The organism is Rhodococcus sp. 21391, from assembly GCF_016772255.1.
Lineage (GTDB): Bacteria > Actinomycetota > Actinomycetes > Mycobacteriales > Mycobacteriaceae > Rhodococcus_F > Rhodococcus_F opacus.
Window position 1 is genome coordinate 1266135 of record NZ_CP063782.1, and the last position, 115343, is coordinate 1381477.

106 protein-coding genes, 1 tRNA gene and 11 pseudogenes (1 of these 118 only partly in view) are annotated in these 115343 nt (G+C 64.8%); 51 read left to right on the forward strand and 67 right to left on the reverse strand.

Annotated features, from left to right (window positions below; translation table 11 throughout):
• Positions 1-401: 401 nt before the first annotated feature.
• Both GO592_RS40680 and GO592_RS40685 read left to right on the forward strand, forming a co-directional pair.
• Complete coding sequence (locus GO592_RS40680; protein ID WP_105421013.1) at positions 402-1583, forward strand: CaiB/BaiF CoA transferase family protein; 1182 nt, start codon at positions 402-404, stop codon at positions 1581-1583.
• Complete coding sequence (locus GO592_RS40685) at positions 1567-2367, forward strand: enoyl-CoA hydratase/isomerase family protein (RefSeq protein WP_237737266.1); 801 nt, start codon at positions 1567-1569, stop codon at positions 2365-2367. The genes GO592_RS40680 and GO592_RS40685 overlap by 17 nt, the downstream gene beginning before the upstream one ends.
• Positions 2368-2443: 76 nt before the next feature.
• Here the strand turns inward: GO592_RS40685 and GO592_RS40690 are convergent, their stop codons facing one another.
• Entirely contained in the window at positions 2444-3796 is a 1353-nt protein-coding gene (locus GO592_RS40690; RefSeq protein WP_202715253.1) for an FAD-dependent oxidoreductase, read from the reverse strand.
• 57 nt (positions 3797-3853) lie between these two features.
• Between GO592_RS40690 and GO592_RS40695 the strand changes: the two genes are divergently transcribed.
• Positions 3854-4087: a hypothetical protein gene (locus GO592_RS40695; RefSeq protein WP_202715254.1), complete on the forward strand. Its 234-nt coding sequence runs from the start codon at positions 3854-3856 to the stop codon at positions 4085-4087.
• A gap of 26 nt (positions 4088-4113) precedes the next feature.
• On the opposite strand, the gene GO592_RS46140 is transcribed toward GO592_RS40695, so the two are convergent.
• Both GO592_RS46140 and GO592_RS40700 read right to left on the reverse strand, forming a co-directional pair.
• Positions 4114-4245, reverse strand: a complete 132-nt coding sequence (locus GO592_RS46140) for a hypothetical protein (RefSeq protein WP_259376164.1) — start codon at positions 4243-4245, stop codon at positions 4114-4116.
• Positions 4246-4371: 126 nt separating this feature from the next.
• Positions 4372-7161 (reverse strand): helix-turn-helix transcriptional regulator, encoded by a 2790-nt coding sequence (locus GO592_RS40700; RefSeq protein ID WP_202715255.1) that lies wholly within the window; start codon positions 7159-7161, stop codon positions 4372-4374.
• A gap of 186 nt (positions 7162-7347) precedes the next feature.
• Here GO592_RS40700 and GO592_RS40705 point away from each other — a divergent pair, with 186 nt between their 5' ends.
• From GO592_RS40705 to GO592_RS40720, 4 genes are all read left to right on the forward strand, one after another.
• Positions 7348-8262 (forward strand): MBL fold metallo-hydrolase, encoded by a 915-nt coding sequence (locus GO592_RS40705; RefSeq protein ID WP_202715256.1) that lies wholly within the window; start codon positions 7348-7350, stop codon positions 8260-8262.
• 22 nt (positions 8263-8284) lie between these two features.
• Positions 8285-9790 (forward strand): carboxylesterase/lipase family protein, encoded by a 1506-nt coding sequence (locus tag GO592_RS40710; RefSeq protein WP_202715257.1) that lies wholly within the window; start codon positions 8285-8287, stop codon positions 9788-9790.
• Between the two features lie 39 nt (positions 9791-9829).
• Positions 9830-10213: a RidA family protein gene (locus GO592_RS40715; protein WP_105421003.1), complete on the forward strand. Its 384-nt coding sequence runs from the start codon at positions 9830-9832 to the stop codon at positions 10211-10213.
• A 309-nt stretch (positions 10214-10522) separates the two neighbouring features.
• The gene (locus tag GO592_RS40720; RefSeq protein WP_202715258.1) at positions 10523-11092 is read left to right on the forward strand and encodes an AMP-binding enzyme; all 570 of its coding nucleotides are present in this window, start codon (positions 10523-10525) and stop codon (positions 11090-11092) included.
• A 228-nt stretch (positions 11093-11320) separates the two neighbouring features.
• Here the strand turns inward: GO592_RS40720 and GO592_RS40725 are convergent.
• The 4 genes and pseudogenes from GO592_RS40725 to GO592_RS46395 form a co-directional block, all read right to left on the reverse strand.
• A pseudogene (locus GO592_RS40725) lies at positions 11321-12633 on the reverse strand (IS30 family transposase).
• 48 nt (positions 12634-12681) lie between these two features.
• Positions 12682-13283: pseudogene (locus tag GO592_RS45420) on the reverse strand (IS3 family transposase); the annotation flags it as partial.
• A gap of 71 nt (positions 13284-13354) precedes the next feature.
• Positions 13355-14188, reverse strand: a complete 834-nt coding sequence (locus GO592_RS40740; protein ID WP_237737267.1) for an Lrp/AsnC family transcriptional regulator — start codon at positions 14186-14188, stop codon at positions 13355-13357.
• The gene (locus GO592_RS46395; RefSeq protein ID WP_337952691.1) at positions 14086-14388 is read right to left on the reverse strand and encodes an AsnC family protein; all 303 of its coding nucleotides are present in this window, start codon (positions 14386-14388) and stop codon (positions 14086-14088) included. The genes GO592_RS40740 and GO592_RS46395 overlap by 103 nt, the downstream gene beginning before the upstream one ends.
• Positions 14389-14562: 174 nt before the next feature.
• Between GO592_RS46395 and GO592_RS40745 the strand changes: the two genes are divergently transcribed.
• Positions 14563-15918 carry an MFS transporter gene (locus GO592_RS40745; protein WP_169693707.1) on the forward strand — a complete coding sequence of 452 codons (1356 nt, stop codon included), beginning with the start codon at positions 14563-14565 and terminating at the stop codon, positions 15916-15918.
• 26 nt (positions 15919-15944) lie between these two features.
• On the forward strand, positions 15945-17474 hold the full coding sequence (locus GO592_RS40750) for a M81 family metallopeptidase (protein ID WP_202715260.1): 1530 nt from the start codon (positions 15945-15947) through the stop codon (positions 17472-17474).
• Here GO592_RS40750 and GO592_RS45425 read toward each other — a convergent pair.
• Positions 17436-17685: pseudogene (locus tag GO592_RS45425) on the reverse strand (transposase); the annotation flags it as partial. The gene GO592_RS40750 and the pseudogene GO592_RS45425 sit on opposite strands and share 39 nt — an antisense overlap.
• Before the next feature lie 226 nt (positions 17686-17911).
• On the opposite strand from GO592_RS45425, the pseudogene GO592_RS40755 reads away from it, so the two are divergent.
• Positions 17912-18538: pseudogene (locus GO592_RS40755) on the forward strand (transposase).
• A gap of 221 nt (positions 18539-18759) precedes the next feature.
• On the opposite strand, the gene GO592_RS40760 reads toward GO592_RS40755, so the two are convergent.
• Together GO592_RS40760 and GO592_RS40765 are read right to left on the reverse strand one after the other, a co-directional pair.
• Positions 18760-22038 carry a protein kinase domain-containing protein gene (locus GO592_RS40760; RefSeq protein ID WP_202715261.1) on the reverse strand — a complete coding sequence of 1093 codons (3279 nt, stop codon included), beginning with the start codon at positions 22036-22038 and terminating at the stop codon, positions 18760-18762.
• 609 nt (positions 22039-22647) lie between these two features.
• Positions 22648-24150 (reverse strand): long-chain-fatty-acid--CoA ligase, encoded by a 1503-nt coding sequence (locus GO592_RS40765; RefSeq protein WP_133988327.1) that lies wholly within the window; start codon positions 24148-24150, stop codon positions 22648-22650.
• Positions 24151-24720: 570 nt separating this feature from the next.
• On the opposite strand from GO592_RS40765, the gene GO592_RS40770 reads away from it, so the two are divergent.
• Positions 24721-25395 carry a TetR/AcrR family transcriptional regulator gene (locus tag GO592_RS40770; RefSeq protein ID WP_050787680.1) on the forward strand — a complete coding sequence of 225 codons (675 nt, stop codon included), beginning with the start codon at positions 24721-24723 and terminating at the stop codon, positions 25393-25395.
• A 143-nt stretch (positions 25396-25538) separates the two neighbouring features.
• Here GO592_RS40770 and GO592_RS40775 read toward each other — a convergent pair whose 3' ends face one another.
• The 4 genes from GO592_RS40775 to GO592_RS40790 all read right to left on the reverse strand — a co-directional run bounded on the left by GO592_RS40775 (position 25539) and on the right by GO592_RS40790 (position 29170).
• Complete coding sequence (locus GO592_RS40775; RefSeq protein WP_011600063.1) at positions 25539-26408, reverse strand: mycofactocin-coupled SDR family oxidoreductase; 870 nt, start codon at positions 26406-26408, stop codon at positions 25539-25541.
• 177 nt (positions 26409-26585) lie between these two features.
• Positions 26586-27050: a hypothetical protein gene (locus GO592_RS40780; protein WP_237737268.1), complete on the reverse strand. Its 465-nt coding sequence runs from the start codon at positions 27048-27050 to the stop codon at positions 26586-26588.
• A gap of 2 nt (positions 27051-27052) precedes the next feature.
• Positions 27053-28558, reverse strand: a complete 1506-nt coding sequence (locus tag GO592_RS40785) for a CoA-acylating methylmalonate-semialdehyde dehydrogenase (protein ID WP_081437608.1) — start codon at positions 28556-28558, stop codon at positions 27053-27055.
• Between the two features lie 48 nt (positions 28559-28606).
• On the reverse strand, positions 28607-29170 hold the full coding sequence (locus GO592_RS40790) for a cupin domain-containing protein (RefSeq protein WP_050787647.1): 564 nt from the start codon (positions 29168-29170) through the stop codon (positions 28607-28609).
• Between the two features lie 346 nt (positions 29171-29516).
• Between GO592_RS40790 and GO592_RS40795 the strand changes: the two genes are divergently transcribed.
• A complete protein-coding gene (locus tag GO592_RS40795) occupies positions 29517-30455 on the forward strand; it encodes an alpha/beta hydrolase (RefSeq protein ID WP_041813603.1) in 939 nt (312 codons plus the stop codon).
• A gap of 216 nt (positions 30456-30671) precedes the next feature.
• Here the strand turns inward: GO592_RS40795 and GO592_RS40805 are convergent.
• The 3 genes and pseudogenes from GO592_RS40805 to GO592_RS40815 all read right to left on the reverse strand — a co-directional run.
• Positions 30672-31209: pseudogene (locus GO592_RS40805) on the reverse strand (IS1380 family transposase); the annotation flags it as partial.
• A gap of 235 nt (positions 31210-31444) precedes the next feature.
• A complete protein-coding gene (locus GO592_RS40810; RefSeq protein ID WP_011600057.1) occupies positions 31445-31906 on the reverse strand; it encodes a DUF3237 domain-containing protein in 462 nt (153 codons plus the stop codon).
• Positions 31903-32385 carry a nuclear transport factor 2 family protein gene (locus GO592_RS40815; protein WP_193384960.1) on the reverse strand — a complete coding sequence of 161 codons (483 nt, stop codon included), beginning with the start codon at positions 32383-32385 and terminating at the stop codon, positions 31903-31905. Before GO592_RS40815 ends, GO592_RS40810 begins: the two co-directional genes overlap by 4 nt.
• 286 nt (positions 32386-32671) lie before the next feature.
• On the opposite strand from GO592_RS40815, the gene GO592_RS40820 reads away from it, so the two are divergent.
• Together GO592_RS40820 and GO592_RS40825 are read left to right on the forward strand one after the other, a co-directional pair.
• Positions 32672-33706 (forward strand): NADP-dependent oxidoreductase, encoded by a 1035-nt coding sequence (locus GO592_RS40820; RefSeq protein WP_011600055.1) that lies wholly within the window; start codon positions 32672-32674, stop codon positions 33704-33706.
• A 271-nt stretch (positions 33707-33977) separates the two neighbouring features.
• Positions 33978-34316 (forward strand): hypothetical protein, encoded by a 339-nt coding sequence (locus GO592_RS40825; protein ID WP_237727101.1) that lies wholly within the window; start codon positions 33978-33980, stop codon positions 34314-34316.
• A 118-nt stretch (positions 34317-34434) separates the two neighbouring features.
• Here the strand turns inward: GO592_RS40825 and GO592_RS40830 are convergent, their stop codons facing one another.
• Positions 34435-35133, reverse strand: a complete 699-nt coding sequence (locus tag GO592_RS40830) for an IS6 family transposase (RefSeq protein WP_148228566.1) — start codon at positions 35131-35133, stop codon at positions 34435-34437.
• A gap of 51 nt (positions 35134-35184) precedes the next feature.
• On the opposite strand from GO592_RS40830, the gene GO592_RS40835 reads away from it, so the two are divergent.
• Both GO592_RS40835 and GO592_RS40840 read left to right on the forward strand, forming a co-directional pair.
• Complete coding sequence (locus GO592_RS40835; RefSeq protein WP_237737269.1) at positions 35185-36360, forward strand: phytoene desaturase family protein; 1176 nt, start codon at positions 35185-35187, stop codon at positions 36358-36360.
• Complete coding sequence (locus GO592_RS40840; RefSeq protein WP_011599128.1) at positions 36357-37691, forward strand: PucR family transcriptional regulator; 1335 nt, start codon at positions 36357-36359, stop codon at positions 37689-37691. The genes GO592_RS40835 and GO592_RS40840 overlap by 4 nt, the downstream gene beginning before the upstream one ends.
• A 151-nt stretch (positions 37692-37842) precedes the next feature.
• Here the strand turns inward: GO592_RS40840 and GO592_RS40845 are convergent.
• Positions 37843-38542: pseudogene (locus tag GO592_RS40845) on the reverse strand (IS1380 family transposase); the annotation flags it as partial.
• A gap of 705 nt (positions 38543-39247) precedes the next feature.
• Between GO592_RS40845 and GO592_RS40850 the strand changes: the two are divergent.
• Positions 39248-39553, forward strand: coding sequence for a hypothetical protein (locus GO592_RS40850; RefSeq protein WP_007295561.1), 306 nt, complete (start codon positions 39248-39250; stop codon positions 39551-39553).
• A 444-nt stretch (positions 39554-39997) separates the two neighbouring features.
• On the opposite strand, the gene GO592_RS45430 is transcribed toward GO592_RS40850, so the two are convergent.
• Positions 39998-40252, reverse strand: coding sequence for a hypothetical protein (locus tag GO592_RS45430; RefSeq protein WP_237720323.1), 255 nt, complete (start codon positions 40250-40252; stop codon positions 39998-40000).
• Positions 40253-40265: 13 nt separating this feature from the next.
• Here GO592_RS45430 and GO592_RS45435 point away from each other — a divergent pair, with 13 nt between their 5' ends.
• The 4 genes from GO592_RS45435 (at position 40266) to GO592_RS40870 (ending at position 44274) form a co-directional block, all read left to right on the forward strand.
• A complete protein-coding gene (locus GO592_RS45435) occupies positions 40266-40460 on the forward strand; it encodes an excalibur calcium-binding domain-containing protein (RefSeq protein ID WP_237720324.1) in 195 nt (64 codons plus the stop codon).
• A 626-nt stretch (positions 40461-41086) separates the two neighbouring features.
• Positions 41087-41662: a TerD family protein gene (locus GO592_RS40860; protein WP_007295564.1), complete on the forward strand. Its 576-nt coding sequence runs from the start codon at positions 41087-41089 to the stop codon at positions 41660-41662.
• A gap of 126 nt (positions 41663-41788) precedes the next feature.
• The gene (locus GO592_RS40865; protein WP_041813152.1) at positions 41789-42931 is read left to right on the forward strand and encodes a DUF475 domain-containing protein; all 1143 of its coding nucleotides are present in this window, start codon (positions 41789-41791) and stop codon (positions 42929-42931) included.
• A 155-nt stretch (positions 42932-43086) separates the two neighbouring features.
• Entirely contained in the window at positions 43087-44274 is a 1188-nt protein-coding gene (locus GO592_RS40870; RefSeq protein WP_007297000.1) for a TerD family protein, read from the forward strand.
• Between the two features lie 810 nt (positions 44275-45084).
• Here GO592_RS40870 and GO592_RS40875 read toward each other — a convergent pair.
• The 4 genes from GO592_RS40875 to GO592_RS40890 form a co-directional block, all read right to left on the reverse strand.
• On the reverse strand, positions 45085-46122 hold the full coding sequence (locus GO592_RS40875) for an ABC transporter permease (protein WP_007296999.1): 1038 nt from the start codon (positions 46120-46122) through the stop codon (positions 45085-45087).
• Between the two features lie 6 nt (positions 46123-46128).
• On the reverse strand, positions 46129-47655 hold the full coding sequence (locus tag GO592_RS40880; RefSeq protein WP_007296998.1) for a sugar ABC transporter ATP-binding protein: 1527 nt from the start codon (positions 47653-47655) through the stop codon (positions 46129-46131).
• Positions 47652-48872 carry a substrate-binding domain-containing protein gene (locus tag GO592_RS40885; RefSeq protein ID WP_011599134.1) on the reverse strand — a complete coding sequence of 407 codons (1221 nt, stop codon included), beginning with the start codon at positions 48870-48872 and terminating at the stop codon, positions 47652-47654. The genes GO592_RS40880 and GO592_RS40885 overlap by 4 nt, the downstream gene beginning before the upstream one ends.
• A 274-nt stretch (positions 48873-49146) precedes the next feature.
• Positions 49147-50595 (reverse strand): aldehyde dehydrogenase, encoded by a 1449-nt coding sequence (locus tag GO592_RS40890; protein WP_007296996.1) that lies wholly within the window; start codon positions 50593-50595, stop codon positions 49147-49149.
• Between the two features lie 186 nt (positions 50596-50781).
• Between GO592_RS40890 and GO592_RS40895 the strand changes: the two genes are divergently transcribed.
• On the forward strand, positions 50782-52056 hold the full coding sequence (locus GO592_RS40895) for an ROK family transcriptional regulator (RefSeq protein ID WP_237720390.1): 1275 nt from the start codon (positions 50782-50784) through the stop codon (positions 52054-52056).
• A gap of 846 nt (positions 52057-52902) precedes the next feature.
• Here GO592_RS40895 and GO592_RS40900 read toward each other — a convergent pair.
• From GO592_RS40900 to GO592_RS40925, 6 genes are all read right to left on the reverse strand, one after another.
• Positions 52903-53715 carry a mycofactocin-coupled SDR family oxidoreductase gene (locus GO592_RS40900; RefSeq protein WP_007296994.1) on the reverse strand — a complete coding sequence of 271 codons (813 nt, stop codon included), beginning with the start codon at positions 53713-53715 and terminating at the stop codon, positions 52903-52905.
• Positions 53716-53867: 152 nt separating this feature from the next.
• On the reverse strand, positions 53868-55208 hold the full coding sequence (locus GO592_RS40905) for an MFS transporter (RefSeq protein ID WP_007296993.1): 1341 nt from the start codon (positions 55206-55208) through the stop codon (positions 53868-53870).
• 10 nt (positions 55209-55218) lie between these two features.
• Complete coding sequence (locus tag GO592_RS40910; protein ID WP_007296992.1) at positions 55219-56238, reverse strand: Gfo/Idh/MocA family protein; 1020 nt, start codon at positions 56236-56238, stop codon at positions 55219-55221.
• Complete coding sequence (locus tag GO592_RS40915) at positions 56231-57490, reverse strand: Tm-1-like ATP-binding domain-containing protein (RefSeq protein WP_007296991.1); 1260 nt, start codon at positions 57488-57490, stop codon at positions 56231-56233. Before GO592_RS40915 ends, GO592_RS40910 begins: the two co-directional genes overlap by 8 nt.
• Positions 57491-57502: 12 nt before the next feature.
• A complete protein-coding gene (locus GO592_RS40920; protein ID WP_007296990.1) occupies positions 57503-58312 on the reverse strand; it encodes an SDR family NAD(P)-dependent oxidoreductase in 810 nt (269 codons plus the stop codon).
• Positions 58313-58368: 56 nt separating this feature from the next.
• Entirely contained in the window at positions 58369-59205 is an 837-nt protein-coding gene (locus GO592_RS40925) for a phosphoenolpyruvate hydrolase family protein (protein WP_007296989.1), read from the reverse strand.
• Positions 59206-60117: 912 nt separating this feature from the next.
• Between GO592_RS40925 and GO592_RS40930 the strand changes: the two genes are divergently transcribed.
• Positions 60118-60825 (forward strand): hypothetical protein, encoded by a 708-nt coding sequence (locus tag GO592_RS40930; protein WP_007296988.1) that lies wholly within the window; start codon positions 60118-60120, stop codon positions 60823-60825.
• Between the two features lies 1 nt (position 60826).
• On the opposite strand, the gene GO592_RS40935 is transcribed toward GO592_RS40930, so the two are convergent.
• From GO592_RS40935 to GO592_RS40950, 4 genes are all read right to left on the reverse strand, one after another.
• Positions 60827-61066 (reverse strand): hypothetical protein, encoded by a 240-nt coding sequence (locus GO592_RS40935; RefSeq protein ID WP_237720389.1) that lies wholly within the window; start codon positions 61064-61066, stop codon positions 60827-60829.
• A 366-nt stretch (positions 61067-61432) separates the two neighbouring features.
• A complete protein-coding gene (locus tag GO592_RS40940) occupies positions 61433-62347 on the reverse strand; it encodes a nucleotidyl transferase AbiEii/AbiGii toxin family protein (protein WP_007296986.1) in 915 nt (304 codons plus the stop codon).
• On the reverse strand, positions 62344-63309 hold the full coding sequence (locus GO592_RS40945) for a type IV toxin-antitoxin system AbiEi family antitoxin domain-containing protein (RefSeq protein WP_011599139.1): 966 nt from the start codon (positions 63307-63309) through the stop codon (positions 62344-62346). Before GO592_RS40945 ends, GO592_RS40940 begins: the two co-directional genes overlap by 4 nt.
• Positions 63310-64108: 799 nt before the next feature.
• A complete protein-coding gene (locus GO592_RS40950; RefSeq protein ID WP_007296984.1) occupies positions 64109-64306 on the reverse strand; it encodes a three-helix bundle dimerization domain-containing protein in 198 nt (65 codons plus the stop codon).
• A 246-nt stretch (positions 64307-64552) separates the two neighbouring features.
• Here GO592_RS40950 and GO592_RS40955 point away from each other — a divergent pair, with 246 nt between their 5' ends.
• The gene (locus GO592_RS40955) at positions 64553-65542 is read left to right on the forward strand and encodes a pentapeptide repeat-containing protein (RefSeq protein WP_007296983.1); all 990 of its coding nucleotides are present in this window, start codon (positions 64553-64555) and stop codon (positions 65540-65542) included.
• Between the two features lie 399 nt (positions 65543-65941).
• Here the strand turns inward: GO592_RS40955 and GO592_RS40960 are convergent, their stop codons facing one another.
• Positions 65942-66145: a hypothetical protein gene (locus GO592_RS40960; protein ID WP_007296982.1), complete on the reverse strand. Its 204-nt coding sequence runs from the start codon at positions 66143-66145 to the stop codon at positions 65942-65944.
• 187 nt (positions 66146-66332) lie between these two features.
• On the opposite strand from GO592_RS40960, the gene GO592_RS46400 reads away from it, so the two are divergent.
• Complete coding sequence (locus tag GO592_RS46400) at positions 66333-66644, forward strand: phosphoadenosine phosphosulfate reductase (RefSeq protein WP_011599145.1); 312 nt, start codon at positions 66333-66335, stop codon at positions 66642-66644.
• A gap of 1010 nt (positions 66645-67654) precedes the next feature.
• On the opposite strand, the gene GO592_RS40970 is transcribed toward GO592_RS46400, so the two are convergent.
• On the reverse strand, positions 67655-67870 hold the full coding sequence (locus tag GO592_RS40970; protein ID WP_039951055.1) for a hypothetical protein: 216 nt from the start codon (positions 67868-67870) through the stop codon (positions 67655-67657).
• A gap of 195 nt (positions 67871-68065) precedes the next feature.
• Here GO592_RS40970 and GO592_RS40975 point away from each other — a divergent pair.
• Positions 68066-68221, forward strand: a pseudogene (locus GO592_RS40975) (GmrSD restriction endonuclease domain-containing protein); the annotation flags it as partial.
• A gap of 377 nt (positions 68222-68598) precedes the next feature.
• Here the strand turns inward: GO592_RS40975 and GO592_RS40980 are convergent.
• From GO592_RS40980 to GO592_RS46145, 7 genes are all read right to left on the reverse strand, one after another.
• Complete coding sequence (locus tag GO592_RS40980) at positions 68599-68814, reverse strand: hypothetical protein (protein WP_007296976.1); 216 nt, start codon at positions 68812-68814, stop codon at positions 68599-68601.
• A gap of 273 nt (positions 68815-69087) precedes the next feature.
• Positions 69088-69366, reverse strand: a complete 279-nt coding sequence (locus GO592_RS40985) for a hypothetical protein (RefSeq protein WP_007296975.1) — start codon at positions 69364-69366, stop codon at positions 69088-69090.
• Positions 69367-70818: 1452 nt separating this feature from the next.
• A complete protein-coding gene (locus tag GO592_RS40990) occupies positions 70819-70989 on the reverse strand; it encodes a hypothetical protein (protein WP_007296974.1) in 171 nt (56 codons plus the stop codon).
• A 67-nt stretch (positions 70990-71056) separates the two neighbouring features.
• Complete coding sequence (locus GO592_RS40995) at positions 71057-71227, reverse strand: hypothetical protein (RefSeq protein ID WP_007296973.1); 171 nt, start codon at positions 71225-71227, stop codon at positions 71057-71059.
• 58 nt (positions 71228-71285) lie between these two features.
• Positions 71286-71642, reverse strand: a complete 357-nt coding sequence (locus GO592_RS41000; RefSeq protein ID WP_007296972.1) for a hypothetical protein — start codon at positions 71640-71642, stop codon at positions 71286-71288.
• 318 nt (positions 71643-71960) lie between these two features.
• The gene (locus tag GO592_RS41005) at positions 71961-73085 is read right to left on the reverse strand and encodes an Lsr2 family DNA-binding protein (RefSeq protein ID WP_041813391.1); all 1125 of its coding nucleotides are present in this window, start codon (positions 73083-73085) and stop codon (positions 71961-71963) included.
• 652 nt (positions 73086-73737) lie between these two features.
• The gene (locus GO592_RS46145; RefSeq protein ID WP_255314991.1) at positions 73738-73863 is read right to left on the reverse strand and encodes a hypothetical protein; all 126 of its coding nucleotides are present in this window, start codon (positions 73861-73863) and stop codon (positions 73738-73740) included.
• 316 nt (positions 73864-74179) lie between these two features.
• On the opposite strand from GO592_RS46145, the gene GO592_RS41010 reads away from it, so the two are divergent.
• The 3 genes from GO592_RS41010 to GO592_RS41020 all read left to right on the forward strand — a co-directional run bounded on the left by GO592_RS41010 (position 74180) and on the right by GO592_RS41020 (position 76483).
• Positions 74180-74494: a hypothetical protein gene (locus tag GO592_RS41010; protein WP_007296970.1), complete on the forward strand. Its 315-nt coding sequence runs from the start codon at positions 74180-74182 to the stop codon at positions 74492-74494.
• A 1346-nt stretch (positions 74495-75840) separates the two neighbouring features.
• Positions 75841-76173, forward strand: a complete 333-nt coding sequence (locus GO592_RS41015) for a WhiB family transcriptional regulator (protein ID WP_007296968.1) — start codon at positions 75841-75843, stop codon at positions 76171-76173.
• Between the two features lie 19 nt (positions 76174-76192).
• Positions 76193-76483 (forward strand): DUF4193 domain-containing protein, encoded by a 291-nt coding sequence (locus GO592_RS41020; protein ID WP_007296967.1) that lies wholly within the window; start codon positions 76193-76195, stop codon positions 76481-76483.
• A gap of 125 nt (positions 76484-76608) precedes the next feature.
• Here the strand turns inward: GO592_RS41020 and GO592_RS41025 are convergent.
• The 4 genes and pseudogenes from GO592_RS41025 to GO592_RS41040 form a co-directional block, all read right to left on the reverse strand.
• A tRNA-Ile gene (locus GO592_RS41025) sits at positions 76609-76682 on the reverse strand.
• Positions 76683-76765: 83 nt separating this feature from the next.
• Positions 76766-77323 (reverse strand): helix-turn-helix domain-containing protein, encoded by a 558-nt coding sequence (locus tag GO592_RS45445; RefSeq protein WP_007296966.1) that lies wholly within the window; start codon positions 77321-77323, stop codon positions 76766-76768.
• Positions 77284-77688: pseudogene (locus tag GO592_RS45450) on the reverse strand (MFS transporter); the annotation flags it as partial. The pseudogene GO592_RS45450 and the gene GO592_RS45445, both read right to left, overlap by 40 nt.
• Before the next feature lie 166 nt (positions 77689-77854).
• Positions 77855-79402 (reverse strand): MFS transporter, encoded by a 1548-nt coding sequence (locus tag GO592_RS41040; RefSeq protein WP_007296964.1) that lies wholly within the window; start codon positions 79400-79402, stop codon positions 77855-77857.
• Between the two features lie 883 nt (positions 79403-80285).
• Between GO592_RS41040 and GO592_RS41045 the strand changes: the two genes are divergently transcribed.
• From GO592_RS41045 to GO592_RS41050, 3 genes are all read left to right on the forward strand, one after another.
• Entirely contained in the window at positions 80286-80846 is a 561-nt protein-coding gene (locus GO592_RS41045) for an IS5 family transposase (protein ID WP_007296963.1), read from the forward strand.
• Between the two features lie 60 nt (positions 80847-80906).
• Entirely contained in the window at positions 80907-81071 is a 165-nt protein-coding gene (locus tag GO592_RS45455) for a hypothetical protein (protein WP_237737270.1), read from the forward strand.
• 79 nt (positions 81072-81150) lie between these two features.
• Positions 81151-82575: an NF041680 family putative transposase gene (locus GO592_RS41050; RefSeq protein ID WP_337952692.1), complete on the forward strand. Its 1425-nt coding sequence runs from the start codon at positions 81151-81153 to the stop codon at positions 82573-82575.
• 8 nt (positions 82576-82583) lie between these two features.
• Here GO592_RS41050 and GO592_RS41055 read toward each other — a convergent pair whose 3' ends face one another.
• Entirely contained in the window at positions 82584-82724 is a 141-nt protein-coding gene (locus GO592_RS41055) for a hypothetical protein (protein ID WP_157234340.1), read from the reverse strand.
• A 98-nt stretch (positions 82725-82822) separates the two neighbouring features.
• Complete coding sequence (locus GO592_RS46405) at positions 82823-83200, reverse strand: serine recombinase (protein ID WP_082325029.1); 378 nt, start codon at positions 83198-83200, stop codon at positions 82823-82825.
• Between the two features lie 35 nt (positions 83201-83235).
• Between GO592_RS46405 and GO592_RS41060 the strand changes: the two genes are divergently transcribed.
• The 5 genes from GO592_RS41060 (at position 83236) to GO592_RS41075 (ending at position 85700) form a co-directional block, all read left to right on the forward strand.
• The gene (locus GO592_RS41060) at positions 83236-83676 is read left to right on the forward strand and encodes a hypothetical protein (RefSeq protein WP_011599160.1); all 441 of its coding nucleotides are present in this window, start codon (positions 83236-83238) and stop codon (positions 83674-83676) included.
• Positions 83677-84004: 328 nt separating this feature from the next.
• Positions 84005-84562: a CBS domain-containing protein gene (locus GO592_RS41065; RefSeq protein ID WP_007300345.1), complete on the forward strand. Its 558-nt coding sequence runs from the start codon at positions 84005-84007 to the stop codon at positions 84560-84562.
• A gap of 306 nt (positions 84563-84868) precedes the next feature.
• The gene (locus tag GO592_RS41070; RefSeq protein WP_225857940.1) at positions 84869-85021 is read left to right on the forward strand and encodes a hypothetical protein; all 153 of its coding nucleotides are present in this window, start codon (positions 84869-84871) and stop codon (positions 85019-85021) included.
• 32 nt (positions 85022-85053) lie between these two features.
• Positions 85054-85182 (forward strand): hypothetical protein, encoded by a 129-nt coding sequence (locus GO592_RS46150; RefSeq protein WP_257226535.1) that lies wholly within the window; start codon positions 85054-85056, stop codon positions 85180-85182.
• On the forward strand, positions 85179-85700 hold the full coding sequence (locus GO592_RS41075) for a Dps family protein (protein ID WP_007300343.1): 522 nt from the start codon (positions 85179-85181) through the stop codon (positions 85698-85700). The genes GO592_RS46150 and GO592_RS41075 overlap by 4 nt, the downstream gene beginning before the upstream one ends.
• A gap of 848 nt (positions 85701-86548) precedes the next feature.
• Here GO592_RS41075 and GO592_RS41080 read toward each other — a convergent pair.
• The 4 genes from GO592_RS41080 to GO592_RS41090 all read right to left on the reverse strand — a co-directional run bounded on the left by GO592_RS41080 (position 86549) and on the right by GO592_RS41090 (position 89852).
• Positions 86549-86989, reverse strand: coding sequence for a WhiB family transcriptional regulator (locus GO592_RS41080; RefSeq protein WP_225857941.1), 441 nt, complete (start codon positions 86987-86989; stop codon positions 86549-86551).
• Positions 86982-87269, reverse strand: coding sequence for a hypothetical protein (locus tag GO592_RS41085; RefSeq protein ID WP_167332392.1), 288 nt, complete (start codon positions 87267-87269; stop codon positions 86982-86984). Before GO592_RS41085 ends, GO592_RS41080 begins: the two co-directional genes overlap by 8 nt.
• Positions 87270-88710: 1441 nt before the next feature.
• Positions 88711-88839 carry a hypothetical protein gene (locus tag GO592_RS46155; protein WP_039952787.1) on the reverse strand — a complete coding sequence of 43 codons (129 nt, stop codon included), beginning with the start codon at positions 88837-88839 and terminating at the stop codon, positions 88711-88713.
• A 635-nt stretch (positions 88840-89474) separates the two neighbouring features.
• Positions 89475-89852, reverse strand: a complete 378-nt coding sequence (locus GO592_RS41090) for a hypothetical protein (RefSeq protein WP_011599166.1) — start codon at positions 89850-89852, stop codon at positions 89475-89477.
• Between the two features lie 317 nt (positions 89853-90169).
• Here GO592_RS41090 and GO592_RS46160 point away from each other — a divergent pair, with 317 nt between their 5' ends.
• The 4 genes and pseudogenes from GO592_RS46160 to GO592_RS45460 form a co-directional block, all read left to right on the forward strand.
• Complete coding sequence (locus GO592_RS46160) at positions 90170-90292, forward strand: hypothetical protein (protein WP_007300339.1); 123 nt, start codon at positions 90170-90172, stop codon at positions 90290-90292.
• Positions 90293-90845: 553 nt separating this feature from the next.
• On the forward strand, positions 90846-92417 hold the full coding sequence (locus GO592_RS41095; RefSeq protein WP_237720599.1) for a hypothetical protein: 1572 nt from the start codon (positions 90846-90848) through the stop codon (positions 92415-92417).
• Positions 92418-92610: 193 nt separating this feature from the next.
• Positions 92611-92841 carry a hypothetical protein gene (locus GO592_RS41100; protein WP_007300337.1) on the forward strand — a complete coding sequence of 77 codons (231 nt, stop codon included), beginning with the start codon at positions 92611-92613 and terminating at the stop codon, positions 92839-92841.
• A 178-nt stretch (positions 92842-93019) separates the two neighbouring features.
• A pseudogene (locus GO592_RS45460) lies at positions 93020-93244 on the forward strand (aconitase family protein); the annotation flags it as partial.
• Positions 93245-93327: 83 nt separating this feature from the next.
• Here GO592_RS45460 and GO592_RS41110 read toward each other — a convergent pair.
• On the reverse strand, positions 93328-93873 hold the full coding sequence (locus GO592_RS41110) for an FHA domain-containing protein (protein ID WP_007300335.1): 546 nt from the start codon (positions 93871-93873) through the stop codon (positions 93328-93330).
• 227 nt (positions 93874-94100) lie between these two features.
• On the opposite strand from GO592_RS41110, the gene GO592_RS41115 reads away from it, so the two are divergent.
• The 3 genes from GO592_RS41115 (at position 94101) to GO592_RS41125 (ending at position 97253) form a co-directional block, all read left to right on the forward strand.
• Complete coding sequence (locus GO592_RS41115; protein ID WP_007300334.1) at positions 94101-94784, forward strand: helix-turn-helix transcriptional regulator; 684 nt, start codon at positions 94101-94103, stop codon at positions 94782-94784.
• Between the two features lie 381 nt (positions 94785-95165).
• Positions 95166-96686, forward strand: a complete 1521-nt coding sequence (locus GO592_RS41120; RefSeq protein WP_011599170.1) for a catalase — start codon at positions 95166-95168, stop codon at positions 96684-96686.
• Between the two features lie 285 nt (positions 96687-96971).
• Entirely contained in the window at positions 96972-97253 is a 282-nt protein-coding gene (locus GO592_RS41125) for a YciI family protein (protein ID WP_007300332.1), read from the forward strand.
• A 242-nt stretch (positions 97254-97495) separates the two neighbouring features.
• On the opposite strand, the gene GO592_RS41130 is transcribed toward GO592_RS41125, so the two are convergent.
• A complete protein-coding gene (locus tag GO592_RS41130; RefSeq protein WP_039952789.1) occupies positions 97496-97909 on the reverse strand; it encodes a VOC family protein in 414 nt (137 codons plus the stop codon).
• A gap of 337 nt (positions 97910-98246) precedes the next feature.
• On the opposite strand from GO592_RS41130, the gene GO592_RS41135 reads away from it, so the two are divergent.
• On the forward strand, positions 98247-98606 hold the full coding sequence (locus tag GO592_RS41135) for a carboxymuconolactone decarboxylase family protein (protein WP_007300330.1): 360 nt from the start codon (positions 98247-98249) through the stop codon (positions 98604-98606).
• The gene (locus GO592_RS41140; protein WP_007300329.1) at positions 98603-101401 is read left to right on the forward strand and encodes an aconitate hydratase; all 2799 of its coding nucleotides are present in this window, start codon (positions 98603-98605) and stop codon (positions 101399-101401) included. Before GO592_RS41135 ends, GO592_RS41140 begins: the two co-directional genes overlap by 4 nt.
• A gap of 239 nt (positions 101402-101640) precedes the next feature.
• Here GO592_RS41140 and GO592_RS46790 read toward each other — a convergent pair.
• Positions 101641-102434 (reverse strand): annotated as a pseudogene (locus tag GO592_RS46790) (2Fe-2S iron-sulfur cluster-binding protein).
• Positions 102435-102877: 443 nt separating this feature from the next.
• On the opposite strand from GO592_RS46790, the gene GO592_RS41155 reads away from it, so the two are divergent.
• Positions 102878-103234 carry a DUF488 domain-containing protein gene (locus tag GO592_RS41155; RefSeq protein WP_007300326.1) on the forward strand — a complete coding sequence of 119 codons (357 nt, stop codon included), beginning with the start codon at positions 102878-102880 and terminating at the stop codon, positions 103232-103234.
• Between the two features lie 342 nt (positions 103235-103576).
• Here GO592_RS41155 and GO592_RS41160 read toward each other — a convergent pair whose 3' ends face one another.
• From GO592_RS41160 to GO592_RS41170, 4 genes and pseudogenes are all read right to left on the reverse strand, one after another.
• Entirely contained in the window at positions 103577-104473 is an 897-nt protein-coding gene (locus GO592_RS41160) for an SPFH domain-containing protein (protein ID WP_007300325.1), read from the reverse strand.
• A gap of 168 nt (positions 104474-104641) precedes the next feature.
• Positions 104642-104926: a hypothetical protein gene (locus GO592_RS41165; RefSeq protein WP_237720600.1), complete on the reverse strand. Its 285-nt coding sequence runs from the start codon at positions 104924-104926 to the stop codon at positions 104642-104644.
• Positions 104927-104929: 3 nt separating this feature from the next.
• A pseudogene (locus GO592_RS45475) lies at positions 104930-105046 on the reverse strand (DUF3040 domain-containing protein); the annotation flags it as partial.
• A gap of 474 nt (positions 105047-105520) precedes the next feature.
• The gene (locus tag GO592_RS41170) at positions 105521-105721 is read right to left on the reverse strand and encodes an RGCVC family protein (protein WP_230990374.1); all 201 of its coding nucleotides are present in this window, start codon (positions 105719-105721) and stop codon (positions 105521-105523) included.
• Between the two features lie 275 nt (positions 105722-105996).
• On the opposite strand from GO592_RS41170, the gene GO592_RS41175 reads away from it, so the two are divergent.
• Positions 105997-106293, forward strand: a complete 297-nt coding sequence (locus tag GO592_RS41175; RefSeq protein ID WP_039952785.1) for a hypothetical protein — start codon at positions 105997-105999, stop codon at positions 106291-106293.
• Positions 106294-106328: 35 nt separating this feature from the next.
• Positions 106329-106769 carry a MarR family winged helix-turn-helix transcriptional regulator gene (locus tag GO592_RS41180; RefSeq protein ID WP_011599175.1) on the forward strand — a complete coding sequence of 147 codons (441 nt, stop codon included), beginning with the start codon at positions 106329-106331 and terminating at the stop codon, positions 106767-106769.
• Between the two features lie 249 nt (positions 106770-107018).
• Here the strand turns inward: GO592_RS41180 and GO592_RS41185 are convergent, their stop codons facing one another.
• The 5 genes from GO592_RS41185 to GO592_RS41205 all read right to left on the reverse strand — a co-directional run bounded on the left by GO592_RS41185 (position 107019) and on the right by GO592_RS41205 (position 113087).
• Complete coding sequence (locus GO592_RS41185) at positions 107019-108599, reverse strand: FMN-binding glutamate synthase family protein (protein ID WP_007300321.1); 1581 nt, start codon at positions 108597-108599, stop codon at positions 107019-107021.
• Positions 108600-108801: 202 nt separating this feature from the next.
• Positions 108802-110058: an NAD(P)/FAD-dependent oxidoreductase gene (locus GO592_RS41190; protein ID WP_007300320.1), complete on the reverse strand. Its 1257-nt coding sequence runs from the start codon at positions 110056-110058 to the stop codon at positions 108802-108804.
• A gap of 135 nt (positions 110059-110193) precedes the next feature.
• Positions 110194-111300, reverse strand: coding sequence for a transaldolase (gene tal, locus GO592_RS41195; protein ID WP_081437553.1), 1107 nt, complete (start codon positions 111298-111300; stop codon positions 110194-110196).
• Between the two features lie 110 nt (positions 111301-111410).
• Complete coding sequence (locus GO592_RS41200; protein ID WP_007300318.1) at positions 111411-112085, reverse strand: hypothetical protein; 675 nt, start codon at positions 112083-112085, stop codon at positions 111411-111413.
• 291 nt (positions 112086-112376) lie between these two features.
• Positions 112377-113087 carry a helix-turn-helix transcriptional regulator gene (locus tag GO592_RS41205; RefSeq protein WP_007300317.1) on the reverse strand — a complete coding sequence of 237 codons (711 nt, stop codon included), beginning with the start codon at positions 113085-113087 and terminating at the stop codon, positions 112377-112379.
• A 91-nt stretch (positions 113088-113178) separates the two neighbouring features.
• Between GO592_RS41205 and GO592_RS41210 the strand changes: the two genes are divergently transcribed.
• Complete coding sequence (locus GO592_RS41210) at positions 113179-113661, forward strand: DoxX family membrane protein (protein ID WP_007300316.1); 483 nt, start codon at positions 113179-113181, stop codon at positions 113659-113661.
• 127 nt (positions 113662-113788) lie between these two features.
• On the forward strand, positions 113789-114385 hold the full coding sequence (gene folE / locus GO592_RS41215) for a GTP cyclohydrolase I FolE (RefSeq protein ID WP_007300315.1): 597 nt from the start codon (positions 113789-113791) through the stop codon (positions 114383-114385).
• Positions 114386-114527: 142 nt separating this feature from the next.
• On the opposite strand, the gene GO592_RS41220 is transcribed toward folE, so the two are convergent.
• On the reverse strand, positions 114528-115064 hold the full coding sequence (locus GO592_RS41220) for a DUF488 domain-containing protein (RefSeq protein WP_007300314.1): 537 nt from the start codon (positions 115062-115064) through the stop codon (positions 114528-114530).
• Between the two features lie 78 nt (positions 115065-115142).
• Positions 115143-115343: the end of a helix-turn-helix transcriptional regulator gene (locus tag GO592_RS41225; RefSeq protein ID WP_011599178.1), read on the reverse strand. 489 nt of this gene lie beyond the right edge of the window; 201 of the gene's 690 nt are visible here — the last part of the coding sequence; its start codon lies beyond the right edge, outside the window; the stop codon is at positions 115143-115145.

The window sequence follows — 115343 nt, forward strand, 5'->3', positions numbered from 1 at the left end:
AGTGCGCGTCCTTCGGGCGCGTTAGCAGCGCCTGATCGATCACGGGTCCACACCTTGCGTTGATGGTCACGGCGGTCGCCGAGGAGTTCGAGTTGTTCGCCGTGGATCACGCCGCTGACTCTTCGGCCAGCAGGCAAAGCCACACGACGACGTTGCTCCAGGTGGCACCCAGGCTTCTCAGCTCGCCATCTGGCGACCGATTGCCCCGCCCTCCGACGTCGTAGGCATAGCGCAAAACCCGATGAACAACCGGTTGTGCAACTGGTGCTGCCGTGCTTTACTGCATTAAGTACCAACTGCCTCGCACCGAGACACACCGGGCGGGGCCCACAAGCCAGCCCGTAGCTCGCAGCGCACAGGTCGATGCGACCGGTCATTCACACTCACGCCCGGGAGGGTTCATGCTGTCTGGAATACGCGTTGTCAGTTTCACCCATTTCCTGCAGGGGCCGTCGGCCACCCAGATGCTCGCGGACCTCGGTGCCGAGGTAGTCAAGATCGAATCTCCCGCAGGCGCTTTCGAGCGAAGCTGGTCGGGACCTGACGCCTATGTCGGCGATGCCAGCGTCTTCTTCCTGCTCGGCAACCGCAATGTCCAGAGCCTGTCGATCGATCTGAAATCCGAGAAGGCCAAGTCGATCTTGCTGAAACTGATCGACGACGCGGACGTGCTCATCGAGAGCTTCCGGCCAGGCGCCCTCGAGCGGCTCGGATTCGGCTACGAGGAACTTTCCGCCCGCAATCCGCGGCTGGTGTACTGTTCGCTGTCCGGGTACGGCTCCGCCGGCCCGTACCGCGATCGGCCAGGCCAGGATCTACTGTTGCAGTCGCTGTCCGGGCTCGCGCACGCGACCGGCAGCGCCGACTCACCGCCCACGTCGGTGGGCGCCTCCGTCATCGATCAGCACGGTGCCGTCCTGGGCGCGTTCGGCATCCTCGGTGCCCTTCTCGGCCGCGAACGCACCGGCAAAGGATGCAAGGTCGAAAGTAACCTACTCAACGCCGCACTCGACCTGCAGATCGAACCGATATCTTACTATCTCAACGGATTCCGGGGCGAGCGGAGCTCGACCGGTATCGGGTCGCGCTACTACAAGGCGCCGTACGGGATCTACCGCACCGCGGACGGGCACATCACCGTTTCGATCACCGCCCTGTCGATCCTTTCCGAGGCGTTCGACGACAACTGGTTCACCACGATCGCCGCGGACGACGAATACAACCGCCGTGAGGAGATCAACGAGCGCATCTCCAAACACCTCGCCGAGCGGACAACCCAGGAGTGGGAGGCGCACTTCACCGAGCACAAGGTCTGGTTCGCCCCCGTCAACGACTACGAAGCCGTCGTCAACGATGCCCAGGTGCTGCACAACAACAGCTTCCTCGAGTTCGACTACCCCGGCAGCGGCCCGGTCAAGGTGCTCGCTCACCCGATCCGCTACGACGGCCAGACACCGGCCGCCCGTACGCTGCCTCCCGCCCTGGGAGAACACACCGAGTCCATCTTGAGCACACTCGGGCTCAACGACAGCGAGATCGACGCACTCACACAGGAAGGAGTTGTCCGTGTCCACAACGCTTGAGGAAATCCTCGTCGCACTGGAAGCCGGTGAGGGCGTGGCCACCATCACCCTCGACCGGCCGCAAAAGTTCAACGCCCTCAATTCGGCGATGATCCAGCAGTTCAACGAGGCCCTCGACACTGTCGCCGAGGATCCCGATGTCCGCGCCGTCGTGGTTTCCGGCACGGGAAAGGCGTTCGCCGCCGGCGCAGACATCGCCCAGTACGAGAAGGCAGAGGCCGCCCAGTTCGCCGCGTTCACCCGCGCCTGCAACGACTTGTGCGACCGGATCGACACCTTCGAAAAGCCCGTCATCGCCGCGGTGAACGGACTCGCCCTCGGCGGCGGATTCGAAATCGTCCTCGCCTGCGACATCGTGATCGCGGCCGAGTCGGCGTCCTTCGGCCTGCCGGAGGTCTCCCTCGGCCTGTTGCCGGGTTGGGGTGGCACCCAACGCCTTCCCCAGTTCGTCGGCCCGAACCGTGCACGACATCTGATCATGACCGCGGGCCGCCTCAGCGCCGCCGAGGCCAACCAGTCGGGCATCGTCTCGCAGATTTGCGCTCTCGACGACCTGACCGAGACCGCGCGCACACTGGCCACCGACATAGCCGGGCGGGCCCCGCTGGCGGTCGCCGCCATCAAAAAGGCCGTCGGCTACGCCACGGCAGTGGTGCCCGGCAACCGGGGACCCGGTTACGCCCTGGAGCAGAGCCTGCTCTTCGACCTATTCGCCTCCGAGGACGGTCGGGAAGGCATCGCCTCGTTCGTCCAGAAGCGGCCGGCCCGGTTCACCGGGCGTTGACCCAGCACACACAACAAGGTCGGGGCGGTCTCCAAGTGGAGGCTGCCCCGACCTGTTGCGTTGCACCACCCAGCGCTTACAGGTCGCTGCCGTTGGCGGCCATGCGCTCGCGGACAGCCTCGCCGCGGATCTCCCGGAGTGGCACATCGCGCTGAAGCGACTGGTGCACCGCGACGGCCGCCGCGTGCCCGTACTCGAAGCATTGGGCGGTCACCCGGGCAGAAGCCAGCGCTTCGTGCTCGGCTCCCAGGCACCGGCCGGCAACGATGATGTTATCCCCCACCTCGGGGATCAGCGCGGCAAACGGAACCTCGTAGAAGTCGTCGAGGATCCAGTGCAGTTTCGGTTTGTCACCGTCGTGCAGTTCGATCGGCCAGGGCACCCGCGCGATACCGTCGGGGCGCTTGCGGTGCTCGAGCACATCGGTATTGGTGAGCCGTTCCGCGGCCGCGATGGTGCGGGTCTGCCGGATGCCGACCTCGGTGCCGGTATCGACGACATAGCTGTTCTCGCACCCGGGTATGCGCAGCTTCAGGTACTCGGCGTAGTTGCGGACCTGACGACGTCCCCCGATCTCGGCCTCGGTGAAATCGACCGGGTCGACGACGTTGAGCATGCGCCCGTCGAACCCGACCAGACGAGTGGCGTTGACCATCAACTCCCCCGGCCGCGGCGTCTGGAAGATCCAGATCTTCTGCCGAGGGAGGTCGAGCCCCTCCTCGCGCGCGGCGACGATGTCGGCGGACACCTCCGGCGGGCAGATCGTGTCGTGGCCGTAGAAGTCGAGAAAACGGTCGACGTCGACACCGGCGATCCGGAAGAACATCGTCGGATTCTGGATACGCCCGCTGTCCCCGTAGGTGTATCGGTGGCCCGCACGGGCGACGACCGCACCGTCACCGGAGGCGTCGATTGTGCGCCGCGCCCGAATCGATGAGCGACCCGCGGTGGACTCCACCACCACACCCTCGTGTGATGCCCCATCCATGATCACACCGACCACGTTGGTGTGGAACAGAATTCGCACGCCGGCGTCGAGCAGCATCGATTCCGCCGCCTCGCGCCAGACCAGCGGATCGTGCGCAGCGGTCCAGGTCTTGCCGTACATCTGCGGCGCTGTCAGACCACCTCGTTTGGACAACTCGACGGAGAATCGCTCGGAAAAGCCCTGCACGACCTGCAGGGGCGAACCGGGTGTCTCTGACGCTGCGTACATTCCGCAGATGGTGCCGGACATCCCAGCGACGGCAGCGCCACCACAGAATCCGTACTTCTCGACCAGGACCACGCTCGCGCCGGCCTCGGCCGCCACCGTCGCGGCCGCAACACCAGCGGCGCCGCCGCCCACGACGAGAACGTCGACGGTGTCGAGAACCGGCAGGTCACAGTTAGTGCCGACAATTGATGTTTCTTTCCAGTTCGTGATCATCTCTGATGCTGCCCTCGAATGTGCGATGTGTGTGATCCGAGAAGGATCGGCGGTGGAATGGGTGAGCCGACGATCGGTTCCCCACGCGAGTCAAGCACAGATACTTCCGATGAACAACCGGTTGCGCTCCTTTGGTTGTTCGGAAATGCGGCCACTGCGGACATCTGGATGCACCACACCGGGGACATCCTGCTGCAGAGCGGCCGGCGGCGGATCGGCACCGTCGCCGGAGTGCCGTTCGGATTCGGCCTCGCCGGTCGGTCTGTCAGGTCCGCCGTCGCCGAAATCTGACGATTCGTCCAGAACCAGCACGGCTTTCAGGACCGGGGCGGCACACGACGCGGCAGGCATTCCAAGTGACCACCGCGGCTGCGCTCGCGGTACTCGGCGGCCATCTCCGACGGGCACACCACCGTGGTGACCTTCTTCATCACCGGCTCGCTCAGCATGGTGCTCTCACTCCTGCACACGCTTTCCCCGGAGCTGCTCGCCCTGCGCGTCCAGGAGACCGTTTGGTCCGGCGCGATGGCGCGCGGTATGCCTCAGGTGACTGCTTCTCGGGCCGGAGGTTGCCCTCATTCCTGCTGGCGGGCCGTGGCGAGGGTGCCCTCGATGAGGTCGCGCAGCTGGGAGCGGGCGGTGATGCCCAGTTTCGGGAAGCTGCGGTAGAGGTGCGAGCTGACCGTGCGCGGGGAGAGGAAGAGCTTCTCGCCGATCTCGCGGTTGGTCAGCCCGCGGGCGGCGAGCCTGATGATCTGCTGCTGTTGCGGGGAGAGTTCGGCAAGCGCGTCGGGGGCGGTGTCCGTGACGTCGAGGCCGGCCGCGCGCGATTCGGCCCGAGCGCGCTCGATCCACGGGCGTGCGCCCAAGCGCCGGAACGTCTCCAGGGCCTCGGTGAGTGGTCCGCGCGCCTCGGCGATGCGGCGACGGCGCCGCAGCCATTCGGCGAGGTCGAGCAGGGTTTGCGCGCGTTCGAAGGGCCAGTATTCGAGCACCGGATCGGCCAGGGCCGCCCGGAAGTGCGGCTCGGCGACCTCGGGCTTCGCCAGCAGACCCCGGGCTCGGCTGATCAGCGCACGCAGACGAGGGGAAGCGTTGTCCGCCAGTGCGTTTGCCGAACGCTCGACGATCCGGGCGGCCTCGTCGCTGCGCCCGCAGCGCACTGCGGCGGCGGCCAGATCCGCCAGGGCCGGGTAGCAGGCGTGGTAGTGCACGGGGGTGCCGTCTGCCGTGAAGACCATGCGGAGTTGGTCATACGCGGCCTCGTACGCGCCTTCCGCGGCGGCCGCGGCACCGAGCGCACGACGGGCATACACGGCGACCGAGCGGCTTTCCAGCGGATCGATCAGGGCTAGTGCCTCCTCGGCTCTGGTACGGGCTGAGGGCGCATCGCCCTGGAAGGCCAGCACGGCGGCGTCCACGGTGGCCGCGCAGGCCACGGCGTGGTCGAGGCCGGCCGCTCGGCCGACCGCGGTGGTGCGGGTGCACGCCTCGCGGGCTTGTTCCCACCTGCCGCGCTCGACATAGGCCCAGGCGACCGCTCCGCCGAGACCCTCTGGCAGTGCTCCCTGCAACTCCCAGCGGTGGAAGGCTTCGTCGAAGGCGCGGACGGCCTGTGGGGTCTCGTCCAAGAGCCAGGCCATGATCCCGACGGTGGTGAGCTGCTCCGGCCGGGATTCCGCCTCGGTGGCCAGCTGGGGCAGCAGGGAGACGAGTGCGGCCCGCTCGTCGAAGGGGTCCGAGACGGCCCTCACCCAGGTGCGCACGCCGGTGTTTGAGGCATCGTCGGGCAGGCGCCGGAGGAGGTCCTCGATGCGGTGGCGCTGGGTGTCCTCTCCGGCATAGAAGCGGACCACGGCCGCGCCGGCCAGCAGGTCCAGCGCGGCGGCGGGTTGGGAGAGCGCCAACTGCTCGGCGGCCTCGGTCAGTGCGGTGAACACCGTGGCGTGGCGGACCGTCAGGACCGCCAGCCGTCCGGCGTGCACGGCGGCGGCGGCGAGCAGCGGCGGGTCATCGGTGCGCGCGCGTGCGGCGGCGACCAGATCCTCGACCCAGGCGATGTCTCCGGTGAACACGGCCGCTGACGCGGCTTCGACCAGCAGCCGGGCGCTGTCCTCGCGACGTGGTGCGAGTTCCGCGGCGCGCTGCAGGGCCTTGCCGGCCGCCGCGTGCCCGCCGCGCCGGCGGGCGCGGGCGGCGGTCCGCTCCAGCTCCGCCGACACGGCCGCGTCCGGTCCCGGGCAGGCGGCGGCCAGATGCCAGACGCGTCGATCCGGTTCGCCGCGCAGCATCTCGGCGAGCGCGAGGTGCGCCTTTCGCTGGGCACCCGAGGACGCGGCGTGGTAGACGGCGGAGCGGACCAGTGGGTGGCGGAACCGGACGCCGCTGCCGGTGCGGCGGACCAGCCCCGCCTGCTCGGCGGGCAGCCAGGCCGCGTCCCGGGAAGCCGGCAGTCCCACCGCGGCAGCGATCTCGGAGTCGGCGCTGTCCATGGCGGCCAGGAGCAGCAGCGCCTCGGCCGTGGGAGCGGGGAGGCCGTTCAGGCGGGCGGCGAAGATCCGCTCGAGGTGATCGGTGAGTGGGAGCGGACCTGCGGACGGCGGCGGCGCAGCCGTGTCGTGCGCCGATGCTGCCCTCGCCAGTTCCACCAGTGCCAGCGGGTTACCGCCGGCCTGCTCGAGGATCCGCGTCCTGGTGTGGCCGGTGGGGCTCGTCGGCTGCAGGTCGAGCAACCGGCCCGCCGCAGCGTCGTCGAGCGGCTCCAGGGTGAGCGTCGGCACATGACGGTCGAATCCCGGGACAGGATCGCCGCTACGGGCTCCGACAAGTATCGTGACCGGTTCACCTGCCAGCCGTCGGGCGGCGAAGGACAGCACGTCCAGGGAAGCGCGGTCACACCACTGCGCGTCGTCGAGGACCACGAGCACAGGCCCTCGGTCGCCCAGGTCTGACAACAGATTCAGGACGGCGACCCCGACCAGCATGAGATCGGGTCCCGACGGGGCCGGGCCCGCGCCGAAGGCGTGCACCAGCGCAGCGCGCTGCCTGCCCGGTAGTCCGTCCACCTCGGCCCGCAGCGACCGCAGCAACTGATGCAGGGCGGAGAACGCCAGGCTCGACTCCGACTCGCTGCCCTCCGCGCGCAGTACCCGGGCACCGCTCGCTTCGGCCCGGCGGACCGCACGGTCGAGCAGTGCACTCTTGCCCGTGCCCATCTCACCGGCCAATATCAGCACCGGGTCGGCCGACGCCGAGTCCACCGCACGAAACAGGCGTGCCAGTTCCGCGTCCCGGCCGAGGATCAGCTCCTCCGGATCGGGCTCCGGTCTCGTCACCGCACCGAGGTCGCCTGTGTGCTCGTCCACCGAGTCTCCCGAAATTGCATTTGTGGCTGTGGATCGACGTCGCCCCGCCCTGGCCCGTCCAGGCTACAAGCGGCCGGGCCCCGCGCCCGGACCCTGCGCGAAGATGCAGTCACGTTACCGATACCGCGCCCGCCGGGCCGCTCCTACTGTTTTCAGGGAATCCTCCGCATTCTCCAAGGACACCTCATGGACCAGATCACGCTCGGCAATGTCACCATCACCCGGGTATGGGAGTACTTCGGCTCCGTCGACATGACGCCCGACACCTTCTTCCCGGAAAGCCCGAAAAAGGTATGGGACGACAACGCCTCCTGGCTGACGCCGGACTTCCTCGATTCCGAGACCAACATCGTCAATTCCGCGATCCAGACCTGGCTGCTGCGCAGCGGGGGCAAGACCATCCTGGTCGACACCGGCGTGGGCAATCACAAGGACCGCCCCTACGCACTGGTGTGGAACCGCCTCGAAACAGACTTCCTCGCCAATCTCGCCCGGGCCGGCGTCAAGCCCGAGGACGTGGACATCGTGATCAACACACATCTCCACATCGATCACGTCGGCTGGAACACCTACCTGCACGACCGGCAGTGGGTGCCCACCTTCCCCAACGCCACCTATCTGATGCCGAAGGACGACTTCGACTTCTGGAATCCCGCAAACGGCCACAAGCCACTGCTCGGCCGCGGCAACCAGAACGTCTTCGAGGACAGCGTGGCCCCGGTGCACCAGGCCGGCCAGACGCTGCTGTGGGAGAACAGCCACCAGATCGACGCCGACCTGCGCCTGGACCCGGCTCCCGGACACACCCCCGGCTCCTCCGTGCTGACCCTCACCTCCGGGACGGACCGCGCGGTGTTCGTCGGCGACATGCTCCACAGCCCCGTGCAGATCCTCGAGCCCCACGCCAACAGCTGCTTCTGCGAGGACCCCGCAGGCTCGCGCGCCACCCGCCGCAAGGTACTGGGCTGGGCGGCCGACAACAACGCACTCGTGATCCCCGCGCACTTCGGCGGCCAGGGCGCCGCCGAAGTGGTCCGCGAGGCAGACAAATTCGACATCAAGGGCTGGGCCCCCTTCGCCCCGTACACCGAGCAGGCCTGAGATCCTGCGGAAAGTCACCACCGTGAACCTCCACCACCCCGACCCCATCGTGACTACGGCACAGGGAACCGTTCGCGGCCTGCGCCAGGGCGACACCGCCGCTTTCCTCAACGTCCCCTACGCCGCCCCGCCCCGCGGCGCCGGCCGATTCGCGCCGCCCGAGCCGCACGAGCCTTGGGACGGCGTACGGGACGCCACCGTACCCGGACCCAATGCGCCGCAATCCGAACGCAAACTCGGCAGCGTGAACATGACTCCCTACTTCGGCACCGGCTGGAGCCGCGGCGACGACTACCTGACCGTCCACGTCTTCACACCCGCCGACGGCGGCGGTAGCGGTGGTGACGACTTGCCCGTCATGGTGTTCGTCCACGGCGGCGGATTCGTCGCCGGATCGACGCGGTCCGCGATGTACGACGGCTCCGCCTTCGCCCGCGACGGCGTCGTCCTCGTCACCCTCAACTACCGGCTCGGCATCGCCGGGTTCCTCGACATCCCCGGGGCGCCCGCCAACCGCGGCCTGCTCGACGTCGTCGCCGCACTGCGCTGGGTGCGGGAGAACATCGCCGTCTTCGGCGGTGACCGGCACAACGTCACCCTCTTCGGCCAGTCGGCCGGGGCGACCATCGTCGGCGGCGTCCTCGCCACCCCCGACGCCACGGGCCTCTTCCAGCGGGCCATCGTCCAAAGCGGCAGCGGCCTAGGGGCGTTCACAACGAAGCAGGCCGCCCGCGTCACCCAGGCAGCAGCCGCGGCCCTGGGCATCGAGCCCCACCTCGACGCCTTCGCGGACATCTCCGACGCCCGCCTGGTCGAGGCCGCCTCCCGGCTCGCGGGCATCGACCTGCACACCGAGACGCACCACGACCCACTGATCGGACTCAGCCCCTTCAGTCTCGTCCTCGACACGCAGCCCGCCGAATCCATCGCCGCCGGCAACAGCGCCGACATCGACCTGCTCATCGGGACCAACACCGAAGAGGGGCACCTCTATCTGGTCCCCGTGGGCAAGTTCTCCACCTCGACCGCCCGGGACGTCGACGACGCGGCGGTACGCTCGCACCCGAAACCGGCGCAACTCGTCGAGACCTACCGCACGACACGCCCCGAGGCGTCTCTCGGCGAGCTGCGTTCCGCCATCATGGGCGACGCGCTGTTCGGTGCGGGCAGCTGGGCCCTGGCCGGCGCCCACGCCGCCCACCCCGAGTCCGCCACCTACGCCTACGAGTTCGCCTGGCGCTCCCACGCCCTGGACGGACAGCTCGGCGCCACCCACGCGGTGGAGCTGCCCTTCGTCTTCGATCTCGCGCACCTCCCCCAGCTGCACGGCCCCGCCGCCCTGCTCGGCCCCGACAAACCCCCCGCCGATCTCGCCGCCCGCATGCACGCCACCTGGGTCCGGTTCGCCCAGACCGGCGATCCCGGCTGGGACCCGTACGACACCGAGCGCCGGGCCACGATGCACATCGACACCGACTGGACCCAGGTCGACGACCCCAGAAGCCGCGAGCGCCAAGCCTGGAGCTGACCCGCATGTGGATCCGTCCGCAACCTTACAAGGAACACCGTGACCAGAACCGTCATCACCACCGAGAACGCACCCACCCTGCCGGCCCCGCTGTCCCAAGGCATCCGTAAGGGCCCCCTCCTGCAAGTCTCCGGGCAGCTCCCCTTCGACCCGGACACCGGTGAGGTCGCCGGCACCACGGTCGCCGAACAGACCACACAGGCCCTGCGCAACGTCACCGCCGTCCTAGAGGCGGGCGGCGCGGGCCTCGAGGACGTCGTGATGCTGCGCGTGTACCTCACCGACCCCGCTCATCTGGCCGAGATGAACGAGGCGTACACCGCCGCCGTCGGCGAGCCCTTCCCCACCCGCACCACCGTCTACATGCAGCTTCCGCCAGGCCTGCTCGTCGAGGTCGACGCCCTGGCAGTGCTCGACGACTGATCGCGATGGCTGGTCGTCTGACGAGGACGCGCACCAACCCGAGGGTTCCACCGCCGCAACTGCCGGACCCCTGTGCAACTCGCCGGACGACCGGCACCACCCTCTGTGCCTCAGCCCGAACGCCTCATCCACGGATTGTTCAAATAATAGGGGCGTTGCCGCTGGGCGCGCGTCGACATCAACGGTGCCACCGCAGTCCGGTCTGAGCACGCCTACTACCAAGGCCAGCGACGGCAACCCGGTCCCGGCCCGGCGAGAAGGCCCAGCCTGGATCAAACCACCCCTCCCCCTGTCGCTCTCGCCACACTCGTGGTCCCGACAACCATCTACTCCGAGCGCATCGACACCCTGCCAACCGAACTCAGTGACCTGGTCCGCGCAAAGATCGGCGCCATCGCCTCCCTCTCCGGAGTCGACATCGTTCCCAGGCTGCCGAAAACCCGATCCCGCAAAATCCTGCACCGCGCCCTTCGGCAGATCGTGGACGGGCAAACATCCGATACCCCCTCGACGATCGAGAACCCCACAGTCGCGGGGATCGTCAAAGTCCTCCGCCCCAACACCGATCCCGGGGAGCCGATGCAACAACACCATCGACTCCCCGATCCCGTACCGGTGGCGACCAAGACGACATCAGCGCCAGGCAATCGCTTCGCCGCCGCCGAGCTCGCCCCACCCTCCGCCGGTTCGCTGCATCCAGTGGTAGGTCGATACCCCCAACCACCCAACAGAATCGACAATGATGCCGCTCCATTTGGCGTGCACCGCCCGGAAACACCTCGCACCGCCGTGTTCCGGATCATCGCCGGCACTTATGCCCCACTGCGAAGCTTCGAGCACTGGCCCGCGATGAACAGTTCGGAAGCTGCCGACCACTGACAATGGGCTGGTGACGTCGCACAAGTTACCATCAATGAATCTGTAACCTACCGCGCTGAATGAACCATCCCGAGTCTGATGCACACAGTGTCATTTGTGTGCGACCGGTCGGTCGGCACGGTATTCAGCGTAGTTTCGTGGCCTCGTACTCGGTTGGAGGGATCCGCCCGAGGCGGTGCATAAGCCTGGCGGTGTTGAACCAATACACCCACGCAGAGGTGGGCGGATTCAACCGGTCGTCGCAACAATGTGCCGTGAGGACGAGTGTACCTGTTCGGCAAACACTTCCGCTGAAGTTCTCCAACCGTGGATCTTCGAGGGCGGTTGTTGAGCGCATCAGCGACCGCCTGAAGTTCACGGAACTTGTATCGCGACAGATCAGTACCCTTCGGGAAATACTGCCGCAGGGGCCCATTCATGTTCTCGCTCGTCCCGCGCTGCCATGGACTTTACGGATCGCAGAAGTAGACACGGATACCCGTTGGTGCCGTCAACTCAGCATGACGCGCCAGTTCCCTTCCCCGATCCCATGTCACGGATCTGCGTAGATGCTCGGGCAATGGTGTCAGCGTCGCGGCCAGAGCATCACAAACGGACACCGAACCATATCCGGACAGCGCCTGGCCCGTGCTTCATCATCGCCGCTATCCCATAACCTTTCAGGCGCGGCAGATGTAGCAGTGTCGTGAATCTGCTGGTGCGCGCGACCGGCGTGCCGATCGCGGACCGGTTCAGACCTGATAGTGAGGTCGCCCCCCAATGCCCCAGCGTCTTCCGACTCTCGACCTCCTCCGGCCGAGCTCCGATGGTCACCTCATTGGTGATGAAACCGATGCGCTGCTTCCGTGCTCGCGCACGAGGCTTACGTACCGCCCGACCGGTGCGCAGGCACGCGACGAGCTCCCGCTCCAAGCCGCCACGCCCCTCGATGAAGAGCGATTGGTAGATCGCCTCATGTGAAATGCGCATCGACGGATCCTCCGGATAGTCGATCGGTAGGCGACTCGAGATCTGCTCCGGACTCCACGCCGTCGCCCACCAACGGTCACCGCGCCGAGGCTTGTTGCGGCCAATCAATCGATCGTCTTCGGCGAGCTTCGCCGGCTTCGGGCGGCTGGCGGCGAGGGCGGCCTTCCACTGTGCGGTCGACGCCCGGTATGAGATCTTCCCATTACCGGTGGCGGCGATCCGCCGCAACTCTCGCGAGATCGTCGACGGGGATCGTCCGATCCGGTCAGCGATGTCGCGCATACTCATACCCTTGGCTCGCAGCAGCGCGATATCCTCGCGTTCGGTGAACGACAGGTACCTCCCCGAGACCGGGATCGACTCGATCGGTGGCATCCCGCCAGCCTGGCGGAACCAACATGTCCCTACCGGTCCCGACACGCCGCACGCTGTCGCTGATTCGTCCTTGTGAGACCTTCGGCGATCCGCATCCAGAATGCCCGCTCGAGGTCTCGGCGCACCGGAGGACGTCCCGGTGACCGCATCACCGCACGCCCCGTAAACGCTGCCGCCCACCCGGGTGATCGTCCCATTCCCACACCTCCATGATCGAGGTGTTGCTTCCACCAGTTGAAGCTGGTTTGCGACCCCACGTCCGAATGGTGCGCAGCGCGTTCATCTGCTGCATCGACCGCAGCGTGCAGGCCTGGTTCACCGCCCGCTGCACGAAGGCGGTCTCCTTGGACGCCGACACCTCCCAACCGACAATCGTGCCGGCGAACGCATCGATCACGATCGTCGTGTAGCGAAGCCGGGATCCGACTCTCCCATTACGTGAAGTCTGCGACATAGAGGGCGTCGGGCCGGTCGACCCGAAAGTTCCGGTCGACCAGATCCGGCGGCCGCCGGCACCTATAGCTCCCGCACGGTGGTGCGAACCCTCTTCGCCCGGGTGGCGCCACCCCACCCGTTGACACGCATGAGCCGCTCCACGTGCAGCGGGCCACCTCGATACCCTGGCGGCGCAGGTGGGCCCACATCTTCAACGAGCCGTACAGCGACTCCGGTCTGCGCCTACCGTGCTCGTCACGCTCGACGCAGTACGAGGCCAGCACCGCGGTGATGGTGGCGTCCCACAACGCCCGCCTCGACAACGGCCGCGTCAGCTAGGCGTAGAAGGTTCTCGGGGCGATCGTGCACTGAGCGCACGGCAGATCCGTACGACCCCGAACTGATCGCGGTGTTAGGTGTGCATCAAACTCGGGACGATTCAGAATGCGACACGGTGCGGGTGTGGGTGCCGCCAGCAGCTGCCTATATCACGTGGCCTTCAGTACGGAACCACGGATCCACCGGAATGACTCGGAAGCACCGACCTTGCTCGTCGACTATCCGCCCGTAGACCTTCACCTGGCGCAGAACCAACCGACGGTCGACCACTTCCACAGAAGGGTGATCCCGAGCCAGCCGAAGCAGCAGCTCGTCGAGATGTTCCAGAGAACGCAGATTCACGATGACGCAAAGGTTTGCAGGGCTGGCGACAGCTGCACAATGGCGTGTTTCGGACCAGGTTCCGATGGAACGGCCGACCACCTGCATGTCTGCGTCGGGCACTCGAATCCAGAACAGAGCCATGGAATGCCAACCTACGAGCGAACGTGCCACGTCGCATCGAAAGATGATATCGCCATGGCGACGCAGGCGGTCCAGCCTTCGTTTCACTACTTGGGGGGTGCTGCCGAGGTCATCGGCGAGATCGGTGTAGGCACGCCTGCCGTCATGTCCCAACGCCAGGAACAAGGCGTGATCCCCGCTGTCCAATGATCTGCTCTGCGGAGTGGTTTCCGCACGAGCTATCGGCGATGGGGGTTTTCCCAGTTCATCGCGGACCTGGTCCATCTGCATGCGATTCAAGACACCCAGACGCCAGAAAATTCCTCCGAACGTGCTTCCGTAAACGTGAGTGCGTAGACAAACAACTGCATCAGGAACCGGCAGCGCTTCCAACAAGGCAACAGAGATCCCAGCAAGAGTGGGGGCGAGCATCAGCGCCAGCACCTGATACTCACCGGTTGTGACGCAAACCGTGCTGATGTTTGGGACCTCGGACAGCTCCCGCGCAACGGACAACTCGGACCCGGCCGACACAAGAATTCTACTACCGCACCGCGGGACCCCCAGTTACTTAACGACACCGAGATCCACGCCGCCCCCGATTCAGCGAGCCGCTGCCATCGACGTGCCAGAGTGACCGGCGCCAGTTCGAGGACATCACCCAGCGCCGCCCAACTGGCGCGTGGGTTGACCTGCAGAGCATCTACCAACGCAAGGTCGAGTTCGTCTAGCATGTGGCCCCTTCCCTTCGGCGGGATCCGACAATGTCGTTTTCAATCAAAATATGCCGAGAATTAGCATCTTTCCATCATTCTGTAGGTGGGATGCCGGTGCTCACGCACTCTTGTCAACATTCCATGGCAACGGCCGCCGTGCAGAACATCTGGCAAGAGTTGGAGAACACCACTATGGTCGACATTGGCGCTACTATCGATCGCGACAAGCTTTATCGGAAAATCGGCCTGCGGATTCTGCCGCTGCTTGTGCTCTGTTACACCTTCGCCTACCTAGACCGGGTAAACATCGGGTACGCAAAGCTTCAGATGACCGAGGATGTAGGGATCAGCGAGTCAGCGTACGGTCTGGCAGCCGGGATCTTCTTCCTCGCGTACGCTCTCTTCGAAGTCCCCAGCAACTTGCTGCTGGAGAAGATCGGCACTCGCAAGACCCTCTTCCGGATCATGGTTCTATGGGGAATCACCTCTGCGACAATGATGTTTGTTACCAACGCGATGACGTTCTATGTACTGCGATTTCTTCTCGGGGTCTTTGAGGCCGGTTTCGCGCCTGGCATCATCTTCTACCTGACCTTATGGTTTCCGCGGGCTCGGATGGCTGGAGCGATGGCTCTGCTAATGATCCCTGGACCGCTGGGATCAATGATCGGCGGGCCGATCTCGTCCTGGACAATCACCAGGTTCAACGGAACGCTCGGTCTCGCAGGGTGGCAATGGATGTTTCTCGCCGAGGGTCTGCCATGTGTCCTGCTCGGGTTCGTCGTGTGGAAAACGTTGGTAGACCGGCCGAACCTGGCGAGTTGGCTCACCGACGCCGAGAAGGCAGTAATCCAGCAGGAGGTGTCGGATACGGAGGACGCTGCGTCCACCCATAACTTTCGACAAGTCTTGCGGGATCCCCGCATTTACGCGCTGGCCATCGGGTACTTTTGCCTGATCGGCGGCCTGTACACCGTCGCATTCTGGTTGCCGACGATTCTCAAAGAAAACGGAGTCGCAAGCACGACGCAAATCGGGCACTTGTCCGCAGCCCCCTATCTCGTCGCGCTGCTCGTCATGTTTCCACTCGCCCGCCACTCGGACAAGCGGGGCGAACGACGCCTGCACAGCTCCGTGCCAGCCCTTGCCGCTGCGGCCGCGCTTCTTATCTCAGCGCTGACGGCGAACAATTTCCTCGTCTCGTTCGTTGCGATCATCGTGGCCACAGCGTGCCTACAGGGTGCTTATGTCGTATTCTGGGCCATCCCAGCCGGCTACCTCAGCGGAACAGCCGCCGCGGGCGGTATTGCCTTCATCAACAGCATCGGCTTACTCGGCGGATTCTTCAGCCCGACACTGATCGGCTACATCAAGGATTCGACTGGAAGCGCGTCCCCCGGGTTAGTGGTCATGGCAGGGGTGGTGCTCGTCGGCGGGTTGCTGATCTTCGCGAACCGCCTTCCCCGCAAATCGCCGTTCGCGGCAGATGACCCGAGCCCCCGACCCTTGGCCCGCGACTCTGCTCCCCTTGCCAACAGAAACCCTTAGAACCGAACCATGAGGAGGAATTTACTGTGCGCATACTAGTGGCAGGCTTCCAACACGAAACGAACACATTCGCAGTGGGACCGCCCGCGAGTTACGACAGCTTCGTCAACGGCGAGGGGTTTCCCGCTCTGCGACGGGGAGACTCTGTGCACGAACTCGAGGAGGTCAACATCCCGATGGGAGGGTTCCTCAAGGAGCTCAAGAGCAATGGTATTACGATCGTGCCGGTCATCTGGGCAGGGGCGAGCCCGTCTGCTCCAGTGACACGCGATACATATGAAAAGATCTGCGGTGAGATAACATCCGCGGCTGCCGTCGCCGCCCCCGACGCCATCTACCTCGACCTCCACGGAGCGATGGTCGCGGAGCATCATGACGATGGTGAAGGCGAACTTCTAACTCGATTGCGGGCGATCGTCGGGGAGAGAGTGCCCATCGTCGCAAGCCTGGACCTGCACGCCAATGTCACGACTCGAATGGTCGAGAACGCCGACGCTCTCGTTGCCTACCGCACGTATCCCCACACCGACATGGCCGAAACGGGGGCGCGAGCCGCGGGTTTGCTGCTCCGGCTCACTGCTGGGGAAACCCTCCATTGCGTGATTCGACGCATCCCATTTCTGATCCCGATCAACGCGGGATGCACTCTCACAAACCCGGCAGGACTCGTCTACGAAAAACTCGGAGCCCTTGGGGGCGATACCTCGTGCATGTCCTTTGCCGCCGGATTCCCGAGCAGCGACTTTCCTGAGTGCGGGCCCACAGTGTGGGGATATGGAAGTGACCGGGCGGACCTTGAGCGCGCCGTCGAGCTCCTCTACAACGAAGTTGTCGGACGCGAGTCCGAATGGATGGTATCGCTACAGGGTCCGTCGGCCGCCGTGGGCGATGCCATCAGGATTGCGGGCGCATCCACCCGCCCCGTAATCATTGCGGACACCCAGGATAATCCGGGAGCTGGTGGTAACGCCAATACGATGGGCATTATCCGGGCTCTTCTCGACGCCGATGCGGAGCGCGCAATAGTCGGTGCGATTTGTGACCCCGACGTCGCTTCAGCCGCGCACGCAGCGGGACCGGGGCAACCGATCACGGTCGCTCTCGGCGGCCAATCGAGTATCCCTGGCGATGAACCCCTCAAAGAGACGTTCGTAGTGGAGCGAGTCTCAGATGGTCGGTGCCGCTTCGGCGGCCCGATGATGCGTGGCAATGAGATCGACCAGGGCCCATCCGCCTGCCTTCGAATTGGCGGCGTCAGAATCGTCGTCACAACCTGGAAGTCACAGTTATTCGACCGCAACCAATTCCGGATGGTCGGCTTAGAACCCGAAGATAGCGAAATCGTGGTCGTCAAGAGTTCGGTGCATTTCCGAGCGGACTTCCAACCGATCGCTCATTCCATTCTCGTTGCGAAGGCCCCCGGCCCTGTCGCTGCCGATCCATCGGACCTTCCATGGCAGAGGTTGGCGTCCGGGATCAGAATCGGACCACTCGGCGTGCCTTTTGGTGGGCAGAATCTAGCGAACGTCACAACAGTCGGGCTTGTCGTGGGATGAGGGTATTTCAGTAAGGAGCGAAACCGGAGTTGCCCACTCCAGGGTCTTGCGGGGTCGAGTATTCAACTGGGAGGCAACCTCGACCAGACCGCTCTGACGTATGGATGCTGAGGTCGCTGGCTATGCTGAGGTCGCTGGCTTTGGGAAAGTACTGACGCAGAGGCCCGTTGAGGTTCTCATTGCTGCCGCGCTGCCACGGCGAGTGGACGTCATCGTGCGACCGAACCGTCATCGTGTCCCGGTCCGGCGGTTGATTCCGACACGGCGGCACGCCTCAGAGTTACTCACCCCTAGCCGGATCAGCCGAGCGAACTGGTAGGCGTCCCGGTGGAGTAGTGGGGTTTGGGACTGAGCGGCGCGGCTCCGACGTAGAGAGGGCCATCGGCGGGATCTTCGGTGTGTACCGCCAAGCACGCATCGAAGAAAGAGGTCCACCGATGGCCCTGTCCCAGTCTGCCCTGTCCGAGCTACTCGACGCATTCCGTGCCGGAGAAGGCGTGGATCTGATCCGTGAATCGGTCCGGATGGTCATGCAAGAACTGATCGAAACCGAAGCCACCGAACAGATCGGCGCGGGCCGCTATGAACGCACCGAGGCCCGCACCACCGAACGCAACGGGGTCAGGCCCCGGTTGGTGGCCACCCAGGCCAGCGACGTCCCATTGCGGATCCCCGAAACTTCGCCCAGCCCGATCCCGCCACCGCCGCCCCCACGGGGGACGAGGTTCGTGATCAGTTGGTCGGCCGGTTCCCCAAGATCGGTCCGCTGATGGACCAGGCGAAGGCAGAGGTTTTGGCGTTCAGCACATTTCCGCGGGCGCATTGGTCGAAAATCTGGTCGACCAATCCGTTGGAGCAGGTAAACAAGGAGAGCAAGCGCAGCCCGCGTCGTGGGCATATTCCCGAACGAGGCGGCCGTGATCCGACTCGTCGGTGCGGTCCCGGCCGACATGCACGGCGAGTGGCACTCCAGCGAGCGCCGCTACCTCTCCGAGGGGTCGATGGCGTTGCTGGGCCCCAGCGGCGATACTGAAGCCATCGCCGCGATCACCCGTGGCGAGTAGGCACCGAGGATTCAACCTCAAAGCCCACCACCCCACGGGGCGCTATCGCGAACTGTTCCCGCTTCTCCGTCAGAGCAATGCCGGGGTGACCTCCGTCGCGCTGTGTCGAGTCCTGCCTCGCAACCTCCGAGTAGTGTCGCTGTTGCTTCTGGAACGCTAATCGACCAACGTCAACGAATTTCCGGGCGCCTGTAGAGACTGAGCGTCCGTACCACATTGTGTCAGGGCATGATTCGCCGTGATTCCACCACCCATGCGGCGATCTGGGCACGCGAGGTGAAGCCCAACTTGGCAAGAAGATGTTCGACGTGCCCCTGCGCGGTACGCACAGATATCGTCAAGCGGGACGCTATCTCTCTATTGGTCAACCCCTCGGCGACCAACTCGGCGACCTCACGCTCGCGCTTGGTCGGACCGGCCTGTCCAGTGGTCGGTGTGTTTGACGCCGGACTTTGCTCACCGAGTGCGTAGGCGACCGCGGACTCCACTCCCAGCTTGTTCCCTTTTCTCTGAGCCGCGGCAAATACCTTTTCGCTCAGCGCCCTCCGTGTATCCCGTTCGCTTCTCTCGCGGTACGGGACCAACCCAGATACGAAGATCGGGGAACTCCCCATGGCATTGCTGAGGTTTTCTGCAGCCGAGGTCAACACCACGGCTCGTTCGAAAGCACCTTCCTCGGCAGCGATCCACGCGAGTGCTTGTAGGCACATGCTGATGACGAGCCGCTCATTGACTTTCCGAGCAGCGCGGAGCGCCTGTTGGAGTAGCTCGTTCGCCCGTTCGGTATTGGCGTGTCGCCACACCACCACGGCCAGGGCCCACAGCAAATACGACCGATGCACTGCTTCACCATGCTCTTCGGTGACCGCGAGTGCACTCTCGTAACATTCGATGGCGCGCTCAGTGTGATTGAGCAACTCGTACGCGAACCCGAGACCCTGCAACAAGAGGATGTGGAGAGCAAGCGCGCTCGGCACGGCGGCGTAGGTTGGTCGTGCGGCTTCGAAATGAACTTGTGCAGAGTCGACGTCGCCGCCGTAAAAGGCCCGGTAACCTTCGGCAAGGTCGATGTGCGCCCGCAGCAGAGGATCGGCCGATCGATCGGTAAGTGTCCGTCCTTCTTGGATCAGGGTGATCGATGCCTGCAGGTCGCCCTGCACTCCGGCCATCACGCTGGCCCAGAGTATTGCCTTGGCGCGGTCAACGCCTACGGTGCGGGGCGACTGCGCCAGGAGCCCATCGATCCAGCGCCGTCCTTCGGTCAATAAACCGCGCGATAACCAGAGAGGGAACAGCGCTGCGGCCATGCCAAGCCCGGACTCGGGATCTTCGGAGAGGCAAAACTCTTGTGCCTGTCGGAAGTTCGGCAGTTCGGCGACCAATCGGGTCAGCCACTCGAGTTGCCGCGGACCGACCCAGTCAGCCTCGGCGTCCGAGGACAGCTGCACGTACCAGTTTCGGTATCGGGTGCGCAGCTCGGAGTAGTCGGTGTCGGCGCGGATCTTCTCCCGGCCGTAGTCGCGCACGGTCTCGAGCATCCGGAACCGAGCGACCGGAGCCGACTGTTCTCGAATGAGAATCGACTTGTCGACGAGAGAGGTGACGGTGTCCAGGAAATCGTCAACGGTCGGGTCCTGCCCGAAGATCTGCTCGGCCGCATTGAGTTCGAAGCTACCGGCGAACATGGACAGGCGAGCCCACATCAGTTGTTCCAGGGGTGTGCACAGGTCATAGCTCCAGTCGATGCACATCCGCAGGGTCTGTTGCCGTGACGGGGCGTCTCTGCGTCCGCGGGTCAGGAACCGGTAGCGGTCGGTGAGTCGCTCGAGAATCTCCTCTGGGGAGATCGCCCGAAGTCGTGCGGCGGCCAGCTCGATCGCCAACGGCAGGCCGTCGAGGTGCTGGCATATCCGGGCGATGGTCACCTTGTTGTCGTCGGTGACCTCGAAGCCGGGCAGGACCGCGGCGCCCCGCTCGGCGAACAGTGCCATTGCGTCGTTGCCGGGCAGCCGTCTCGGCAGATGGTCGGCGTCGGGTACCGCAAGCGGGGCTATCGGTAGCGCTACCTCGCCGCTGATGCCGATCGGCTCGCGGCTGGTCAGGAGCATCCGCAGGCCCGGGCTGGTGCGGAGCAGCGCTTCGGAGAGTTTCGCGACCGCGTCGAGCACCTGCTCGCAGTTGTCCAGAACGAGCAGCACTTCGCGCGGGGCGATGAATTCCGCGAGGACCTCGGGAAGTGGCCTCGCGGTTCTGTCGCGTAAACCCAGCACATCCGCCACCACGTTGACGAGAAGCGAGTCATCGCGCAGCTCGCCCAGATCGATCAGGAACACACCATCAGCGAAACGCGTCTGGGTTCGACCGGCGACTCGCAGCGCCAGTCGGGTCTTGCCCACTCCTCCCATCCCGGTCAAGGTCACCATGCGGGCCGTCGAGAGTAAGTTTGTGACCTTCGCCGTCTCCTCGCGACGGTCGATAAAGCTGGTCAACTCCAGCGGCAGCGCCCCCGTGCGGACTGAATGAGCAGCTGGTGACTCACTATCGTGCGGTGGGTGCGCCGGTGGTGGGTGACTGGAGTCGCCCGCGTGAGTTTTCTCGTAGCCGGCGCGCGCGGCCATGTCGTCGACAGGATAGCGATGCTGGCGTTGCAGGTGCGTCAGTTGTCTGCCCAGTTCCCCGACGGATGGCCGACTGGCAGGATCGTTTGCCATCGTCGCCTCGATCACAGTGCTGACATCGTTCGCGATGCCGTGCTCTCGCGGGTTCGGCGTCGGCTCGGTCGTGATCCGGACGAACTGGGCGACCAGTTGCTCACCACTCCGGCGTTCGAAGGCAGCGTGGCCGGTGGCGGCGGCGAACAAGGTCGCGCCCAGACCGTACACATCGGCGGCCGGACTCGGTGCGCCACCGGCAATGACCTCGGGTGCCGTGAAGGCCGGCGATCCGCTCACAACTCCAGCGGTGGTTTCGAACCCGCCCGAGATGTGCGCGATCCCGAAGTCTGTCAACGCGGGATCCCCGTAATCGGTGAGCAAAATGTTAGCCGGCTTGACGTCACGATGGAGGATACCGAGGTCGTGGGCGGCTTGTAGGGCACCGGCGATCTTGACGCCGACGCGCAGCACCTCCTCCAGTCTCAACGGACCCCGCCTGCGGATGCGGGCATCGAGAGAGTCATGGGCATAGACGGGCATGACAATGTACGGCCGGTCGTGCTCGGTGACTCCGACCTGCAGGACGTTGACGACATTGGGATGGCCGGTCAGCCGGCCCGCGGCACGCTGCTCACGCAGAAATCGCGCACGACTGTCCTCGTCGAGAACCCCGGTCAGCACCTTCACCGCCACAGTGCGATCGAGAGCAGTCTGCCGACAGCGGTAGACGACCCCGAAACCCCCGCGCCCGATCTCCGCGGCGTCGGCGAACCCGGCCGCCGCCAAGTCCGCGACGACCGACCCGGCCACATCCGGACGGGTAGCGAAGGGATCAAACTCATTCATGAAGGGCCTCGGATTGCCGAACCGTGTCGATTGTGTGCCCGCTCGAAGTTACTCGTCCCAACGTCGAGCCGCGCAGAGTTAACCGACGCCGCACCTCGATGTCGTGAGGACTACTCGTCGAGTCGGTGTTTGGTCTCCGGGTCGAAGCGCAGCGCGATGGGATCGCCCAACGGGAACCGCCCTGACCTCGACTCCGTCTTTTCTCGCTCTTCTCGTCCGCCGGTGCGCACGAGTGTGCCCCGGCGTCGGGGGGGTGACGCCGGGGCACTGGGGTGTTCTAGGAACAAAATCTGGGGGGGATGCTCACCAGAACGTATCCGAGTCTACGGATCGCCACCGACAGGAAATCGGGCGGCCGGGATTTTTCAGTCAGTCAAACTTGAGTGGAGTAAACCACCGGTCGGCCTGTGGTTGCGCACCGGAGCAGGGCGGGATCCGCACCGTCTCCCCGCTTGAGGCTGGTGGTAGGACGTTATTTCAACGTGCAGTTTTCGCAGACCAAGCGCGTCTCAGGCATGGACCGGCCACAGATGAGCAGTAAGACCTTCCCCCAAGTGAAGGGCGAGCGTCCTAACGGGCAAACTCACCGCCCGGTCGGATCTGTGAAGGTCAGCCCACGGCGGGCGGCTCAACTTGCCTGCGAAGAATTTTGCCGGTCGGTCCTTTCGGGAGGCTGGGGACAAACCAAATCTGCCGGGGGTACTTGTACTCGGCGAGCCTGGCGCGAACAAACTCGATTATCTCAGACGGCTCGACGTGCGCTCCGCGTTTGAGCGATACGGCAGCTCCGATTTGCTCCCCGAGATGGGTGTGTTTGATACCTACAACAGCTGCCTCGGCAACAGCTGGATGCTCGTACAGAACCTCTTCCACTTCGCGTGGGTACACGTTGTAACCACCCCGAATGATGATGTCCTTTTTCCGGTCAACGATGCTGTAGTAGCCATCGCTATCTCGTGTGGCGATGTCTCCTGTGCGGAACCAGCCGTCGCTTATGGCCTCCGCGGTGGCCGCCGGACGAGCCCAGTATCCCTTCATCACGTTCTCGCCGCGAATTTGGATTTCTCCGGCCTCATCACATCCGACAATTTCGTTGTCGCCGTCGTCGACTAGTCGCAGCGTGCATCCGCGCACGGGAATCCCGATCGTGCCGGCTTTGCGTGGGTGTCCGGGCTGGTTGAAACAAGCGATGGGTGCGGTCTCAGAAAGTCCGTACCCCTCGTAAATCTCGCATTCGAATGTTTGTTCGAATGCCTTGAGAACCTCGACAGGCATCGGCGCCCCCCCTACGATGCAGCAGCGAAGATGGGATAGCTCGACGGAGTCGGCGTCGGGAGAGTTGAGCATCGCGGAGTACATGGTGGGGACCCCTTCGAGAACTGTAACCTCATCTCGAACCAGAACACGCAGGGCTGATTCCGCGTCAAACTTGGGGATCAGAGTCAGGAGCGCTCCTGACTTCACCGCGGCATTCAGCCCACAGGTTAGGCCGAACACGTGGAACAGTGGCAGGCACCCCAAGATGACGTCACTGGACCCGGTCTGAATCAGAGTCTCAGCAGTCGTCGAAGCATTGGTCGACATATTCTCGTGGGTGAGTTCCGCTCCCTTAGGACTCCCCGTCGTCCCAGAGGTATAGAGAAGAACTGCGGTGTCGTCACGGCTACGCTCCACAGGTTCATCGATCGGGTTCCCAGTCAGATCAGCGTCGCTCGGACCACGGTCGTCGACCAACAGCGCGGGAATCTTCTTCGCTAGTGCGGCTTTCGCAACCAGATCCCCGCGAGACCGCGAGCCATAGATGAGAGCCATCCCAGAATCGTCCAAGTAATATGTGATCTCACGCTCCTTGAGCATGGGGTTGATCGGAACTGCGACGGCGCCTGCCATCAGAATCCCGTAGAAGATGACCGGAAACGCAGGGACGTTCGGCAGTACGATGCCGACCCGATCGCCGGATCGAATACCTCGCGAATGCAGGTCGCCCGCCACTGCCGCAGCGGCACGATGGAACTCTGCATAATCCAAGGTGGTTTCATCAAGCCGGATCGCGGGTCGATCGCCCAGTAGCCGAGCAGTCTCGACAAGATTGTTCGCAAGATTTGATGACATCGAAACGACTTCTCCTGGGTTGGCGTGGCGTCAGGAGGGCTACGGATGCGCCAGCGCTTCGGGAAGTGAAAGAGCGTCGCGCAAGTGAGCGTACCGACCTGAATTACGAGTTACTACGCGAGCGGGTCTCGCCAGCGTGCCGATGAACGTTGCCCGTCGTGGTTCACATACGTACAATAGACGATGTGTCGAGTATAATCAACGTACAGTCGAGGCACTTGGCCAGTTGCTTGCCTACGCAATGAGGACGAGGGCCGACTCGACGCTGCGCCGTCGGTGGTTGACGCTCGCGCGAGCCGAGGACTTTCCACGGAAAGTACATGGATTGCCGAGTGGCGAAATGGGTGCCGAGTCACCAATTCCGCACCAGTCTTTGACTATCAACATGACCATTAAATCGGTATCTGTATTGCAACTTGGTTAAGACGGGACTGGGAATTTGCCCCCGATAGTTCTACCGAACTGCCGTGCAATCCGAGAGGCCATCTCGGGCGATGCAGCATGGAAAATCGTGGACGGTCACCGCACCCCCGGCTACATATGCAGGTTGAACTAGCCTACTCTGTAGGCATGGCGACTTCGTTCTCAAACGGTCTCAACGGATCCGAACCCCGGACTGGTAGGCGCAATCTCAAGGGTGACAGGCGCGAGCAAGCAATCCTCGAGGGCGCATATGAGATTCTGCGCACCGAGCCGTTGCGGAACGTTTCGATTGATGACCTTGCCAAGAGAGCGGGTTTGTCGCGTTCATCCTTCTATTTCTATTTCGAATCTAAATGGCAGGTTCTTTCGGCGCTTCTATCGAGTGTGACGGCCGATGTGTTCACTGCATCAGCAATGATCTTCGAGCGACCTCCCGGGATTTCTCCTGAGGCTGCAATCGAGCATGCAGTGTCGGAGGTCATGGTCGTGTGGGAGCGGCATGGACACGTCCTGCGCGAGGTCGGTGATGCAGCGGCGGCCGAACCCACTTTGGGGGCCCAGTGGGACAAAATACTGGGTCGTTTTGTCGATGCGGCGGCCGCTGCGATCGAGCGCGACAGAGCTGCGGGTGTGGCTCTTGATGGACCACCGGCTCGTTCACTGGCGGCAGCGCTCATTTGGATGGGCGAACGGAACCTGGGACTTATGAGCATGCGAAGCGAGAATGCAATTCGCACCGAAGACATGGTGGAGACGGTCACCACAGTGTGGCTTAGAACGGTATTCGGTTTGGAATGGAGAGGCCGCTCGAAGAGCGATTAGTTTGGGTCGTTCAGAGCAATCGCAGCGAACTGGTTAAAAAAACCGGTTCGCTGCGATCGATTTGTTCTATTCAGCTTTGTCGCGCATGGAAAATGCGGACTTCAGGAAGTGGGTTCTCTTCCAGTCGAAGATAGGTCGAGTTGTCACTGTGGTTGATCGGCGGCCATCTTTGCCATGTTCAGTCCCGGCATCAGCATATGGCCACCATCAACGTGCATCTCGAGTCCGGTTGTCCATCGAGACTCGTCGGACGCAAGCCACAGCACCGCTTCGCTCATGGCGCGTGGTGGCAGCAACCCGACATCGCGAAGGGCAGACCAGTACTTCGCGCCTTCGAGGTCTTCTTTCACACCCTGACCGGGGCCTTTACCTGCACAGAGATCATACCCGCCCTGCCAGTCGAGGGCTGGAGTATCAGTCGGCCCCGGGAGCAAGATATTGACTCGAATTCCGTACTGACCGAACTCGAGCGCAGCGCTTTTCGCCAGCCCGATTACGCCGTGCTTCGACGCGACATAGTGGGCGTAATGGGGTGACCCTTCTACGCCGTTGCCGGAAGAGGTCACGATGATCGAGCCGCCGCCCCGTTCCGTGATCGCCGGCGACACTGCCTTCAAGGTGCGCCACACTCCGGTGATGTTGACGTCCAGAACAGCTGTGAATTCGTCTTCAGGAATGTCGTGGAACGGGTGTACGGTCCAGATCCCGGCGTTGGCGACCGCAACGTCCAGACCACCGAATGCCTTTACGCCGTCAGCAACCAGTTTGTCGAGCGACGACTGCTTCCGGACATCTCCCTCGTGTGCAATGATTCGTCGTCCCAGTGCTTCGACCTCTTTGACAGTGATCTGGAGGTCATCAGATGATCCGGTCGGATACGGGAGTCCGGTGTCCGGCGGACAGTCGATGGCGAGGATATTGGCGCCCTCCTCAGCGAGCCGGATTGCGTGTGCCCGTCCCATTCCACGTGCCGCACCCGTTACCAGGGCGACCTTTCCGTCCATGCGTCCCATTGGTCTCTCCTCTTGTGAGTGTGCATCGGATTGGTTGTGCATCCCGGTGATCGGCGTACCGGGTACCGGGTGACCACTTGTGTTCGTTGACTTGCCTAATGGCGGTGCAGTTCTGGCCCCGGTTTCTCCCCCACATTCACAAATGGTGGAGACCGTCGGGAGGCAACGTTGGCAGCGCTACGGTGTGCTTTCCGTCGGGGTGATGAGCTGTAGCAGTATGTCGATTCCAGGTGGCTCGGTCCATACATGCTCTGAGTCGGCGATGCGGAAAGGAGCTCCGATCGGGTCCGGTCGTCCGGGCCCGCGGATCGTGCATCCAGCGAGATCGAGCTCGCTCGCGTTTCCGTCGAACCGCAACGCAATGTGGTCGAGCTTTGCCGAGGCTCCACCCAGCGCGAGATCGCGAACGTCCGGATCGTCGATGGTGTATAGCTCGACATTGGCCGACGCTATCGCGAGAAACGTCGCGCGGATGGCGAGAGAGGGGGCCTCGAAAGTGTGCGCGATGCTGACGTTGAATCTGCTCTGCCAACGTGTGGTGGCCAACTCGAGGTCGCGGACGAGTATCCCCACATGATCCAGCCGCGGAGTGCCCTCTTCCCGAGCATCTTCGGAAGGCGAGGATGGGGAGAGATCGATCATCGTCATTGATTCCTCGCGGCGACGAAATGCGGGGACACGCCCATTCGGGGTTCAGTCCAACGTTGGGTGACCACCTTGGACTTGGTGTAGAAGCGATAGGCATCGTAGTTGAGTCCGTCATCGCCGAACCGCGAGTCACCCCAACCTCCGAATCCGAACCAAGAGATCGGAACTGGAATGGGAACGTTGATCCCGACGCTTCCGGCCTGGACGCTGTGAACGAATCGGCGACCGGCCACTCCACTTGCGGTGAAGATGGTCGCACCATTGCCATATGGGCTGGCGTTCACGATGCGAAGTGCTTCGTCGAGATCATCGACGCGGACCACACTCAGAATCGGTCCGAACACCTCCTTCTGATAGAGGTCGCTGTCGACGCTTACGTTGTCGACCAAGCTCGGGCCGATAAAATAGCCGGCTTCGGACGCTATGTTGACACGGCCGTCTACAACGACGTTTGCGCCTTGGCTAGGTGCCGCCTCCAACGCACCTCTGACTCGTTCGATGGCGACCTCTGAGATGAGCGGGCCCATGTCGGTGCCTTCGTCATTCCCCGGTCCGGTACGGAAGGCGGTGGCCCGCTCCGCGGTCTTGGCAACTAGCTCGTCCGCGATTTCCCCGACCGCTACCGCGATGGGCACGGCCATGCATCGCTGACCGGCGGCGCCGTATGCAGCCGACGCCAGTGCGTCCGCTGCTGCGTCCAGGTCGGCGTCAGGCATGACGACCATATGGTTGTTCGCTCCACCCAGTGCCTGCACCTTCTTGCCGGCAGCGGCGGAACGGCTGTAGATCTCACGCGCAACCGGGGTCGAGCCCACAAAGGAAATGGCAGCGACGTCCGGGTGGTCGATCAGCGCGTTCACCGTGTCAACGCCACCGTGCACGACGTTGAAGACACCGTCGGGTAGCTCGGCTTCGGCGAGCAGTTGCGCCAGCCGCACCGAGGCGGATGGCACTCTCTCGCTTGGTTTGAGCACGAACGAGTTACCGCAGGCGATCGCGGCCGCGAACATTGACACCGGCACCATGATGGGGAAGTTGAATGGGGTGATACCAGCACACACTCCGAGCGGCTGGCGGAACGAGTATGTGTCAACTCCCCTGGAGACCTGTTCTGCGTACTCACCTTTGAGGTGCTGCACTACAGATATCGCAACTTCGACAGCCTCGACAGAACGGGCGACCTCCCCTCTCGCGTCTGCGAGGGTTTTCCCCTGCTCCGAGGTGATGATCGATGCAAGCTCGTCACTGTGCTCGAGCATCAGGGCGCGGAAGCGGTGCAGAGTCGTCGCGCGGACGGGGGCCGGGGTCGAAGCCCAGGCCCCCGCAGCGCTTCGGGCGCTGGTCACAGCCGTGTCGACGACAGCAGCGTCGCCCAGCTCAACAAGCCTCAGTACGTGACCCGTGGCTGGATCGACAACCTCCGACCTCCGCCCGTTCGTCGAGCCGGAGGGGGCGCCAGCGATCCAGTGCGGCACCGTTGCAAGATGGACATCGTTTGTAATCACAGAAACTCCATAGTCACGAAGAGGCGAGTTGATGATGTGGGCCGCTTAAGCTTTGGCGTCCCGGGGGTGCGGCAACTCGGGGAACATCTCCAAGCCATAGTTCGTCTTGAGATTCTCCACCTCTGCGGCTAGCTGCTCCGGAGTGCGCAATTCGCGATCGCGCGCTTCGTAGAAGTACTTGTCGATGCCGCCGCCGGGCTCGAATCCGCTGCTGTCGGGGCCCGGAACGAAGATCACGAGGATCCGCGCCTCTTCTCCGACGACCTCGTAAGTATGCCGCTGATCCTTGCGCCCCCAAACGAATTGACCCGCGCCGGCATTGTAGGACCCGTCTTCGGTGTGGATCTTGATTTCACCGTCCATCACGAAGAAGCCTTCCTCTTCGCGGTGATGGATGTGCCAGACCGGCTCGGTTCCGCGAACCCAGTTGGTCTCGATGATGATCAGCTGGCCATTGGTGCTTTCACCGGTCGCATGAATCCAGAAATCTACACCGGTCATGAAGTCGCCGGTCATGTTGAAATGCACATCGCTGCGGTGGGAGACGTAGCTCTCCCCGTCTCGGTTTGTCGTCGGCTGAATCTGGTCGACATCGGACTTCGTGACCATGAGGGCCCCTTTTTCGTTGCTTGCCGTGGTGATGAGTGACGTCACGGCTCGGACATTTTTGAGACTAGACTCACAGTCGATAAGAGTCAACACTCTGTCGGATTTCGACAAATCTGCAGTTCAAAGGGATAATCCGGGTGCAGGCCGACGCGCGGCCAGGCCACTGGTGCGCGCATAATCGACATAACGTTGACGAGGACCAACACTAAGTGCAAAGTTGGAACACCGACGTGCGACCCGACTAGTCGACGGTCGTACGCCCCTGACAGCAGCAATGGAGGAGACGACTGGTGAGTCCGCTACGAAAGCGCATAGGTGCCGCGACGAAGATCCGTGCAGGCCATTCATGAGCGATCTGCACCCTCAGGTACTCGAGTTGCTGGCGTCCCTGTCAACGAATCCACCGGCGCAGCCGTGGGAAGTGTCCATCACCGCGTACAGGGCGGTCGGCGAGAAATTGATCGGGTTGGCAGGTGATCTCAATCCACATTGCGACGTGAGGGACTTAGAGATTCCCCTTCGCGGGAGGGTCCTCAATGCCCGGAGTTACTCTCCCAAAGGCACAACCGGGGCAGCGCCGTGTGTCGTGTACTTCCACGGTGGCGGTTTCGTCAGGGGCAGCCTGGACTCTCATGACCGACTGTGTCGCGAGTTGAGCGTCCAGGGCGCTCTCCGCGTGATCTCGGTGGCGTACCGCCTTGCGCCCGAAAATACCTATCCGAGCGCTCACGCCGATGCGATCGAGTCGTTCTGCTGGGTGGCCGATCATTCTGATGAACTGAGAATTGACGGCGAAGCACTGGCGGTTGCTGGAGACTCCTCTGGGGGAATGCTCGCAGCGGCGACCGCAGCGACTCTCAACGCACGTACAGACGGTGCGTCGGTCAAGGCGCAGGGACTTCTGTGCCCAGTGCTAGATCTGACCTTGAGCAGTGACTCCGTGAACAGATACGGATCGGCGCCTCTTCTTTCGCGTGCCGCACTCGAATGGTGTATCGATCAATACGTGCCCAACGTGTGGCTTCGAAAGTCACCGGAAGTCTCGCCGTTGTTCAGAGTGAATCTGAACAACGCCCCGCCTGCGCTCATCATCAACGCAGAGATCGATCCAGTCTCAGATGATGCCAGTCGATATGCCTCTAAATTGCGCGCTTCGGGCGTTGCAGTCGTCCATCGCGAGCATGCGGGCATGCCTCATAGCTTCTTTCTACTAGCCGGCGCGGTTGACGAGGGCGAGCGTGCTATTACTGGCTTCGCGGAGGGGTTGTCGAGGTTGCTGCGCTAGATGGGTCGAGCAATTAGGTACGCCGTCATCACTCATCACAGAGGCTCGGTTTCGCTTAAGCCTGAATCCGTAGATGCGTGATTTCGGTGATTTCCGGATCGAATTTGTTGATGTCGTCGGCGAGTTCTTGTTGGTGGGCGCGGCTGATCTGCTGACCTGGTTGTCAGCTCATCCACGTCGTTCCTTGGTCGAGGCCGGGGCAGCCGCGGTGTCCGGTCAGGCCACTTCCGATAGTTCGTATCCGATGACGTTGCGCCAAAGCATTTTGCATTGGTCCTGCCGTGGCCAGTGGATGGTCAGGTGAAGTACTGGTTTGCGTGCTGGTCTGGCGAATCGGACGGGGACGTTGACCGTGCTGGTCTGGCGAATCGGACGGGGACGTTGACCAGGTGTCGGCGCACGTGGCACCACGGGCAACGGCGTGACTTCCTCCGCAGAGGGTGCCCGCGGCGCGCAGCAAGTTGTGCGTGATCGCTGCGCAGAGCACCCAGGCACTGTTCGCGCCGAAACGCCCGGAAGGAACGTGCGCGAGTGGCCCGTCGATCAGATCCGCGAACACCGTTTCCACGATCGCGTGGTTGCGATGGACGATGTCGGCGTCGACGATCGGCAGGTCGGAATTGGTGAAGAACGGGTGATAGCGCCACACCGGGAACATCGCATCCGGGTAATTGACGTCCTTGACCCGGTGCACGATCAGGCGGGCGGTGACCCGGTAGCGGCCGGAGAACGCGGTGTACTCGACCTCGGCGACTCACAGTGCCTTTCCGTACGTGGACAATCGTGACCTGAGAATCTTGATTGTCTCACTGAGGGAGGCGCTTTCGTCATTCACGCGCCGTCAAACCCGCTACAACCTCCATGGATTCAGGCTAAGTGCGAGGCTTACTTGGCGGTCTATGCCACGCTTTCCAATTTCGCCCGTAAGCGGCGGGCCGCACCTCACACTTTCATGTGATGTGCGGCCCGCGGCTGCAGTCCCGTTCGTCCTACTGCAGGGCTACGCGAAAGACCTGAAACTCGATGACGGGTCCGGGGGTAATTCGCCCCTGTCCCACGAAGATGGTCTGGTTGACCCAGCCGTACCTGGCGTCCCCGCACTCAAGGCGGGGAGTAGTGACAAAGTAGTGGTCGCCAAAGTTCGTGCTCGAGTCCCCGCCGGTCAAGGCGGATGCAGCGGCTTCGGTCACCTCAACCAGGCCCTGGTAGCTCATGTAGATGACGGCACCATCGTCGGTATTGAACTGAGCGCGCACATCCAGCCGCCCGAATCCGTCATCTCCAGCCAGGAGCCAGTCACCGCCGCCGATAGCTGCTGTACCGCTCAGTCGATCACCCTTTACGGTGCCGCCGGTAACGGGGAGGACCTGCCGCACGCCGTACGGCCCAGGACCGACGACCTGCGGCTCAGCGAGTTCTGCGGTGTACGAAAATTCCGGGATGAGCTTCACTTGCTTACCTCCAGGCCTGCGGCTGCCATCACCTGGGACATACCCTCCGCAATGACTTCGACGCCGAAGGCTTGTTCGACGATATTTGGATCGAAGTACTCGCGAATCAAGACCACCTTGCCGCCTCTGATTCGCATGTGTGTGCAGTACGTGTTCGCGTACACGTTTCCGTTCTGCGTCACGGTCGCCTTCCCGTGTAGCTCGAGCACAAACAGCTCGGGATCTGTCGTGTCGTGCACAACCAACGAGTCGATCTTCAGGTCGGGCACGGACTTGAAGAACCAGTCGATGAAGTGGCCGATGAGTTGGCGGCCGGGGACCGTCTTCGCGAGCGGCTCAGGGGCGAACGGCATCTCCCACACCGCATCTTCGGCGAACCAGTCTTTCCAAGCCGCCAGCTCTTTCCCGGTCGGTGGCCCGCTATCAAGGTCTCCCCAAAAACCATCCACTACCTTGCGATTCTCTGCTTGTGTACTCACAGTCGCCTCCTTGGTGGGCTCTGGCGGCGACTGATACGCCAGCCGCCGTAGCATCAAAGAATGCCCGTCCTGTCGGTGATAGTCAACAGTGTGTCGACACCAATCTGCGGCAGCCGCACCGATTCTTCGCCGCAATGTTTGGACAGTGTGTTGATTATCGCCGACTGTGAGTCTAATCTCAGGGTGGTCGGCCAGGATCGGCTGGACAGGGTGCCCGCGAAGCCGCATTCCGGCGGGCTCGAGAGGCATTCCGCTGTGGCATTTATGCGCCCCTTAAGGAGATGTGATGAGTACTTTGACCAACCGGCTCTACCGATTGCGGAGTCGTCCGGAGGGGGAAGTAACCGCCGACAATCTTGAATGGTTGGAAGAGCCGGTTGCCGAGATCCTGGATGGGCAGGCGCTTATTCGAACGCACTACTTGTCGGTCGATCCCACGAATCGTGTGTGGATGAGTGCGATGCGTTCCTATATCCCTCCGGTCGAATTGAACGCCGTCATGCGCGGGGCCGGTGTGGGGCGGGTCGTCGCCAGCCGACGGGACGATCTTCCTGTCGGATCGTTTGTTGTGGGATTGACGGGCTGGCAGGACTATTGCGTCGCTGATGCAGCGAGTGAAGACATGTCATTCACAGTCCTACCCGATCCTCTACCGGCCCCTCTCCCCGCGTTCGTTGGGGTCCTGGGCCATACCGGAATATCGGCGTACCTCGGCGTTGAGTTCGGCGATCCTAGACCGGGAGAGACTGTCTTTGTATCCGCCGCGGCCGGAGCCGTGGGCTCCATTGCGGGTCAGCTCGCAAAGCAGCGGGGGGCCCGAGTGGTCGGTATCGCAGGTGGCGCCGAGAAATGTCGATATCTGGTAGAAGAGTTGGGGTTTGACGCGTGTATTGACCGACATGCTGGTGACTGGCAGAAGCAACTCGACGACGCCACACCTGAAGGTATCGACGTGGACTTCGAAAATGTTGGCGGCGAGATCATGGACCACGTTTTCGGCCGACTAAATATTGGGGCGCGAATCACGCTCTGCGGGCTGGTTTCCGAGTACAACGACTACAATGGAGATAACGCCCAACGCGGCCTACGTAATGTCAGTCAGCTGCTTATGCAACGCGCTACTCTACGAGGATTCATCGTTTTCGATCACGTGGATCGGTACGCAGAGATCATCGGACAGCTGTCGCAGGCTCTCAGCGCCGGCACCCTGCACTCCGCGGAGACCGTGGTCGACGGTCTCGAGCATGCGAGACATACTCTCAACCGCAGTCTCGCCGGCGAGAACCGAGGGAAGGTCGTGGTCAAGGTGATCACCGAGTGACCGAACGACGGTAGATGGCTGGGGCTCCCAGTCAAGTCGCGCCAGGATCACCTCACCCTCATCGACTTGTCTGGCGATGTCCTGCTCGGCTGGCGGTAGAGCACTCGCGCGCCCCCAGCCGCTTGCACCAGTCCTCCTGGAACGCATTCCACTTCCTCTTCTCGGCGGACGCCGCAAATCACGCATCGGTCGCGCCGACCCGCCGGCTAGGCCACGGTCACCACCATTCTCGAACTTAACGCCGACCGAGATCGACACCACGGAGAACCAAATGGATACCTACGACCACGCGTTGTTGGACTTCGCCCTACGGTGGAGCGCCTATGGTGGCGGTGACTATTACATCTTCACTGAGTTCGGAATACCCCCCAAAATATTCTACCAACGTGTGCTGTGGATGGTGGAAAAGCGGCTCGCCTCCGGCCTCGACCTGACCATGAGACAGCAACTTCGGGAACACTGCCTCGCGAAGTTGACTTCGTTTCAAGAACCGCACTATACAAGCCGACGCAGCAGCATCGTGGAGAACTGGCCGCCTGGCGGCCGCACCGAATGGCGCTCACCGCAACCGCACGCATCGGCACACCCAGAAGCCCCAATCAACCCGTGACTGCGCGCGCCGGCTTCAGCGACTACCTCACGCGGGGCACTGTCACGTTAGTCGAAACGCTCAGCAGTGAAGCCTACTTGGGACAGGCTTTTGCGGGACACCTTCGGGCCGTTCACTTTCAGGTGCCGGAATCGGTCGCGGTGACGTGCTGCCAGACCGCGAAGCGGTCGGTCATCTCGGTACGCCATTCGGGCGCCGAGAGTCTGTGCCGGTTGGGCCGGAAATGCGGTGAGATGCCCGAGAAGGCGGACAGGAATCGTTGCGCATGCGCGGGCGATTTGAAGCGCTTCATCGCACGTTCTCGCTGCCTGGTGGGTTGATGTGAGTTCTCGGCTCGATTGTTCAAATACTTCGACCGGCGATGCTCGACCGAGGCCAGCATCTCGCGGTGCACCACCTGGTAGCTGGCGAGCTTGTCGGTAATGATCACCCGCGGCACGTACCGCAGCCCCTTGAGCAGCTTGCGGAAGAACTTTTTGGCTGCCTTCGCGTTTCGGCGGGACTGGACCAGCACGTCGAGTACGTTGCCGCCTTGGTCGACCGCCCGCCACAAGTAGTGCAGTTTGCCGTTGATTCGGATGAAGACCTCGTCGAGGTGCCATTTGTCACCGGGCCGAGCCCGCCGCCGGCGCAGCTGATTGGCGTAGGCCTGCCCGAACTTGGCGCACCACCGCCGGATCGTCTCGTAGCTGACCGCGATACCGCGTTCGAGCATCATCTCCTCGACCTCACGGAAGCTGAGCGGGAACCGGAAATACAACCACACGCACTGGTTGATGATCTCGACCGGGTAACGGTGGCCTTTGTACGATGGCATTGGGGTGGTCACGCCACATTCTCCCAGTTTGCCGCGTTCAACAACGTGACAGTGCCGCCCGAGGTCCAGTACGCGCACCCGCTCCACGGCGGGCGGGGGGCCGCGGTGGTGCGGTCCGTCGAAGAGACCGCCGCGGGGCTCGGCGGTGACGGTTCCTCGTACCGCCGGATGTTCGGCCCCCTCTCCGCGCATTTCCACGACATCGTGGGCGAATTCCTCCAACCGATGGTGCACGTGCCCCGCCACCCCTTCGCCCTGGGCTGGTTCGGTGTGCATGCAGCGTTGCCGGCCACCGTGCTCGCGCGGCGCTGGCGGACCGATGGGGCGCGGGCCCTGTTCGGCGGGGTGGCAGCGCACGCGTTTCGGCCGTTCGGTTCGGTGATGTCGTCGGCGATCGGCGTGGCGCTGGGGACCGCGGCGCACCGCTACGGTTGGCCGGTCGCGCGCGGGGGCTCGGCTGCGATCTCGCGGGCGATGGTCTCGGCGCTCGAGTCGTACGGCGGACGGGTGGAGACCGGAGCCCTGGTGCGCGACCACCGCGAGCTGGGCCGGCCCGACATCCTCATGCTCAACACCGCGCCCGCCGCAGCTGCATCGGTGTTGGGCTCTGCGCAGCCCCCGCGGATCGCCCGCGCCTACAGCCGGTTCCGGCACGGGCCCGGCGCGTTCCAGGTGTCGTATGCCGTCGAGGGCGGCATCCCATGGGAGTACGAACCCTCCCGGCGTGCGGGGACCGTGCACGTGGGCGGGAACTTCGAAGAGATCGCCGCCGCCGAACGCGACGTGGTGCGCGGCGTGATGCCCGATCGGCCATTCGTGTTGGTGGGGCAGCAGTCCGTCGCGGACACTGGGCGTGCATCGGACGGGGTGCATCCCGTCGACGTCTACGCCCACGTGCCGTCGGGTTGGAGCGGAGACGCCACCGAGATCATCACCGCGCAGATCGAGCGGTACGCTCCGGGCTTCCGAGCGCGGATCCTGTCGACGCGTTCGCGGTCGGTGGCGCAGATCGAGCAAGCCAATCCCAACTACGTGGGCGGCGACATTATCACCGGTGCGAATACGGCCCGGCAGTTGGTGTTCCGTCCGCGCGTGACTCTGCAGCCGTATGCCACCGGCGTCCCCGGCGCCTACCTCTGCTCGGCCGCCGCCCCACCCGGAGCAGGCGCGCACGGCATGGCCGGCTGGAACGCCGCCCGCGCCGCGCTGGCAGACCTGGCGCGATGACTGAGTCTTGGAGCCTTCCAGGCAAGCTCAGCGTGGATCCGCAGAATCTCGAGCGGCTCCGTGAACTCACCAGGAAGATCGGGGAGCGCCTCCAGCGAGAGACCGATGCGATCAGTCACGGGATGACCGCCGAGATCGCGGCTGCGGTCGGTGAGCTCGACGACCGGGCGATGCGTGACGCTCTCCACTCCAGCGTCACGGACAATGTCGAGGTCATGATCGATCAGCTTGCGCACTCCAAAGAGGTGTCCGACCTGCCTTCGTTGCCGCATGCGCACCGGTACGCCGAGGAGCTCGCGCGGCAGGACGTTCCCGAGTCTTCATTGCGTCGTGCCTATCACGTGGGATCCCACTACTTGCTGGCTCGCATCTTCGACCAGGTGCAGGAGATTGACTGTCCGCCTCACGAGCAGCCGCCGCTCTACCGTCACCTGGCGGGCTGGCTGTACCAATACATCGACGCGATCACGCGCCAGGTGATTGCCACATATCAGGAGGAGCAGCGGTCCTCCCACGAGCGGGCTGCGCGCACCACTTTCACCTGGGTCAATCGTGTCCTCGAGGCCGAGGACGTGTCCCCTAGAGAGTTCTCCGCTGCCACCAAATACCGGCTCGACCAGGTACACGTGGCATGCCGAGTGTGGGTCGACGATCGCGCCGACCAGCCCGCGCATACCCCCGCGCTCGCCCCTCTCATCGACCAGGTCCGCGCGATGCTTGGAGGTCGCGACGATCCACTCGTGGTAGTGACCGGTCGGCGCGAGGCGGACGTGTGGTTTGGTGGCGTGCACCGCGTCGACACCCGTGCTTTTGACTCGGTGGTAGCTTCTGCAGGTGGGTCCCGCCTCGCATTCGGTTCACCTGGGTTCGGACCGGCCGGATTCCGCGCAAGCCGGTCCCAGGCGCACCAGGCGTCGCGGATCGCGCACGTCGCAAGTGACCCGACCGCGCGCGTGACCTCCTATGCGGACGAGGGGATCCCGGTGATCTCCCGACTCATCGACGACCTCCCCGCCACCCGCGCCTGGGTTCACGATGTGCTGGGGGAGTTGGCGGTCGACTCCGACGCCGCCGCTCGTCAGCGTGACACCGTACGCGTGTTCCTCGAGTCCGCGTTCAGCTACTCAGCGACGGCGTCGCAGCTCATGCTCCACCGCAACTCGATCCGCTACCGGCTGGAGAAAGCCTCGCTGCAACTGGGCCGCGGCGTCGCCGACAAGCCACTCGACACGCAACTCGCGCTGGCCCTGTGCCGCGTCCTCGGCTCAGTCGTACTCGTGCCCGAGAGCGGGCCCGGGACAGCCGGCGCATCATCTCCCGCGCGGGAATGAGAGCCACCGGCTATAGCGTTTCGGGTTGGGTGTTTCGGGCGTGGATTCGGTGCTCGGCAACGCGTGGTCGCCCGACGCGGTCGGGTGGTCGTCGGGGTCCAGGGCCGCGAAGGTTGATTTCCTTTCGTCTCGATCGTCGGATTGGTGCTGGTCAGTGGGGGTCGGGGATTGCGTTGAGACGGGCCAATGCGGATCAGCAAGTCGATCCAGGGTGCGTGGGCGGACAGCCGCAGGTGCACTTTTCGTGCGTGGCGGGCGATGCGGCCGGCGGTCGCGAACAGGCGTAGTCGTAGCCGTTTTGGCTCCCACCGACTGGCTTGGTCGTCGGTGAGCGCGAGCATCTGCATCCATGCAGTGACCTCGACGGCGAGGGCGACGAGGGCGAGCCAGATCCGATTCTGATCGAAACCGTGCAGCGGAAGGTTCTCGAGGCCGGTGTCTTTCAGGATGCGGATCCGGTCTTCGCAGCGTGCCCGGCGCCGGTGCCGCAGTTCCAGATCGGGCAATTGTCCACCTTCGGTGTTGGTGACGAACGCGGTCAACCGCAGCCCGTCACGGTCGGTGAAGCGCAGTTGTGCACCGGGGTGTGGGCGTTCTTTGCGGACCGTGACTCGCATCCCGTCGGGCCAGCCCGGCAGCTCGAGCAGACTGGTTACCTCCGTCACCCAGGCGCCGTCGCGGGGTTGCCCGTCGGCGTTGTAGGCGGGGATCCAAGCGTGTTCGGAAAGGGCGTCGATGGCGGTGACGATGGTGTCGGTGAGACCGAATCCGATCGAGTACGACAACTTCTGTGTGGTCAGGTAGTCGATGAGGGCATGGGTGCCGCCGGCCGCGTCGGTTCGGATCAGTACCATTCAGGTGAATGGCAGGCGGGCGCATACGAAGTCGTGCACGTGTAGACATCGATGGGACTGGGTCGACGCGCCTTCTGGTGCGTCGCAGTTCGACGTCCGGTGTGGCGGGGGGAGGCGATCATCCACGTCCACTGAACCGTCTAAGCTGCATCGGATCTCGGTGACGGCACCGGCAGTAATAGAGGAGTTCGTGGTGGCCACAAGGCGGAAGTTCGGTTGGGGGCTCGGGGCGGTTGCGGTGTTGGCACTGTTCGGCAGCTGCATCGACGAGGACTCCCGATCGGAGCGATCCGTCACTCAGGCCGCTACACCTTCGGCTCGCACGGCTACCGCCGCGCACGTTCCGGTGCCGCAGCGGCCTGAGTGGCGGGGATCGGTTCTCGAGTACGACGTGGCCGCAGGGTCCGGACCTGGTCTATTCATCGACGTGGACGGACAACGAACCCGTGTCGATCTCAGTCATGTCGGTGCGGTGAGTTGCGGCGGGTATGCATCGCTGGAGTCGAATCGTGCTGCGGTGTTGGGTCGGTTGGCGGAACTCGCGCCGATCGGCACCGGGGTGCGGGTTGTTCGTGCCACCTCGTCCGCTGGGGAAGCCTGACTCCCGGTGGGTACGTGTATCTGAGCGCGCCTGCGGACGGCACGTCGGAGATATCCACCACGACCACACCCGCCCCGACGACCACGCCCACAACGACGCGTGTGTCGTCCACGACATCCACCTCCTCCACCACCTCAACGACCGCCCCCGCGGCGGCTCAGTCCTCAACCGACTCCGATGTGCTCCTCAACGAGATACTGCTCGCCGAGGGGTTCGGCACACTCGACATGCCGGACATCAACCTTTCCGCTCTTGCCCCGATCCCCCTCGACCAGCAGCTCGCATCGGCCGAGAAATCCAACGCGGCGGCCACGAACGCTGCGCGCTGGACCAGAATGTTGACGGCATATCGGGCATGCGTGGGACACCCGCTCGGGGCTGCAAGCAGTGTGCCGCAACGACGATGACACAGCGATCGTGAAAGCGGATCAGAAGGCGGAACTACCGGTTGCGTGCCGGACCCGATGGCCGGCTCTACACCAGCGATGACGATCACTCGATGTACAAGTTCGACGAGAACGGGAACATTTACGTCGAGGCGCCCGCCTACACCAGCAGTGGCGGTGGCGGTGGCGGTGGCGGTGGTGGTGGTGGTGGCTTTTGCCGCCGTAGCCGTTGGTGCTGAGACCGCGCAGGGCGCGGGAGCGACGCGAACCGTTGCGGTGTCCCGACGAAGCCGCTGCGGTCATCGCGATCGGGCCCTCCGAGAGATCAGCCCGCCACCCTGGCGCACTCACCGTGACCGCACCGACACGACGGGACGGCGGCGGCTCGGCGACGCACGCCGTGAGAGCCCTCTCCCATCGGCGATGTATACCGGCTGACCGATACACATGATCCGGTTTGTCTGATTACATGCCCTGGGTGAAGAAGACGACCTTTGCGATCACCCTGATCGTCGGCGCTGTGCTCGTGACCGGATGCGGAAGCAGCAAGACCGAGTCCAGCACCACACCGACCACGACAGCGTCCGTTGCCCGAGTCGTCGACGCATCGAGTGCCAGACCGGCCACCACCTCACGACCGGCACCGACGACGACCACGGTTGCCGCTCCGGTCAGCACCTCACCGGCTGCCGTGCAGCCGGTCGCCCCGGTAGTTCCCACCACCACTATTGCCGTGGCGCCACCACCGGCGCCGGTCGTGATTCCGACGAGCCCGCCCGCGGCCCTCCCGCCCGTACCGAAATCGACGGTCAGCTACGGATCTTGCGATGAAGTGCGAGCCGCCGGCGCCGCCCCGATCTACAAGGGTGAGCCCGGATATTCGACGAAGCTCGACCGCGACAAGGACGGAATCGCCTGCGACAAGTGACACGTCGCGGAGCTTCCCTGAAACGTCGCCCGCGCTCGGCGCACTCGGCGGCACCCCGTGAGGACCGGACGCACACAGGACCGCAGTGTCAGGCTTGCATGCGCCAGCTGAGCTGATCCGCACCACCTCCGGTAATCCCACAGTCGGGCCGTCACGCCCCTGAGTGCCGTCGACCGGCCACCCGCGGATAAGTGCCGCTGATGTGGACGCCATCGCCGTCCATCACTGTTTCGGTCTTCGTGGGTGCCACCGTCGCCGTTCCGCTGCTCGGCGATATCTCAGGGTCCAGTTCACCCCAGACGAAACGGGGCACGCACGTGCCTCGGTGTGCAGATTGCCCGCCGACCGTGGATGCCCGCTGCGTGTCCGGCCGAGTCATTTACTGGGTATACAGACAGCGCGCACACCCTTCTGGTAGCACCAGAACCGACTCCAGTCGAGGTGCCGGGATCGCTCACTACTCAAGGCAGACAACCGTTCACGCGCCGCGCGAACCGGTTTGCACCGAAATCGCGCGTCCTCTCGCATGACCGAATCCCCACGATCTATGGTGAGCGTGCTCGAACATCTGCGGGGGTGGCACACATCTGTATGCATGCCCCTATCCCCTGTGTGAAAGGACCCCCATGGGCGTCACCCTTGCCAAAGGCGGCAACGTATCCCTCGACAAGCAGGCCCCGAACCTGACCGCGGTCGCGGTCGGATTGGGCTGGGACGCGCGATCGACCACCGGCCACGAATTCGACCTCGACGCCAGCGCTCTGGCAACGGGCGAGAACAAGAAGGTCCTGTCGGATCAGCACTTCGTGTTCTACAACAACCTGCGCTCCCCGGACGGGTCGATCCAGCACGAAGGGGACAACCTCACCGGCGAGGGCGACGGTGACGACGAGGTGATCAACGTCGACCTCAAGGCCGTGCCGCCGAACGTCACCAACATCTTCTTCCCCGTCTCCATCCATGAGGCAGAACTGCGTGGTCAGAACTTCGGGCAGGTCACCAACGCGTTCATCCGCGTCGTCGATCGCAGTACCGGCAACGAACTGGTCCGCTACGACCTGTCCGAGGACGCATCCAGCGAGACCGCGATGACCTTCGGTGAGCTCTACCGGCACAACGGGGAGTGGAAGTTCCGTGCCATCGGCCAGGGCTACGCGTCCGGGCTGTCCGGTATCGCCCGCGACTACGGCGTCAACATCTGACCCACCTCAGTGGGTCGGGGAGGGCCCGCACCACGCGTCCGCGCCCTCCCCCTGGCGTTCGGCCCGCTGGTGTTCACACCATTGCAGTAGCCACCCTGCATGCCCACTAGAGAAAGGCCACGCTTCGTGGTTCTGCGAATATTCGGTCTCTCCTTCGCTGTGACGGTGATCTCCCTCATCATCGCCGCGATCTACGGAGGCCCCCAGGCCGTCCTGCTCGTGGTGATCCTCTCGATCCTCGAGATCTCGCTGTCCTTCGACAACGCCGTCATCAACGCCACCGTCCTGCGCCGCATGAGCGAGTTCTGGCAGAAGATCTTCCTCACCGTCGGCATCGTCATCGCGGTGTTCGGCATGCGCCTGGTCTTCCCCCTCGTCATCGTCTGGCTGGCCTCCGGCCTCGGCCCCGTCGCCGCCCTCGACCTGGCACTCAACCCGCCCGCCGACGGTGCCGCGTACTTCCCCGACGGCAGCGCCAGCTACGAAACCCTGCTCACCGACGCCCACCCGCAGATCGCGGCGTTCGGCGGCATGTTCCTGCTGATGCTGTTCCTCGGCTTCATCCTCGAAGAGCGCGAGATCACCTGGCTGTCCTGGCTGGAGAAGCCCCTCGCCCGCGCAGGCAAGCTCGACCAGCTCGCCGTCATCATCGCCGGCGCCCTGCTGCTGATCACCGCTGCGTACATCGCCCCCGAGGACACCGTCTCCACGGTGATGATCGCCGGCGTCCTCGGCATGGTCACCTACATCGCCGTCAACGGTCTCGGTGAGCTGTTCAACACTCCCGAGGGAGACGAAGACGGCGAACTGGTCGAAGGGTCCAAGGGCGGACCGACCGAGCTGGCCAAGGCCACCGGTAAAGCCGGGTTCTTCCTGTTCCTCTACCTCGAGGTCCTCGACGCGTCGTTCTCCTTCGACGGTGTCATCGGCGCCTTCGCGATCACGTCCGACCCGATCATCATCGCCCTCGGCCTCGGCTTCGTCGGCGCGATGTTCGTCCGTTCCATCACCGTGTTCCTGGTCCGCAAGGGAACCCTGTCGGACTACGTGTACCTCGAGCACGGCGCCCACTGGGCCATCGGCGCACTGGCCGTGATCCTGCTGGTGTCCATCGGCTACCACGTCAACGAGAACGTCACCGGCCTCGTCGGTGTCGCCCTCATCGGCGCCGCGTTCATCTCCAGCATCATCCGCAACCGCCGCACCCTCGAACCGATCGAGGCGACCGGTGAGCGGGACGACGAACCGGAGAAGGCCAGCGTCGGCTGACGCGCCTCACCCGCGACCGGATCCGACCGATCTCAACGGTGCACCCTGCCGCGCCACGCCGCGGCAGGGTGCACCCCCGGAACACGAGCGCCCCCGGTGCCGGCCAAGCCTGGCGAGCAGCACCTTTCATCCGACGCAACACGCAGGAGAGACCCATGACGTCGCTTGTCCGCGGCCAGAACACCCCACTGACCTCACCGCAGCTGACCGTCACCGTGTCCGGTGTCACCCCCGGGTCGGTCGACCTCATGGTCTTCCAGGTCACCACCACCGGGAACGTACGCAGCGACAGCGATTTCGTCTTCTTCAACCAACCCGCCTCCCCCGAGGGAGCGGTCCGGCTCACCGGCCCCAGCACCGTCGACGTCGACGTCACCAAAGTGCCCCACAGCATCGACAGGCTGCGTCTGGCGGTGAGCATGGACGACTCCGCTCCCGGCAGCCTCGCCGCCATCCCCGGTCTCGGCGTCACACTGGGTTCGGTCTCAGCCCCAGCCCTCGGCCTGACCACTGAACGGGCCGCCGTCCTCGCCGAGATCTACCGGCGCGGTGAGCAATGGAAGATCCGGAACGTCTCCGCCGGCTGGGATACCGGCCTCAAGGCCCTCGTCACCGAACACGGTGTCGTCGTCGACGACGCCCCCAGCCACCCGCCGGCCCCCACATACCCGTCCACTCCCCCAGCCCAGCCGCCCGCGCCCGTCATTGCGCCCCCGGCGCCCACCCCCACGCCGGCGCCGCAACCGCGGGTCCAGCGCAGCAAGATCACCCTCACCAAGGCCAGCCCCACCGTGTCCCTCGCCAAGGGCGGCGACACCGGAACGATGCGGGTCAACCTCAACTGGACCCGCGGCCGGCGGGGCCTCTTCGGCGGCAATGGCGCGATCGACCTCGACCTCGCATGCCTGTACCAACTCAACGACGGATCCAAGGGTGTCGTGCAAGCACTCGGCAACGCGTTCGGCGACCTGCACTACCCGCCCTACATCGCCCTCGACGGCGACGACAGATCCGGAACCAACGCCGGCGGCGAAAACCTCCACATCAACCTCGCCCACCTCGCCGACTTCAAACGCATCCTCATCTTCGCCTACATCTACGACGGCACCCCGAACTGGTCCGCCGCCGACGGCATCGTCACCCTGTACCCACCCCACGGCCCCGAAGTGGAAGTACGCCTCGACTCCCCCGACAACCGCGCCCGATCCTGCGCCATCGCCCTCCTGAAAAACGAACGCAACGAACTGACCGTCACCCGAGAAGTCCGGTACATCAACGGAACCCAATCCGACATCTCCAAGGCCTACCGCTGGGGCCTGAAATGGACCGCCGGGCGGAAATGACCGCACCTGTGGGGACCGATCGAGAGGTGATCGCCGCCGGACGGATACCCACACCACGGAAACCGCACCGCGCTGTCAGCACGAGTGACGGGCAGGATGGCCGACTTGGCGAAGCTGGTCGACGTCGCCTGACCGAGAGAAGGACCCATCGCACAGCGACATACCATTCGGCAGATGCTGCCCGAGTGCTGGATCCGCCCGTTGGAATGGTGGGGGCGTTGGATTGGCGGAGACCCACAGATGCGGCAGGCTGCGGGTCCCCGCCCGCGCCGGACGTCTCGGGGAGGACACCCGAGTGAGACGTCCAGCGAGTCTGGGGCAGGATCAATCGGTCTTTCAGGTCGTCGCTCTCGGAATGTCAGAGTTCCACCGGCGAGCAGCCACACAATGGTGTCGAGATCGAGCAGTTGCGACGTCACGGCGCTTGTGACGGCGACTCCTCGCTGGGGTTCGCGCGAACCGAGTCTCGGAGCAACTGCAGTGACCGCTGGTGTGCTCGTGCGGCTTGGGCGCTGTCTCGGGCTCCGTCTGGTCCTGCTCGCAACGAGTCGTGTTCGTATTGGCGTGATTGCGCTTCGTACCATGCGGCCATGGTCTCGGCGCTCGCGCCCGGAGCGGGTCGGGTTATGGACAGTGCAGTCAACTCGATCAGGGTATTCGAGTCCATTGACAATCACCTTGTCATGAAATGTTCGCTAATGATGCCAGGTAGTACTCACGCCTGTCGGTGAGCGGGACCGGCGATGTCAGTTGGTCTTTTTCAGACGAAAGCCTGCGGATCGCGGCCTTCAGGAGTACTGAGGATGTGGTTCACTTCTTCTTCGCGAGGGCGACCGCAATGATAATGATGATGCCTTGGATGATGATCTGCTGGCTCACGTCCAGCCCGGCGAGGATCAGCCCATTGTTGATGAGGCCGATGAAGACTGCTCCGATCGCCGATCCGATGACTCTGCCGTAGCCGCCGAAGAGGCTGGTCCCGCCCAGAACAACGGCGGCGATAACGGAGAGCTCGTCCCCGGTGCCCCATTGATACCGGCCCGACTGAAGGCGGCCCGCGTAGAGCATTCCGGCGATGCTGGCGACGATGGCGGAGATCAACAGCACGTAGAAGGTGATCCTTTTGGTGCGGACGCCGGTGAAGCGTGCTGCGGTCTCGTTTCCTCCGGCGGCCAGTACCTGCCGTCCGAATGCTGTCTTGTTCATCACCACGACACCGATGAGGACGAAGAGTCCTGCCCAGAGCAGGAGGGAGGGAACGGGTCCGAAGTCTCCGGACCCGAACAGATTGGTGAAGGCCTTGTTCAGGATGGGCACCGGCTGGAAGTTGGAGATCCATTGCGCAACTCCGGCTGCGATGCCCAGCATTGCGAGGGTCACCAGGAAGGACGGCAAGCCCAGGATTGCGACGAGGCCCCCGTTGATGGTGCCGACCACTACGCCGGTGCCGAGTCCTGCCAGCACTCCGACCAGGACGCTGCCGGTCGACGAGATGGTCATGGCAGTGACGACACTGGACAGTCCGGCAACGGATCCGATCGAGAGATCGATCTGGGCGGCGGCGATCACGAAGGTTCCGGCTACCGCCATGACGGCGATGATGGCGGTTTGTCTGACGATGTTGAGCAAGTTGCTGGTCAGCAGAAAGCCGTCATCGCGTAGGAAGACTGTGAACAGTAGGAAGATGACGACGAAGCCGATGTAGATTGCGAAGTCGCGCCACTCGAGTTTGCCGAATCGTGCTGCGATGCTCGGTCGGCCGGGGTCAGGAAGCGCTGCGATGCCTGAGGTGGAGGTCGGCTCCTCCGCCCCGGCCGTGGCGTTCGAGGTGGTGGCTTTGGTGGGCATGGGTGTTCACACTCCTTGGATGGCAAGCTGGAGCGACTCTTCGTCGGGGATGGTGTCGCGGGCGAAGTCGGCGTCGATTCGCCCTTGTCGCATGACAAGGACACGATCGACGACGGCGAGGAGTTCCTCGAGTTCGGACGAGATGAGGATGATCGCGGTACCCGCGTCGGCGAGGTCGAGTACGAGTTGCATGATGTCGGTTTTGGAGGCGATGTCGACGCCTGTGGTGGGTTCGTCGAGAATCAGCACTCGCGGTGGTACTCCCACCTCGCCGAGGCCGAGCCACTTGGAGATGACGACCTTCTGTTGGTTTCCGCCGGACAATCGGCCGACTGGTTGATCGATTGCGGTGGTGCGAATTCCGAGTCTGCGCGTGAGGTCTACGCAGAGGTCACGGCCTCTGTCGTCGTCGATGAACGGCCCTCGGGTCAAGCGGGTGAGGCTGGGTAGCAGCAGGTTGGTCCGGACCGAATGCTCGCGTACGAGGCCTTGCGATTGACGGTCCTCGGGTACGAGCATGACACCCGACTTGATGGCGTCGAGTGGCCGACGTGGGTTGATGGTTGTGCCGTCGACCACTATCCGACCCGAGTCGGCGCGGTCGATGCCGAACAGGCATCGTGCCAATTCCGTTCGGCCGCTCCCGATCAGCCCGGCCAGGCCGACGACCTCACCGGCTGCCACCTTGAATGAGACGTTGTCGAGACGGTTTCCCGCAGTCAGGTTCTCCACGGACAGGGTGATCTCACGCGGAGTGTCGGTATCACGCGTGGTTCTGGTGAAACCGTGCAAGATCTCTCGCCCGACAATGGATTCGGCGACTTGTTCCGGTGGGACTGCGGACACGGTGTCGGTGAGGACCCGGCGGCCGTCGCGGATGATGCTCAGGCGATCGGCGACACGCGCAATCTCGGCCATTCGATGGCTGATGTAGACGATCGAGATGCCTTGTGTCTTGAGCCTGGCGATGAGGGCGAACAGCGCTTCGACCTCGGAATACGGGAGGCTGGCGGTCGGCTCGTCCATCACCAGGATCCGTGCTTGCATGCTCAGTGCCTTGGCGATCTCGGTGAGTTGCCAGTACCCGACGGGGAGATCTCCGATCAGGCTGCGTGGATCGATGTCGGCGCCCATGCGGTCGAGGAGCGTCCTCGCCTGTCGGTTCAGACCTCGATCGTCGATGAGTCCGAAGTGGTGGGGTTCGCGACCGAGGAAAATGTTCTGTGCCACCGAGAGGCTCGGGATGAGGCTGAACTCTTGGAAGACCATGCCTATGCCCGCCGCCGTCGCATCGGACGGTGAATGGAAATTTGCCGGTTCCCCGTTGATTGTGATCTCGCCCGCGTCGGCGCGGTGAACCCCTTGCAGGATCTTCATCAGCGTCGACTTTCCCGCGCCGTTGCCGCCGAGCAAGGCATGGACCTCGCCTTCACGTAGCTCGAAATCAACCCCGCGCAGGACGTCCACCTTGCCGAAGGATTTGTGGATGCCCCGCATGGAGACCGCGATCGAGGCATCGTTCGCGGCTTTCATCGTCCGCTGTCCAATGCCTGCTGGAGGTCGCTGGGGGCATCGGAGTGATACAGCGACTTCCATGAGTCGACAAGGTTGTCGCGAGTGACGGGGAGAGAGGGAAGTTCGACGAAGGCCGGAGCTGGTTTGCCCAGGAGCGCGTAGGCTGCGAGCTTCGCTTCGACGGTTCCCTGGTCGTATGGTTGCGCGGCGGCAATCCCGGCGACGAATCCGTTCTGGGCCATGTCGATGGCGACGTTGTTTCCCAGGTCCACCGTCGTGACGGCAAGGGAGTCGCGTCCCGAGGCGCGTGCGGCATCGATGGCTCCCTCACACGGCGCGTCGAAGAAGCACCACACTCCGCCGAGTTGGGGGTGTTTGGTGAGCCACGCGTTGACGTTCGAGTTTCCCTCGCCCTTCCAGTCCGGACCCAGTAGTCCCTTGTTCTCGACGATGTCGATGTCGGGGTAGTCTTTCGCGATCGTCTCGGTGAAACCCTGTTCCCGCAGAACATTCGTCGGTGCCTGTGCGCCGTGGTGGATCACACCCACTTCGCCTCTGCCGCAGAGGGCTTTCGCCAACTGGTGTGCGCCGAGAACACCGGCTCCGTAGTTGTCGGTCGCGACGACGGAGACATAGTCCTGTCCCGGTTGGAAGTTCTCGGCCGGGTTCTCCATGAAGACGATCTTGACGCCGGCGTCGGCGGCCTTCCGGTAGGCGGGCGCAAGCGCGACGGGGTCGAGGGAAGGGATCGACACGATGATGTTCGGTCTGGCCGAGAGTGCAGTTTCGATATCGGAAAACTGTTTGGCGGGATCGGCCTGGGCGTCGGTCTGGGCGACGATTCTGATGCCGAGCCTGTCGAACTCCGCCTTGAGCGCCTCGACCTGGGCGTTGCTCCAGCTGTCCCCGGAGAAGTGCATCACGACCGCTGCTGTGGAGTTCATGGCGCGGATTTGGGTCACCTCGGCGTCGGTGAGCTCGATCGATGTTGCCGGTACGGAGGTTTCACCGTAGGGGCCTTTGCCGATGACGTCACCGCTGGTGTATGCGGTGATCGCGGCGTCGTACGGGGTTGTGTCGCAGTTCGCGTTCGCAGTGCCGGTCGAGTTCGAGGCGCAGGCGGTGGCAGCGCCGGTGACGAGGAGTGCGGCGGCCACCAGGGCGTATCGGCGGCGGCCTGTCTGACGGTGATGTGCCGGTTTGGGGTTTCGGCTGTGTGCGGACGCGCGGGTCATGCTGCACCTCTGTGATGTGTGATGGGAAGACTGTGGGTCGGTCAGCAAGCGTGGGTTTTCGAGGGCTCCGACAGCGGCTGACTCATTAACGTCGATTTTCACTTTAATGTTGTCGATTCTCGACGTCAATGGTTTCGCGAGATCTCGGTCACACATATCCCGGTCTCGGATGACCGCGAAGGCCGTTGCAGGCGGAAATTGCCGGGCTACCTGATACAGCCTGGGCCGCCGAGCTTTTCGCTCGACGGCCCATGGGAAGTGCAGCGCCGGCCCGCTAGGCAGTCGCGCCAGCAGCGACGGAGAGGGTGATGCTCTTGGTCTGGGTCAGCGCGAACAGCCCCTCAGGGCCGCCTTCGCGACCGAATCCGGACTGCTTCACTCCCCCGAAGGGCGCTGCGAGGCACGGGAATGTGCCGTTGATGATAAAGACACCGGAGCGCACGCGACGTGCGACGTCGAGGCCGGCCTGCTCGTCGGTGGTGAACACCGACCCGGAAAGCCCGTACCGCGAGTCGTTCGCGATGGCGACGGCTTCGTCGAGGTTATCGAACGGAATGACGCAGAAGACCGGACCGAAGATCTCGTTCTGGGCGGCCTCCATGTCGTTGTTGACGTTGGTCAGCAGGGTGGGTTCGAGAAAGTACCCTTCCAAGCCGCTGGGCCTGGCGCCTCCGGTGGCGATGGTCGCACCGCCGGCGACGGCCCGTTCGATGTAGTTTTCGGCGCGGTCCAGGAAACGTGGTGCCGCGAGCGGGCCCCAGGTGGTGTCGAGGTTTGCGGGATCGCCCATCGTCAGCGCCTCGAGGCCGGCGACGAGTCGATCGACGACCTCGTCGTGGATTTCCCGGGCGACGAGGAGTCGCGTCATAGCCACACAGATCTGACCGCTGTAGAGGGCCATCGCGTCGACCAGGGCGGGAACCGCAAGATCGAGGTCGGCGTCGGCGGCGACGATCGCGGCAGACTTTCCACCCAACTCCAGCACGAGGTTGGCTACGCGGTCGGCACACGCGTGCATGACGGACATCCCGACCTCGGTGCCGCCGGTGAAGTGGACGGCCGCGATCCCCGGATGCTCGACGAGGTACTGGCTGACGTCAGCGTCGCCGGCGAGGATGCTCAAGACCCCGGGCGGGAAATCGGCCTCGGCGGCCGCATCGGCAAAAAGATATCCGAGCATCCGGCATTCGGGCGGAAGCTTGATGATCATCGTGTTCCCGGCCAGCAGGCCGGGGATGATTGCGAGTGCGAATTGCATGTGCGGGCCGTTGAACGCCACGATCCCCACGGTGGGCCCGATCGGTTCCTGGCGAACCTCGATACGTCCCATCGAGGTCTCGCGTGTCTCGATCCACGGAGCGGTCCGGGACTCGTCGAGCGCCCGATTCCACAGATCCGAGGCGGCTTTGGTGAGTTCATCGCCGTTGCGGAACGGCATTCCGGCCTCGAGTGCCCAGACTCGGACGATCTCATCGAGGCGCTTGTCCAGCGCGCCACAGAATCTCGTGACGATCTCACCTCTCGCGTCGTGAGTCAGGTCGGCCCAGGCGCCGAAGGCCTCCTGGGCCTGCGCGACGGCGAGTTTCGCGTCGTCAACGGTGGGTCGAGGCAGTTGGCGAATCACCCGACCGCCGAAGGGCGCGACGACATCGGCGAGTTCACTGCCCTGCGGAGCCACCCAACGGCTACCGATAAAGAGTTCGTTCGCGTGTGGGACGTTCATCTGGAGATCTCCTCTGAGTGGTCATTGTTCGCACCGCTGTTTCGAAGGCGGTCAGCGGACCGGGCAGACGGAACGGGCGCACCGAGAACCCACCCGCCACGTATATGTCGGAAATCACCATAATGATGTCGAAATGTTTCGTCAATAGGATGGATACCCACTCACGTCGGCGTATATGCTGATTTCATGACGTTAAATGGGGGTGGCGGATCGCCCCAGGATCTGCCGTCGACGCGCCGGGCACAACGCATCACCGGCAACGGCACACAACCTGTGAAACGGTCCGGTGGCCGAATGGCGAGGACCGGTGAGGTACTGAACCTGGTCCGACTCGGAAAGGTCGAGACCGTCACCGAATTGGCGAAGTCGATGGGGCTGGCCCGCTCGACCGTCAACGAACGACTCGACATTCTCCAGCAGATCGGACTGCTGACGACCGGTGGAGAAACGTCACCGGGTCGAGGCCGGCCCGCGAGCCTGTTGGCGTTCAACGCGGCCGCCGGCGTCACCCTGGTAGCTCAAGTGGGCATGAGTGGGACGATGCTCGCCATCACCGACCTGGATGCGGAGATACTCTGGCGCACCCAGGTCCAATTCGACGTGTCGCACGGACCGGACGCGTTGATCGAGCTCATTTGCACTGTTTTCGGGGACGCCTTGGCGGAACTCGAAATTTCCGCCGACCAGGTGTACGGCGTCGGACTGGGACTGCCCGGCGATGTCGAGATCTCCACGGCTCCGGCGTCGAACCGGGCGGGGGGCAGTCGCGCTTGGGTGAACTTCCCTTTCGCGGAGCGTCTTTCGCAGTCGTTCCATGCACCGTCCTTCGTAGACAGGGACGTCAACCTGATGGCGATCGGAGAACACCGAACGGGGTGGCGCGACGCCAACGTGCTGGTGTCGTTGAAGGTCGGAACTGTTGTCGCGTGCGGTCTGGTGATCAACCACAACGTGGTGCGCGGGGCCACCGGAATGGTAGGCGAGATCGGCCATACCAAGATCGCGGGCGTGGACCTGCCCTGCCCGTGCGGGAGCCGGGGGTGCCTCAACACCATCGCCGGCGGACCAGCCCTGGCGGCGTCCCTCGTGGAGCAGGGTTTCCAGGCGCACACCGCCCGCGACGTGGCCGACCTGGCGAACTCCGGGATCGTTCCTGCGGGCCAGGCCGTGCGCGAGGCCGGCCGTCACGTCGGGGAGGTCATGGCGTCGGTCATCAATCTCCTCAACCCCGACGTCGTGACGGTATGGGGGTATCTGGTCGATGCCGGTGACCAGTTCCTCGTCGGGATGCAGGAGTCGATCTACAAGTCGGCACTTCCCTCATCCGCTCGCGCCACGGTCATCACTCGTGCGCGCCTCGGCGACGACGCGGGGCTGCGAGGGGCCGCGTTGGCGGTCATCGAGGACGCCTTGGCGCCCGAAGCGATCGACGAGTTGGTGGCGACAGCCGACGCCGGATGATGCGCCCGGCCGGTATACGCGCAACACCCCGCCGATAAACTCCCTCCGGAAAGGCCGGCGATTGCCAACCGGCGCCCCCAATCGGTCCGCGGCGGACCATTCCCGTCGCGATCTGACCTCGACTGCGATGACAACGCAATGGTCGCGATGACCCTGCCCGGTCCGTTGACCCGCTCTGCGCTCACCGGTGGTGTCGGCATCGTCTGAGGCCGTGCACCCGTTCACCGGGTGCACTCCTCAACGAGATGGCGGCGGGTAGGCGGCCCAGAGCCGCTGGGCGACGCTTCGATCACATTTCCTCGAGGCGAGGATGTGCCAGAGTCGCTCGGAGAAAGTCGATTTCGTGATCCCATAGGTGACGAATAGCTCCGCCTCCGGCGGGCCACCGAAAGGCGCCCAGATGTCAGCGAACGACAGAAACGCTTCGGTTTCGTCGCGTACGACCCCGGGACGGTGGCGAGTTGTTCCGGATTGTGTTCGTTGCCGATGTCGTTGTCGATACTTACGCACATCGGCTTCTATCGCAGAGTGCTCATGCTCGCGACGGACCTGACGGGTTCGCGGATCCGGTGTCCATCCGGACCTCGTCCACGGATGTTCACGCTGAGGGTGTTCGGGCATGACCGCATCTGTTCTCTCTGATCGACCGGGGTATGCGCCGCCAATCCGGTGCCCTCCGGTGAGGTGTTCTCGGTTTGGAGGGGCACCGGCGGGGTGGGGCTACGGGGACCGTTATTGTCGTTTCCTGCCCGCTCACGTGGCGGGAGAGGACCGGTAGCTACTCTTCCTCTTCCGCCGCGTAAGCGGCGCCCCCGGACCTGGGTGGCGCACTTGGCACCACGGGTGTCAGCGACCGGCGAAACCGGCGTCGACCGGCAAGCTGACTCCGGTGACGTAGCGACCTTCCTCGGACGCCAGCCATACGATGGCATTGCTGATGTCCTCGGGTTCGACCATGTCCACCGGAAGCGCGTTGGCCATGTTGGCGTCCCACTCGGGGTGCGTCTCGAGGAACCCGCGGACGTGATCGTTGTTGATCAGTTTCGTGTTGACGCCAGTCGGATGGAGGGTGTTCACCCGAATCATGTGCGGAGCCAGCTCATTGGCGAGTGTCCGCATCAGGCCGACGATACCGTGTTTGGCGGAGACATAATGTGCGAGGTTGACCATACCCTTGGTACCTGCGGACGAACTGGTGATGGCGATGCACCCTCCATGACCCGCCTCGATCATTGCGGGGATGGCGGCCTTGACGGTCTTCCACACCCCGGTCAGGTTGACACCGATCATCTCGTCCCACTCTTGCTCGGTGATCGACCAGGTGTTGGGAACGAAGCAGGTGAAGGCGGCGTTGGCGCAGATGATGTCGAGCCGGCCGAACTCGGCCACCCCGGTGTCGACGAACTGCGCCATGGTGTCCGCGTCGCGTACATCGATCTCGGCGGTCAGGATGCGCCGTCCGAGTGTTTCGACGAGTCGCTGTGTTTCCTTCAAATCCTCGGAGCTGGCCAGGGGGTATTGCACCGTGTCGAGTTGCCGGCATACGTCGAATGCGAGGATGTCCGCGCCTTCTTGTGCCATGCGGATCGCGTGGGACCTGCCTTGACCTCGTGCGGCACCCGAGATGAGTGCCACTTTTCCTGCGAGTCGTCCTGTCATGACGATTCCTCTCTGCTTGTGCGGTTGCCTCCGCAGGTGTTGCTGATTTCAGGCGGGGGTGGGCGACGACGCAGTCGTGATGTCGGCGCCGATGCGGATCCGTTCTCTGTTTGTCGCTCAGGGTGCGGGGGGTCCGTCGCCCCGCGCGGGGGTCAGCCCGCGGTGTCGTGCATCGTCGCGAGGTCCCTGCGGTGGGTTTCCTTCGCCAGTCCGACTCCGATGCTGGTGATCACTGCGACGGTGACCACGTAGATGGCCACGGGAATCGACGAGTCGAAGGCGCCGAGCAGGGCAATGGCAATCAACGGCGCTATGGCGCCACCGATCACGGTCGTGACCTGGGCACTGATCGACATGCCCGTGTATCGGACCCTGGTGGGGAACTGCTCGGCGAAGAACGCTGCCTGAGGCCCGTAGAGGGCCGAGTGGAAGATGAGCCCACCGACCATGGCCAGAAAAACCAGTGGCGAGCTCCCGGTGTCGAGGAGCCAGAAGAATATCCAGATCCAGACGGCGGTGCCGATCGCTCCGCCGAGCAGCACGGGGCGGCGACCGAGTTTGTCCGACAGCGCACCGAAAAAGGGTGTCGCGACAAGCTGGATGACGTTGGCGAGGACGAGTGCATTCAACACCACGCTCTTGTCGACGCCGCTCCGCTCGACGGCGTACACGAGGATGAACGCGGTCAGGACGTAGTACACGATGTTTTCGGTCAAGCGTGCACTCGCACACGCGGCGAGCTCGCGGCGGTGCTCGCGCAGAACGGTTCGGGCGGGGGCTTCCTCCGCCACCGCCTTCTCTGCCTGTTCGTGTGCCTCCACGAACAACGGTGCGTCCTCGACCTTGGACCGGATCCAGTAGCCCACGACCAGAAGCACGGCGGACAGCAGGAAGGGGATACGCCATCCCCAGTCGAGGAAGGCGTCGTCATCGAGTGTGGCGGCGAGCACGGCGAGGACTCCGGTGGCGATGAGGTTGCCCAGTGGGATTCCGGCCTCGGGCAGGCTGGTCCACGCGCCGCGTCGTCGGGCCGGCACCCGCTCGGCGACCAGGAGCATCGCTCCGCCCCACTCGCCGCCCAGGGCAAAGCCCTGGATGAGGCGAAGTGCGCTCAGTGCGATGGCCGACCACACCCCGATGGCCGCGTAGGTCGGTAGCAGTCCGATCGCGAAGGTGGCGCCGCCCATCAGGACCAGGCTGATGATCAGCAGCGGCTTGCGGCCGATGCGGTCCCCGAAGTGGCCGAAGACGAGTCCGCCGATGGGGCGGGCGAAGAACCCGAGGGCATAGCTGAGGAAGGCGAGCAACGTGCCCACGATCGGGTCCTCGGCGGGAAAGAACAGTTTGTTGAATACCAGGGCAGCCGCGGAGCCGTACAGCAGGAAGTCATAGGCCTCCAGCGCCATACCGGTGGTGCTGGAGGCGACGACGCGGGCGAGCCCTCGACGTGAGGTCGGCGGCGCCTGGTTCGCGGTCGTACTGTTGCTGGACATGGGTTTTCCCTCAGATTCTGGTCGTCAGGTAGGCGTCGAGGTCGACGGGCTGCCCGGTCGCTTGGGATGTGTGGGCTGCCTCCATGAGGGCGACCACTGTTCGTGCTTCCTCCGCGGAGGACTGCGGGGTTCTGCCCGTAGCAATCGCGTCGACGAACTCCCGGAATTGGTTGTCGAAGGAGGAGTCTCCGTTGATGTAGGGAACGACTTCTTCCTGCACCGCGGGAATGTTGTTCACCCAGAGGTTCCGGTCGTCGGTGAGCCGCATGCTGCCCTGCGGTCCGTTGATGAGTCTGTCGTTCACCGGGACTCGGGTGTTCAGGGAGATGTAGCCGGAGGCGAGGCTGCCGTCCTCGAATTCGACCATCAGCATGGCCTCGTCTTCGCCCTCCCACAGATCACGCAGGCGCCGCGTCTGGGCGTACACCCGAGTGGGACGGCTGCTGATGAGCCAGAGCATGGTGTCGAGGACGTGCGGACCGTTGAGCCCCAGAGCGAGCCCGCCGGTGTCGGAGGCGGACTTCCACCACTGCGTTGCCACGTGCTCCGCGAAGACGCCCAGGGTATGGGTCAGGGTCAGGGGACGACCGAGGTCCGCTACCCGCTTCTTTGCGGTCTGGGCTCCCTCGAAGAAGCGTCGGCAGTGGGCGACCATGAGCACGCGGCCATTGGCTGCGGCGGCGTCGATCATGGTGTCGGCGTCCGCTAGCGAGGTGGCGAGCGGTTTCTCGATGAGCACGTGCTTGCCGTTTTCGACCAAGGCCTTGGTCAGCGGCGCGTGCACATGGTTGGGGACGGTGAGGACGACCGCGTCTATGTCGTCGGCCAGGATGACCGCTTCGGCATCGTGGACCGCACGCTCGGCCGCGTATCGACCTGCCAGATCCTCGGTGCGTTCTTTCTCGTGGGGCAGGCCTGCGACCGCGACAAGGGTGGCAACGTCGCTGGCGGAGACAATGGCGGGTAAGTGCGCGGCAGCGATCCGACCGGGGCCGATCAGGGCAACGCGGAGTTTGTCGTTCTCAGGCATGGTTGCTCGCTTGGGCTGTGTAGGGGACGTGGCTGAGGTAGTCGAGCAGTAGACGGGCAGCAGAGGTCGCGAAGACCTCGTCGTTGATGTGCTGGTCGATGTCGATCACGGTCACCGCCGAGCCGTCCAGGGACGACTTGACGGCGTCGAACAGGTCGCGGCGGGCCTCGGGGCGGTCGAAGGGTTCTCCTTCGGCATCGAGTGCCGAGGTACCGCGCAGGGGAATCAGCAGGGTACACGGTCCGGTGGCGAGGCGGAGTTTTCTGCCGATCGCCTCGCCGATTTGTCGTGCCTCATCGCTGGTGACCCGCATCAGCGTGTTCTCGGCGTTGTGGTGGTAGAGCAGACGGTTCGCAAAGGTGCCAGGGATGGTGTCCGGTGCTCCGAAGTTCACCATGTCGGTGGCCCCGAGAGATACGACTTGGGGTACGCCGTGCCGGGCGGCGCTTTCCAGGCGTGTAGGTCCCGCAGACAGAATGCCGCCGACGACCTCGTCGGACCATTCGGTGGTGGTGAGGTCGAGAACTGCGTCGAAGTAGCCCTCCGAGATCAGGCGTTCCATCGTCCGTCCGCCAGTACCGGTGGCGTGGAAGACGACAACTTCGCATCCCGCGTTCTCGAGAATACTTTTGGCGCACATGACAGCCTGGGTGGTGACACCGAACATCGAGGCCGCGACAAGGGGCCGGTCCGCTGTCGGTGAGACGTCCGGTCTGGTGCTCAAGCCGTTCACCATCCCCGCGAACGCGTCAGCGGCTTGGGTGTAGGTCACGCTGCTGATCCGGTTGAGACCGGCGACGTCCACTATCGACGGGAACATCACGATGTCGGAGGTGCCGACGTAGTTCGCGGTGTTCCCCGAAGCCACAGTGGACAAGATCGCTTTCGGAAAACCGAGCGGCAGATCCCGCATGACGATCGATCCGATCGTGGTTCCTGCACCGCCACCGAGCGCGAAGACACCCTGAATGCTCTCGGTGGCGACCAGATCCTCGACTATGCGGCGGGCGCCGGCACCCATGACGTCGACCGCCGACGAGCGATCGTGCCGCCGCCGGAGAACACCCAGGTCCATTCCGGCGGAGTCCGCGACCTCCTCGCGGGTGCTGTCCGCGTGAAGTAGGGGCTCGTCGAGCACGCCGACGTCGATGAGGTGCACCCGCAATCCATGCTCGCGCAAACGCGCGCGGATGTAGCCGGCGTCGTCCGCCTTGGTGTCGAGCGCCGCTATCAGGGCGACTGTTGTGGTCACGGTGTTGTCCTGTCAGAGGGTGAGGATGCCGCCGTTGACGTCCAGGGTGGCGCCGGTGATGAAACGAGACAGATCCGACAGCAGAAACAGTGTGGCCCCGACGACATCCTGCTCGTATACGTTGCGGCCCAACGGGGTCTGCTTGGCCAACTCCACGAGATCCGCTTCACGGTGCAGGTCGGTGAGCAGGTCATTCATGCGGACCCCGATGATCCCTCCAGGACATATGGAGTTTGCGCGGATGTTCTGCGGGCCGAATTCTTTGGCGATGTGCCTGGTCAGCCCGAGAATTCCTGCTTTGGCGGCCGAGTAATGGCAGCCGAGGAACGGACTCGAGGTGCGCCCGGCCAGCGATGAGATACTCACCAGTGCGCCGCCGCCGGATTTAGCGATGTGCGGGATCGTCGCCTGGTAGCTGATGAAAGCGCCCTTGAGATTCGAATCGATGATGAGATCCCATTCCTCACTGGCGATCTCGAGTGTGGGACGTTGGGCGCGGTAGGCGCCGGCCGAGTACACGACATTGTGCAGCGCGCCGAATTTTTCGACGGTCTGGGCGGCCACGCGCTCTGCGTCGTCGGGCCGGGTGGCATCTCCGGCGACGCCGAGGAATCGGTCGCCGTAGTGCTTGAATTCCTCGGCGACGGCATCGACTCGTTCTTTGTTCAGGTCAGAGATGGCGACTCGGGCACCGAGCTGCAGAAGGTTGTCGGCGGTCGTCTTGCCCGTTCCGCGGGCTCCACCGACGACCAGCGTGACGGTGTTGGTGAGTTTGTCGCCGACGGCGTTCCAGTCGAAGTTGTCGTGCAGGTGGGCGGTCATGGTGGTCCTTCTTGATCTGGCGATGTAGTGGGGGTAGACAGGGATCAGTTCCTGGCTCAGGCGGTCGTTGTTGCCTTGAACGCCGCGGTTGTCTGTGTCAGAGCTTCTTCGACCGGAAGCCGTTCCATGCTGGAGGCTCCGACGAAGCCCACGGCGTTCGATCGCTTCATGACGTACTCGGCGTCCGATGGTGTCGCTATGGGCCCACCGTGGCACAGAACAATGACGTCGGCCTTCGCCGCCAGTGCCGCCTCCCCGATCGCCTGAACCCGATCGCAGGCGTCTTCGAGGGAGAATGCGCCGTCGGTCGACATCCCGATGCTGCCGCCCACCGTCAGCCCCATGTGGGCGATCACCGCGTCGGCCCCGACCGCTGCCATGGCCGCGGCTTCCTGTGGGGTGAAGACGTAGACGATGGTGAACAGACCTAGCTGGTGGGCGATCTCGATCATCTCGACCTCACGCTGGAAGCCCAGACCCGATGCCTCGAGTTCCTCCCGGATGCGACCGTCGAACAGGCCCACTGTCGGAAAATTGTTCACGCCGGAGAAGCCTGCGGCCGCAACCTGTTCGAGCAGGCGGCGCATGTCCCGAGTCGGATCCGTCCCATTCACGCCCGCAATGACCGGTGTGTTGTGAACAACCGGCAGAACTTCACGCTCGCCCATCTCCAGAACGATCGCATTGGCGTCGCCGAGCGGAAGGAGCCCGCACATCGAGCTGTGTCCCGCCATCCGGAACCGGCCGGAGTTGTACACGATGATGACATCGGCCCCGCCGCGCTCGATGAACTTCGCCGAGATCCCAGTGCCCGCCCCGGCGCCAACAATCGGACGCTGATCACTGACTTGCGTATTTAGTCGGTCGACAACCTGCTCTCGGGTGAACGACATCGGACCGCCCTTTCCAAAACCGTCGATAGCGTGACCGCCATCACTTATTTATGTCGAATATCAACATAACTCTGTCGACATTCGAAGTCAACCTTCGGGCAGGGGCACAGACACCGTCCGCGCGGACGGGACGAGACCACCCCGAACGAGGGCGCGACAGCACCGGTGAGTCCCCTCGTATCCACCCACACGTCATCAGTACCCACACGTCATCAGCGACGCCCCGGTCCAGCACCAAACAGTTCCCAGAACACGAATGGCTCTTCGACCAGTGACATTTCGGACACAATCGTCATCGGACCGGCGCACCCTCGCCTTCTCGCGATGATGCGTCCACCAGCTCGGGGGCGACAAATACCTCCGCCAAAAGCAGGAAGCCAACACCTTCGAATGCGACGGTGCGATTGGCCGCAACCCCTACACCAACGGCACCTACCCCGATGCCGTCACATGAACACCCGTCGGCACCACCTCCGATCGCGGATACTCCTGCTACAACAGCGGCTGCTACTGACCCGACGGAACCCCCGTCATCGGCGCCGACCGATGCGGCAACAAACCCACCTCAGGTGAGATACAACAGCCAACGGCCGCGAAGCCGGCTGCATCACCGATCCGAAACTCTTTGCCGGCGTGAGCTACTGACACCAACCGGCTGCACCAGGCCGCTACAGAGTCCCAGCCCCAGCGGCCCGCGCCTCCGCCGCCCACGCCGCCACCCCCGCTGGGCCTCGCCGCAGCGCCCCAGCAAGCACAGAGCAGCACGGACCAGACCGAGAACCTGCGCGTTGGGGCCCACGATGTGGTAACGCCAGGTTTCGCCGGCGGCAGGAGTCGACGATCCACAGCCTGCTGGCCGGGAACCCTTCGCGCATACTCGAAAAGCGACGAATCCATAGCGAGGAGCAGTCGATGACCCACGATCCCGATCTGGGCGTGCTGGTGCGCCGTGTCGGATCCACGAGCGCCTGGGCCACCCCGGAGATGACCGCATACGTCAACGAGGATCACCTCCAGCGGATCATCGCCGACGCCCCCGTCGAGTACCTCAACGAGATCACCCGCGACGACATACGCCGGGACGGCGACCTCGAAATCCTCATCCCCTCCACCTACGGCGGCGAGATCGCCGCAGCCAAAACCCGCGCCTCGGCCGGCACCACCACCCGATGGACGAAGGAAACCTTCCTCGACGCCATCGGCTCCGACACCGACCACGCGAGCGCCGAGAAACTCTTCGCGCTACTCGGCCAGGTCGACGGCCGGCGCGGAACCCACGACGACCTCTGGTACGGCAACAAACCCGGCGGTGGAATCGTCTTCCACCCCTACGGGCTGCGGTACGCGCCGATCCAACTGTGGATCAACAAGACCGGGCAGCTGATGGCCTACGGCAACTGGTACCAGTACGTACGACAAGATCAAATACCACCGTGGGTTCGCCGAACTCGCCCACCTCGTCGGCCAGGACACCAATCCACAGAGAAAGGCTTCCCCATCGCCGACCTCCCCGACCTCGACCAGTTCTGGTCCGTCACCCTGCGATGCGCCGAACACATCAACCGGCCGCACGCCGGGTCCGATCACCGGGACGTCGACACCGACACCGCCATCCTCTGATCTACCTGCACGGCTCGGTGTCGGTCCGCACAGCCAACACCAACGTGATCTTCCCGTCACCCTCGGTGCCCGCCACCCCGACACTGAGGGAGGTCGCCCACGGACCGAGACTGCCGACAACGATCGCCAAGCACGCAACCAACCCGGCGACGATGTTCGGCGTGTAGTTCACCGGAAGCGGCGACGGTGGCCGCGGCGGCGGCACACCGACGAAACCGCCCGGAGCAGTCAAGTCCACCACGGGGACGGAGGGGACGAAGGGCTCCGGCTCGTGTGACTCGAGGGTTTGCTGTTGGCCAACCATCGCTCCACCGGACTCAATTCGGCGTCACCGCCGGGTCCGCTCGCTTGATCCGTCACCTCCTGCACCGTCCCTCTCTCGTTACAGCACGAACTACCGCCCCGCCGAGCGTAATGAGAGTGTAAAAGACCGGCCGAGTTCGGTACCGACGGAATCTGAATTCACCCGCCACCCAGCCCGCTCACGGCAGTTCCCCCACTCCTTGCCCTTGCCGTGCGCGTGAACGACGCTCTCCTGGATAGACTCTCGGTCTGCGCGGTCACCCAGGCTCTGGTTTCATGCAAGGTCCGCGTCCCTGACGATGTCCTACTCCGGAGCCTCCCAGGCGCTGCGCCCGTGACTCCACACCGCCGACTCCCGAGCAGTGGGAAGCGCACCCAGGATGCGGTCGTAGCAGCGACCCGCCACAGCCAGCGCCACGTCCAGGTCGTACAGGTCTGCGGTCAACGGAGAGTTGCGGGCGGTCTTGGCCCACTGCGTCGCCCACGCCGGGCCCGGGCTCACCAACGTGACCGGCAGCGAGGGCAGGCCGCGCACCCGCCGCTCCCGCTCGACCGCATCGACGGTGGAGGTGAGATCGATGGGCAGGAACATGCTGATCAGCAGCAGATCCACCAGATCACGGAACCGCCCCGACGCCGCCCCGGCCGCACCGTGCACCTCGTAAAGTGCGCAGATCTTGTCGGCGATTTGATCCGCCAGCGGATACAGCGGGACACTGGTCTCGGGTGGGAAGTCGTCGGTGTCGACCAGCCGCGGGATCGGACGGCGCTCGATCTCCCCGACGAGGGTGCGGCGGCTGCCGACCACATCGAGGGAGAAGCTGTCGTACTTCTTGCTGCCGAGGGAGGCCGTCACGGTGACCGTGACCCCCTTGTCGTGGCTGAGCTCGGTAGCCGGGCCGACCTCGAAACGGAAGTGGTCGAGATGGTGGTCGCGGACCGCGCGGCGCAGCTCGTCGACCGAGTCCGAAAGGTCGGTGGCAGCGAGGAGGTCGATGTCCTTGCTGTAGCGGGCCTGCGGCAGACGCACCATCATTCCGATGCCGCCCTTGAGGATCCACCCGTCCGGGTCGGCATCGAAGACGCGGGTGAGGAAGCGGGCGATGACGAATCGGCGGCGCACCAGGGCGATGTTCTGGCCGTGATCGTGGGCGTATCGGTTGAGGCGGTCGGTGATGCTCGCCCGCACCGCCTGCGGGGACCGCGGCACCGGGCTCACCGGTCGGACACCTTCGCCGGCCGAGCCGAGCGGCCCGGCCGTGCCGTCCGATCGGATCCGGTCGTGCCGGTGTCCTCCGCGACCCGGCGGGCGGGAGCGGCCGCCCCGGCGCCGGAGCTGATATGGCCGGCGGCGGACTGCCCGATCGCAACGGAGAGCGACCGCAGCAGCGCATCCCGCGCCTGCGGCGACTCGGTCATCGCCTTCATCAGGGCGGCGACGTCCAGCTGCCCGGCCTCCGCCGCGGCCACAGTTGGCGCAGTAGTGGTGGTGGTGTTGCGGGCCAGGTCCGCGACCGCCAGCATGGTGGCCGGCACCCCCGCCTGCGCGATCAGCACCTCCAGGAAACCCTGCCCGTCCAGCGCCCGGTGACCATAGTCGAAGGCATGCGGGGCCAGTACCGCAACCACCTCCGCCACCGTGACCAGTCCTCGGGTGAGGGCGTCGCGGACCACCGACGCCAGATGCCCCGCATCGGTACCGGCGGCGGCCAGATCGGCGATGGTGCGGACCGGGGTGGTCACCGGCAGCCCGTCGACGAGCTGCCAATCCTCCCGCGACAGCGCACCCCGGTGCACGATCACCCCCGGCAGCGCCAGCCGGATCCGTCGGGTCGCGGTCAGCTCCACCACATCGGCGTCCAGATCCCCCACCCCGTGCAGGGCGGCGGCGGTGCGATGCGAAAGCACCCCGGTCGGGACCGGCTGATCCAGCCGCTCCCACACCACCACATCCGGGTCCAGCGCCAGCCACGCCACCCGCTCCCCCAGATGCACATCCTCCGGCATCCGTCCCAGCCGGTACAGCCCATGATGCAACCGCTCGAGCACCCCCGAATCGACCATCCGCTTGAGCTGCTGCACCGACACCGACGTCACCGCCCGCGCCTGCCGGCTGGTCACCACACCCCCCTGCTCAGCAGCCAGCGCCACCACCTGCGCAGCACGACTATCCGATCTCATGACACAATAATACACACTTTACCGAATGTTCAGGGCACCGTATGTAATTATCGTGCCAGTCTAAGTTGACGATGATGCCGTTCAGCGCGGCAACCAGACTCCGGGCCTGCCAGTACCCGAGGATGCTCAGCGGACGGTCCGCATCGGGCCGTGCCAGCTCCTCTTCTCCCCCGCGTGCACATGACGAACCAGGACGAACATGCCCACCCTCCGCCACCCCGCCGTTCGGTGCGGTTGCCCGATCGGCACCAGAAGGCGCCAGGCCGCCAGACGGAAGACATCGGCGAACTGGCGACAGGTGTGATCGTCGTCGACGCGCCGCTCCGGGGGCTGTCGTTCGCAACAGAATTCGCCGCCAGGACACCTTCGTCGTCACCGCATCAGCGAGCGAGCGCCGTCGGTGAGCACGGGCGGTGAGCGCGGGCGCCGGCGAACAACGGAACCCGCCGCCCACGGAAGGCCGGGTAGCGGGCTCCTCACACGGCCCCGCAAGGCCGATGGCAGTGACGGGCACCATGTCCGGGTAGTCAGTTCGGTGGCGTGCCGATGCATCGCGGGTCATCACCTCGGGAAACCGGAACACGATCGCATCGATAAGCCGATGCACCTCCTACAGCTCGGCACGCAGCGCAGCGGCCTCGCCGCGCAGCCAGTCGGCGAGCCGGTGGGCCTGGGGCGCCCTCGATGAAGGCATCGACGGTCTCGATCCGCGCCGCGAGGATATCGATCGCCGTGTCCAGTTGGCCAACGGAAGATCCGCGCCTGCGCGCGTCCGAGTCGCCCGCCCTCGCGCCGACGCTCACGCCTCGAGCAACGAGCTTCGTGGTCGCCGCACGCTCGAGAAGCAACGAACGAAATCCCGAATCGGGCATCCCACGAAATGGGCGACCGCCTCCGCCACCGCGGTCCCGACCGCCTCCCGCGACCCGGCCGGGAACTTGTTCAGCAACCGGACGGTGAACTGCGAGATCTGGCGGGCTTTCTCCTCTGCGTTCATACCCCAGAGCCAGCGCTCCCCCGGTCACCACATCAGTCCGTCACCCTGGCCTCTCTGGGCCGGGCATCCTGGGCAGCGAATACTCAACGCTGACCGCGACCGCCGCGTGCACGCAGCTACCGGCCCCAGCACCTGGTCTACGCCCACAGGCGCGGAACCACCTCGTGCGGAAAGACTTCGGTTGGCCTCTCGAATCGAGGCACGAAAGCGGGTCCATCAAGGTGCCGGACGCGCGATGATTGAACGGTGAGCGTCGACTCGGCCTCGACCAATTCCGGACACAAGAAGGACCGACAGGTACCTGCCGTGGGGTTGATCGTCCTCGGCGTCGGTCTCGCAGCAGTCGCCGTCCTCGTGTTCGTATTCCTGAAAGTCCAGTCGTGGCATGACCTGACTCCAGGGCAAGCCACACTGTTGGCGGGTATGGGTGCGATCGTCGCGGCCTCACTCGCTGTGTGGGGTGCATGGATAACCCGCCGAGGCGCGGAGGAGAACACGCAAACGCAGATAGCGGCCGATCGGGAGAACCTGACCTCGCAGATCACGGCGCAATCGGACAACCTGTCGGCCCAACTTCACGCCCAAGAGATACACCTTCGAACGCAGATCGAAGCCCAATCGGAACAGCTACGCGCAACACATGCGCTCGAAGAAGCCCGTGATCTCCGGACTCGGTACACCGCGGTCGCCCAACAACTCGCCGAGAAGACCCTGGTGATCCGCATGGCCGGTACCTATGCGCTGGCTTCACTCGCCGACGATTGGCACGCATTCGGCAACGATAGAGAGCGCCAAGTCTGCATAGATCTGCTGTGCGCCCAACTCCGAGACCTCACCGCGACCGCCGATGACGACCGCAAACTCCGCGCCGCACTGATCAAAGTCATTCATCAGCACACCAAGATCAGCGACGACCGACTACCCGAGAACGGTTGGTCCAGATGCCAATTCGACCTCAGCAGCGCAGACCTACAAGGCATCCAACTACCCCAAACGGTCTTGTTCGACGCGACACTCGACGACTGCAACCTGTCCGGCGCACTACTCATGGGTGTGCAGCTCTCACACGCTCACCTGCGCCGAGCCGACTTGCGGAACGCGATGCTGACCTTCGCCCGCCTACGTCGAGTCGACCTGACAGACGCACAGATCGACGACAGCACGGAGTTGACCGGAATCAAATACGACAACGAGACGACATGGCCCCAGAACTTCACCCCGCCTCCGAGCACATAGCGCTGGTCAAGACCCGCGGCAAGGGCCGGTCCGCGCCGGGACCGCCCGCCACACAGGTGGTGCCATCGAGAAAACGCAAGGGGAGCTGAACCCATCCGCCGGAACGACGGTGGCACGCGAGATGGGTCTCACGACCTCGATCATTGAGCAGGACACAATGTGCGCGCCGCCGGCAAGCCTCCGGCCCTGAGCCGGCCAGGCCGGCCCATGACCGTCGAACGACGATGAACTGCCGCGAGATCACCTGCCCGACCAGTCTCATCACCGGCGTCGCGTGGCCGCACCGCGAGCACCCGGCCACCAGGTCCGCAGGCTCGGCGTGGTCCGGGATACCGACGACGGCGGCGGTGTAGGCGGCCTACACCGCGTCCTACTCCGCCGCAGTGAGGTTCGACGCCGTCACGACACCGAAGTGACGGCGCCGTGCGGGTATTGCTCGGCGATCTCGCTCGTCTCCCGGGCCAGCCAGGTCAGCTCCCCCACCCCATCGTCCGCGGCCGTCATCAGATCCGCCCACTCACACTCCGGGCCCCGGACACACACCAACGCCAACTCGTTCTCGGACAACGTCTGCCACAGCTGCTCCACCGCGGACGACCCCATACCCCCATTCAACCGCAGACCACCGCCGATACCGAGGATCGGCGACGGCCTGTCGCATCTCGGCGCCGCCCCCGACACCACCGTTGCGCCGCTCTATCGACTATTAGCACCCGTACGGCGGATAGGTCCCCACGTCGACGCGGGAGCGGTTCGGTGACGTGTGGGGCGAGTTCGGAGCCTGACCGCTGTGTCGACGACGACACAGGACCCAGGCCTGGGCCTCACCGCATCGAGCGGGCCTCCGGGCACCGTCGGCCAAGCCCGGTGCCGCAGCGCAGCCGTCGCGGACTTCGCGGCCCGGATGGACGCGCACCTGGCCGCCCACGACCGGTACGCGGCGTCCTCCGGCAAAGACTCCCTCGTCGTCCTCGACCTCGCCCGCCGCGTCGAAACCGATGTGCCGGTGGTGTTCTTCGACTCCGCACCGCCCGGCCCGGTGCACTTGGCCAACATCCACGTAGTGGACCTACGCGGGCGGCCGTTGGCAGCGGACGCGTAGGGGTCCCAGTGTGCACCGAACCGGGCCACCGGCGACGCTACGACCGACGCGGGTCCAGCTGTGCTCGCCGCCGGGTCATGCCGACGCCGGGTCATGCGCAGCTCCGACGCCGGGGATCGCGTAAACCGCGTCGGGCACGACGCCGAGGCGTACTTCGATCGCCGCGATGAGCGTGTCGAGCACAGAGGCGTCGGAGGGGGCGGGCGATCGCGAACCGAAGCGCTCGGCGTACGCACTGAGCCTGTAGTCCGCGGGGCTCTGCGGGATGGGACTTCCCCCCACAGCGCCCCGTGCGCGACGTCGGCGGCCATGCGGTCGCGGATCCACCAGCGGCGATACGTGGAGGGGTCATACGGGGAGCGAGAGCAGGGTTTGAAGGGCCTCATCACGCCGTGCGGCAACGATCTCCCACCAATCCTCCAGGAAGCACGGAAGCACGTGACTCCCTGCTCGGTGATGGTGGTGGCGATCTGACTGGCCGTACCCGATCCGCGCCCGCCCAACCAGCCCATGCAGGTGAACTCGGCGAGGACGTCCGCGGCGAAGGCATTGTCAACATCGGGGCCGCCCAGGCGCCGAATCCCGGAAGGTCCGTAAAACCCGGGGTATACGGGTAACTACAGCGCCGTCACCTTCGCCTCCCGCGAAGAAGGCCCGCAATCACATCACGGGCATCCGGATGCTCACGGGTCTGCACTCGCGGACCATCGTCATCAGATACAGAAGCACCCATCAGAGGTGAGGATTCCTCGGCAACCAGCTCAGCGATCCAACGATCGTCGGCCGGTACCCACGCCCGCGGCTCCTCACGAAGCCCCTCCGCGACAGACACCTCACGCCGACGCCCTCCCACACCCGCAGAACCGGAGTCGCTAGCCATACCATTGCCCCTCACTGCCGATCACAGACGCTTCGGATGCCAGACCCCACAATATGCCGATCCACGAGAAGCCCGGTAGCGCCACTCCGAGGAGGGCCGATGCCGGTACAGATGGCAACCTCCACAGACGTCACGACCGCACGAGTACCAGCGGCCACGCCACCGCGGCGATCGCCACCGCATACGTGCGGTGGCACCAGATGGCACGACAGCCCGCGCGGCGCGGCGTCACCGCCGCCGGCGCGAAGAACCGCTCCGCCCGCCACATCACTCCCACCGCGGCGACCATCCCCAACAGATACACCGCACCCACCACCGACACGACTCCCCACCAGAACCCATCCACTCGCCTCCAGCCCTCCCCTCAACGCTCGAATCGCGACAGTGCCAACAACCATATCGGCGGCCCGGGGGACGTTCGCTGATCAACGATAAAGTCCTGCAGCGCTTCCCGAAGCAGACCGGAGAGGCATGCGGCCGCTACCCGCTCTATAGCAACCACCTTCATCTCCCCGCCGCTCAATGGTGTTCGTGGACATACCGGTCACCTGATTCCGACGCCGCATCCTGGTTGCCGCCGAACAACGCCTACCGATGCACCTACATCTCCCGGCAGATCGACGTCAAAGCCCTCTACCGGTTGTGGGTGACCCAGGCGGAGAAGGACGTGATGAGCCAGGTCCTGCACTCCTGCTGACCACTACGCGCTATCCGGATTCGGGAAAAGCCGCCGGTCACTACCGTAGCGTCCGCGGGATCCGGCCTCGGCGTCTCGGATCCGGCCTTCGATGCGTTCCGGGTCTTCCCGGTTGGCCAGGCCGGTGCGGACGGCTGCGGCGATTCCGCGGTGCGCCCGGCCGCACCGCGGAATCCGACGGCGGGCTGGCTGATGTGCGGTGCCGCGGGTCGCACTCGTTGCTGTTGGAGCGGTTGGTTCCCCAGCCGTTTCGCGGTGTGAAAATGCCGTCACCGCCGACATCCCGCATCGGCCCGACGCAGACGGCGACGGGCAAGCGGTATGTATTCCGGCAGCGCGACCTTTCGCGTCGCTGAGGTGTGGTGATGAGGAGGCGGCTACTCGCGCTCGTCGAGCAGCGCGAGCAGTTTCTCCAGGGGGACACCGCTTGTGCCGTCCTGCCCGATCACCCGCTCATGTGAGGAGTTCACCAGGTTCTCGATCTTGGCGAGCTTCGTCTCGGCGGCGTCACGTTGCCGCCGAAGTGCGCGGATCACGCCTTCGTTCTCGATGTTCAGTTCGCGGAGCTCGTCGATGCCTGGTTCGATCGCCATGAGATCTCCCTCCTCGCTGCCTGTGGTTGCGACGAAGTGTAGTGGTGGACACAGACACTCCGCCCAAGCCCGACCGGGGATCGGAACCATGTACACACCGGCGACCGGGGCGCCGCGTGGCGCGGCGGCGCCGGGCGGACACCGCGGAGGGACCTCCATGAAGCCGCGACTGATTGTTGCCGGCGGGGGTTGTGCAGATTCGGCGCCGAGCCGTAAGGCCACCGGTCGATCTGCGTGGGTCATCTCCACCGCCTGGGGCGCGCGAATCACGGTTCACCCACCCGGACGCGCGCCCTCGTCGAACGACTGTGCGGCATCGCCCGACTCGGCGGCGTCGGCCGCCGCAGTCAACACCTCGGCCAACTGGCGCGCACAGGCCGGGGTGAGTTGACCGAGCGCACCGTCGTGGGCGTAGATGCCCACGTACTCGGCAACGATGCGCGTCCCGGACCGGTGCTCGCGCATCTGCCGCGTATCGGCCGATACGTCGATATTCCCGTCACGCAGAATCCAATACGTCCGGTGGCCAACCCGTCCGGTGGGTTCGTTCACAGCAATCCCTCTTCTTCAGCAATGGGCGAGACAGTCCGACAAGCCTTCCAGATCACGCCGGGGGCGGCGTACCGCGTTCCGCTCGGGCGCCGGCCACCCGCCGCATGCCTCACCGCTCGATGAGCGGACCACACGGTGTTCGGGATCGTCGGACCGTCGTGCGCCCGGACCGGGGTGTTCCCTCCATCGCTGGTTGGGGTGCGCTTCGGATACGGCGGAGAAGGGCGGCCGCGAGCGCAACAGGTGGATCCGGTCTCGCGGTTCCCGCACCGATCGCCGCAGGGGCGATCGAGCCGACTGCCGCCGCGGCGCCGGCGTGCCCGCCCGTTGAGACACCACACGTGAGAACGTCCGCCGCACAAGGCAACCCGCCGCCCACCGGGTCTTGAACACCCACCGCTGCAACGACCCTCGAGGACCGTGGGCCGATCAGCCACCCCGGGCCCCGACTGCCCGCTCCGGACTCGGTGTGCCAACTACGGGCCGGACGGCAACATGTCCGGGACGGTCCGGTCGGCGCCGGCCGCGGACAACGCCGCCCGGTTGGGCGATGGCGCAAGCACCGGGCCACGCCGGCACCGAACTCCACTCCGCCGCACGGTTGGGCGGCAATGGGCACGAACAGACCGTGATCGTGGCCGGCTCATCGGTAGCCCCGACGGCATCGAGTTCGGCCGTCGGCCCGCGCCCGCACCACCTACGGATGCGGGCCGCAGCGTGAGGCTACTTCCACCAGTCCCGCCTGCGATGCGGGACAACAATGTCGTCGAAGACCCTGGTGTCACCGGTATCCCACCGGCGACGCCCCGCCGCGAGGGTACGAGCGGTACGGCGACGCTCACGACGGAGATCACGAGCATGACCCTCACCGTCGTAGCACAGCGAACACGAGCAGATCCTGGTGCCCGTGTACGTGAAAGCCCAGAAGCACTTCGTCGCGGGCAACCAGGCCCGACCCTCCTGACACCGGTCAGGGAGGTCGCACACGTCGTGGTAGTCGGCGTGTAACGGTTCAATGGAAAGTTCGCCACGGCGAAGACGAACCCAATACGGAGAATGCGCATCGGTACGGGACAAGGCGGTGCCTTTCAGCGCTCAGGCGCCCCGGCCCGCTACCCCCGAATGAGGACGCACCGGGGCGGCGATAGGAGCACCGCATCCCTCGCCCGCCGAAGCGGGCATCGCCATCCACCAGAACTCATGCCGCCCATTCTGACATCCACCTACGACAGACCCGAGCAGACCACACCCGCTTGCCATGGCGGCCCGGCAACAGCAACCCCCGCCCACCGGAACCCCATCCCCCATCTACCCTGCGTCTGCGGGCCACACCCGCTCCGCTGGGAGTCGTTTGCCGGCGCCGGACCGACCAGCACCACCCCGGCACCACCACCTCGGCACCACCGGTGAGTTGCATCGCGACCACCGCACCCCGGGGTGCCGCCCCGACATTCACGTCGGATCCCACGGTGATCGTTCGACGCTGTTCAGCTCATCGAGAACCTCATCGACCGTGGTCGTCGGGATGCGGAAATCCTCGCCCTCCGACGCGCGGAGGCGACGACGTACCTGGGCGAGCATGGCGAGTTCACGCTCGAGGTCTGCTGCGGCTCGATCACCCACGACCTCACCCTGCCCTGAAATGGGTGATAACCAGAGCGAGCCGCACGACAGACGCGAGAGTCCACCCTCAGTGCGGTGCAGCATCCGCGTCGCGGGGAGGGACTTGGCGTTCGAGCAGCTCCGCCAACTCCTCAATGGTGACCTCCACCGTGCCGAACATCGGATCCCCCTCCATAGCGGCGCGGGCGACCGCCCGACCGAGACGTTCTATGAGGTCGGCATACAACGGATCCGTCATACCGGACAAGTCTGCTGCACCCCCGAGCGTTCACCCCACCCACCCGAAAAAATCGGGTTCAGCTCTCCGGGTGTGTCGAGTCCGCCGCATCGAGTGCATGCAACGCCCGGGACGCCTTCCTCGACTGGCTCACGAATCGGAGGTGAATGGTCGCCGACACAAGCGCCCCCACCGCGAAGACGATCGCCAGAAGCCACCACCACGCACCAAACACCAGGAAAAGCCCCAGGCAAACGCAGGCGGCGCCCAGGAACGCCCACTGCACACGCAGCACCTTCCGAGCCTTCTCATTGGCACGGGCCATCTCGGAAAGATAAAAGTCCTTGCTCATCGAATGAATGTCGACCTCCCGTTCACACTCGGTCCGGACACTGGGGGAAGCGGTCAGCACCGACGAAGAAAGAAAACTCGCCATCACCCACCACTACCTCCCTCACCGAACACACCCCCAGCGTAGGGGGCATGGCCGACAGTGTGCGGTGCCGACGCGTCTGACCAGGGCTGTCGGTGGCTCCGCGCCGCGGCGGGAAGGGGCCGCCGGCGACCACGGAGCGCCGGAGCACCCAGGCCCCGTCCTCGTCGCCGGCGCGCTTCTGGCTGTGCGCGCAAAGATGTCCGCACAGAGCACCGATGGCTCGCCAATGCTGCGCCACAGAGGCCGGGCCGACCGAGAATGACTGCGCTGATGGCCGGCGACAGGGCCGCCGAATCCATCAGGCCAGTGTCCACAATGTCACGCGACCGGAAACGCTGCCTGCGCATCATGGAAGGCCCGCTCGACCTCGGCCGGAATCCGGCCGCGGGAGGACACCACGTGCCCCTCCCCGATCGCCCACTCCCGAATCTCCCTGGACGCCCTCTTCGCCGAAACCTTGCTCACCGACGCGCTCGTCACCGGAGCCTTCTCCGCGGCCGCCGGTTTCGCGGCCGTCCTTGTCGCCGGAGCCTTGCTCGTCGCCGACCTCGTCACCGGAGCGGCCGGCGGGGCGGTCTTCTTCCCGGCCGCCTTTGTCGCGGAAGGCTTCCTGGCCGGCGCCGTTCGTCTCCGAGCCTTCGTGGCCTGCGCGTCATGGAAGGCGCGCTCGAGTTCAGCGGGAATCCGGCCGCGGGAGGACACCACGTGCCCCTCCCCGATCGCCCACTCCCGAATCTCTTTGGTCGTCTTCTTCGCTGGCGCCGTGCTCACCGACGCACTCGTCACCGGAGCCGCCGCGGACTTCTTCTGTACGGCCGCCTTCTCCGCCGGACCGGTGCTTGCCGCCGACCTCTTCACCGGAGCGGTCGCCGCGGACGCCTTCGTCGCAGCTGCCTTCTTCGCGGGCGCCTTCCTTGCGGGCGCCGTGCTCGCCGCTACCGCCTTGGCCGGAGCGGTCGGCGCGGCCGTGGTCTTCGCAGCTGCCTTCTTCGCACTCGTCTTCTTCACCTTCGCCGGCTTGGCCTGAACCGTCTTCGCCTGCGCGTCGTCGAAGGCTTGCTCGATCTCGGCCGAAATCCGGCCGCGGGAGGACACCTCCAAGCCCGCCCCGATCGCCCACGCACGAATCTCCCTGGTCGTCTTCTTCGTTGGCGCCCCGCTTGCCGCTGCCCTGTTCGTCGAGGCCTTTTCCCCGACTACCTTCTTTGCTGCCCTCTTCTTCGCCGTCGTCGTCTCCGCGATCGTCTTCTTCGCGGCCGTCCTCTTCACCTTCGCCGGTTCAGCCGGAGCCGGCTTCGCCTGCGCGTCATGGAAGGCTTGCTCGATCTCGACCGAAATCCGGCCACGGGAGGACACCTCCAAGCCCGCCCCGATCGCCCACTCACGAATCTCTTTGGTCGTCATCTTCGCCGAACCTGCAGAACCCCTCGGTGATACCGCCACGTTGTCTCCCCATTTCGCCAGGCAATCGTCAAACACACAGTAGCGGCATTTCGGCGCCCCCGCCGCCAGCCGATGAAACGGCAACCAATCACACGCGGGCCGCACTGATCTGGGAAGACCCGTAGCCCTCACCCTGTCGTCTGACAGGACCACACAGAGCACCATCTGCCGACGGTGCCGGACGACTGCAGGACCATGTCAGCCAACCAGGCCTGGGTCTTCTTTTCGTATCGGAGAGAGAATACGGACTCTATTGCTCTGCAATCGTTTCCGACGATCAATAGGGATCACGGCAGAACCGTCGACATGCACCGAATTCGCGGAACTGCCACGACGTGAAACGCAGCCCCAAACAGAAATGGCGTGAAAGTGTTCGAGCCCCCAACCACGGCCTCGAGGAGACCGAGAGATAGAGAATCACCTGATACCCCATTTTCCCAACCGATCTCCAACCCATCACCAAGCATGAACCCTGTGTCACCGTGCTGGATGCGAGTCCACACCCACGCCCATCCGTTGCCGAAGCCCGGGCTACGGAAGCCGAGCGCTTCCCACACCCACACATTTCAAGTGGTGGACCTCACCCGGGACCGTGACCACCTCGTCGACGGTGCCCTGGTCGGTCAGCCGCGTCAGTGGACTCGGCGAATGGTCAGTGCAGTCGAGCCCAGGGTTCCGCGGCGGGCAGCATCAGGACGAGTTCGGCGGGGTGGTTGCGGCAGCCGCACATCACCCCGTCGAAGTCCGGGGCGGCGGCGAGGATCTGATGGCGAAACATTGGCCGAGGGCCGGATCGCTCGCGCTCACCCCCGGGAACAGCTGCACCCGATCGGCCCACCGCACGCCGTCATCGAGGGCCGTCCCGACGAGGGCAGTCACTGCTGTTCGGTTGCCCCTGACCCACTATGTCAACGTCGACAGGCGAACCGTCGGAACCATCGATACCCTCACCCGATCCCCACCTGAAACGGTGAGCCGGCCGCGACAGACCCCGAATCAGTCTCGCACACCACGCATCCCAGCGGGGACCCGCGTACACCGTTCAACGAGATTCCTATAAACAGACCGCTCATACTTTTCGCAGGGGAGGCTCCATGAAGAGCACGATGGTCATCGCCGCAGGCGCATTGGCACTCGGCTTCGGCGCAATGTGCGCTCCGACCGCCACCGCGCAGGACGCCGGCTACGGGGAGTACCCCTGCAGTGACCAATTCCAGGTCCCATGGTCACTCGATGCATGGAACGGCACCCACAAGGTCGCATTCAGCCCCTTCGGAACCGACAACATCGAGTGCGTCTCATTCTACGGACAGACCGCGGCGTACCAGCTCGATGCGCAGGGACGAAAGCATGCCCTCAATCCGCCATCCGGCGTACTCGGTGCGTTTGTCCCGAATCTCTACTTCTGAGACCCCGCGGCGTACTGACCACCCCCATCGGATCTGCCCTCCCATCGGCCCCGCGCGGGCAGGGCCGCTTCCATCTCCGGGGCCTGCACCACCCCCACATCGGTGACGAACTCCGGCGCCTGCGCGCCCCGACCGCGCCATCGTCGGTCAAACCCATCAGCGCCACCCCCGCAGGATTGAGATACAGCGGGCGACCGCTGTCGTAGTCGGAGACGGCAACCAGGTTCTGGGCACGTTCGATCACCGCGAGCAGCAGCCGAGTATCCGCCGCCGTCGGCCCCCCTTACGATCCCGTTCCGTACCGACCGGCGAGGTGTCAGCGAGCGGTCGGAGTGTTCGGTCGGCGATCGTCGGCGTACATGGCCTCGACCCGCGCCTTGATCTCGGCGGTGCTCATCACCGGGCCGCCGCCACGTCCGGGATTCGGGCACGGACATCGTCGGGGTCGAGGGTATCGCCATGAGAAATCTGCCTTCGTCACTCGGGTGTGGGGCCGCCACCGCGGCGGCCCGCGTGGCTGGTCCAGCACCCACGCATAGGTGTGATCTGATTCACATGCCGCGGCGTTACATGCACCATCCCCAACCATCGACCGGCCACCACCAGCACACCGGCCTGGGCCCGACACCCTCCTCGCCGCCGACACCCCCACCTTCCCGGACGGCCGCCCGCCACGTGGACCGAGCCGAAAGCCTGCACGACGGGCACACACCCCCGTCTTTGACCGACACAATCGCCCAATCCCTGCCCGCACACCTCGAGCACGCGTGGTGTGGGCTGACCGATGACGACCCGACGCCCCGACGGCCTGCCGGCCCGCACAGACGGCCACGTCACGGATGTGATGCCAGTTACTTTCCAGCGATTCTCTTCGGCATCGGGTGCCGCGCCGCTACGCTCGACAACACACCCCGATACCAACCCCTGAGACGGGCGCCGGGTGTAGAGCATCCGGGCACCTCCCGGATCCACCGATGTCGAGCCCAGGCATCACCGCACCGACATCCCCACCCGTGTGGGCGCGGTGCGCACCGAAACCAGTCCCGAACCCCGGTCGGTCACTGTCGTGAACCCGACCGCCCATCCCCGGGGCTCAGAAGTGAAACCGCGATGCGTCGAGGGGTCATGTCGCACAACACTTCCCGGACCACAACGAAACGGTGCGCACCCGATCCCACACCGTCCGCGCCCACAGGAAGCCCACACTCACCCACATCGATGTGCCGTACACGCGCGGGCCGGGGACCGCCCACAGCCCGCCAGCCGCACCGTGCGCACCGTGCGCACCTCGCTGCGCGATCCGCCGATCGTGTCACCGTTCATTTTTCGAAAGCGACTCATCTGCTGTGCCTGATCATCTCCACCACCCCATCGACCTGGACTGGCAGCACCGCGCCTCATGCCGCGGCACCGACACCGACATGTTCTTCTCCCTCGACGGTGAACGCGGCAACGTCCGCGCCCGGCGCGAGCGCGCCGCCAAACAAATCTGCCAAGACTGCCCCGTGCTCGACAACTGCCGCGCGCACGCCCTCACCGCCACCGAGTCTTATGGCATCTGGGGTGGCATGTCCGAAACCGAACGCGCCCGCCACACCCGGCGCACCCGCCGCCCGGCACGACCCCGCGAGCGTGTCGTGTCGACGGACCCTTTAACCTGGCGGATCCGAACACCCTGAGCGTGAAGGTAGAACAGCCATGGCCACCGACTACGACGCACCACGAGTCACCGAATCCGACGAGCCGGACACCTCCCTCGAACAGCTGACCGCCAGCCGGAAAGACACCCAGTCCCCCGTCGTCGACGTCGAAGACACCGACACCGCCGAGTCGTTCGAACTGCCCGGCGCGGACCTGTCCGGTGAAGAATTCACCGTCCGTGTCATCCCGAAGCAGTCGGACGAATTCACATGCACCAGTTGTTTTCTGGTCCACCACCGCAGCCGCCTCGCCGACGCTGCGCAACAACTCTGCCGCGACTGCGCCTGAGTACGTCAGCGCACTCGAGATACTCGGCCCATCGCCAGGTTGAGCGGAGTCCGCATTGCCCACGCTCGTTCCGCCGGCACGGCAGCCCTGACGGAGCCCTTCCCGAAGGTCGCCCGGCGGCGCGGTGGGGCGGGCGGGGCTCGAACCCGCGACCAATGGATTATGAGTCCACGGCTCTAACCGACTGAGCTACCGCCCCATCACCGCACCACCCCTCGCTCTGCGGGCGTAGCGATGGTATCTCCACATTGCTGCCCCGTCCCGCTCGCGGCGGGGCAGTGCTCATACGCGGCCGAAGAGCTGCCGCACGCCACCGTCCTCATCGACGGCATACAACGCCATTCCCAACAGATCGAGAATCCGTTGCGGCATCGACACCGCCTCGATCCGCTGCGCGGCCCCCGCGGGCAGGGTGTCGGTGAAGAAGGTGCCGAGCGCGGCGGCGTGCTTGCCCTCGGTGCCCCAGACGATCTTGCCGGTGTCGTGGTCGGACACCATCGTCAGGTACTTGTGGTGGCGGCGCCACGAAATCTCGTCCACCCCGATCTCGACCAGATTCGTGAATCGGTCGAGGTCGAGTTTGTCGGCGACGACCCGGCCGCAGATCGCGCCGACGGTGCGCCAGGTGATGCGGTAGAACGTCGCCACGGTGGACTTGTCTGTCTTGGTGGCCAGCCACACCGCCAGGTCCTCGAAGTCGCGGGTGAACCCGGATCCGGGGCGGGCGAAGTCCACCGCCTCGACCAGCACCCCGTGCTCGGGGCACCGCAGTCGCCGGCGGCGCATCGTGAGCACACAGACGCGTCCGCCCAGGTTGAGGTGCCGCCACGACGAGTCCACCTCCCGGGTGTCGTAACGATGAAGGGTTGAATAAGCAGTGCCGAGCAGCCCAGCATGATGCGGCGTTTGCCGTACAGGTCGCCGAGGCGTCCGCTGATCGGGGTGGCGACGGCGGCGGCCAGCAGGGTTGCGGTGACGACCCAGGTCGCGTTCGAGCGCGTCGTATCGAGCAGCTCGGGCAGCTCGCCGATCAGCGGCACGACGAGCGTCTGCATGACCGCGGCAACCACGCCGGCGAAGGCGAGCACGGCGACCACGGCATTGGTCCGAACCGCAGGCCCTGGGTCGTTCGGGATCGGAGGCGTGGCGCCATCAGGTTGCGCGGAGGAGGGAGAATCAGTCACGAAACCGTGGGAGAACGTCATCGCGGGTTGATCCGTATCTCGCCCTGCAGGCGGGTTTGCTGTGAACCACTGGTCTCAACTCGCCCTGACACCCAGGGCCTTAACCAACCCACAACCGTTCGGTGGATCGAGGATAAGGCACGCTGGGGACTTGCTCGATCGGAGTGAAATCCCGCGAGACCGACGATCAGGCGAGGCCCTGCCCGTCGGCAGAGCCGACACGTGCAAAAGTAGCACCCTCGACGTCCAGCTCGAGGTCGGTTGCGGCGCCGCCGGTGGCGGGCTGTCGTCCGTGTCGCATAAACATGGAAATTATCAGGGCGATGACAGCGCTCCCTGCACCGACAAGGAAGATTGTGGTGAACGCGGCGTCGTTGTATAACGGCCCTTCGGGGCCTACGTCCGCGACATTGCTCGACAGCACGGCGCCCACGATTGCACTGGCGATAGCAGTTGAGATCGAGACCGAGCAGACCTGGATCCCACCCGAGACTCCCGTGTACTTCCGAGGCACCGCCTCCACCATCAGATTGGGTTGGGCCGCCCAAAAGAGCCCGAACCCGACACCCATAACGCATAACCAGACGAGAACAAGTACCAGTGAGTGGTGCGCTAGAGCCAGCAGCGTCGATCCGATCGCGAAGCTGGCCATGCTGGAGATCATGATCGCCCGCGGGTTGAAGCGTTTCGTAAGCAGCCCGCCGAGCGGTCCGAACACCATGGACGTGATCCCGAATGGGATCTGGGCCAGGCCGACCATCAACGCACTGAGACCGAAGGCGTACATCATGCCGGTGGAGGAAGGGGTCTGCAGCATCTGCGGGAGGGCGATCGCCATCATCCCGCACGCCATGAACCCAACCAGACCGACTGTAAGGGTCAGCGCGACGGCTGGGTTGCGCAGTACCCGGAGGTCGATCATGGGTTCTTCAACCCGGCTCTCGACCAACACGAACATGCCCAGTGCGATAAATCCACCGAGAATGACCAGCAGGGTTAGGGGCGCAAGCCAGCCCCACTTGTCACCCTGCCCAAGCCCAAGCAGGATCCCTCCGATGCCCAACGCCAGTAGCAGGCCACCGAGGATGTCGACTCGCCCGACCTCAGCGGACCGTTGCCGAGGAGTGCGGGGCAATACGATGACGCTCAGCGGCGCGAGCACTGCCGTGAAGGCGAAGAAGAACCAGAAGATCGACCGGTAGCCCAGACCATCGACGAACGCACCCCCGATGACAGGTGCTAGCAGTCCGGAGACGCCGAACCCAGTTCCGAGTGCCCCTAACGCAATCGGGACGACGCGTGGTGGTAGTGAGTCCCGGAACACCCGGTACGCGATCACAGGCATCACCGCTATCGTCCCCTGGAGTGCCCGACCCACGATCATCAAGGCGAAAGACGACGATAGCGCCGAGATCAGGCTTCCTACCAGAAATACCGCGCAGGCGGTGAGAACCACCGGCCGTTGGCCGAAGCGGTCAACCAGCTTACCTCCGAGGGGCATCACCATCGCGCCGACCAGAGAGACTATCGTTATTGTCCAGGCGAGTCCTTCGACCGGAAACTCTGCTGCCATAGGGCGTAGACCAGGTACCAGCATTGCGACAGCCATCGCGTTGAGTTCGCACAACAGCAGGATGACCGCGACGATCGCTATCTGCCGTCGGACCCCGTGGATTCGTCCGTCAGTTTGACCCTCGGGGCAGCCATCCTCACTCGGCGCTTCATTGATAGACATTGAAACATCGCCCTTTCAGTCGTTAATGACCGTGTCTGCAGGGATCGCGTACACCGGGGCCGCCGGGAGAGGATGGCTTCTGTGTGCTGCCCTTGAAGGAGGCCGAGGGATTGGCTCAGATCGGCCCTTCGCTTCTCGACGACTTCAGACGTTAGCCCTGAGACTGCGGAAAATCGGGGTCCTATTTGGGCGCTTAATGATTCGTTGATTAGTCGTAGCCTCGGCGGACAGACCTCATCGGTCAGGAATCGTTCAGTAAGGCGACCTACTCGGCTTCGGCGAGACGCGATCCGCCTCCGGCAGTGAGCGATCACCTCGTCGTCGGTGTCGGTCGCCCCTCTATCGAGGACGACGACTTACCGACTGAACCAAATTTTGTGCGGGCAGGCGCCGTCGAACTTGACGCGTCGGACCGAAGTTTGGCGGAGGCTGCTATCTGCGCGATGACCAGCAGCCGATACCTGTTTATTCGTTGGTCTGAGTTCGCATCGCTTGGTGTGGCCGCGGAGGGTCGCAATATAGGGCACTAATCTGGACGGCTGGCGCCCCTACAGTTCATTGTGATGCAAATCTCAACGAGGCCTTCATGGCTAAGGGGTGTTTGAGAACTCGCGATCGCGGGCGTGTGCCTCGCTTAGAATCGAAGAATGAGGGCTCCTGGTTGGGTCGGTGAGTACATGTCCCCGACTACACCAGGAGCCCACAATGACATCATCGCCGATACCGCCATGCCGGTCGTGCCCGCCCCACGCGGCGGGCGGGCACGGTTGCGTGGTGTACCCGTCGTCGGTCACCGACGCAGAGTGGGCGACCCTCGAACCGCTGTTGCCCGCGCCCGGCATCTCGGCAGGCCGAGGCGGCAGACCCGAAGCATTGCCGCCGTTTGGACGCCATCTTGTTCATCGTCCGCGGTGGTATCGCGTGGCGGCAACTGCCGATGGAGTTCCCGCCAGCCGGGACGGTGTACGCGATCTTCACCCGCTGGTCCCACAGCGGCGCGTGGCAGCGCATCGGTATCGGCGGCCGGTACCGTCTGCGAGTCGATGATCGCCGCGGTCGGGCACCGGGCCCGCCCGTCACGCACCCGCAGGCGGTCGCGCAGCGCGTCGACGTGCCCCGATCGGGCCGCGGCTGGGATGGCGGCAAGAGAACGAACGGCGTCAAGCGACACGTTGCCGTGGATGTGAACGGACTGCTGCTCGCCGTCGTCGTCACCGCTGCCTCGATCCAGGACCGCGACGCCGCGCACCGACTCCTGACCGCACTGCGCGGCAGGTTCTCCACCATCCGGCTGGTCTGGGCCGACGGCGCTTATCCTGGACGGCTGCCCGTCTGGGCGAAAGACGCTCTCGCCCTGCCTATGCAGATCATCAAACGCATCCCCGGCGCCACCGGTTTCCACGTCCGACCCCGCGTTTGGGTGGTCGAGAGAAGTTTCGCGTAGCTCAACAAGCACCGCCACTGCGTGCGAGACTACGAAACCAGACCCGACCACCACGAGGCCATGGTTCACATCGCGACGATCGCGACACATGACGAGGCGGCTCGCCCGAACCTGACGGTTTTCAAACGCGCTCTAAGCTTGTCGTTTAACCTCGGCCATCGCGTGGGGCAGTTGGTGATGATGTTGTTCGGCGTGTCGCCGCGGCATGGGGCGACCACCGCCTGATCATCTTGAGGTTCCTCTCACAGAACTTTCGAGACAAAGGCAAGCGGTGGCCGTGAGTGTCAGTGTGCCCTACACGCAGGTGGTCGGGGAAGGGTCGTGCGCGGATGACGGGGTCGAGCTGGTGTCGTTCCGCGAAGAGTTCTACCGGTGTTTGTCGGCGCGCAGCGATGCGGTGTTCGAGCTGACCGATGCGCTGCTGTGTTCCGGGGACCCGGTCACCACACTGGTCGACTTGTCGCTGACCCCTGAGCATAGGCGCGGTCACGGCGCCTTGTACGACGGATTAAACTGCGGCCGAGTAGATATCGGTCGACTGCGACGCGCAGTCGGAGCACTTCCCCTGCCGCGAAGCAGCGATGGCCGGATCGTCCTGGCCATCGATATCAGCCCGTGGCTGCGCCCGGATGCGCCAACCAGCTCCCAGCGAGCGTTCTGTCACGTCTACGGTCGCGGTAAGAATCAAGCACAGTTGATCCCCGGGTGGCCGTATTCCTTCGTCGCCGCGTTGGAGGTGGGCCGCACGTCGTGGACGGCGGTACTCGATGCGGTGCGCCTGCGGCCCGACGACGACGAAACTACGGTCACCACGGCACAAGTCCGTGAAGTAGTCGGGCGATTGCAATCGGCCGGGCACTGGAGAGACGGCGACCCGGACATCGTGCTCGTCTTCGATGCCGGGTACGAACTGGCACGGATGGCGTTCCTACTCGCCGATCTACCGGTTCAGGTGTTGGGTCGGATGCGTTCGGATCGGGTGCTGCACTTCCCCGCGCCGCCGCCGGGTCGAACCGGGCGCCCACCCCGGCACGGTGCCGAATTCAAATTCGCCGACCCCCAGACCTGGCCCGAACCCGACAGCAACACCGATACCGACACCGACCGCTACGGAACAGCCGTCACTGCGGCTTGGAATCGGTTGCACCCGAGGATCACTCACCGTGGATCGTGGGCCGACCACCCGGGACCGCCGCCGATCGTCGAAGGCACGGTGATCCGGCTGACGGTCGATCACCTGCCCGGCGACCGGCATCCCAAACCGGTGTGGCTCTGGTGCTCACATCCGGGTGCGGGCACCGCCGATATCGACCGATTGTGGCAGATGTTTCTGCGGCGCTTCGATATCGAGCACACGTTCCGGTTGTTCAAGCAGACGTTGGGCTGGACCGCCCCGAAGATCCGCAACCCCGAGGCGGCCGACCGATGGACCTGGATCGTCCTGGTTGCGCACACCCAACTCCGGCTCGCCCGGCCGCTCGCCGAAGACCTACGCCGTCCGTGGGAACGACCCGCCCCACCGCGACGGTTGACGCCGGCCCGCGTCCGTCGAGGGTTTCCGCGCATCCGCGCGACCATGCCCAATCCTGCCAGTGCACCGAAACCCAGTCGACCCGGTCCCGGACGCCCACCCGGCTCGAGGAACCGTCGCCCCGCCCAGCACCATCACGTCGGGAAACGCACGAAAATCGACATCACGGAGCCAAAAAGTGAAACCCAACCAGGTTAAATAACAAGCTAAGAAACATGGCCCAAGTGGATCACCGAGGATGCCCTATGGCCCGGTCTGCCGGGCCGCCTCAGAAGTGCCTGCACGGCCACGGTGCCGCCGATTCCTCCGGCGAGCAACCCCAGCAGCAGTGCCACGTTGGTGTACATGTCAACCTCCCTTCGGGTGTGGTGATGGTCGGACACTGTTTCGGCGGGCTTGACCCCGTGCTCACGTACGCATAGTCAGATGACGGGCGGAGCCGTCTCTACTTCGTTGTACCCGCTGTCGTCACGGATGCCTCTGCAAAAGAGGGCGGGCGTCGGCGCGACTTAGCTTCGCGAGCGTCGGCGTTGGACCGCAGGGGGTTGCCTGTCTTGGCCACACGATGTCCGACAAGAGTCAGTATCGCTCGTGGAATCCCGAGACCCTTCACCGGCATGCCTGTCACATAGCCTTCCGTGAAGAGATAGTTCGCGGCGTCGTACACCTCGTCGTCGCTGAGCGCCGACGCGGCCCACCCGACTTCTCCTCCGATGGCATCCGCGTCCAAGATCGGGCTGCGATAACCCTCCGTTGTCTTTGCAAGAAGCCAACGCAGGACAGCGTCACGAACCGCCCACTGACGATCGGTAGCTGCACTCACATTTCAGTCCTCCGGTAGATGCCGTTGATGCCTCCATGCACCATAGCCGTCGGCAAGGAATAGACAAGTATCGAACTATTCTGCGCGTCTTAGGATTTCAGAACAGCCCCGGTCGATGCCGCAAGCTCGTCGGCGCGGGCGCGACTGAGGCGCAGGGCATCTCGCGCGGCAAACAGACCCGTGACAACGTTCTAGCCGATCCCGTCGTCACCATCGACGCACTCCGAACCGGCCCTTTTGCGCGTGACTCGGTAGACGTGCCCTTCCCCGAATATACCACTGAACTGGACTTATTTCTTTATTTGGGTATGGTCGAGGTCAGTTCGCGGTTGCCGATTCGGAAAGGACCGACAATGGCCGACAAGTCCGCCGTCAAGAGTTCAAAACAGTCTGCACGTGCTCTCAAGGAGCGCCGGGCGGAGAAGAGAGCGAAGGCCCTCGAATCGACTCAGTTCATTCGAAAGCGTAAGAGCTGACGTCATCCTGGAGCATCGCCACCTACCTGCCATCCTCGTCACTGCCTGAGGGTTGGAATGTCGCACCCGACGCTCGGCCAAGAGAAAAGCCGACTCGCCCCATCACGGACTAGCAAATTTCGGGTTCCAGCTACGTGGGGTGAGGACCTCGCCGGGCTTCCCTCCTTTCCGCTCATAAACAGAATCGGAAAAGGCTCACGGAGCGCTGAAGAGTGTTCTGGAAACACGGCGAATGTCATCGGCCTGCATCCGCGTGAGACCTAACGGGGGGCCAACTTCCGGCGCAGTTTAGTGCTGGGTGCCGGATCGACTGAAACGAGTGGTGACGATGCGAGTGTTGAACGTGATGCAGCGACCGGTTCGAGTGGTGCGCCAATCCGACAGTATGCGCACGGCCGCAGTGCTACTGGCCGAGTACGGGTTCGCGGCGGTGCCGGTGGTCGACGACCACGACCGGTTGGTCGGGATGTTGAACAGCGGAGACGTGTTGCGGGCCGGACAAACGTGCTCGGAGACGGTGGGCGAGGTGATGACTGCACCCGCCGTCGCTGCGCCGATGTACCACTATTTGGCCGATGTGAGCCAGATGCTGCTTCAGCAGGGACTACGCAGTCTACCGGTCGTGGATATCGACGGGCGGGTAGTGGGCATCCTCAGCCGCAGTGACGTGGTGCGGTTGATGCTCAAACCGGACGAGACGATCGCCGTGGGCGCGCAACGCTGCCTCGACGACTATACCGGGGACGGACGCTGGCGCGTGACGGTCGAGGAGGGCCGCGTCACCCTCGCAGGCCCCTTCGCAGACGAATCCGAACGCCGCATCGCGATCGCGTTGAGCAAGACCGTACCGGGCACCCGCACAGTGTCCATTGCCACTGAAGAATAGGTGGTGGTCGATCAGGCACAAGCTGTTGGCAACAGCGCGCCACGGTGATCACTGCACCGCCGCGACTCAGTGCGCGATGAGGGTGTTTCGGCATCGCCCCGACGGCCCGAGTGATCAGTCCGCGGCCACGCCACCTGGCTGTGGCCGAAGGCACTCTGATCGCGTCCCCCGTCGTGACGCTGCGCCGCACGCACGGCCACCCTGCGCCGGTAGCGGCCCGGAGGCCGAGAAAGAGAGAGAAGAGGAATGTACCGATCGCGCACGCCCGCCGCGGCAATCCATCGATCCTTCGCCCACGGCGGATCGATGAGCACGCGCCAGATCAAGGCCCATCTCGAGGTGATGTTCGCCCCCGAGACCGATCACGGCGCCCCGGGAGGAAACGCCGGTTCAGTGCTCGCACACCGGCTCAGCGAGGTTGAGGAGAACACGGTTCCGCTTCTCGCAGGCAGTGCCTGAGAGCGCAGAGCGCCGGACACCCCGCAGCACACGTGAGTACCGAACTCACCGACGGGCACGATCCCCCACCACGCCGACAGCACAATCGGGACAACATCGGCCTGGACGACCACACCAAGGACCCCGACACCGACCTACGAAAACGTCAGGAGCAACCATGACCCCTACCCCCATCACCACCGCCCTCGACGCCGAGCAGCAACGGATCGCCGGCAAGGCACTGCAGGGCACCGTCGTCGACCTGATCGACCTGAGCCTGATCGCCAAACAGGCCCACTGGAATGTCATCGGACCCCACTTCCTGGCGGTCCACCCCTCCCTCGACGAGCTAGCCACCGTCACACGCAATTTCACCGATGAGGCCGCCGAGCGCGCCACCGCGATCGGTGTCAGCCCGGACGGCCGCGGGGCCACCGTGGCCGCGGACGCGGGTACCACGGGATCCGCCGCAGGGTGGACACCCGACACCGAGGTGGTCGAGACGATCGTCGCGAACCTGGCCGCCGTCATCGAGCGGTTCCGGGCTCGCATCGAGTCCACCGAGAAGGCGGACCCGGTCACCCAGGACCTGCTGATCGGCATCACCGCCCGACTCGAGCAACTGCACTGGATGTGGCAGGCCCAGAGCGCACAACCATCTGCCCAGCGCCGTCGACTCGGACAGTTGCTCAGCGGATAGCTCCACCAGACGGTGAGCAAAAGAGGAGGCGGCCGCGCCGAACGATCGGCACCGGCGGTCTCGGCCATCAATGCCATAACGATCGCGTTTGCATGCCGCACTCCAATCGCCCCAGCACGGGAAGCCCGAGTGCGACGACAGTCCATGCCGCCCAATGATCGGTTGCGGGTCATTCCAAGCGGCTGCGCCACAGTGTGTGTGAGAACTCGAACTGGCACGCTTTGTGCCTCGCCGAGAATCGAAGAAAGTGGGCTCCTGGCTGGGTCGGTGATCACCAGATCACCGACCCAACAGGAGCCCACAATCTCATCATCGCCGATTTCGTTGTGCCCGGGGGGACATGGTTGCGCGGTGTACTCGTCGTCGGTCACCGACGCAGAGTGGGCGCCCCTCGAATCGCGATTGCCTGCACCGGTGGCACGGCAGCGGGAGGCGACCCGAGAAGAATGCCGCCGTGGATAGTGGATGTCACCCTGTACATCGTGCGCGGTGGTACCGCGTGGCGGGAAACCGCCGGTGGAGTTCCGGTCAACCGGGACGGTGTACGCGGTCTTCGCCCGCAAAATACCTGTGCACGAAACTCACCCAGAAACTCATCGCAATGGTCTGCAGATCTGGATTTCGACGAACACCGTCTGCACTCCACAGGACACCGGAATCCACACGATCAAGTGCAGCCTGCGGTACCCGTTCGGCTCTGTCGACGATGCGTGAAAACTCGATCTCGAGCCGTCATCTGACTGACCTTCGGGCCGCCAGGACGATGCCGGGGTCATGCCCACGGTGCTTCCGTGCCTCGCCGAAGCGTCCGACGGTACGAATCGGCCCGGTCCAGGTCGGCGTGGCTGTCACCCGGTGGTGGGGCGACCCCTCGACGCCCCACCGGTGTACGCACGGTCGAACGACCCGGTGAACGCGGCCCGGCGTACCCCCGACGCAGCGCCAACAGGCCGCTCATGGAAAGACCCGAGCGGTCGACGCTCACCGCGGCGGGCACGGTGGGTGTGCTTTCGTCGGTCCGACTCGGTCATGCCACCCCACACGCCATAGGATTCACCCACCGTCAGCGCGTGATCGCGACACCGCACCAGCACGGGGCACACCTGACAAATCTGCCGGGCCCGCGCTTCACGCCGATCGCGAGCGCCGCGCCGTTCGCCGTCGGGGGAGAAGAACACCGACAGATCGGCGCCGCGACACGCGGCACGCACCCGCCACTCACCAGAATCAACGGTGACCGCCACCAAGGGCGGATCCTTCGGGATCGACAACGGCGGATTCCTATCCATTGACACCACCGCCGCCGTCGCGGCGCGGCAGATGCGCTGTTGCACGGGGATGTTGCTCACGGCCACCGCGATCCGCAGACGGCCGCGACAGGACTCGTACAGCTGCGGTGGTGACGCTGACGTGGCTACGGCGCGCCACATCGAGGAGAGCATCGAAGCCGGCGTCATGGCTGCAGGCGCGCTGCTCGGCCAGAACTGCAGCCGCGGCGGACAGCAACTGTGCGTCCGCGGCCTGCGGCGAAGGCCCTCGTCCGGGTACTGCGGAGGTGTCGGTCGGCATGAGAGTCCTTTCGCTACATCGGGCGGTACTGCGATACAGGTGACGTCGGCGCGGTGGGGCGATGTCTCGCGTCTCACTGTTGACGGCCCGGTATCGTCCGTGGCTCCAGCTTCCATGAAGGGACATCCAGAGACCACCGGCCTTTACCTAGTCCTTACCTAGGTAAAGCACGGGTGTCGTGGGTGAGACCGTTGATGGGGTGCTCGGTCTTGTGTCGCGGACCACGCACGGCGGCGTGGCCGATCTGCGACCCGACACCGATACGCGGCGTGTACGCGCGGTTCAATTCGGCGAATGGTGCGGATGACTCTGGCTGTGCAGGGGTAAATCCGATGAGGCCTCCGGCCTCTGTGATAGCTGACACCACTAGCGAACGATCCATCGCACGCCTTTCGCCGAGCGGTGCCTGATTTGACAGTGTTCGTCGCAGTGGTCGACTCCTGCGCGCGGCACCCACTCCGAACGGTGCGATGCACCCCCTGCCGGGTCGATCGGGACGCTCTCGACCCGAGGAAGGAACCGGATTCAGCCTCCGGCCGACAGATCTCAGCCGCGATAGCATGCACCACAGCCATCGACGACGAATGGGCAGCTGAGTCATCCTGCGTCTCTCATACTCTCAAGGTGAGCGTGCGGTGATGCACCAGGATCGAGGTTGATGTGGTCGAGGTTGCGGTGCGCATAGACATCGGGTGTGCGGCGGATCTGGTGCCCGTCGTCGCGGCGAACATCCAGCGGGGCGTAGACCAGGTGTACCGCGCACACCAGGGTGCATCAGCGTCGACGGTGCGGGCAGCTCTCAAACGCAAGTTCGGCAGGGCGATCGGGACAACCGCAATCGAGGACCTCGCCGGATGCATCTCGGACGGGAACACTCCGGTGATCACACCCTCGTCCCCGTGGCGATCGGGCCGGCAGACGAAAGGAGGACCCGAGCGATCCGAACGTCCTGGTCTCCATCACCGCCACTCACAGCTGCAGCCTGCACCGGCGGTCACACGGGACGCCCCCATGCGGCTGCATCCGGAAGACCAATCCAAGAGCGGACTGGCGCCGAGGGTAGTGATCAAACGGTCGTCGGCGACTGGCCACCGCCGAAAACTTCGGGCGCCGGCACCCTCGATATCGTCGCCATAGACGACGTCGCCAGGGATCGGCCTGATCGTGCACCTCGACGTCGTGCAGGGCCCTTTCGACACCACGGCGCCACTCTCCGCGCAAGCCGTGTTCGCCATCCTGGTGGGATCCGCAGTGCCGTGGGTTGACGAAGTCGGCCAGGCATCTGCCCGGGCCCACACGCACCCGGCGGCACGGACATGCGAATGAAAGTGGGCCGGCACGGGATGCGCGGCAGCGCCCGTATCAGACCCACCCCCCATCGCGGGATCGCTCATCCTCTTCCCTTCGCGGCCCCCGGGGGCCCGGCGCCGAGAAGGATTGGTCAGCCGTTGACGTGGAACACCGCACGCCGGCCGCGATCGGCGCCGCGGCGCAACGCGGCCTGGACGGCGGCGGTGCCACCGATTCCGCCGGCGAGGACAAGTAGCAGCAGGGCGACATTGAGGTTCACGGGACAGGTCCTCCTCGGGGCGGGCCAAATGCGGCGGCCGGTGCGGATCGTAATGTGGTGGGGCTCAGTTCACTCGCAGCCCGCGGGGTCGGTACTGATCGACCCGGCACCGGCGAGGATCGACGGAATCCTGTGGTCGGGTCTCACACTCATGATGAACGCCACGAGAAGGCCGCGAAGTCATTGCCGACCGTTACACCCTCACCAGCGAACAACGTGCCCGCCGCCGCGCGAACGGCGACGGGCAGGCGAAACTGTAGCTCGCCCTGCGCACCTTGGCCGATCCTTCCAGCGCCCACGCTACGATATTCGGAGCACCCTGTCATCCAGTAGGACCGCAATGAATTCTGCTATCCTTCCGAAGTTTTCGGTGATGCACCCTGGCCGCCCGGCGCCGACATACGGTCCAGGCCGTACCGATCGCTAACCAATGAAATAGTCGACCGATGGGTCGGTCCTTCGCGACGGAGTGTGCGTACGCGGATACGACACATACCTCGCGGCGCGACCGGACTGGGTAACCTCGTCGGTGCCGGCGTGGTCTGCGCCGACGACGGCGCGGACCGCACAGGTTCCGCGCTCAACCCCGTGCTCACGTACTCATCGTCGAGTGACCGGTCGAGTCATTCTCTCTTTCACTTCACTGCCGCCGTTGTCGCGGATGTCTCTGCGAGCGGTGCCGCCAGACGCCGGCGCACCTTCGCCTCGTGAGCGTCGACCTTGTACCTCAGCGGTTTGCCGGTCTTGGCCACCCGACGTCCCGCGACAGTCAGCATCGGTCGTGGAATCCCGATCCCCATCACCGGCACGCCTGTCACATAGTTCTCCTTGAACAGGAACATCGAGGCGTCGACGACTTCGTCGCGGGTGAGCGGCGAGGCCACCCACCCGACCTCTGATCCGATGGCATCCGCGTCCAGAATCGGGCTGCGATAACCCTCCGTTGTCTTCGCAAGAAGCCAACGCAGAACAGCGTCACGAACCGCCCACTGACGATCGGTAGCTGCACTCACATTTCAGTCCTCCAAATAGATGCCACTAATGCTGCCCTGCACCATAGCCATCGGGAAGAAATAAGCAAGTCCGTGAAATTTCCTGCACGCCTTGCACCTCGGAAACTCCCGGCGGACGTCGCACGCGACCGGATCGGACGCCACAGGGGGTGAGAGTACCTCGGATCGGGGAACAGCCCGCCGACGCACCAACCGACGCCGTCGTCACGGCCCGCGCATCATCGAACCGCCTCTAATCGGCCGCTGAACTGGACTTATTTCTTTTGTTGGGTATGGTCGAGGTCAGTTCGCGGTTGCCGATTCGGAAAGGACCGACAATGGCTGACAAGTCCGCCGTCAAGAGTTCGAAACAGTCCGCACGAGCCCTCAAGGAGCGCCGGGCGGAGAAGCGAGAGAAGGCGATCGCGTCCATTCTACTCACCCGAAAGCGGAAGAGCTGATGCGACACTGGCGTCAACACCGCACCCCGCCACCCTCCTCGCTGCCTGAGGATCGATGATATTCCCCCGGGAACTCGGCCAACAGCCCTGACCCGCGCCCACATCAGATGTAGCAGCTTCGGAAGAGAACGGCTCGGAGCGTGGAAATATCAGCGACTGCACTCTCTTCCAATTTTCTACAACGGTGAAAGCGGCTCACAAAACCCTGCCGAGTTCAATGGAAGCACACCGCAGTCTTATTGGTCCGCCCCGCGTGTGACCACCCGATCGGGGGGCCAACTTCCGGCCTCTGACACGCCCGTCCCGGCCCCTCCACGGCCGGGACGACGTGTTTCCCAAAGAGTTCAGGGTGAGCGAGACAGGGGCACTCCCACAACATCCGGTGAGATGACCGTCTCCCCTGCCGACCTATGGGGTCGGTGCAGGAGTACCGGATGTGTCGAGAATTGATGGAACAGAAATGAATCGTCCTGGACTCGTTACCCGTCGGCCGAACCAGGCTTCGCTGTCGTCGAGGAGACGCCGGGCACTGTTGCGGGTCATCCTGCTGCCCTTGGACATCGTCGAAAGCGCCGACCCGGTCCCGGTACCCGCGGTCGACGAGGTCGAACCGTTCCTGCCGGCCCGCATCAGCGCCCCCTCCGCCACCGGGGACGATGGACCGCACGCACAGTTGCTGGCGTTCCGGCACATCGTCGATCGCAGCAGTCCGCCGGTTACCTTCGGCCTCGCACTCGATGGACAGCGCGCACCTAACGGCCCGCAACGCCGCTACGTCGGCCCCCCGGCGACGTGCCTGTCACTGTGGGAGGTTCCCGGCAACGGGCTGGTGCTGGCCTGCGAGGAACTCACCCCCGACCGCACCGGCAGCCTGATCGACCGGCACAATGACCCGCTCCGCGGCGGCGGTAGCCCCGAATTCTGGGCCGCTATCGAAGCATTTCTTCGTCCCTTCGGGCTGACGACCGAGGCGAGCCCGATCGACGTCTTCCCGCGGCTGGACACCCGACTGCCCAGATCTGAGGTCTACCGGCCGCTACGCAGCCTGACAATCCACGGCCCTAATTGGACCGGGCGGGACACCCTCGAGGGCCTGATCATCGAGGTCCACACCGACGGGGTCGATACGGTACAGCGACTGGTCGACGAACCGGGCACTACACCCAGCGCAGGGGCCGCGTCCCGCTCCTACCGTGGACTCTTGGGCTGGCACCGGGTCCCGCTGATCGACAGGGCGTCACGTCTCGGATCGGGGATCGCGATTCGCGAGGACGCCCGAGCCCTTGCCGTCGACCTCGGTTCCCCCGCCACCGGTCCCGGCCATCTCGATCGGGGCACCCGTGAGATGGTCTACTGCCTCATCGGCTGGGTCGCCCTCCGCGCACAGCACTCGGCGGACCACCGACGAGTACTGTCGCTCCTGCGCAACCGCCGCCAACTGAGCGAACGCGGCGCCCTCGCGGGCCTCGGCGACATCGCGGCGGCCCGCAGACGGATGATCGAGACACGGCTTCTGCAAACACACCCCGCGGGTGCTCACCGGCCTCCGCGGATCGAATCGACACACCTTCGATCAACGCTGGCGAACCGCACCGCCGACGAGATCGCCGTCCTGCATACCGAACTCGGTAAGCTCTGTGACAGTGCTGAAAGCTGTCTGCTGCCCCACACGCTCGCCTCCGCCCGAGACCGGCGGTCCACGCTCGTATCGGTCGCGGCCGCCGGTGCGCTGTTCGCCACCTCGCTCCACGCGGCCGTCGCGGCATCACCGGAGTACCTCCAGCGCTGGGGGTTCACCGTGGCGGTTACCGCCGCGATCGGCGCTGTCGCCCTACTCGACGTTGGGGCACGTCGTCGCCCCGGCGGGACACTGACGAAACCGACACCGGTCGCGCCGCCGCGGGCCTCGCCCGCCGTGACACCTGTCAGGGACCTCGAACGTCGACGGCGGGAGTCGATCTTCCCCTTCGAGACGCAGGTGTGGCGCACCGCTCCGAGTCGCCGCGGCAAGACGCCCACGTTGCGAGAGTGCCTCGAGGCCAACGACCTTTCCGGCTGCGCACCTTCCAACCCACCGTTGGTGGCGGCAAGTTCGTCGTCCCGTCCAGCACCAAAATGGACCTGACCTTCAGAACAGGCACCCACGCTTGCAGCGTCGAAGTCGAACTTGAACTGTAGGGAACCGCGAACATGAGCGAACTGATGACGCAACTATCGGTCCTCGACCGCGTTGCCGGAGTCCATTGGCGAAGACCCACCCGAATAGGGGCGCTCCGCCATCGACTCGGGCCGGGTAGCGGTGAGGGAAAGGAAATACGATGACCGGAGACACGGCAAAGGTGAATCGGATGGTGACCTTCGCGCTTCGCTGGTTCCCGCATGGCGGCGGCCCGGCGGAGGAGATTATCGCTGTTTTCGGTATGGATACCGGCGAGTTCTTCCGCTGTCTGCACGCGCAGCTGCACCCGAACCCCCCGACTCCGCTTCGGCCGACGATCGTGGAGAAGATGAAGGCAGTGGCACGGCGGCGTCTGTGGCTCGCGGGTTGAGATCCACGGCTCGCGGAACGCTTGGACGCGCTCCGGTTGCATACCGGCAGCTGGCGCTAGTGGGAACGCTGTGCGTGGGGCAGGCACGGCTCCGGGAGTTTTCCACAGGACTGCCGCAGATCATCTGTGGGAATGCAGGCGCGCCGCTTGCCGGTCGACAATAGAGCGTGCCGTGTCCTCGAACCCGTCGGTGATGATCTGCGGGGCCTGCTGGCGAAGAAGGCCGTACAGCGGGACCGCCGCAAACCGTGGGCGACGACGTCACTGCCTCCGGGAGCGCGTGTGGTCACCGAATACGGCTGAACGGGCCGGACGGCTCCCCCAGCTGGAACGACTCGGCTTCGGACTCGTCGGCTACGGCTACACCACCTGCACCGAAAACTCCGGCCCGCTGGCCGGGCAACGCGAGTGTGAGCAGTTTCCCACCGGATGAGCGGCGGGGCGATCATGGCGACGAGGAAAGCCGTGTCACTCACTCCGTCGTGGTCATTGGTCTGTTGCCGCTGCTGACAGCGGTGTGATGAGGAACGCGAGCCGGAATTTTCCGATTTTGATCTCGTCACCGTCGGCGAGCAGTGCGGTGTCGACCGGTGTCCCGTTGCGGTAGGTGCCGTTGAGGCTGCCGACATCGGTCACCCGAAATGTGTCGTTGTCGCGCCGGATCTGGGCGTGGCGACGGCCGACGGTCGTGTCGTCGAGGTAGATGTCGCTGTCGATGTGGCGACCGATCGTGGTGACCGTCTGATCGAGCAGGAACCAGTCACCGCGGTTGGGCCCCCGGGTGACCACGAGCAGTGCCGAACCGGACGGCAGTGCCTCGACCTCGGCACGGTCCCAAGGCGGGTCGCTGGGGGCCGGATGCCGTCGACGGCGGGCGGTGGGGAGGTTCACCCCGGCACACGTCTTCGCCGACAGTGGGCCATTGAGTGACAATTCGGTCACCAGTGCGGCTTTCGCTCGATACTCGCGGAGCAGACGGTGAGCGTCGTCTCGGTCGATTTTGGTGTCGGTGATGTCGAATGGTGCGGTCACGACGAGGTCCTCTCTCTGCGCGAGGAGAGCAAGCTAGCACTACCTCATACAACAACTATTATTTACTATTAGATTAGTGCAAACTCATTGACCGACGGTAGGTGCAATGCATGTGACGCGCATCACTAGCACCGTGTGACCTCGAAGGATCCGACGCTCGACCCCGCGCTGAGTTCCCTCGCCGATACGGATGGTTTCTACTAATAGTCTCGGCTAAAGTAGGCACTATGAGCGAGCAGACGTTGATCGACCCCACGCTGCCGACCGCGCTCGGCGAGACCCGGAACCGGGTGCTGGACCTGTTGTGCGCCGCGGCGGAACCGATGGGCGTACAGGACATCGCCGACCGGGTCGACCTGCATCCGAATACGGCCCGGTTTCATCTGGACGGATTGGTCGACGCGGGCCTGGCCGAGCGTCGCGCCGAGGACAGCCGCCGGCCGGGTCGGCCCCGGATGGTCTATGCCGCTACCCCCTCGGATGCGTCCACCGGACAGCGCAGCTATCGGTTGCTGGCGGAGATGCTGACCGGTCTGATCGCCGACACTCTGCCGGAGCCCGGCCGGGCTGCCGAGACGGCCGGGGAGGCGTGGGGTCGCTACCTGGCGGAGCGGCCGGCCCCGTCGCAGCGGGTGGACGCCGCCGACGGGGTCCGCCGGTTGTCGACGGTGCTGGCCGAGTCCGGCTTCGCCCCGGGCGTGGTGGAGAACCTCGATCGACCAGTGATCCCGTTGCGACACTGCCCGTTCCGGGAGGTAGCCGAGCGGCACCGGGACGTGGTGTGTTCGCTGCACCTGGGCTTGATCCGCGGGGCGCTGGCCGAGGTGCGGGCACCGCTCGCGGCCGATCGACTCGAACCGTTCGTCGAGCCGTCGCTCTGCCTGGCGCACCTGATCCCCACCCCCGAATGAGAGTTACCTCCACCTCGTGTGATTAGCGAGTGGTTGTTTCCCGGACAACCTCCCGGACAACCGATCACGCCGTAACCAGATATCGGTCATTGTGGCAGCCACCGAGAACGTCGCTTGACGGATTCAAGAAGACATGATGCCCTGAGGGGTATGCGGCACAACACATCACGCGATGTGGAATTGCGGTTGCGGGAAGTCGACCTTCGGCTCACCAGCCCGCGACGGGGCTGTGCTCGAGGTTCTCGATGATCACCCACACCTCACTGCGAGAGACATCGCCCATCTGGTCCGCGAGCAGATCGAAACAGGTGTCTCAAGCAAGCGATACCGAGGTCGTCTTCTGAGGGCTGTGTCCGCAACGTCGAAAGAAAGAAGGGCATGATGGTTGAGAACAACTACACCACCGATGATGCGGGAATTCCGGTACCGAGCGACGAGCGTTCGCTCACCGTCGGCGCGGACGGTCCGATCTTGCTGCACGACGCCTACCTCATCGAAAAGATGGCTGCTTTCAATCGCGAGCGTGTACCCGAGCGGCAGCCTCATGCCAAAGGAGGAGGGGCGTTCGGCACATTCGAGGTGACGGGCGATGTCAGTGCGTTTACCTTGGCGGACCTGTTCCAGCCTGGCAAGAAGACGGAGATGCTCGCACGGTTCTCCACAGTCGCCGGCGAACGTGGCAGTCCGGATACCTGGCGCGACCCGCGCGGTTTTGCCCTCAAATTCTATACCGAACAAGGCAATTTCGACATGGTCGGCAACAACACTCCGGTCTTCTTCATGCGGGACCCGATGAAATTCCAGGATTTCATCCGTTCGCAGAAGCGGCGTGCCGACAACAATCTGCGCGATCATGATATGCAGTGGGATTTTTGGACGCTGTCTCCGGAGTCCGCGCATCAGGTGACGTGGTTGATGGGTGACCGCGGAATTCCGCGCACCTGGCGGCACATGAACGGCTATTCCAGCCATACGTACATGTGGATGAACGCCGCGGGCGAGAAGTTCTGGGTGAAGTACCACTTCATCACCGATCAGGGAATCGAGTTCTTCACGCAGGACGAGGGCGATCAGATGGCCTCGATCGACACCGACTACCACCTTCGTGACTTGTGGGAGCACATCGAACAAGGTGATTATCCCAGCTGGACACTCAAGATGCAGATCATGCCGTTCGAGGATGCAAAGACGTACCGGTTCAACCCGTTCGACCTCACCAAGGTCTGGCCGCATGCGGACTATCCACTCGTCGAAGTCGGCAAGATGACGCTGAACCGCAATCCGAGCAACTACCACACCGAGATCGAGCAGGGGGCATTCGAGCCCAGCAACGCCGTGCCCGGAACCGGGCCGAGTCCGGACAAGATGCTGCTCGGCCGGTGGTTCTCGTATCCCGATTCGCATCGGCACCGCATCGGCGCCAACTACAAGGAGCTGCCGGTCAACCGGCCACACGCGACCACCGTGCGGTCGTATTCGAAGGATGGCCACATGCGCCACGAGAATCCCGGAGACCCGGTGTATGTACCCAACTCCAAGGGCGGCCCGCATGCGGATCCAGCGGTGGCGGGCGAACCCATCGGCTGGTACAGCGACGGGGACATGGTGCGGCAGGCCTACACACTTCGCCAGGACGACGACGATTGGGGTCAGGCGGGCACGATGGTACGCGACGTTCTCGACGATGCGGCCCGCGGACGCTTGGTCGACAACATCGTCGGGCACCTACTCAACGGCGTGAGCGAACCTGTCCTGGCGAGAGTGTTCGAGTATTGGCGCAATGTGGACAAAGGCCTCGGCGACAAAGTCGCGCAGGGGGTGCGCGCCAAAAAGGATGAACTCGATCCCAAGGCCGCGGGACAAGACAACCCGTCGCGTCGATCCGCTCAAGAGAAGGCCTGAGGACTTCGTCAGATCGTGATCACCTACACCGAGACCCCTCACTCCGTCTGCACCGGGTCGATGCGCTTCTCGGGTGGTTCCACTGGTAGCTGATCCGCCAACCACACATGAATACGCCTGTCGCTCAGTATGGATTGAACGACAGGCATATTCGGATCTATCGCCACCCTCGGCCGACTGCTTAGGCGGGCCGCCCCCTCATGAAGAATCGCGCGAGAAGGACTGGTATTGAATCGAGCGTGGTTGCACACTGGATAGATCGGCCTACGAGCGAACGAGAAGAGCATGCCCGTGTTCGTCGTTGAATACACCTACAGCCCCGAAACATCCTCCGGTCGTGATGATCACCGAACCGACCACCATGCGTGGCTCGCCGAATTGGTCCGCCGCAAAGTGGTCCTGTCATCGGGTCCCCTCGCCGACCATACCGGCGCCCAGTTCATCGTCGACGCCGCCGACGAAGACACCGTCACACGTCTGTTCACACACGATCCATTTGCTCAAGCAAACCTCGTAGCAAAGGTTCTCATCGGCACATGGAACCCCGTGGGTGAAATCCGCGCCTAGATGCTGATCCACGCCAGTGTCAGGATCGGGCATCGTCAGCGGAATTGACCGAACCGTGCACGGTATCTCTTGAAGGCTCGATGACCTCTGGTACTCGACGGTTCTCGTCGAACGGTCATAACCTCGACGCCGGGGATCCGTTGTGCGTAACTCGTCGTCTGAAATAGCCAGACCGCGGCACGGTCGCATTCGATAACAAGGCGCTCGTCTTGCCAGCGTGGCGGATGCACCACCGCCTGTGGTCACCCGCGGAATCGTTGCGCGATCAGCTCCCGCGGTAGCTGCTCGGGGCCCGGGTAGGCGACGATGACCCGGATGCCGTCCGGGTCGCAACCATCCACGAAGGTCACCCCACCGACCGTCTGCGTGTATGTGGCCGCGTCATATGTGCGTAGTCGCTCGGTGATCCGCGCCAACTCGTCCTCGGTGTCGGCGGCCCACATGACGTAGTGGACGCCGATAACGCTTACCCCGCGACGGGTCGATGCCCCCTTCTTCGCGTACATGTAGATCTGAAAGTTGTCCGGCGTCAGAAGGAGTGCTGCATCGGGCTCGCGCACAGCGACACGGCAGGCGAATACGTCGCAGTAGTACTTCACCGACCGATCCAACTCGGCCACTTGCATCACCGACGAGGCAACCTTGGCAGCGCACATTTTCATCTCCTACGCCCGGGCGGTCCATGATCTTCAACCGCTCACGGCGCGGGGTGGACCCGTCGCTCAGATCGGAACGCACGCATCCAATATTGTCCTCCGACACCATCGCGCCGCGCAATGCGGCAAGCGAATCGGGCCGATGACTAATCGTCCCACACTGTCCTGCAGATCGCCCCACTCCGTCTGCACCGTTGAGCCACCGGATCGGTCGTGGAGGTGGGGACATTCGGCCCTGGCAATTTGATGCGGACGGGCTATGGTGGCAGGCAAGGTCCGCGCTGCTGCTGCGGTGTCTGTGCTACGGCTGGCAACGCTGAAACAGGAGGACAGCTGTATGCCCGAGTCGCTGTATCAGCCCACCACGCCGGAGATTTCGGAGCGCCGCAAAACGCTCGCACCCGGGATTCACGAAGCCTTCGAGAATTTCAGTCGCTCCGTCTTCGCCGACGGTGCGCTGCCGGAGAAGACGAAACAGCTGATCGCGGTCGCGGTCGCCCATGTGACGCAGTGCCCCTACTGCATCACCGGGCACACCAAGCTCGCCCGCCGCACGGGCGCCGAACCGGAGGAAATCATGGAAGCCATCTGGGTCGCGGCGGAAATGCGGGCCGGTGGTGCGTTCGCACACTCCACGCTGGCCCTGAACGCGATGAACCATAGTGGCCACACCACTACCGGGGAGCCCGAACCGTGAGCGGCAACAGTTTCGGTGCGCGCTCCACACTGACGGTCGCAGACCAGACGTACGGTATCTACCGGCTGGATGCGATCGAGACCGACGTCCAGCTTCCCTACAGTATGAAGGTGCTGTTGGAGAATTTGCTCCGCAACGAGGACGGCCGCCTGGTCACCCCCGGTCAGGTCTCGGCCCTGGCCTCCTGGTCACCGCGCAATCCCGGCCACACCGAGATCCAATACACGCCCGCCCGGGTGCTGATGCAGGACTTCACCGGCGTGCCGTGTGTGGTCGACCTGGTGGCGATGCGGGACGCGATGACGGCGCTGGGCGGCGACCCGCGAAAGATCAACCCGCTCATTCCCACCGAATTGGTCATCGATCACTCGGTGATCGCGGACGTCTTCGGTCGGCCCGACGCCTACCGGGTCAACGCCGACCTCGAGTTCTCCCGCAACAAGGAGCGCTATCAACTGTTGCGGTGGGCGCAGCATGCCTTCGACGATTTTCTGGTCGTGCCACCCGATACCGGCATCTGCCATCAGGTCAACCTCGAATACCTGGCCCGCGTGGTGTTCACACGGGACACACCGGACGGCCCCCTCGCCTACCCGGACACTCTCGTGGGCACCGACTCGCACACCCCGATGATCAACGGCCTCGGCGTGCTCGGTTGGGGAGTCGGCGGAATCGAGGCGGAGGCGGCCATGCTCGGCCAGCCGATGAGCATGCTCCTGCCGCAGGTCCTCGGGCTCAAACTCACCGGCGCCCTACCCGAGGGCACCACCGCCACCGACCTCGTCCTCACCATCGCCGAGTTGCTCCGCAAGACCGGTGTCGTCGGCAAATTCGTGGAGTTCTACGGCCCTGGCGTCGCCAACGTCCCGTTGGCCAACCGGGCGACCCTGGGAAACATGAGCCCCGAATACGGTTCGACCTGCGCCATCTTCCCCATCGACGACGAGACCCTCCACTATCTGCGTCTGACCGGGCGACCCGAGCAGCAGATCCGACTCGTCGAGGCCTATGCCAAAGAACAAGGAATGTGGCACGACCCCGATCAGGAACCGGCCTACAGCCACACCGTCGAGCTCGACCTCGCCACCGTCGAGCCCTCCATCGCGGGCCCGAAACGACCCCAGGACCGCATCCCGCTGGCCAGCGCGTCGCACGCCGTCGGGTCCTTGCTGGCTGGCCAACCACTGCCGACTGCGCTGGAAGCCGGCCTCGACGAGGCATCCGACGAGTCATTCCCCGCCAGCGATCCGATCGCGATCGACCACGACCGCGCCTCGGACGGACCGGCGGCACCGTGCCGGTGCGGGAAGAGCCATGAATGGCCCTCCGACCCGGTGGAGGTGGTCCTCGACGGCGAGGTGCACAGTGTCGATCACGGGCACGTGGTCATCGCCGCCATCACCTCGTGCACCAACACCTCGAACCCGTCGGTGATGATCGGCGCGGGCCTGCTGGCGAAGAAGGCCGTGCAGGCGGGCCTGACCCGCAAACCGTGGGTGAAGACGTCGCTGGCCCCGGGATCGCGTGTGGTCACCGACTACTACGAACGGGCCGGTCTGACCCCCTATCTGGAACGGCTCGGCTTCGGACTCGTTGGCTACGGCTGTACCACCTGCATCGGTAATTCCGGTCCGCTGATCCCCCAGGTCAGCGACGCGGTCACCGGACACGATCTGACCGCCTGCGCGGTGCTGTCCGGGAACCGCAACTTCGAGGGCCGCATCCACGCCGAGTGCAAGATGAACTTCCTCACCTCCCCGCCGCTGGTCATCACCTACGCACTCGCCGGGACCATGCTCGCCGATGTGCGCCGCGACCCGATCGGGACAGGGTCGGACGGGCAGCCGGTGTACTTGCGCGACATCTGGCCGAGCACCGAGGAGGTCAAGGCAGTCATCGACGAATGCCTGCAGTCGCAGATGTTCACCGACGGCTACTCGAATGTCTTCGCCGGCGACGACAACTGGCGCGGCCTCGATGTCGCCTCCGGCGAGATCTTCGAATGGCACGAGGACTCCACCTATGTGCGGCGGCCACCGTACTTCGACGGCATACAGCCCGAACCGCAACCGATCTCCGACATCACCGGCGCCCGGGTGTTGGTCATGTTGGGGGATTCGGTGACCACCGACCACATCTCACCCGCGGGCACGATCCGCCGCGACAGCCCGGCCGGTATCTACCTGCGCGAGCATGGTGTCGAACCGCCCGACTTCAATTCCTACGGATCCCGTCGCGGCAACCACGAGGTGATGATCCGCGGCACCTTCGCCAACATCCGCCTGCGGAATCTGCTGGCTCCGGGCACGGAGGGCGGCGTCACCCGCCACCTCCCCCGCGGGGAGGTGATGAGCATCTTCGACGCCTCGAACGCCTACGCCGCCGAGGGCACTGCGCTGATCATCCTCGACGGCGCCGAATACGGATCTGGGTCCTCGCGCGACTGGGCGGCCAAGGGAACACTGCTCCTCGGGGTCAAAGCGGTCCTCGCGACGTCGTTCGAACGCATCCACCGCTCCAACCTGATCGGCATGGGGGTGCTGCCCCTGCAGTTCCCGCCCGGTCGCACCCGCGAAAGCCTCGGGTTGACCGGTGAAGAGGAATACTCGATCACCGGACTCGAAGGCGGCGACCCGCGCGCGGACTTCCCTACCGAGGTCACCGTCCGAGCCGACCACCATGGTCAAGTACAGGAATTTCCGGCCACGGTGCGGATCGATACCCCCGCGGAGGCGGGATACTTCCGGCACGGCGGGATACTGCAATATGTGCTGCGACAGCTCCTCGTGACCTGAGCGGCTCGCCATAGAGCACCCATGCGGAAACAGCGTCTCTCGCACAGCCCCCGCACCTCCGCCGCCGTCACCCGGCGTGGAGTGAACCGTGCCAGGCCGCCCACGTGCATCGGATGCTCGCGGGACTCACCCCACAGCAACAGTGAGTCGGTCGTGGAAGCAACAGGGTGACACCCTTTCGTTCCCCGACCAGGGCCGGAGACCCCTGTTCAAGGTCTGGCGGTGCAGAACTCGTGCGGCTACCGCACGACTGCCTTGCGGTTGAACAGCAACGCGCGTTTGACTTCGGTGATCGCTTGCGTCACCTTGATTCCGCGCGGACAAGCGTCGGTGCAATTGAACCGCCAGATCAAACCGTTCCTGATGACATCGGGTCAGGAGCCCACCCGCGAGCGGATCCAGTCCCAGGCCGATCGTGCCCGGTACGACGACACCACCGAGTGCATCCTGTGCGCGTGCTGTACCGAGTCGTGCCCGGTGTATTGGGCGGATGGTAGCTATTTCGGGCCGGCCGCCATCGTCAACGCCCATCGCTTCATTTTCGACAGCCGCGACGAAGGCGCCGGGGAGCGGATGGACATTCTGGGGCGGCGTCGACGGCGTCTGGCGTTGCCGCACCGTACGCCGAGAAGAACGGCTCCATGTCGACGACGAGATCCTTCTCGACCGGGAGTCCCTTGAGGGGTGCGATCGTGACGGTGGTGTTCTTACCGTCTTTGTTCAGCATGTCGCGCATGAGCACCTTGCACGCGAGCCGGTTGACTCCGTTGATGACCATTGCATCCGATCCGCACACGCCGTGCGCGCACGAGCGGCGGAAGGTCAGGGTCCCGTCGAGATACCCCTTGACGTAGGTGAGCAGGTTGAGCAACCGATCGGTGGGCAGGCACGGAACCTCGAAGCTGACCCATCCGGCCTTGCCCGGGTCCTCGGGGTTGAAACGGCGAATCTTCAACGTGACCATCACGGCGCCTTCGGGGACTGGCGGTAGCGCGACGAAACCCGGGCCCTCGTTGTTCATGGTGACAGACATGGTTATCGACTCCAACCTCGTCAATTACGTTTTCGGGGAGCTCGTCTCGGATTGTCCACAGGTTAGCTCAGTGGTCGGTTGTCGGATCGGAAAACCGGTCCGGACCCTCTCTCGCGCCGGGGGCCGCGTGATGTGCGGACGCGACACCCCTCCTAACGAGGGCCACGAGCACCGACAGTCCGTGCACGAGCATCCCGAGGGACATCGTGGCGTGGCCGGCGAAGGCGCCTGCCGGCACCACGACACGGTTGCGGGCGCGACACCGATGTTCTGCCGCATCACGGCCACGGTGCGCTCGCCAGGTGGATCGACTCGGGCAGCTTCAGCAGGTTCTCACCCATCAGTGCGGTGTCCGCGGTCTTCACCCCCCACCGCCACCGCCACAGTGCACCGCGGGTTTGTCATTCGTTGTGGGCACCGTCATTTCGTGTCATGATCGATCTATGGGCCCGATCGAATTGGTGCGAGCCTATGACGCTCGCGGCACCAAGAAGACATCGCCAACCTTCTTGGTAGATCGACTGTGGCCACGGGGCATCGCGAAAGCGGACCTCGACTGCGACGCCTGGATCAAGGAGGTGGCACCCAGCACGCAGCTGCGGACCTGGTTCGGCCACCAGGCGGATCGCTTTCCGGAGTTCCGCACCCGCTACCTTCAGGAACTCGACACCAATCGCGCTGCCGCCCAACCGATCGTCGAGGCGGCGCGTAACGGGACTGTGGTGCTGCTGTATTCGGCGAAGGACCTCGAGCACAACCAAGCCGTGGTCTTGCGCGAGTGGATCTCGAATCAGTTCTGACATCACCGTAGGACGGCCTGAATACTCATCGCATCCATGAACCCTCGGCCTTGCACCTCGAGCCGTGCCGGTCGGCCGCGGTCAGAACGGGGCCGTGGTCCGCGGGGCGGTGGTGGGTCGGTCGCAGGTCAGTGCGGGCAGTCAGACCCCAAGGCCCGCAGGGCGACATCCTGGAAACCCGGAAGACACCGGGTGACGGTCCTGCCCCCTACCCGTAAGTCCCGCCGCAACAGAGGTCACCGTGGTGTCGGGGTGAACCACCGCTCCCGACACCGCCTGCTGCCCAGGACCCCCGAACGGAACCGGCGATCACCGCTCTGGAACTTGCAGGGTCTATTGGCCCTATCCGAATCGTGATTGCTCGAGGGCGAATCCGCGGGCGTCGACGGATCTGTGTTGTGTGTGCCGGGTCGACGGTTCGTTGTTTACGTTGGCAGGCGTGGTTGTGGTTGTAGGTTCGGCTGTTCGCGTCGGAACATGGGCGGTGTGCGGTGTCGCTCGTTCCAGAAAGCGGAGCAACTCGACCGGGAACGGCAGCACGAGGGTCGAGTTCTTCTCGGCCGCGACTTCCACGACGGTTTGCAGGAGCCGCAGTTGCAGGGCGGCGGGATGTTCGGTCATGGTCTCGGCGGCCTGGGCCAGTTTCGCCGAGGCTTGCAGTTCGCCGTCGGCGGTGATGATGCGGGCCCGCCGTTCACGTTCGGCCTCGGCCTGGCGCGACATCGACCGCTTCATCGAATCGGGGAGGACCACATCCTTGATCTCCACCCGGTCGATCTGCACACCCCACCCCAGCGCGGGGCTGTCGATCATCAGCTCCAAGCCCTGGTTGAGGCCCTCCCGGTTGGACAGCAGGTCGTCGAGTTCGCTCTTGCCGATGATCGACCGCAGCGACGTCTGTGCGACCTGACCGATCGCGGAGACGTAGTCCTGCACGTCCACTGCCACTCGCACCGGATCGGCGACGTTGAAATAGACGACCGCATCCACCCGGACGGTCACGTTGTCGCGGGTGATGCCGTCCTGGGCGGGCACCGGCATCGTGATGATCTGCATGTTCACCTTCTCGAGCCGGTCGGCGATCGGGATCAGCAACATCAGGCCCGGTGCGCGGACGGCGGGCTGGACGCGTCCGAACCGAAACACGACGCCGCGTTCGAACTGTTTGACGACGCGAATGCTCGAGCTCAGGCCGAGCAGGCCGAGTCCGACCAAGACGGCCACCGCATAGAGAATCATGGTGTTCTCCCATCCGCCCGTGGCCTCTACCGATACCCGGTCACCACGGGCTTGCTGCCAATCGATGAATTAACCTCGCGTCCCCGCGTTGACGGCTCCTCGGAGCAGCGCCTCGATTCGTAGAGGCGCCCAAACCTGCGCGAGGCGTTGGATTTCCGAGTTCGCCACTCAGTTCGGTGCCGGCACCTCGCGGGGCGGCCACGGTATGAGCACAGCACCGGACGCGGTCGACGGATCGAGGATCCGGACGGTGTCGGTATCGACCGGAATCGCGCTCGCGGAATGGGAACTGCCGACGGCCAGACGGTTGCGTGCAGGCACCGCCCGTGTTGTACGTGGCGTCGGTGAACTCTTCCGGACGGTGATCTCGGCGTCGTTGAAAACGCGGGGCCCCCGCAGTGCAAACATGCCGAACGTCACCGCGAGCACCAGCACTCTCAGCCGGACCCGCACACTGCGATCGTATGGTGGGCGCGGTGTGACGCCGTGAAACACTCGGACCAGCGTCGGGCTGCTTGCGAGTAGCCGTTGTTCGATCTCGCACAGAGCATTTCGTTCATCGTCGCTGAGCACAGCGCACCTCCCGGACTCCCCCGGCGAGGTCTTGGTGCCGGGACGACCACTTTTTATATCGTATCACGATAAAAATGTTTCGCCAGTAGCACGGGAAGGCGCGGCGTCGGCCACCCGGTTGACTGCGCTCCTCGCCGGTGGTTCGGTAGTGGACCTTCTTCGTGCGCGAAGGCACTCGCGCCCAACCACATATCCGGTCCCATCGCTCGATCCGTATGCGACTTTCGCGAAAATCACGGTCGACATCCGGCACCGCGGTAAGCCCGGCCCCTGCCGGACACGAAGGTGATTGCGCGCCAGTAAAGGTGGGGATGCCGCCGCTACCCCCTTTTCTAGCAACGGTCGGGGATTGGTGCGGTCGGTGATGTCGCCGCATGGGCGCCGGTCCCGCACCGCGCGAATAGGGGTTGCGGTAGAACTCGCCGGGAATCGGGCGGATATGCCTGGGTGGGCTTTTCGAGCTGTACTTCTCGTTCAGTACCGGGAGTAGTGCTGTCCAGTCGCCGGTTCGCCAGCGCAGATGCACTTTCGGCCGAGGTTTCGGTCCGAGGTCGCGGCGCAAAACCGAATACCGAGCGCATCGTGGGAATCCGGGCTGTGCGGACATGCCGTGCAGTACGGCGTTGATTCCAGTGCCCGTTCAAGGCTCGACACATTGGTCGCGTTCGACGCCATGGCGGCGCTCCAGTTCTCGGCCCTGCGATCGGGCCGGTTCGGGCGCCGAGGACGACATGGCTTGACCGCGCATGTTCGGGCCCTCGGCACCCTCAAGGCTACACGTGCCCGCCGGCTCCTTTGGCTCCGCGGGTGAACGACCCTCTCCCGGAACCTATTGCGATGACGCGTCGAGGGTTCACAACGTCCCGACGACCCTTCCTCGGCCCTCGGCGATCCTGTCGCAATTGCACCCGAACGAGTCCTCGATGCTTTCGTTGCGGAATCGTCCGCCCGTGCTCATCGCTCCGCTGCACGGGGCAGTGCGGGCGCTGATGCATGATGTGTTCCTGTGCGTCCTTCTTCTGAGGGAATCGGAAATCGTCTGCGCTGGAATCACGACCGCCAATCGGCGATACTTTGTCGACATTGCCGCGTCGGTGGCCGATCGCACGGCGGGGCGTTACGCACTCGTCGCCGTGGCATCGACGTCGGCGCTGTCTCCAAGGACTCGTCGCACGATGTCGGGCAATGCCCCGTTCAGGCGTGATGACCACGAGAACATCCCTGGTGTATCGTATGACGATATATAGTGCGGCGGTTCTGACGACTGAAGGGGCGAGGTGCCGTGACTGCAGAGGAGCACGTGGAGTCGGAGCCGTTGACGAAGCGGGATTTCGAGGCACTGGCACGTTTCCGCTTCGGTATCCGCCGCTATGTGCGCTTCAGTGAGGATACGGTCCGTGACCATGGCCTCACCCCGCAGCACTACCAGCTGCTGCTCGCACTCAAGGGATTTCCCGGCCGCGAATGGGCCACCATGCGAGAGTTGGCCGACCGCCTGCAGCTGCGTCATCACAGCGTGGTGGAGCTGGTCGACCGAGCGCAGAAGCAGGGTCTCGTGGAGCGCGCGCCGCACCCGTCCGACGCGCGAGCGGTACGGGTGGAGTTGACCGAGCACGGGCAGCTGATCCTGGCACGTCTGAGTGCGATGCACCGCGACGAACTGCTGCGCCTCGGACCCGCCCTCGAGTTACCCATCTGGGACGACCCTCCCCAGGATCGGTGACGTCGCGTCCGTTCGTCGACCGCCCGGGGCCGTGATCGGTCGCCCGCACATCAATCCCGGTTCCCATCAGCTGCCGGTCGGCGAAGATGCGATTGCCCGAGGGTCGGTAGGCACCGAGTGAGGAGCTGGCGCAGTCGGATCCCGGACATCGGGGACGTCGCGCTCGTGGGCGCAGGTTCTGCGGTAGGTGGTGCGACGTAGCCGGCCTCGGCGGGACTCGGGCGAACACCACAGACTCCGGCGATGCCGTCAAAACCTAGACGAGTCGGCGTTCGTCCAGTCGCGGAGCCAACTCGTCGGGGGGTCCTCTGTGAGCAGGTCGCCGGGCTGCAGCCACTCGTGTAGGTCCGCGTAGGTCATCGTGCGGTGCCCCTGAATGCGCCGGTGGAGCATCGACGGATCGAGGTCGCAGAAGTCGTCCAGCCCCATCGATGCCAGGATTTGTTGGGCGCTCGCGACGGTGGATCTCTGGAGGTTGTACACCCGGGTGGTCTTGTCCGGAACATTCAGTGCGCGGGCCCGGCGGGCGTCCTGGGTAGTGACACCGACGGGGCACCGGTTGGTGTGGCAGCGTTGGGCCTGGATGCAGCCGACCGCGAACATCATCGCGCGGGCAGCGAGGGTGAAGTCCGCTCCCTGGATCAGGCGTTTGATGATGTCGATTCCGTTGGCGACCTTGCCCGAGGCGCCGATCTTGATCCGGTCCCGCAGCCCGGTGCCCACCAACGCGTTGTGCACCAGCATCAGACCTTCGGTGAGCGGCATCCCGACGTGGTCCTCGAATTCGAGTGGGGCAGCCCCGGTTCCGCCCTCAGATCCGTCGACGATGATGAAGTCCGGGGTAATGCCGGTCTCGATCATGGCCTTGCAGATGGCGAGGAATTCCGTGCGGGAACCGACGCACAGTTTGAAGCCGATCGGCTTTCCGCCGGACAGTGCACGAAGTGTGGTGATGAAGTCGATGAGCTCGAGCGGTGTGCAGAACGCGCTGTGGGAGGGCGGCGAGATCACGCTCTGCCCGACCGGCACCCCCCGGGTTCGGGCGATCTCGGGGCTGACTTTCGCGGCGGGCAGTACGCCGCCGAGCCCTGGTTTCGCCCCCTGGGAGAGCTTGATGGAGATGCATTTGACCTGCGGAAGGGCGGCCTTGGCGGCGAACTCGCCGGGATCGAAGTGCCCGTCGGCGTCGCGGCAGCCGAAGTAGCCGGAACCGATCTCCCAGATCAGGTCGCCGACCTGCGCGAGGTGGTAAGGACTGATACCGCCCTCGCCGGTGTCGTGGGCGAACCCGCCGCGTGCCGCGCCCCCGTTGAGCGCCTCGATGGCGTTGCCCGACAGGGCGCCGAAGCTCATCGCCGAGACGTTGTACAAGGCGATGTCGTACCCCATGGTGCACTGTGGACCGCCGATCCGAACATGTGGTGTGTCATCGGAGGCCGGATGCGCGCGCAACGAGTGGGTGACGAACTCGTATCCGGTGGCGGTGACGTCCCGTTCGGTTCCGAACGGTTCCACGTCCTTGGTGCCCTTGGCGCGTTCGTACACCGTGGTGCGGGTGTCGCGGTCGAACGGTGTTCCGTCCGTGGATCGTTCGATGAAGTATTGTTGGATTTCGGGGCGTATCCTCTCGAGCATGAACCGGGCGTGGCCGATCACCGGATAGTTCCGCAGCACACTGTGCCTACGCTGCAGCAGATCCCAGGCGCCGACCATGGCGATCGCCGCCACGATCACCGTGCCGAGCAGCCACCACGCCGAGACGAAGAAGACCAGCAGCAGCGACGCCGACCCCAACACCCAGGCGCCCGCGATGACCAGCCACCGGATCATGGGAATCCCTCCCGGCGCGTGGTCGCGGACGCACCCACCCTCCGTTGCGACCCCCGCGCACCCGACCGAGCAGGTCCGGCCGAACCGGAAGCGCCGTCGGTAAATCCAGGAAGTCCCGACGAGTTCGAACAGACCTGTCGACACCACTGAGACGGGGGCGGTGTCTCGGGGGTTCGCGTCCGTTCCTGCTGGGGCATGAGCGTCACCGCGCACCTCCCGGCACCCGATCGGCCAGGTACCTCAAGAGCTCGTCCGGGTCGGCCAGTTTCGCCGGGTCGACCCGCTCACCGGAGCGCACCAGCGCCTCGATGGCATCGGTGACCCCCCAGGTGTTGACGTTCATGCCGGCCAGCACCCGCCCGTCCCGCATCCAGAAGGCGATGAACTCGCCGGCGGCGACGTCGCCGCGGAACACGACCGAGTCGTAACTACCGTGCGGGACGTAGCCGGAATACTCCATCCCGCTGTCGTACTGATCGGAGAAGAAGTAGGGCACCTGGTCATAGGCGGTGACCCGGCCGATCATGTTCTCCGCCGCCACCGGTCCCTGGTTGAGGGCGGCCGACCAGTGCTCGAGGCGCAGATGAGTTCCCAACAGCGGGTAAAAGGTGTTGGCGACGTCCCCGGCGGCGAACACGTCGGGGTCGGTCGTGGCCAGGTGTTCGTCGACGACGATCCCGTTGTCGACCGCCAGCCCGGCCGTCTCGGCCAGTGCGGTGTTGGGCACGATGCCCACCCCCACGACGATCGCGTCCGCCTCGACCACGGTGCCATCGGTGAGGCGGATTCCGGTGGCCCGGTTGTCCTTACCGACGATCTCGCGCACCCCGGAGTTCAGGCGCAACTCCACACCGTGGTCGCGGTGCAGGGCGGCGTAGGTTTCGGCGACCTCGGCGCCGAGCACCGCCAGCAACGGCAACTTCGATCTCCCCACCACCGTGACTGCGCAGCCCGCCGCTCGGGCGGCGGCCGCGGTCTCCAAACCGATCCACCCCGCCCCGACGATCGCCACCCGGTCCGCCGCGGCGAACGCGGCCTTCATTGTTTCGCAGTCGGTGACCCGGCGCAGGTAGTGCACCCCGTCCAGATCAGCGCCGGGCACCTGCAGCCGGCGGGGCGACGAACCGGTGGTCAACAGCAACTTGTCGTATCCGAGCCTCTCGACGCCGTCGATGACCACCTCGTGTTCGGTCCGGTCGAGGGCGGTGACCGGGGTCCCCACCCGCAACTCGATGTCGTGGTCGGTGTACCACCCGGCCGGGTGAATGTAGATCTTCTCCCGCGCGGTGGTGCCTTGGAGGTAGGCCTTCGACAGTGGGGGTCGGTCGTAGGGGCGGTCGGTCTCGTCGCCGATGAGAACGATCCGTCCGTCGAACCCGCCGGTGCGCAGCGCCTCAGCGGCCTTCGCACCGGCCAGTCCGGCGCCCACGATGACGAATGTCTGCTCTGCAGTGGCCATGTCATGTCCTTCTCTGATGCGAGGTGTTTCAGGTGTGAGGACCGATTTCATGCGTTGCGGTTCAGGTCGCGGTGTCCTGTTCACCGCGCGCCGTCCGTATCGCGCGCCCGGTCGGGTCGGGTCGGGTCGTGCCGGTCATCGTTGCGCCAGCTGGTGGGCTTTGGCGTGGAGTTCGGTGAGCAGATCGGCGTACGACTGGTGAAAGGCGGTGACACCCTGGTCTTCGAGGGTGCGGCCGACGTCGTCCATGTCGATGCCCACCGCGGCGAGCTCGCCGAGGACGGTGGCCGCGGCGGCGGGGTCGGTGTCGATGGAGCGCGTGAGGGTGCCGTGATCCTCGAATGCCGTGATGGTGGCCTCGGGCAGCGTGTTGACGGTGTCCGGGCCGATGAGACTGTCGACGTAGCGGGTGTCCGGGTAGTCGGGGTTCTTGGTCGAGGTCGATGCCCACAGTGGCCGTTGCACCCGGGCGCCGCGGGCGGCGAGTGTCTCCCACCGCGGACCGGTGAAGCGGTCCCGGAAGATCCGGTAGGCGAGGCGGGCCTGGGCGATCGCCGCCCGACCCCGCAACCCTGGGGCCTCGGGGTCGCCGCTGTGCTCGAGTCGTCGATCGACCTCCGTGTCGACGCGGCTGACGAAGAACGATGCGACGCTGCGCACCGCGGCCGGTTCCCCGCCCCGTGCCGCCAGCGTCTCCAGACCCTGCAGGTACGCCTCGATCACCTGTTCGTAGCGGGCGAGGGAGAAGATCAAGGTGATGTTGATGCTGACGCCCTTGCCGATCATGTCCGCGATCGCCGGTATTCCCTCCGCGGTCGCGGGGATCTTCACGAACACGTTCGGTCGGGCGATCCGTTCGTGCAGTCGCCCGGCCGCGGCGATCGTGGCGTCGGTGTCCCGTGCCAGTTCCGGGGCGACCTCGATCGAGACGAACCCATCGGTGCCGCCCGAGGTGTCGTAGACGGGCCGCAATATCGCGGCTGCGTCGACGACATCGGCCGCGGCGAGCTCCCAGTACGCGTCCTCGACCGCGAGTCCCTGGGCGATGAGCGCCGCGAACTGTGCGTCGTAGGCATCGGAGCCGGCGATGGCCCGCGCGAAGATGGTGGGGTTGGCCGTCACCCCCCGGATCCCGGCGGCCACGAACCCGGCGAGGGTGCCATCGCGCAGGTAGGGGCGGGTGAGGTTGTCCAACCAGGGGCTTTGTCCCTGCTCGCGGTACAGACGATGCAACCGGCTCACCGCTGCCCCTACCGATGGGGGTGGGAATCTGTTCATCGCCGTGCCTCTCGTCGTTCGGGCGTCTCATCCACGCCCACTTGGCTCCCCGCTCTGCCGGCGTGTGCACCGTGTCACTGCCGGTCGGTCGGTGGTTGATCTCGTGTGGTGAGAAACTTCGATGGATCGCTGCCCGCCCGGGCCCCGGCGGTGAACCACGCCGCGAATCCCTGCGGATCGCGGCGCTCGATCTCGTCGAGGTACTGCTGACGGATCCGGGCAAGTCGCAACCGGTCGGTGACCGACCTGGCGTTCTGCAGCTCCGCGAAACTGGTGCGCCAGCCGCGGCACAACGCATCGCCGGACAATTCCGCACAGCTCGGCGGCGGTGCCGCCGGGGAACCCGGAGCGCTCGCCTCGTCCGGATCACACAGAGCAGAGGGCTGCCGGGAGAGCAACTGCGCCAACGGCGGCCAGCTTCGAAGCCACCGCGCCACCGGCCGGGCGGTGACCGTCAGCACGAGCACCAGCGGCACGGCCGCAGCGCCGGACAGCGCGATCAGGCCGACAATGCCGATCAGGGCCGCGCCCGCGGTAGCGGCGTTGAGTGCGGCGGTCGGCAGCGATGAACGCGGCGTGGCGGTGGCGGACCTGTCGGCCACCATCGCGGTCAGGCCGCCGCCGGTCACTGCCGCCGCGAACGCCGCGGACACGAGGACGTCGGGGTGGACGGTGAAGATCGCGACCGCGAAGCCGACCAACCCCAATGGCACGGTCACCACCCACCAGAGGATTCGATAGACACCCATGGGATGTAATCCCTTGCAGAGATATGGCTTTGAGCGATGCGGACCGCCCTGGACCCACTGTGTCACCGAAAAGAGTGACGAACGGTGAGCCGTCATGGGTCCCCGGTTCGGGGGTTTCCAGATGCGGTCCCGATGGTTCGCGGTGTGATGCGCGACGAGCGCGTCCTGGCACGCAACGCTTGCATGGAGCGCCGCGGTCGCGGTGCGCCGGAATGCCGGTGCTCGGATGGGCGGGTCCGTCGATCGACGCGCGAGCCGATCCGGCGCCTCGCTCCTGCCGGTTCGTGTCCGTCAGGGACGGGCGGCGGTGCCCGGGGGCGAGTGTGCGTGTGCGGACGCTGCGTGGTGGACCACGACACAGCACCGGTCCGGTCGCGGGTCCAATTCTGCGTGCGCGTCGTGTTGGGTGCTCCCGGCGATCGCGCCCTCGACAAGGCGTAAATTCAACCCGCACACCACGTCCAGGTGGTCACGGGCGACATGGTGAAAGGGGCAGTTGCGTAGGTCGATACGGCCGTCGTCGGCGACCTGGGGCAGGTATCCGCAGCCGCGGAGCGCCGCCAGGAGATCTCCCCCGGTGTCGGCGACGGCCCGCTTGCCGGCGTCGAGCGCGGCCTCGTTCACGGCCGCCCGCACGGTTCCGCTGGTGTCCTGTTCGACCGAGGAGACGAGCAACCGTGCGAGCAGTTCATAGTCCCGGGGCGGCACGCTGACGGTCATTTCCGTCGTGGCCCGGGTGTAGAACTTCGCGGGACGGCCGGCGCCGGGCCCGCCGCGGCCGGCCGGCCGCTGGTAACTGACCGTCACCAGGTCGGCATCGGCCAGCTTGTCGAGGTGATAGGCCGCGAGGGTCCGGCCGACGTCGACGGCGGCGGCCGCCTGCTCCCGCGAGACCGGTGCGTCGCTTTCGGTCACGTAGTCATACAGCCTGCGCCGCAACGGATCATCGAGGTTGCTCAACGCCGCCAGCACCGCCGGCGCAGCGGATCGCGGAGTGGACATACCCCGACTGTAACACCAAAAAGTATTGACAAATAGGTGTGGAGGGAAGATTCTAAAAATGAGTCCTATTACTTTTACAAAGGGGTTTCTGATGACTACTCCCACGCCCGACTCGTCGGCGACCGCACCCACACCCGGCACAGCCCTGCAACGCGCTCGCAGTGACCCCGCCTACGGCGCGTTCCTGTTGCTGCGGATCGGATTCACCGTGCTCCCGATCGTGATGGGCATCGACAAGTTCACGAACGTGCTCACCACCTGGGAGGACTACCTGGCGCCGTGGATCGTCGACCTCAGCCCGTTCAGCGCGCACCAAACCATGCTGGTCGTCGGAGTGATCGAAATCGTCGCCGGCATCGCCGTCGCGATCAAACCACGCTATGCGGCCTACATCGTCGCCGCCTGGCTCGCCGGAATCGTGATCAACCTGCTGAGCTACCCCGGCTTCTACGACATCGCACTGCGTGACTTCGGACTGATGCTCGCCGCCCTCACCCTCGGCCGGTTGGCCTACGTGTACGACCCGGCCTGGCACCGGCGCACCGCACTCGCCCCGAAACTCAGTGCCGCCTAGCCGACACCGACGTGCGTCCCCTCGTTCCGGGGCGCGCGACGTCGACACCCTCATTCGTCCACCCGCCCGAGACCGCTGCGCTTCGCCGGGTGGACGCCACCCACCACCACTGCGGAAGGAACCCGGCATGCCGTCGACCGCGACACTCCACGTTCTCCATCAGGCACCAGGACGAGACCTGGCTGCGGCCGAAGAGGCGGCAGCGGCGTTCCTCGAAGCTCTCGGGATCGACCTGGACTCGGAGAGCCTGCGCCAGACGCCCCGCCGCATGGCCCACGGCTACGCCGAACTGTTCACCCCCCGCGCCTTCGATCTGACCACCTTCCCCAACGACGAGGACTACGACGAGCTCGTCCTGGTCCGCAACGTCCCGCTGCGATCGGTGTGCGAGCATCATCTGCTGCCGTTCGCCGGTACCGTGCACATCGGGTATCTGCCCGGCGAACGCATCATCGGATTGTCCAAGCTCGCCCGCGTGGCAGAGCATTTCGCCTGTCGCCCTCAAGTTCAGGAACGGCTCACCAAGCAGATCGCGGGCTGGCTCGACGAACACCTGCATCCTCGGGGTGTCGGGGTGGTCATCGAGGCCGAGCACAGTTGCATGACCCTGCGCGGCGTGCAATCGGTGGGATCGGCCACCGTCACCTCCGCCCTGTTGGGAGCGTTGCGCGATGATCCTCGTTCGCGCCAGGAATTCTTCGCCCTCGCCGGCGTCCACGCCTGACCGGGTGGGTGGACGACCCGCGGCCCGTCATTGCTTCGGCCGGGCGGCACGCCGAGCGCTGCGCCGCTCCGCGTTGCGGTCTCGGCCCGGTGCCGGGCCGGAGCGGACGTCGGGCACGAGTGCGGGCCACCGGGGCTGCCGATCAGGACCTCGCCCGGGGGCGGTCCCAGACCACCTGGCCGTCGGCCCGCACCCGAGCGCCCTGCGCCGGGAGGTGCGGGGTGCGCCGGCCGTCGTGCATGAGGTGCTCGACGCGCACCCCGCGCCGCAGGACTGCGACGTCGGCGACGAGCCGGCGGTGGCACCGCCACCACACGCTCTCACTGCACATCATCGCCGTTTTCTGCCGCGCCGCCCGATCCAACAGCTCGGTCAGTGCCGCGGCGAACTCGGTGGTGCGGGTGTGTACGGCATAGGCGGCGAACTGATCGACCTGCCACCACGGATCCTCACGCGGCTCGCCGGGCGGCAGGCGGCGGCGACCGCCCAGTCGCGGCTCCCAGCGATAGCCGATCCCGGCGGCCGGCAACCAGTGCGTCATCATCTCGCTGCCGACATCGGGATTGCGGCGACTGCCGGGATACCGGCGAATGTCGACCACCGCGTCGACGCCGGCCGCGGTCAGCAGCGTGGTCAGCTCCTCCCGACCGAGCCGGCCGTGCCCGACGGACAGCAACATCGCCTCACCACCTCCCCCTGCCGGAGACCACACCGCCCCCGTGCGCGATCGAGGTCGGCGCCGGGCATACCGGGCCGGCTAGCGTCGCGCCAGGTGAGCGATGCAGGTCCGGGGCGTTTCCCACGGGATCAGCCGATTGTCGGTTTCCGGTGCACCGAGCCGGTCGAGGACGCCGCGCATCAGTCCCAGATGCAGCGCGCACACGACGTTCGGGCTCTGCCGGGCGACCGACTCGAACGGGCAGGCATGCAACCGGATTCGCATTTCCTCGGGTTCGGA

What these genes read in the sequence shown, in the direction of transcription:
- GO592_RS41190 (WP_007300320.1), bottom strand. Translation starts at nt 110,058, where the DNA reads ATGGCCACTGCAGAGCAGACATTCGTCATCGTGGGCGCCGGACTGGCC.
- GO592_RS41115 (WP_007300334.1), top strand. Translation starts at nt 94,101, where the DNA reads ATGAGCGAGCAGACGTTGATCGACCCCACGCTGCCGACCGCGCTCGGC.
- GO592_RS40880 (WP_007296998.1), bottom strand. Translation starts at nt 47,655, where the DNA reads ATGAAAGCCGCGAACGATGCCTCGATCGCGGTCTCCATGCGGGGCATC.
- GO592_RS40860 (WP_007295564.1), top strand. Translation starts at nt 41,087, where the DNA reads ATGGGCGTCACCCTTGCCAAAGGCGGCAACGTATCCCTCGACAAGCAG.
- GO592_RS40770 (WP_050787680.1), top strand. Translation starts at nt 24,721, where the DNA reads ATGGCGACTTCGTTCTCAAACGGTCTCAACGGATCCGAACCCCGGACT.
- GO592_RS41070 (WP_225857940.1), top strand. Translation starts at nt 84,869, where the DNA reads ATGAGCACGCGCCAGATCAAGGCCCATCTCGAGGTGATGTTCGCCCCC.
- GO592_RS40690 (WP_202715253.1), bottom strand. Translation starts at nt 3,796, where the DNA reads ATGATCACGAACTGGAAAGAAACATCAATTGTCGGCACTAACTGTGAC.
- GO592_RS46160 (WP_007300339.1), top strand. Translation starts at nt 90,170, where the DNA reads ATGGCTGACAAGTCCGCCGTCAAGAGTTCGAAACAGTCCGCACGAGCC.
- GO592_RS41130 (WP_039952789.1), bottom strand. Translation starts at nt 97,909, where the DNA reads ATGTGCGCTGCCAAGGTTGCCTCGTCGGTGATGCAAGTGGCCGAGTTG.
- GO592_RS41125 (WP_007300332.1), top strand. Translation starts at nt 96,972, where the DNA reads ATGCCCGTGTTCGTCGTTGAATACACCTACAGCCCCGAAACATCCTCC.
- GO592_RS41075 (WP_007300343.1), top strand. Translation starts at nt 85,179, where the DNA reads ATGACCCCTACCCCCATCACCACCGCCCTCGACGCCGAGCAGCAACGG.
- GO592_RS40780 (WP_237737268.1), bottom strand. Translation starts at nt 27,050, where the DNA reads ATGATCGATCTCTCCCCATCCTCGCCTTCCGAAGATGCTCGGGAAGAG.
- GO592_RS40820 (WP_011600055.1), top strand. Translation starts at nt 32,672, where the DNA reads ATGAGTACTTTGACCAACCGGCTCTACCGATTGCGGAGTCGTCCGGAG.
- GO592_RS40900 (WP_007296994.1), bottom strand. Translation starts at nt 53,715, where the DNA reads ATGACAGGACGACTCGCAGGAAAAGTGGCACTCATCTCGGGTGCCGCA.
- GO592_RS40760 (WP_202715261.1), bottom strand. Translation starts at nt 22,038, where the DNA reads ATGAATGAGTTTGATCCCTTCGCTACCCGTCCGGATGTGGCCGGGTCG.
- GO592_RS40775 (WP_011600063.1), bottom strand. Translation starts at nt 26,408, where the DNA reads ATGGGACGCATGGACGGAAAGGTCGCCCTGGTAACGGGTGCGGCACGT.
- GO592_RS41200 (WP_007300318.1), bottom strand. Translation starts at nt 112,085, where the DNA reads ATGGGTGTCTATCGAATCCTCTGGTGGGTGGTGACCGTGCCATTGGGG.
- GO592_RS40790 (WP_050787647.1), bottom strand. Translation starts at nt 29,170, where the DNA reads ATGGTCACGAAGTCCGATGTCGACCAGATTCAGCCGACGACAAACCGA.
- GO592_RS40945 (WP_011599139.1), bottom strand. Translation starts at nt 63,309, where the DNA reads ATGAGATCGGATAGTCGTGCTGCGCAGGTGGTGGCGCTGGCTGCTGAG.
- GO592_RS41170 (WP_230990374.1), bottom strand. Translation starts at nt 105,721, where the DNA reads ATGGCGTCGAACGCGACCAATGTGTCGAGCCTTGAACGGGCACTGGAA.
- GO592_RS40795 (WP_041813603.1), top strand. Translation starts at nt 29,517, where the DNA reads ATGAGCGATCTGCACCCTCAGGTACTCGAGTTGCTGGCGTCCCTGTCA.
- GO592_RS41155 (WP_007300326.1), top strand. Translation starts at nt 102,878, where the DNA reads ATGGGCCCGATCGAATTGGTGCGAGCCTATGACGCTCGCGGCACCAAG.
- GO592_RS40840 (WP_011599128.1), top strand. Translation starts at nt 36,357, where the DNA reads ATGACTGAGTCTTGGAGCCTTCCAGGCAAGCTCAGCGTGGATCCGCAG.
- GO592_RS40765 (WP_133988327.1), bottom strand. Translation starts at nt 24,150, where the DNA reads ATGTCATCAAATCTTGCGAACAATCTTGTCGAGACTGCTCGGCTACTG.
- GO592_RS41085 (WP_167332392.1), bottom strand. Translation starts at nt 87,269, where the DNA reads ATGCCGACCGACACCTCCGCAGTACCCGGACGAGGGCCTTCGCCGCAG.
- GO592_RS46140 (WP_259376164.1), bottom strand. Translation starts at nt 4,245, where the DNA reads ATGCTGAGCGAGCCGGTGATGAAGAAGGTCACCACGGTGGTGTGCCCG.
- GO592_RS40745 (WP_169693707.1), top strand. Translation starts at nt 14,563, where the DNA reads ATGGTCGACATTGGCGCTACTATCGATCGCGACAAGCTTTATCGGAAA.
- GO592_RS40890 (WP_007296996.1), bottom strand. Translation starts at nt 50,595, where the DNA reads ATGAACGTCCCACACGCGAACGAACTCTTTATCGGTAGCCGTTGGGTG.
- GO592_RS41210 (WP_007300316.1), top strand. Translation starts at nt 113,179, where the DNA reads ATGACTACTCCCACGCCCGACTCGTCGGCGACCGCACCCACACCCGGC.
- GO592_RS40875 (WP_007296999.1), bottom strand. Translation starts at nt 46,122, where the DNA reads ATGCCCACCAAAGCCACCACCTCGAACGCCACGGCCGGGGCGGAGGAG.
- GO592_RS40705 (WP_202715256.1), top strand. Translation starts at nt 7,348, where the DNA reads ATGGACCAGATCACGCTCGGCAATGTCACCATCACCCGGGTATGGGAG.
- GO592_RS40830 (WP_148228566.1), bottom strand. Translation starts at nt 35,133, where the DNA reads ATGCCATCGTACAAAGGCCACCGTTACCCGGTCGAGATCATCAACCAG.
- GO592_RS40910 (WP_007296992.1), bottom strand. Translation starts at nt 56,238, where the DNA reads ATGCCTGAGAACGACAAACTCCGCGTTGCCCTGATCGGCCCCGGTCGG.
- GO592_RS41185 (WP_007300321.1), bottom strand. Translation starts at nt 108,599, where the DNA reads ATGATCCGGTGGCTGGTCATCGCGGGCGCCTGGGTGTTGGGGTCGGCG.
- GO592_RS41120 (WP_011599170.1), top strand. Translation starts at nt 95,166, where the DNA reads ATGGTTGAGAACAACTACACCACCGATGATGCGGGAATTCCGGTACCG.
- GO592_RS40680 (WP_105421013.1), top strand. Translation starts at nt 402, where the DNA reads ATGCTGTCTGGAATACGCGTTGTCAGTTTCACCCATTTCCTGCAGGGG.
- GO592_RS46395 (WP_337952691.1), bottom strand. Translation starts at nt 14,388, where the DNA reads ATGCTAGACGAACTCGACCTTGCGTTGGTAGATGCTCTGCAGGTCAAC.
- GO592_RS40995 (WP_007296973.1), bottom strand. Translation starts at nt 71,227, where the DNA reads ATGACGGATCCGTTGTATGCCGACCTCATAGAACGTCTCGGTCGGGCG.
- GO592_RS40925 (WP_007296989.1), bottom strand. Translation starts at nt 59,205, where the DNA reads ATGTCGTTCACCCGAGAGCAGGTTGTCGACCGACTAAATACGCAAGTC.
- GO592_RS40930 (WP_007296988.1), top strand. Translation starts at nt 60,118, where the DNA reads ATGACCCACGATCCCGATCTGGGCGTGCTGGTGCGCCGTGTCGGATCC.
- GO592_RS40695 (WP_202715254.1), top strand. Translation starts at nt 3,854, where the DNA reads ATGGGTGAGCCGACGATCGGTTCCCCACGCGAGTCAAGCACAGATACT.
- GO592_RS40920 (WP_007296990.1), bottom strand. Translation starts at nt 58,312, where the DNA reads ATGACCGCCCACCTGCACGACAACTTCGACTGGAACGCCGTCGGCGAC.
- GO592_RS40905 (WP_007296993.1), bottom strand. Translation starts at nt 55,208, where the DNA reads ATGTCCAGCAACAGTACGACCGCGAACCAGGCGCCGCCGACCTCACGT.
- GO592_RS45455 (WP_237737270.1), top strand. Translation starts at nt 80,907, where the DNA reads ATGGTTCACATCGCGACGATCGCGACACATGACGAGGCGGCTCGCCCG.
- GO592_RS40960 (WP_007296982.1), bottom strand. Translation starts at nt 66,145, where the DNA reads ATGGGGTCGTCCGCGGTGGAGCAGCTGTGGCAGACGTTGTCCGAGAAC.
- GO592_RS40870 (WP_007297000.1), top strand. Translation starts at nt 43,087, where the DNA reads ATGACGTCGCTTGTCCGCGGCCAGAACACCCCACTGACCTCACCGCAG.
- GO592_RS41135 (WP_007300330.1), top strand. Translation starts at nt 98,247, where the DNA reads ATGCCCGAGTCGCTGTATCAGCCCACCACGCCGGAGATTTCGGAGCGC.
- GO592_RS40825 (WP_237727101.1), top strand. Translation starts at nt 33,978, where the DNA reads ATGGATACCTACGACCACGCGTTGTTGGACTTCGCCCTACGGTGGAGC.
- GO592_RS41160 (WP_007300325.1), bottom strand. Translation starts at nt 104,473, where the DNA reads ATGATTCTCTATGCGGTGGCCGTCTTGGTCGGACTCGGCCTGCTCGGC.
- GO592_RS41205 (WP_007300317.1), bottom strand. Translation starts at nt 113,087, where the DNA reads ATGTCCACTCCGCGATCCGCTGCGCCGGCGGTGCTGGCGGCGTTGAGC.
- GO592_RS41000 (WP_007296972.1), bottom strand. Translation starts at nt 71,642, where the DNA reads ATGGCGAGTTTTCTTTCTTCGTCGGTGCTGACCGCTTCCCCCAGTGTC.
- GO592_RS41040 (WP_007296964.1), bottom strand. Translation starts at nt 79,402, where the DNA reads ATGTCTATCAATGAAGCGCCGAGTGAGGATGGCTGCCCCGAGGGTCAA.
- GO592_RS46145 (WP_255314991.1), bottom strand. Translation starts at nt 73,863, where the DNA reads ATGTTTCGCCATCAGATCCTCGCCGCCGCCCCGGACTTCGACGGGGTG.
- GO592_RS40885 (WP_011599134.1), bottom strand. Translation starts at nt 48,872, where the DNA reads ATGACCCGCGCGTCCGCACACAGCCGAAACCCCAAACCGGCACATCAC.
- folE (WP_007300315.1), top strand. Translation starts at nt 113,789, where the DNA reads ATGCCGTCGACCGCGACACTCCACGTTCTCCATCAGGCACCAGGACGA.
- GO592_RS40950 (WP_007296984.1), bottom strand. Translation starts at nt 64,306, where the DNA reads ATGAACGCAGAGGAGAAAGCCCGCCAGATCTCGCAGTTCACCGTCCGG.
- GO592_RS41100 (WP_007300337.1), top strand. Translation starts at nt 92,611, where the DNA reads ATGACCGGAGACACGGCAAAGGTGAATCGGATGGTGACCTTCGCGCTT.
- GO592_RS41065 (WP_007300345.1), top strand. Translation starts at nt 84,005, where the DNA reads ATGCGAGTGTTGAACGTGATGCAGCGACCGGTTCGAGTGGTGCGCCAA.
- GO592_RS41055 (WP_157234340.1), bottom strand. Translation starts at nt 82,724, where the DNA reads ATGTACACCAACGTGGCACTGCTGCTGGGGTTGCTCGCCGGAGGAATC.
- GO592_RS41060 (WP_011599160.1), top strand. Translation starts at nt 83,236, where the DNA reads ATGCACCATAGCCGTCGGCAAGGAATAGACAAGTATCGAACTATTCTG.
- GO592_RS41020 (WP_007296967.1), top strand. Translation starts at nt 76,193, where the DNA reads ATGGCCACCGACTACGACGCACCACGAGTCACCGAATCCGACGAGCCG.
- GO592_RS40980 (WP_007296976.1), bottom strand. Translation starts at nt 68,814, where the DNA reads ATGGCGATCGAACCAGGCATCGACGAGCTCCGCGAACTGAACATCGAG.
- GO592_RS40895 (WP_237720390.1), top strand. Translation starts at nt 50,782, where the DNA reads ATGACGTTAAATGGGGGTGGCGGATCGCCCCAGGATCTGCCGTCGACG.
- GO592_RS41010 (WP_007296970.1), top strand. Translation starts at nt 74,180, where the DNA reads ATGAAGAGCACGATGGTCATCGCCGCAGGCGCATTGGCACTCGGCTTC.
- GO592_RS41220 (WP_007300314.1), bottom strand. Translation starts at nt 115,064, where the DNA reads ATGTTGCTGTCCGTCGGGCACGGCCGGCTCGGTCGGGAGGAGCTGACC.
- GO592_RS41080 (WP_225857941.1), bottom strand. Translation starts at nt 86,989, where the DNA reads ATGGATAGGAATCCGCCGTTGTCGATCCCGAAGGATCCGCCCTTGGTG.